The organism is Chitinophaga barathri (assembly GCF_003807585.1).
GTDB classification, from domain to species: domain Bacteria; phylum Bacteroidota; class Bacteroidia; order Chitinophagales; family Chitinophagaceae; genus Chitinophaga; species Chitinophaga barathri.
On the sequence record NZ_RMBX01000001.1, the window covers coordinates 346,028 to 461,370 of the forward strand.

Annotated in this window: 77 protein-coding genes (1 of these 77 cut by a window edge); 31 read left to right on the plus strand and 46 right to left on the minus strand. The window is 47.1% G+C overall.

The genetic code is table 11. The features are described from left to right. On the plus strand, positions 1-2,058 hold the 3' portion of the coding sequence (locus EG028_RS01245; RefSeq protein ID WP_206614329.1) for a hypothetical protein. The gene continues 768 nt to the left of window position 1, outside the view; 2,058 of the gene's 2,826 nt are visible here — the last part of the coding sequence; its start codon lies off the left edge, out of view; the stop codon is at positions 2,056-2,058. Positions 2,059-2,067: 9 nt separating this feature from the next. Then, the gene (locus EG028_RS01250) at positions 2,068-4,341 is read left to right on the plus strand and encodes an FAD-dependent oxidoreductase (protein ID WP_241559035.1); all 2,274 of its coding nucleotides are present in this window, start codon (positions 2,068-2,070) and stop codon (positions 4,339-4,341) included. Between the two features lie 216 nt (positions 4,342-4,557). Here EG028_RS01250 and EG028_RS01255 read toward each other — a convergent pair whose 3' ends face one another. The 6 genes from EG028_RS01255 to EG028_RS01280 form a co-directional block, all read right to left on the minus strand. Further along, on the minus strand, positions 4,558-5,517 hold the full coding sequence (locus EG028_RS01255; RefSeq protein WP_120514224.1) for a BT_3987 domain-containing protein: 960 nt from the start codon (positions 5,515-5,517) through the stop codon (positions 4,558-4,560). A 30-nt stretch (positions 5,518-5,547) separates the two neighbouring features. Then, entirely contained in the window at positions 5,548-7,326 is a 1,779-nt protein-coding gene (locus tag EG028_RS01260; protein ID WP_162946186.1) for a RagB/SusD family nutrient uptake outer membrane protein, read from the minus strand. Positions 7,327-7,337: 11 nt separating this feature from the next. Continuing rightward, positions 7,338-10,640 carry a TonB-dependent receptor gene (locus EG028_RS01265; protein ID WP_162946187.1) on the minus strand — a complete coding sequence of 1,101 codons (3,303 nt, stop codon included), beginning with the start codon at positions 10,638-10,640 and terminating at the stop codon, positions 7,338-7,340. 119 nt (positions 10,641-10,759) lie between these two features. Then, positions 10,760-11,875: a FecR family protein gene (locus EG028_RS01270; protein ID WP_120514227.1), complete on the minus strand. Its 1,116-nt coding sequence runs from the start codon at positions 11,873-11,875 to the stop codon at positions 10,760-10,762. A gap of 68 nt (positions 11,876-11,943) precedes the next feature. Beyond that, on the minus strand, positions 11,944-12,504 hold the full coding sequence (locus EG028_RS01275) for an RNA polymerase sigma-70 factor (RefSeq protein ID WP_120514228.1): 561 nt from the start codon (positions 12,502-12,504) through the stop codon (positions 11,944-11,946). A 162-nt stretch (positions 12,505-12,666) separates the two neighbouring features. Further along, positions 12,667-13,539, minus strand: coding sequence for an SDR family oxidoreductase (locus EG028_RS01280; RefSeq protein ID WP_206614330.1), 873 nt, complete (start codon positions 13,537-13,539; stop codon positions 12,667-12,669). A 264-nt stretch (positions 13,540-13,803) separates the two neighbouring features. Between EG028_RS01280 and EG028_RS01285 the strand changes: the two genes are divergently transcribed. The 9 genes from EG028_RS01285 (at position 13,804) to EG028_RS01320 (ending at position 22,618) form a co-directional block, all read left to right on the plus strand. After that, entirely contained in the window at positions 13,804-14,169 is a 366-nt protein-coding gene (locus EG028_RS01285) for a DUF2200 domain-containing protein (RefSeq protein ID WP_120514229.1), read from the plus strand. A 1,054-nt stretch (positions 14,170-15,223) separates the two neighbouring features. Continuing rightward, on the plus strand, positions 15,224-16,036 hold the full coding sequence (locus tag EG028_RS01290) for a DNA cytosine methyltransferase (protein WP_206614331.1): 813 nt from the start codon (positions 15,224-15,226) through the stop codon (positions 16,034-16,036). A gap of 98 nt (positions 16,037-16,134) precedes the next feature. After that, positions 16,135-16,758, plus strand: a complete 624-nt coding sequence (locus tag EG028_RS01295) for a hypothetical protein (protein WP_120514232.1) — start codon at positions 16,135-16,137, stop codon at positions 16,756-16,758. A 201-nt stretch (positions 16,759-16,959) separates the two neighbouring features. Continuing rightward, entirely contained in the window at positions 16,960-17,130 is a 171-nt protein-coding gene (locus EG028_RS27600) for a hypothetical protein (RefSeq protein WP_162946188.1), read from the plus strand. A 37-nt stretch (positions 17,131-17,167) separates the two neighbouring features. Continuing rightward, positions 17,168-18,166 carry a hypothetical protein gene (locus EG028_RS01300; RefSeq protein WP_120514233.1) on the plus strand — a complete coding sequence of 333 codons (999 nt, stop codon included), beginning with the start codon at positions 17,168-17,170 and terminating at the stop codon, positions 18,164-18,166. Between the two features lie 239 nt (positions 18,167-18,405). Next, complete coding sequence (locus EG028_RS01305) at positions 18,406-18,801, plus strand: plasmid mobilization protein (RefSeq protein WP_162946189.1); 396 nt, start codon at positions 18,406-18,408, stop codon at positions 18,799-18,801. Further along, entirely contained in the window at positions 18,786-19,910 is a 1,125-nt protein-coding gene (locus EG028_RS01310; protein ID WP_120514235.1) for a relaxase/mobilization nuclease domain-containing protein, read from the plus strand. Before EG028_RS01305 ends, EG028_RS01310 begins: the two co-directional genes overlap by 16 nt. 150 nt (positions 19,911-20,060) lie before the next feature. Beyond that, entirely contained in the window at positions 20,061-22,046 is a 1,986-nt protein-coding gene (gene mobC, locus EG028_RS01315; protein ID WP_120514236.1) for a conjugal transfer protein MobC, read from the plus strand. 26 nt (positions 22,047-22,072) lie between these two features. Then, positions 22,073-22,618 (plus strand): hypothetical protein, encoded by a 546-nt coding sequence (locus EG028_RS01320; protein WP_120514237.1) that lies wholly within the window; start codon positions 22,073-22,075, stop codon positions 22,616-22,618. Positions 22,619-22,998: 380 nt separating this feature from the next. Here EG028_RS01320 and EG028_RS01330 read toward each other — a convergent pair whose 3' ends face one another. After that, positions 22,999-23,340 carry a hypothetical protein gene (locus EG028_RS01330; RefSeq protein ID WP_120514238.1) on the minus strand — a complete coding sequence of 114 codons (342 nt, stop codon included), beginning with the start codon at positions 23,338-23,340 and terminating at the stop codon, positions 22,999-23,001. Positions 23,341-23,711: 371 nt separating this feature from the next. Between EG028_RS01330 and EG028_RS01335 the strand changes: the two genes are divergently transcribed. The 4 genes from EG028_RS01335 to EG028_RS01350 are packed head-to-tail and all read left to right on the plus strand — an operon-like array spanning position 23,712 to position 25,530. Next, positions 23,712-24,407, plus strand: coding sequence for a response regulator transcription factor (locus tag EG028_RS01335; RefSeq protein WP_120514239.1), 696 nt, complete (start codon positions 23,712-23,714; stop codon positions 24,405-24,407). A gap of 5 nt (positions 24,408-24,412) precedes the next feature. Next, positions 24,413-24,631, plus strand: coding sequence for a hypothetical protein (locus tag EG028_RS01340; protein ID WP_120514240.1), 219 nt, complete (start codon positions 24,413-24,415; stop codon positions 24,629-24,631). Between the two features lie 7 nt (positions 24,632-24,638). Further along, positions 24,639-25,091, plus strand: coding sequence for an MbcA/ParS/Xre antitoxin family protein (locus tag EG028_RS01345; protein ID WP_120514241.1), 453 nt, complete (start codon positions 24,639-24,641; stop codon positions 25,089-25,091). Positions 25,092-25,101: 10 nt separating this feature from the next. Beyond that, positions 25,102-25,530: an RES domain-containing protein gene (locus EG028_RS01350; RefSeq protein WP_120514242.1), complete on the plus strand. Its 429-nt coding sequence runs from the start codon at positions 25,102-25,104 to the stop codon at positions 25,528-25,530. A 127-nt stretch (positions 25,531-25,657) separates the two neighbouring features. On the opposite strand, the gene EG028_RS01355 is transcribed toward EG028_RS01350, so the two are convergent. The 8 genes from EG028_RS01355 to EG028_RS01390 all read right to left on the minus strand — a co-directional run bounded on the left by EG028_RS01355 (position 25,658) and on the right by EG028_RS01390 (position 35,966). Further along, positions 25,658-26,449, minus strand: coding sequence for a tryptophan-rich sensory protein (locus EG028_RS01355; protein WP_120514243.1), 792 nt, complete (start codon positions 26,447-26,449; stop codon positions 25,658-25,660). A gap of 5 nt (positions 26,450-26,454) precedes the next feature. Beyond that, positions 26,455-27,162 carry a lycopene cyclase domain-containing protein gene (locus EG028_RS01360; protein WP_120514244.1) on the minus strand — a complete coding sequence of 236 codons (708 nt, stop codon included), beginning with the start codon at positions 27,160-27,162 and terminating at the stop codon, positions 26,455-26,457. Further along, positions 27,162-27,620, minus strand: a complete 459-nt coding sequence (locus tag EG028_RS01365) for a sterol desaturase family protein (RefSeq protein WP_120514605.1) — start codon at positions 27,618-27,620, stop codon at positions 27,162-27,164. Before EG028_RS01365 ends, EG028_RS01360 begins: the two co-directional genes overlap by 1 nt. Positions 27,621-27,666: 46 nt before the next feature. Next, positions 27,667-28,506, minus strand: a complete 840-nt coding sequence (locus EG028_RS01370; protein ID WP_120514606.1) for a phytoene/squalene synthase family protein — start codon at positions 28,504-28,506, stop codon at positions 27,667-27,669. 154 nt (positions 28,507-28,660) lie between these two features. After that, complete coding sequence (locus EG028_RS01375) at positions 28,661-29,605, minus strand: fasciclin domain-containing protein (RefSeq protein WP_120514245.1); 945 nt, start codon at positions 29,603-29,605, stop codon at positions 28,661-28,663. 16 nt (positions 29,606-29,621) lie between these two features. Continuing rightward, entirely contained in the window at positions 29,622-31,124 is a 1,503-nt protein-coding gene (locus EG028_RS01380; RefSeq protein ID WP_120514246.1) for a phytoene desaturase family protein, read from the minus strand. Further along, positions 31,121-31,786 (minus strand): MarR family winged helix-turn-helix transcriptional regulator, encoded by a 666-nt coding sequence (locus EG028_RS01385; protein ID WP_120514247.1) that lies wholly within the window; start codon positions 31,784-31,786, stop codon positions 31,121-31,123. Before EG028_RS01385 ends, EG028_RS01380 begins: the two co-directional genes overlap by 4 nt. A gap of 124 nt (positions 31,787-31,910) precedes the next feature. Further along, the gene (locus tag EG028_RS01390) at positions 31,911-35,966 is read right to left on the minus strand and encodes a hybrid sensor histidine kinase/response regulator transcription factor (protein ID WP_162946190.1); all 4,056 of its coding nucleotides are present in this window, start codon (positions 35,964-35,966) and stop codon (positions 31,911-31,913) included. Between the two features lie 325 nt (positions 35,967-36,291). Here EG028_RS01390 and EG028_RS01395 point away from each other — a divergent pair, with 325 nt between their 5' ends. The 4 genes from EG028_RS01395 to EG028_RS01410 all read left to right on the plus strand — a co-directional run bounded on the left by EG028_RS01395 (position 36,292) and on the right by EG028_RS01410 (position 44,408). Further along, a complete protein-coding gene (locus EG028_RS01395; protein WP_120514249.1) occupies positions 36,292-39,432 on the plus strand; it encodes a SusC/RagA family TonB-linked outer membrane protein in 3,141 nt (1,046 codons plus the stop codon). Positions 39,433-39,443: 11 nt separating this feature from the next. Further along, a complete protein-coding gene (locus tag EG028_RS01400) occupies positions 39,444-41,123 on the plus strand; it encodes a RagB/SusD family nutrient uptake outer membrane protein (protein WP_120514250.1) in 1,680 nt (559 codons plus the stop codon). Between the two features lie 38 nt (positions 41,124-41,161). Beyond that, positions 41,162-42,709: a glycoside hydrolase family 76 protein gene (locus EG028_RS01405; protein WP_120514251.1), complete on the plus strand. Its 1,548-nt coding sequence runs from the start codon at positions 41,162-41,164 to the stop codon at positions 42,707-42,709. Between the two features lie 148 nt (positions 42,710-42,857). After that, entirely contained in the window at positions 42,858-44,408 is a 1,551-nt protein-coding gene (locus EG028_RS01410) for a family 43 glycosylhydrolase (protein ID WP_120514252.1), read from the plus strand. 353 nt (positions 44,409-44,761) lie between these two features. On the opposite strand, the gene EG028_RS01415 is transcribed toward EG028_RS01410, so the two are convergent. Continuing rightward, positions 44,762-45,397: a helix-turn-helix transcriptional regulator gene (locus EG028_RS01415; protein ID WP_120514253.1), complete on the minus strand. Its 636-nt coding sequence runs from the start codon at positions 45,395-45,397 to the stop codon at positions 44,762-44,764. Positions 45,398-45,535: 138 nt separating this feature from the next. On the opposite strand from EG028_RS01415, the gene EG028_RS01420 reads away from it, so the two are divergent. From EG028_RS01420 to EG028_RS01430, 3 genes are read left to right on the plus strand one after another with little or no spacing between them, the layout of a single operon-like run. Continuing rightward, complete coding sequence (locus tag EG028_RS01420) at positions 45,536-46,684, plus strand: efflux RND transporter periplasmic adaptor subunit (protein WP_120514254.1); 1,149 nt, start codon at positions 45,536-45,538, stop codon at positions 46,682-46,684. A gap of 2 nt (positions 46,685-46,686) precedes the next feature. Beyond that, complete coding sequence (locus EG028_RS01425; RefSeq protein ID WP_120514607.1) at positions 46,687-49,839, plus strand: efflux RND transporter permease subunit; 3,153 nt, start codon at positions 46,687-46,689, stop codon at positions 49,837-49,839. 19 nt (positions 49,840-49,858) lie between these two features. After that, on the plus strand, positions 49,859-51,244 hold the full coding sequence (locus tag EG028_RS01430; protein WP_120514255.1) for a TolC family protein: 1,386 nt from the start codon (positions 49,859-49,861) through the stop codon (positions 51,242-51,244). Positions 51,245-51,441: 197 nt separating this feature from the next. Here the strand turns inward: EG028_RS01430 and EG028_RS01435 are convergent, their stop codons facing one another. The 6 genes from EG028_RS01435 to EG028_RS01460 form a co-directional block, all read right to left on the minus strand. Then, entirely contained in the window at positions 51,442-53,610 is a 2,169-nt protein-coding gene (locus tag EG028_RS01435; RefSeq protein WP_162946191.1) for an alpha-galactosidase, read from the minus strand. 130 nt (positions 53,611-53,740) lie between these two features. After that, positions 53,741-54,769, minus strand: a complete 1,029-nt coding sequence (locus EG028_RS01440; protein WP_123864499.1) for a right-handed parallel beta-helix repeat-containing protein — start codon at positions 54,767-54,769, stop codon at positions 53,741-53,743. Positions 54,770-54,782: 13 nt separating this feature from the next. Further along, entirely contained in the window at positions 54,783-56,936 is a 2,154-nt protein-coding gene (locus tag EG028_RS01445) for a glycoside hydrolase family 2 protein (protein ID WP_206614332.1), read from the minus strand. A 111-nt stretch (positions 56,937-57,047) separates the two neighbouring features. Then, positions 57,048-58,517 carry a glycoside hydrolase family 30 protein gene (locus EG028_RS01450; protein ID WP_120514258.1) on the minus strand — a complete coding sequence of 490 codons (1,470 nt, stop codon included), beginning with the start codon at positions 58,515-58,517 and terminating at the stop codon, positions 57,048-57,050. 49 nt (positions 58,518-58,566) lie between these two features. After that, positions 58,567-60,045 (minus strand): RagB/SusD family nutrient uptake outer membrane protein, encoded by a 1,479-nt coding sequence (locus EG028_RS01455; protein WP_120514259.1) that lies wholly within the window; start codon positions 60,043-60,045, stop codon positions 58,567-58,569. A 25-nt stretch (positions 60,046-60,070) separates the two neighbouring features. Next, positions 60,071-63,142, minus strand: coding sequence for a SusC/RagA family TonB-linked outer membrane protein (locus EG028_RS01460; RefSeq protein ID WP_120514260.1), 3,072 nt, complete (start codon positions 63,140-63,142; stop codon positions 60,071-60,073). 175 nt (positions 63,143-63,317) lie between these two features. Between EG028_RS01460 and EG028_RS01465 the strand changes: the two genes are divergently transcribed. Genes EG028_RS01465 through EG028_RS01490 form a run of 6 tightly spaced genes read left to right on the plus strand, consistent with a single transcriptional unit; the run spans position 63,318 to position 69,421 of the window. After that, the gene (locus EG028_RS01465) at positions 63,318-64,319 is read left to right on the plus strand and encodes a GntR family transcriptional regulator (protein ID WP_120514261.1); all 1,002 of its coding nucleotides are present in this window, start codon (positions 63,318-63,320) and stop codon (positions 64,317-64,319) included. A 14-nt stretch (positions 64,320-64,333) separates the two neighbouring features. Continuing rightward, positions 64,334-64,879, plus strand: a complete 546-nt coding sequence (locus tag EG028_RS01470) for a glucose-6-phosphate isomerase family protein (protein WP_120514262.1) — start codon at positions 64,334-64,336, stop codon at positions 64,877-64,879. A 15-nt stretch (positions 64,880-64,894) separates the two neighbouring features. Beyond that, positions 64,895-65,839, plus strand: a complete 945-nt coding sequence (locus EG028_RS01475; protein WP_120514263.1) for an ROK family protein — start codon at positions 64,895-64,897, stop codon at positions 65,837-65,839. A 3-nt stretch (positions 65,840-65,842) separates the two neighbouring features. Further along, complete coding sequence (locus tag EG028_RS01480) at positions 65,843-67,612, plus strand: class I mannose-6-phosphate isomerase (RefSeq protein ID WP_120514264.1); 1,770 nt, start codon at positions 65,843-65,845, stop codon at positions 67,610-67,612. 12 nt (positions 67,613-67,624) lie between these two features. Beyond that, positions 67,625-68,011, plus strand: coding sequence for a phosphomannose isomerase type II C-terminal cupin domain (locus EG028_RS01485; protein WP_120514265.1), 387 nt, complete (start codon positions 67,625-67,627; stop codon positions 68,009-68,011). 27 nt (positions 68,012-68,038) lie between these two features. Then, the gene (locus EG028_RS01490; RefSeq protein ID WP_120514266.1) at positions 68,039-69,421 is read left to right on the plus strand and encodes a sugar porter family MFS transporter; all 1,383 of its coding nucleotides are present in this window, start codon (positions 68,039-68,041) and stop codon (positions 69,419-69,421) included. Positions 69,422-69,470: 49 nt separating this feature from the next. On the opposite strand, the gene EG028_RS01495 is transcribed toward EG028_RS01490, so the two are convergent. From EG028_RS01495 to EG028_RS01550, 12 genes are all read right to left on the minus strand, one after another. Further along, positions 69,471-72,338 carry a hypothetical protein gene (locus EG028_RS01495; RefSeq protein ID WP_120514267.1) on the minus strand — a complete coding sequence of 956 codons (2,868 nt, stop codon included), beginning with the start codon at positions 72,336-72,338 and terminating at the stop codon, positions 69,471-69,473. A 31-nt stretch (positions 72,339-72,369) separates the two neighbouring features. Further along, entirely contained in the window at positions 72,370-74,208 is a 1,839-nt protein-coding gene (locus EG028_RS01500; RefSeq protein WP_120514268.1) for a glycoside hydrolase family 88/105 protein, read from the minus strand. Positions 74,209-74,235: 27 nt separating this feature from the next. Continuing rightward, positions 74,236-76,584, minus strand: coding sequence for a polysaccharide lyase 8 family protein (locus tag EG028_RS01505; protein ID WP_120514269.1), 2,349 nt, complete (start codon positions 76,582-76,584; stop codon positions 74,236-74,238). 29 nt (positions 76,585-76,613) lie between these two features. Continuing rightward, entirely contained in the window at positions 76,614-77,450 is an 837-nt protein-coding gene (locus tag EG028_RS01510; protein WP_120514270.1) for a phytanoyl-CoA dioxygenase family protein, read from the minus strand. 26 nt (positions 77,451-77,476) lie between these two features. Then, positions 77,477-78,295 (minus strand): sugar phosphate isomerase/epimerase family protein, encoded by an 819-nt coding sequence (locus tag EG028_RS01515; RefSeq protein WP_120514271.1) that lies wholly within the window; start codon positions 78,293-78,295, stop codon positions 77,477-77,479. Between the two features lie 10 nt (positions 78,296-78,305). After that, positions 78,306-80,582 carry an FAD-dependent oxidoreductase gene (locus EG028_RS01520; RefSeq protein WP_120514272.1) on the minus strand — a complete coding sequence of 759 codons (2,277 nt, stop codon included), beginning with the start codon at positions 80,580-80,582 and terminating at the stop codon, positions 78,306-78,308. A gap of 71 nt (positions 80,583-80,653) precedes the next feature. After that, on the minus strand, positions 80,654-81,919 hold the full coding sequence (locus EG028_RS01525; RefSeq protein WP_120514273.1) for an alpha-L-rhamnosidase-related protein: 1,266 nt from the start codon (positions 81,917-81,919) through the stop codon (positions 80,654-80,656). 3 nt (positions 81,920-81,922) lie between these two features. Continuing rightward, the gene (locus EG028_RS01530) at positions 81,923-83,392 is read right to left on the minus strand and encodes a family 78 glycoside hydrolase catalytic domain (RefSeq protein WP_120514274.1); all 1,470 of its coding nucleotides are present in this window, start codon (positions 83,390-83,392) and stop codon (positions 81,923-81,925) included. A 3-nt stretch (positions 83,393-83,395) separates the two neighbouring features. Beyond that, entirely contained in the window at positions 83,396-85,108 is a 1,713-nt protein-coding gene (locus EG028_RS01535) for a sodium:solute symporter family protein (protein WP_120514275.1), read from the minus strand. After that, positions 85,105-86,040, minus strand: coding sequence for a glycoside hydrolase family protein (locus tag EG028_RS01540; protein WP_206614333.1), 936 nt, complete (start codon positions 86,038-86,040; stop codon positions 85,105-85,107). The genes EG028_RS01535 and EG028_RS01540 overlap by 4 nt, the downstream gene beginning before the upstream one ends. A 131-nt stretch (positions 86,041-86,171) precedes the next feature. Then, positions 86,172-87,407 carry a YncE family protein gene (locus tag EG028_RS01545; RefSeq protein WP_120514276.1) on the minus strand — a complete coding sequence of 412 codons (1,236 nt, stop codon included), beginning with the start codon at positions 87,405-87,407 and terminating at the stop codon, positions 86,172-86,174. 26 nt (positions 87,408-87,433) lie between these two features. Next, a complete protein-coding gene (locus tag EG028_RS01550) occupies positions 87,434-90,262 on the minus strand; it encodes a hypothetical protein (protein WP_120514277.1) in 2,829 nt (942 codons plus the stop codon). A 189-nt stretch (positions 90,263-90,451) separates the two neighbouring features. Here EG028_RS01550 and EG028_RS01555 point away from each other — a divergent pair, with 189 nt between their 5' ends. Beyond that, positions 90,452-91,465 carry a LacI family DNA-binding transcriptional regulator gene (locus EG028_RS01555; RefSeq protein WP_120514278.1) on the plus strand — a complete coding sequence of 338 codons (1,014 nt, stop codon included), beginning with the start codon at positions 90,452-90,454 and terminating at the stop codon, positions 91,463-91,465. 84 nt (positions 91,466-91,549) lie between these two features. Here the strand turns inward: EG028_RS01555 and EG028_RS01560 are convergent, their stop codons facing one another. The 12 genes from EG028_RS01560 to EG028_RS01615 form a co-directional block, all read right to left on the minus strand. Then, positions 91,550-93,805 (minus strand): alginate lyase family protein, encoded by a 2,256-nt coding sequence (locus tag EG028_RS01560; protein ID WP_120514279.1) that lies wholly within the window; start codon positions 93,803-93,805, stop codon positions 91,550-91,552. A 48-nt stretch (positions 93,806-93,853) separates the two neighbouring features. Beyond that, positions 93,854-95,965, minus strand: coding sequence for an FAD-dependent oxidoreductase (locus tag EG028_RS01565; RefSeq protein ID WP_120514280.1), 2,112 nt, complete (start codon positions 95,963-95,965; stop codon positions 93,854-93,856). Further along, entirely contained in the window at positions 95,962-97,104 is a 1,143-nt protein-coding gene (locus tag EG028_RS01570) for a hypothetical protein (RefSeq protein ID WP_123864500.1), read from the minus strand. Before EG028_RS01570 ends, EG028_RS01565 begins: the two co-directional genes overlap by 4 nt. Positions 97,105-97,294: 190 nt before the next feature. Further along, complete coding sequence (locus EG028_RS01575) at positions 97,295-98,827, minus strand: hypothetical protein (protein WP_120514282.1); 1,533 nt, start codon at positions 98,825-98,827, stop codon at positions 97,295-97,297. Positions 98,828-98,971: 144 nt separating this feature from the next. Next, positions 98,972-100,654 carry a RagB/SusD family nutrient uptake outer membrane protein gene (locus EG028_RS01580; protein ID WP_120514283.1) on the minus strand — a complete coding sequence of 561 codons (1,683 nt, stop codon included), beginning with the start codon at positions 100,652-100,654 and terminating at the stop codon, positions 98,972-98,974. A gap of 41 nt (positions 100,655-100,695) precedes the next feature. After that, positions 100,696-103,716 (minus strand): SusC/RagA family TonB-linked outer membrane protein, encoded by a 3,021-nt coding sequence (locus EG028_RS01585; RefSeq protein WP_120514284.1) that lies wholly within the window; start codon positions 103,714-103,716, stop codon positions 100,696-100,698. A 42-nt stretch (positions 103,717-103,758) separates the two neighbouring features. Next, on the minus strand, positions 103,759-105,468 hold the full coding sequence (locus tag EG028_RS01590) for a RagB/SusD family nutrient uptake outer membrane protein (protein WP_120514610.1): 1,710 nt from the start codon (positions 105,466-105,468) through the stop codon (positions 103,759-103,761). A 10-nt stretch (positions 105,469-105,478) separates the two neighbouring features. Then, positions 105,479-108,640, minus strand: a complete 3,162-nt coding sequence (locus EG028_RS01595; RefSeq protein ID WP_120514285.1) for a SusC/RagA family TonB-linked outer membrane protein — start codon at positions 108,638-108,640, stop codon at positions 105,479-105,481. Between the two features lie 376 nt (positions 108,641-109,016). Further along, positions 109,017-109,424, minus strand: a complete 408-nt coding sequence (locus EG028_RS01600; protein WP_162946193.1) for a response regulator — start codon at positions 109,422-109,424, stop codon at positions 109,017-109,019. Between the two features lie 255 nt (positions 109,425-109,679). Then, positions 109,680-110,147: a hypothetical protein gene (locus tag EG028_RS01605; protein ID WP_120514287.1), complete on the minus strand. Its 468-nt coding sequence runs from the start codon at positions 110,145-110,147 to the stop codon at positions 109,680-109,682. Between the two features lie 14 nt (positions 110,148-110,161). After that, the gene (locus EG028_RS01610; RefSeq protein ID WP_120514288.1) at positions 110,162-110,839 is read right to left on the minus strand and encodes a cupin domain-containing protein; all 678 of its coding nucleotides are present in this window, start codon (positions 110,837-110,839) and stop codon (positions 110,162-110,164) included. Between the two features lie 14 nt (positions 110,840-110,853). Then, positions 110,854-112,875, minus strand: a complete 2,022-nt coding sequence (locus tag EG028_RS01615; RefSeq protein WP_120514289.1) for a tetratricopeptide repeat protein — start codon at positions 112,873-112,875, stop codon at positions 110,854-110,856. Between the two features lie 257 nt (positions 112,876-113,132). On the opposite strand from EG028_RS01615, the gene EG028_RS01620 reads away from it, so the two are divergent. Together EG028_RS01620 and EG028_RS01625 are read left to right on the plus strand one after the other, a co-directional pair. Then, positions 113,133-114,416, plus strand: coding sequence for an OmpA family protein (locus tag EG028_RS01620; protein ID WP_120514290.1), 1,284 nt, complete (start codon positions 113,133-113,135; stop codon positions 114,414-114,416). A gap of 69 nt (positions 114,417-114,485) precedes the next feature. After that, positions 114,486-115,310, plus strand: a complete 825-nt coding sequence (locus EG028_RS01625; RefSeq protein WP_123864501.1) for a hypothetical protein — start codon at positions 114,486-114,488, stop codon at positions 115,308-115,310. Positions 115,311-115,343 lie beyond the last annotated feature (33 nt).

The window sequence follows — 115,343 nt, forward strand, 5'->3', positions numbered from 1 at the left end:
AACGAACACAGGCAGCTGCAACCACAACTTTACGCGCCCATTCCGGGCGGCTACGGCTCGCTGATGAAAAGCGGGGACACCTTCTCTTTTTCCATGCAGCTGGTGACAGCACCCTCCGACATTACTCATACCTATCAGGCAATAGCAGAACACATATTCGGTTTCCGCGATTACCGGCATAACGATATCGCATCGCTCAACACAGTGCTGGACAATATGACCGCCTATGCCATGACACATTATGCCTGGTTTATAGACAGCCTGAAAGGTTTTGCCTATTCCACAGATGTACCGGGCGCGGTCAAAAATGTATCCAGCCTCAATCCGCTGGAGCTGGCGCTTGTGCGGGACGATGCGGAGATGTTCGAGAAACGCGCCTATCCGCTGATGGAATATATGCTGTCCAGGGAAAAATTCCTTTTCAGCCTGGATAGCCTTCAGAAGATACAAAACCCTTCCCGCAGGCTCAACGGCCCGGTAGCACCGCTTTCCGAGCTGGGCGCGCTGTATGCCGTATTCGGAAAAGAAAACCCTTTTTACCTGGCCCTGATGAAACAGGAATATAATGCGGGCCGCGTGCGCAACCTGGACGTTAAAGAACACGGCGGCAGCTGGACCAATGCCATGCGCCTCTACAAAGCCACCGGCGACAAACAGTACCTGGACGCGGCTATCCATAAAGCGGAACAGTACCTGCAGCAAAGGGTACGCCAGCCGCAAACAGATTTCTCCGATCCTTTTTCCGGCGGGTTCTTTTTCTGGCCCGCGTTTACAGACCGCTGGATCGATCTTTCCGAACTATACGAGCTCACCGGCGATACCGCTTACCTCCATGCCGCGGTGCAGGGCGCGAGGAACTATACCATGTTCACCTGGATGAGCCCCGCCGTTCCTGACAGCATGGTTACCGTAAATCAGGGCGGTAAAGCGCCCATGTACTGGTACCTGCGTTCGAAAGGCCATGCACAGATGTATTATCCCGAAGAGAAAGCGCCTGCCTGGCGTCTTTCTGAAACCGGCCTTACTCCTGAATCGTCCGGCACAGCCACCGGCCACCGTGCCATCTTTATGGCGAATTATGCCCCCTGGATGCTGCGCATCGGTTATTATGCGAAAGACACATTCCTGATCAATGTTGCGAAAGCAGCCGTAATAGGCCGGTACAGGAGTTTCCCCGGCTATCATATCAACACGGAAAGAACCACCGCATATGAAAAAGAAGATTTCCCATTACATGAACATAAGGCGCAAAGCGTAAATTCTTTCCACTACAATCATATCCTGCCGATGGCCAGCATGCTCATCGATTACCTGGTGACGGACGTATTCGTGCGCAGTAAAGGCAAGGTCAATTTTCCCGCGGAGTTTATGGAAGGGTATGCTTACCTGCAAAATAAAATGTACGGCAGTCACGCAGGCAGCTTTTACACGGAAAAGGATGTGCAGTTATGGATGCCTTCGCGCCTGCTGCGGAGCGAAAATGTAGAACTGAATTATATCGCGGCGCGGAAAGGGAACCGTTTATTCCTCGCTTTTACCAATCAAAGCCCGCAGCCCGTTACCAGCAAAATAACCATCAATCCTTCCCTGGTAAAACTTTCCGCCAAAAGCCAACTCCGCTCCCTTACAGGCAATGAGGCCGGCAGCCTGCGGGACAGTTCCTTTACCATTACCGTTCCCGCCAATGGCATAGCGGCCATAGCGATAGAAGAAGCTGTGCCTTCCGTTCAGTTCCAGCAGAAGATCCTGTCCGCCACAGGAGACAGCGGGAAAGATTTCGCGGAGATAAAAACCGGTAACGCCAGGGCCCTGCTTTTCAGGCTGGGCACATATGGCAGGAGGCTGTTCATTTACCTGGAAGACGACGATAACAAATGGCGGCGCATACGCCTGCATTATACAGATGCGGCGGGAAATGTGCGCCAGCTGGAAGATAACACCTATCCTTTTGAGCTGACCGTGCCGCTGGAAAAGGTGTATGCCGTACAATGCTGGCTGACGCTTGAGAAAAAGGATGGCAGCACAGTAGAAAGTGAAAAAATAACCTTAGGCAAATAAAAAAGCTGAATGATGATTAAGTCAGAACCCACCGGGGCAAGGACATTCCCGGAGAAAAACATTGTTGTTGACCTCGTGATCACCGGAGGCGGCCTCTCTGGTGTATGCGCCGCCATTACCGCAGCCCGCCAGGGCCTGAAAGTGGTATTGGTACAGGACAGGCCGGTGCTTGGCGGAAATGCCAGCAGCGAAGTGAGGCTCTGGATACTCGGGGCCACTTCACATATGGGGAACAACAACCGCTGGGCCCGCGAAGGAGGCCTGGTAGATGAGATACTGGTGGAAAACACCTACCGCAACCCGGAAGGCAACGGCGTGATCTTTGACATGATCCTGCTCGACAAAGTATCACAGGAGCCCAATATCACGCTCCTGCTGAATACCGCGGTATACGAGGCGGATATGCAGGATGCGTCGATTATACGTTCGCTAAAGGCCTATTGCAGCCAGAATCAGATGGAGTATGTATTAAAGGCTCCCTTGTTCATCGACGCATCGGGAGACGGTGTGGTCGGGTTCCTTTCCGGCGCGGCCTTCAGGATGGGCGCAGAAAAAAAGGAAGAGTTCGGCGAACTGTTCGCGCCGTCCGAAGAATACGGGGAACTCCTGGGGCATAGCCTTTACTTTTACAGTAAAGACACCGGCCGCCCTGTAAAATTCATCCCGCCCGCATTTGCACTGGACGATATTCAAAAAGTACCCCGGTTCAGCAGCTTCAACGCCAAGGAATACGGCTGTAAACTATGGTGGATAGAATACGGCGGCCGGCTGGACACCGTGCATGATACAGAGACCATTAAATGGGAATTATGGAAAGTGGTATACGGCGTTTGGGACTATATCAAAAACTCCGGCAAATTCCCCGAAGCAGAAACCCTAACACTGGAATGGGTAGGCATGATACCGGGCAAACGGGAAAGCAGAAGGTTTGAGGGAGACTACATCATGCGCCAGCAGGACATTGTAGAGCAGCGTTGCTTTGAAGATGCCGTGGCGTTTGGCGGATGGTCCATTGACCTGCACCCGGCGGACGGGGTATTCAGCGAAAAACCCGGATGCAATCAATGGCACAGCAAAGGCATTTACCAGATACCTTACCGCAGCCTGTATAGCCGCAACATCAGCAACCTGTTCCTTGGCGGAAGGACCATCAGCGTATCTCACGTGGCATATGGCTCTACCCGTGTAATGGCCACTTCGGCGCACGTAACACAGGCTGCCGCTATGGCCGCGGTACTCTGTAAAGAAAAAGGGCTCCTCCCCGCCGCCATGGGCGCGCATGTGCACGAACTTCAGCAACGCCTGCTGCGTACGGGGCAATATATTCCGGGGCTGAAATTTGTTTCACCACAGGATCATGCGGCCACCGCGAGGATCTCCGCCACCAGCGAACTGGTACTAAAAGAATTCCCGGGAGAGCCACTGCATAAGCCGCTGGAGGTTTCAGCGGCGCAGATGGTCCCTTTGCAGAAAGGGAAAGTTCCCTCGTTTATATTTCATGCTGAGGCCAGCACCACCACTACGCTTGAAGCGGAGCTTCGCGTCAGCAGCAGGAATGGCAACCATACGCCGGACGAAACGGTGGCCCGCCAAAGTGTCGTCATTCATCCCGGCCGTAATTGCATGAAACTGGACTTTGATGCGGAAATGAAAGACAGCAGCTACGCCTTCATTATCTTCCACAAAAATCCGGAAGTAAAACTGCATTACACAGGCAAACGGGTAACCGGTATACTGTCTGTTTTTAATACGGTAAACAAAGCAGTGTCCAACTACGGCAAACAAACCCCACCGGAAGACATAGGTATGGATGCCTTTGAGTTCTGGTGCCCGCAGCGCCGTCCGGAGGGGCATAATCTTGATTTTAAAACACCGGGAGGCCTGGATGTATTCAGGGCTGAAAATATCCGCAACGGTATTGAAAGGCCCACTACCCAACCGAACGCCTGGGTGGCGGACTGGCAGGATGCACACCCGGTCATTACGCTGGAATGGGATGAACCTAAAGAGATCACCAGCATAGAACTGTTCTTTGATACCGATTACGACCACCCGATGGAGTCCGTGCTGATGTCCCACCCGGAAACGGCCATGCCCTTTTGCGTGCGTGAATACAGGATAAAAGATGATAAAGGCAATGTGCTGGCGGAGAAAAAAGACAATTACCAATCCCTGAATAATATACAATTACTGGCCCCCGTAAAAACCAAAAAACTGGTGATCGAAGTGGAGCATCCCTCTAAAGATATACCTGCGGCGATTTGCGCGGTAAGGTGTATTTAGTAAAAATCCTGCGCAGATCATAAAGGCCGCTCAGATTGAGCGGCCTTTCTTTATGTAAAGTGATGATAAATTCTCCTATAGCCAGGATGAACGATACGTATAGGATACGTATAGGAGAGGTATAGGAGAGCACCAAGAGAGAACTGGTAAAATAGTACCATATTTGATTCAGAGTAGCCGGATATCATGGCTTTCCGTTTATTTCTGGTATTAATATTAAAAAGCATATAACTCCGCCAAATGTGAATATGACGCGCTGAAGCTCGCGGTGATGGTTACTTTGATGTAACGCGCCTGTTTGAAGCCCGCCAGGAAAAGCCTTTGTTTGTCCTGTGTGTTCTGCAGCTCAAGATTGCCTGCTGCTTCCCAGGTCACATTATCTGTGCTCACTTCCACGCTTACGTTACTGGGCTTCCCGCTGCCGCTGCCCTGCCGTGCAATGAAGCTAAGACCATGCACTTCTTTTTGTTCGCCCATATCGTAGGTGATAAAATGGGGCGCTGCGGCGGAAGTGCCCTGCCACTGCGAATGCCAGAAAGTTCCGGCGTCTCCGTCCAGCGTAAATACCGCACGCCCGTTGTTGGGCCCTTCTCCATTTGCTTCCTCGGATGAAAAGCCGGCTATCGTCCACAATGCCCTGTCGTAGTCGGGGTAGTTTGCCAGGTCCGGTTGTGCTTTGATGATGAAAAAAGTCGTGCGCAAAGTTTCATTGACGGTGATGGAAGATTGTTCTATCGCCAGCGGCAGGATGAAGTTTTTTAAAGCGGGCATGGCATTGGCGCCTTTCGTGCGGATGTTGATACTGAGTGGGCTGGTGCTCAACTGTCCTTTGGAGATGATGCCTTCCATGCTGCTGAGTGTATAACTATCCGAGGGGAGTATTTCATAACTGGTGCTGTTCGCGTTGTTAAAACTGTCTATCAGCGCGGCATTTACCTTAAAACGGATATTGATATCCGATTCCGGGTAGTCCTGCCCGCCGTAACAGGCACCGTAGGTGATATGCTGCAAAGTGTCCGCGACGCTAAGCGTTTTACGCACGGGATTGTTCACCGCCAGCGGCATATACACTTTGATGTACTGGTCCAGCGGCTGATCGGGCAGATCGTATTCGTCTTTACAGCTATACAGGCAGGCCGCGGTACAAAGCAGCAGGATTATATTTTTTATATACATTGTCAGGTTACTTAAAGTGAAACAAATAGTTTACCATCCGGGGTTTTGCACCAGCATCCTGCCCCTGTCCATTTCATACTGGCTGATGGGGAACCAGTAATTGGCGGGCCTGAAAAGGTGAGAGCCGGCCACTACCCTCGCATAAAAATCGTTGCCGTCTTTATTCACGTTCATGCCGTGCACATCGCCCATTACCTGTGGCGCTATTTTCCAACGCCTGATATCGAACCAGCGGTGGCTTTCAAAAGCAAGTTCCACGCGGCGTTCCTGGCGTATCCTGTTTCGCATGGCGGCGCCGGGCGCTGGTACCGGGAGAGGATTTTCCCCTTCTCCGTATTGCGGGATGCCGGCTCTTTTGCGTACCAGGTTCAGGTATTTTGCGATGTCCGCATTCCCCGGCTCATATTCGTTCAGCGCTTCGGCGTAGTTCAGATAGATTTCGGCGAGGCGGAAGAGTGCCAGCGGACGGTTCTGCCGCTGACCGTTGCCCCCGGAACCGATATTGGTCTGTGAGCCCAGGTTTTTGCGCACGAGATAACCCGTTTTGGAATAATCGGTGGGATGGCCGTTTTTTCCGTTTGGCCCGGACAAATAAAAAGTAATAGCCGCGGAGGCCTGCATGCTGCCGCCCTGGAAAATCGCGTTGTTGTAAGTGATGTTAGTATAAAAACGCGGCTCACGGTTCATGTACATATTGTAAATGGATTGCCCCAGTGTGTCTTTAAACCCTGTTTCCCGGTAATTCGGGGATTCCTGTATGGTCAGGCCGTCTTTCATAAAATAAGCGTCCACCTGCTCCTGCGTGGCGGCAATGCCGTTCCAGCCGCCGGCCCTGCGGGGCATACAATGCACATCCCATCCTGCCAGGTCGTTACTTTTCCGCACGAATATCTGTTCGTTGTTCCAGGGCTGGAAAAAGATGCCCTGCAAAGATTTTACCGGATCGCCGGAAGGGTCCTGGTAAAGATTGTAAATACCGAGGTCTATCACCGCTTTGGCGGCATCGGCCGCTTTTTTCCATTTCTCCGCGTCTTTCGTCTGCGAGATCATCTGCCTGCCTTTATCCGTAAACCCGGCCATATCCGTATTGCCATTATAAAGATCGCTGGCGGCATAGAGCAGCAGCCTGGATTTTACGGCAAGCGCCATGCCTTTGGTAGCGCGGCCGTATTCGGCATCGCTCACCTGGTTGTTATTCATGGGGCGGAGCGGCAATACGCCAGCTGCCTGGTCCAGCTCGGCCACCACGTAACTCACACATTCGTCAAACGGGCTGCGGGGTATCTGCATATCCGCGGCGGTGGCATCGGCGGCAAGCTCTTTGTCGCCTACCAGCACTACCGGGCCGTATTGCTGCATCAGCAGGAAATAATAATACGCTCTCAGGAAACGGGCTTCAGCTTTATACTGATCGATCAGCTCCTGTCCGTTCAGCGCCAGTATTTCTTTATTGCCGTCTATATGGTTGATGAAATAAGTGGCGGAGCGGATGCCGGCATACAGGTTGCCCCAGGTGTCGAACAATACATTGCCCGCGCTCATATTGCCCATATTCAGCGCATAGACCGAATATTTGGACCAGGTGATATCCACTTCGTCGCTGTTGCCCAGCCAGGGAAAACCTTCCCACTGCCTGGAAATATCCGGCACATAACTGTACACATTGGCGAGATATTGCTGCGAGGAAGCCTTTTTCTGGAATACCTCTTCGATGGTGATACGGTCATCAGGCACCTGGTCCAGGTAATCTTTACAACCGCTTACAAACACGGCGCCCGTTATGATGGAGAGTAGGATAAATGATTTCATAAATTCCTTTTTTACTTGAATGTGCATTTGATACCGATGTTGAATGTTTTGGTAAGCGGATACTGGGCGCCGCGGCCGTCTCCCAGCTCCACGTCCCACATGGTGAATTCGCTCACCGTCATCAGGTTGTAGCCGATAAAGTAAATGTTGAGATTAGCCATACCGGCGTATTTCAGCCATTCATCGGTAAAATTGTAGCCCAGCTGAATGGTTTGCAGGCGGAGAAACGCGCCGTTTTTGGTCCACCAGGAGCTGTTTGCATAGTTCATGTTATCGTTGCCATAAGTAAGTCTTGGATACAGCGGGCGTTTGTCCGGGTTATCTGGCGTCCAGCGGTCCGTGATCTGTTTCATCAGGTTGCCGCGCTCTCCGCCCTGGCTGAAGGGTTGCAGGCCATCGCCGTTCAGCTGTATGTCCACGTTGCTGATGCCTTTGAACCAGCCGGCCAGCGACCATCCCTTGTAAGTGATGGTGGGCCCGAATCCGTACACGATCTCGGGTATGCTGCCATAGCCAATGGGGCCCTGGTCGTAGGTGTCTATTTTACCATCGCCGTTCAGGTCTTTGAAGCGGATATCGCCCGGGTGATTGGCGCCCGTCTGGTATGCGCTGTTGGCCACTTCTTCTTCGCTTTCAAAAAGGCCCAGCGCGGTGTACCCGAAACGTTTCCCGAGCTTCTGCCCGATGCGCTGCTGCCAGGGATACGGCCAGGGCGCGTTCGCATCGTTGATGATCATCGCCCTGTTCCAGGTGAAGTTTCCACGGAAGCCAATAAAGAGGTCACGGGTAATGCTTTTATTGATCTCCAGCGTGGCGTCTACTCCCCTGTTGTGTATCTCTCCGAGGTTCGCCCAGGGCAATGTCCTCACGCCCGCATAGTTCGGCACATCGCCGCGCTGGCGGAAGATGCCGGTACGGTTTTCGTAGAACACGTCCGCGGTGAGCGAGATTTGATTTTTCCAGAATTTTGTTTCAATGCCAAGGTTGGACTTCTTCGCTTTTTCCCATGTCACGTTCACGGCATAATCGCCGATATCCAACCCGTTGATGTCATTGTTCACCCCGTTCTGCCCGTAAGAATAATTGCCGTTGCCGCCACCTACGGTGGAGATGTAGGCAAACCTGCGGCCGCCGATATTACTATTGCCCACATGGCCGTATGAGAAACGCACCTTCATGAACTGGATGACGTTTTTGACCGGCTCAAAGAATTTTTCTTCAGATGTTACCCAGCCCAGCCCGTATGACGGGAAAAAGCCAAAACGTTTGCTCTCCGCGAATGTTTCAGAACCATTAAAACCGAAGTTCACTTCCGCGAGGTATTTGTTATCGAATGCGTAGGTGGCCCTGCCAGCCAGCCCCATGTAACGATAAGGGATGGAAGCGATAAAATCCCCGGCAAAGGCGTCCTGCCTGTCGGACTGGTTGTACAGCACCATGCCCGTTACGCCGTGCCTGCCGAAAGTATTATTGTAGTTGATGGCCGCTTCGGAGTAAAACTGGCGGCTGCCGCCGTTGCTCCGCTCATAACCCAGATAGCTGGTGCCGATGGAAGTTCTTTCCAGCAACAGGTTCCCGTCCGCATCGCGCCCCGAGGCGAGATAACCGTCTACTGATTTGGTACGCCGGATGTCGTGCTCGTTATAATTATCGAAGGAGAACATGGCCGTAGCGGAAAGCCCTTTCAGCCAGAAGTCAAGTTCCTGCGTCACACGGATATTACTCCAAAGCTGGCTTTTGAACTCGCTTACATACCCGCTTTGCGTCAACAGGTTGTAGGGGTTGGACACGTCGCCGGTGCGGATCTGTGAGTTAAAACCGTTGGAATATTTCACCGGGATGAGTATCGGCGGCAATACGTAAGCGGAAGACCAGATGGTGCTGGCTGAATTGCCGGGATAATTGGCGTTGCTGATCCAGCCGGATGCGCCGAAGTCCACCCTGGTGGTTTTGGTGATATCGAGGTTGAGGTTTGAGGTAAAGTTGTAGCGGGAAAACTTGATGGCGGAATTATAGTTCGCCAGCTCATCCGTTTTATACATTCCCTCTTCGTCGTAATAACCCACGGAAAGGTAATACCGGGCCTTTTCCGAGCCGCCGCTTGCATTCACCCTAGCACGGCGGTTCTTGCCGTTTTGATTGAAGAGGGTGCCAAACCAGTCCACATTAGGATACAGGTCCGGATCATTGCCGCCCTGGGTGAGTTTGATGCGCTCATCAGAATATTTGGGAACCGTTTCTTTGGGGTTGCTGTTGAAGTACGCTTCATTCGCCATCTGCATATAGGTGACGCCATCGGCAAACTGCGGAACGCGGGTGAACTGGGTGATGCCCTGGTCATACTGCGCATTGATCAGCACTTTACCGGTTCTGCCTGTTTTGGTCTGGATGAGGATCACGCCGTTTGCGCCGCGTACACCATATACCGCCGTGGCGGAAGCGTCTTTGAGGATGCTGAAGCTGGCAATATCTTCGGGGTCCACATTGGAAAAACTCCTTTCAATACCATCCACCAGCACGAGGGGCGAACTGTTCGTAAAGGTGGAAATACCGCGAATGTAAATGTCAGCATTGTCATAACCCGGCTCGCCGCTCCGCTGTACACCGATGACGCCCGCCACATGTCCGGCGATCACGTTCGTGAGGTTCGCCACCGGCTGTTTGAGGTCTTCCGCCCTGATACTGCTTTGCGCGCCAATGGTGGTGATCTTTTTCTGCTGACCATATCCCACCACCACCACGTCCGTGAGATCCGTGGATTTGTCCTGCAAAATGACATTGATCATGTTCCTTTTAGCTACCGGTACTTCCTGCACGGTAAATCCCATAAAACTGAAGATCAGCGTGCCGGTATCGGAGGGAATGCGCAGCTGGTAAGTACCGTCTCCCTGTGTAGCTGCACCGGTGGAAGTACCTTTCAGCTGCACGCTCACACCGGGTAGCTCCTGCCCCCTTGAGTCCGTCACTTTACCGCGCACAACAAACTCCCGGGCCTGTGGAGGCAACGCCAGCGTCTTTACCACCACTGTGTTTTCGAAGAGCTCATAGGTCAAAGGCTGTTTATCAAAACATTTGTCCAGCACAACTTTCAGCGGCTGGTCTACTACAGATACTGTTACTCTCCGGGCATTGCCCAGCATTTTCGCGTCGTACACAAATTCGAAATTGTACTGTTCATGCAGTTTCCTGAATACTTCATCCAGCGAAGCATTCGAGACATTGAGGGTAACGCCCTGTGAATAAGCGCCGGCGCTCACCTGGAGGAGCGTTACGGACAGGGCCAGTACCAGCTTTAGCCTGAGAAGGCATCTCATAAATGTGGAACTTTTACTCATTTGGTTGACTGGTTAAATTGTAGTTTGTGGAATAGCAATGCCACCAGGAACAATTCGTTGTTCTCAGCATATAACGCGGATTGCTGTTTGTATGAAATTTATTGCTGTGCTACCGTTATCTTTCTTCCTTCTATCTTAAAGTGTATAGATCCTGTCAGTTCCAATGCTTTCAGTACCGAGGCGATATCTTTCCGTTGAGAGATCACCGCTCCGAATTTTTTATTGGCCACGCCCGGGGTCAATACGATGTCTACGTCGTACCATCTTTCAATCGCGCGCATTATGACCGCCATATCTTCATCGTTAAATACAAAAAATCCGTTTTTCCAGGCCATCACATCCGCGGCATTCACCTGCTTTACCCTGAAGCCCGCCTGCCTGCCATTAAACAACCCCTGCTGGCCCGGTTTTAAAACCACTTCACCGCTTTCCGCATATAACCTTACACCGCCCTGCACGAGGGTGGATTTGATCTCCGGCTCATCTGGATAGGCCATGATATTGAACTTTGTGCCCAATACCTGTACTTCCATCTGCCCGGTTTTTACTTTAAAAGGACGGGACGGCTGCGCGGCTATTTCAAAATAGGCTTCACCGCTCAGTTCCACTACCCTTTCGCCGCCGGTGAAGCTGGTGGGGAATCGCAGGCTGGATGAGGCATTGAGCCATACCTGCGAGCCGTCTGGCAGGGTGACGCGGTATTTTTCGCCCCTGGGCATTCTCAGTGTATTGTAAGCCAGGTCACTGTCTTTCCCCTCCGATACAGATTCGTAGGATAGCTGGTTGTCTTTGTGTTTGGTGATCTTCGCGCCGGATTGTGTGGCAAGTTCTCCTTCCGCGGCTTCGCCCAGGGTGATGGTGGTACCGTCCGCGAGTGTCAGTACGGCTTTGTCGGTTACAGGGACTGCTGATGGGGATTTGTCCGCCATAAGCTGGCCAGAGGGCTGCATATAAAGATAGATTCCGCCGGATATCAGCAGTAATAATACCGCTGCCGCGGCGGCGATACGATAACGTAGCCTGCGTACCGGCTTGTGGCCGATCTGGGCATTAATACGCTGCAGCATTTCCGCCCTCACCGTTTCAAAATCCGGTACGGGCTCGCCGGTGCGCTGAAAGGAGTTGCACCATGCGTTGTACACCCCGAGCTCTTCGTCGGTGGCGGTACCATTTTCTACGCGTTCTATTAATGCCAGCAGTGTTTGTTCGTTCACAGAAATAACGTGGGTTTAGTATATAGGGACATGAAAATAGCCTGCCCCCCAAAGCGGCAGGAAATATTTTAGAGGAAAGTGGACCAGAACTGCATTTTCCCCAGGGCTATCCTGAGTTTCCGGAGTACGATGGTCATCTGGTTTTCAACGGTTTTTTCGCTGATGCCCATCTTTTGGGCGATTTCCCGGTTGGAGAGGTATTCGTTCCGACTGAGGTGAAAGATCTGTGCGGAACGGGGAGGCAACGTGGAAAGGAAGTGATCAATTACCTGCCGGAGCTCTTTTACTTCAAGGCTGGTGTCCGTCAGTTCGAGGCTCAGATCGCCGCGGTGGGAAAGTATCTCCGCGCGGCGGCGGCTGCTCTGGATATAGCGGGTAAGCCGGTATTTTACGGCGGTTCTCAGGTAAGGGCCAGGATCGGCCACCTGCACGGTTTCCCGGTTGGCCCAAAACCACACGAACACCTCCTGGATGGCATCCATGCATTCAGCTTCGTCCTTTAAGATGTGATAAGCAAACCGGTAAATACTTTCCGCGTGGCGGTGGTACATCTGCTCAAAGGCAGCCCTGTCCCCCTGTTGGATAAGGCGTACCAGATCATGATCAGAATATTCACTGTACTTGTACAACGGGAGGAGTTTGACAACGAATATAAAAAAATCTTTGTTATCAAGTACTTATTACCCATTATCAGGATTTCCGGGCCGGGGCGGTTACTTTCCCGGCAAAAAAAGAGGACCAGCTTCCTGAGCTGGCCCTCCTGTCAATTGTTTTTCATCTTTACCTTTCTGTTATGCCCAGGCTCCGGCCTCCACGGCTTTTTTCACGTATGCCGAGAAGGAAGTGGCTTTTCTCCCCAGCGCTTCTTCCACCCCGTTATGAATGCTTTGGTTTCTTCCGTCCAATACTTCGGTGAACAGGTAAGTGATGAGCCAGATGATATCCGGGGGCAGCTGATATTCCGCCAGCGCCGCGGCATAGTCCTCCATGCTTACCTGTTCGAATTCAATGGGCCTGCCGGTCGCTTTCGCGATCTCCGCGATGGCTTCCCTGAAGGTGAGCATCACGGGGCCGGTCACTTCGTAGATCTTCCCGTTATGCCCTTCTTCGGTCAATGCGGCGGTAACTACGTCTGCGATGTCATCGATGTCTATAAAAGGTTCTTTTACATCACCCACGGGCAAAGCAACATGGCCGGCCATTATTGGATCGTAAAAACTGCCTTCGCTGAAATTCTGGCAAAACCAGCTGGCGCGTACGACGGTCCAGTCCAGGCCGGAACCGATCACGATCTGCTCACATTCCTGCGCTTCCGCTTCGCCCCTGCCGGAGAGGAGTACGAGTTTTTTCACGCCTGCTTTCACCGCAACTTCCGTCAGTTTTTTGATGGCATCGGTGGCGCCCGGCACGGCAACGTCCGGCTGATAAGTAATATACACGGCATTCATGCCTTTCAGCGCGGGCGTCCAGGTGTTGGCATCATGCCAGTCGAATGCGGGGCTGGAAGAACGGGAACCGATCGTTACGGGCCATCCGAGGTCGGTTAACCGGGTTACAACACGGCGGCCGGTTTTGCCATTGCCGCCAATTACGAAAATAGGTTCTCTGGTAGTGTTCATTGTTTTGTTTTTTGCCGCGGTGGCGGTGGTGATTATTGTTTCCATGTGATGTATCGTTTTGATAAGTCAAAATTACCATGGCCGTCACAGGGAAAATTGAACAAAACCGACAAGTTTTGGATTTCGGGGTAGAAAACCGGTCACCGCGCCCTACATTTGCCATTATAGCGGTATCTATGGAGGACTTCAGGTCTTCTTAATGCTGCCGGGGTAACCGGCTCCGGGAATAAAGATTCACAACGCCCCGGACCAGGTTCTTTTCTGGTTTTCCGGCCGTAACTTTGGAACGTTAACGTTAAAACACGAGGTATGAAAACATCCAACAATCAAAACCACCGGATCGCAAAATTAATCTTCGGCTCGGTCTATCCGATGTATGTCGAAAAGGTGGAGAAAAAGGGCAGAACAAAAGAAGAGTTACATCAGGTCATAAGGTGGTTAACAGGGTATGACGACAAAAAGCTTCAGGAACTGATAAAAGAAAAAGTGACTTTTGAAACATTTTTCCAACATGCTTCACTAAACCCCAACGCGCATCTTATTACAGGAGTCATCTGCGGGTACCGGGTGGAAGAAATCGAGGAGCCACTGACGCAGCAGGCAAGATATCTGGATAAGCTGGTGGATGAGTTGGCAAAGGGCCGGAAGATGGAGAAGATTTTGCGGGGCAGCTAGCTGCAGGTGAAAATAAAATTGATGGAACGCATGTAACAAAAAAGCCTCCTGGTTTCTCAGGTGACCTTTTAAGCTTGTTGTAACGACTAGATTCGAACTAGCGACCCCTTGCACCCCATGCAAGCAGGCACGGACTTAAAGTAGTTTAAAGTAATATAAATGATTATTGAATTTCAAATAGTTACAAAACTATTCAGCAACTCACCTTTGTCACTTTTAACTGCCTTTCTCCACCTTTGGAGGGTACTGAGAGGGTACCGAAATATTGACATTCCCCTTGTTTAAGAAACTTTATCAAGCGCATTTCCGAACTCCTTTTCGTCTCACCAAAGAGAAGGAAGGAATCGATTAGCATCCAGAAAGATATTTTTTTACCGTATTCGGGCAAAGATATACAAGAAGAATGTATTTACAAAGGCTAAAAAGGGCATAAAACTGCTGAATCCACTAATACTCGCATATTCGCCCAATCCAAAATAGTCAAAATAGATTGTTGTGGAGTAGAGACGGGAAAAATATTCAGCCGTTTTTCCTTAAAAAAGGTTCCACCTGATGCATTTTAGATACTCCCTGAGTTTGTTTATGGTTTACCTTTTTTGAACGGGTCATTTCATAGTGGATACACCCGATGATGATCATAATGCCAATGATAAGCAAAACAATTCCGACTATCATGGCTATTCCCTCTAACAAGCGCGTAACTAACGAACCGCTATAAGTTCGGAAATGCTGTAGTCCACCTACTCCTCTCCTATAGAACCGGCGCCTTTTCACCGTATAGATCAGTACACCACCAATAATAAAAAGTATTACTCCGGCCAGGGTTACAATAAATACCTGCATAGAATTTCAGTGTTGGTTAAACAAATTATGGTCAGTCCGGCGCCTGAGAAGCAATATATAATTCCCTGTAAGGGCATACTGAAGATACGACTCTTCCCGAAAACGGGCAAGGTAACTGGTAAATAAAAATCTATTACCCTAATACTCAAGATACAAATTTGCATTGCCAGGATATCCAATTTTGACCTCGAGTCAAAGGAGGGACAAAAAGATGAGGGAAAAAGCATTGCGCCATGGCAGCTTATTCAGCGGTATCGGCGGATTTGATCTTGCCGCTCATTGGATGGGCTGGCAAAACATGTTCCACTGTGAAATAAACGAGTTCTGCAACAATGTGCTCCAGCATTATTGGCCCCAATCAGTCTCCATTAAAAATATTATAGGCTATGACTGGAAAAAATGGAAAAAAAAGATCGACGTCCTCTCCGGAGGATTCCCCTGTCAGCCCTTCAGCCTCGCCGGAAAACGGCTTGGGAAAAATGATGAACGCCACCTGTGGCCTGCAATGCTTGAGGCAATTCGGGCAATTAGACCGCGCTGGGTCGTGGCAGAAAATGTTCGCGGCCTTGTTAGTTGGTCAGAAGGGCTGGTCTTCGAAGAGGTGCAAGCTGACCTGGAAGCTGAAGGTTACCAGGTCCTTGCGTCCGTACTTCCTGCTGCTGGCGTCGGCGCACCGCATCGCAGAGAACGGGTCTTCCTTGTTGCCTACTCCGGTGACCAAAGCTGGAAGCCGACTCCTGAACAAAGAAGGGAAGAATGTCGCCGGGAATGGGAAAAGATATGGGGTCGGCCTCCTGCAACTGCTCCGGTCAGGAATGCTGCCTACACCAACAGCCAGCAGCGACCCGAAGGGAGGTATAAACCGCAAGGATCCGCGGCGGCAGAACAGCACCCTGGTGCATTGCATGCATGGCCACCTCGGGACGCCTGGAAAGACTTCCCAACTCAATCCCCGCTTTGTTGCAGCTATGATGAGCTTTCCGGACGACTGGACGGAATTGCCTTTTCTCGCTGGCGCAACTAAAGCCTGAAGGCCTATGGTAATGCTGTAGTTCCTGAGCTGATTTATCGCCTTTTCAGGTGCATCCAACAATTCACAGACTTACTCAAAAGAAAGGCGTTATGAAAATAGAACTTAAAAGCATCCATCATAGTGAGACGCTGAGCGAGGAAACCAACGCCTTCACGGCAAAGGTTTATATCGATGGGAAATTCGCTGCCTATGCACGAAATGACGGGCGCGGCGAAGAAACCAATATCCAGCCTAAAGATCACATGGACTGGGATCTGATCAAACAAGCCGAACAATACTGTAAAACGCTACCTCCGGGTACTTATGAATTTGGCGGTGAACAGCACGCTTACAGCATGACCTTGGAATCTGTTGTTGACGATCTGCTGGAGCAGCATCTCAGTAAAAAGCATCAGCAAAAATTTGACAGGAAACTTGCCAAAGCTATGGAAAGCGGGATTGTATTCGGTACACTGGAGGCAAATAGCCTTTCTGTCATTGGGTTTAAGATGCCTATCGCTACCCTACTCACTTACCCGCATGGTTCAGATACCATTAAACAGGCCATTGAACGCAATATTACCGGGCAGTTCAAGGAAGGCGAAAAAATACTCAATACGAATATTCCCGAGAAGATCCTGCGCGAAGCCGGCCTTATGGAGAACCAGTACACGCACCTCAAGGCACCGGTTCTCCGGCAGGCAAAAGAAAGAGGAAGAAAAAGGAAGCTCTGAAGCGAGGATGAACAATACAATAGAGGATGAACAATACAATACTTGTCAATGAATATTGAGCTTAAAAACATCAACCACAGCCCAAAGACTGTAGAAGCTTTCATCGCTCATCTCTATATTAACGGTGAAAAGGCCGGCCTGGTCTGGAACAGAGGAAGAGGGCTCCCAACTGCTTATCATCACTTGGGTAAGCTGTGAAGAATGCTTATCGCCGCTGCGGAGCTGGAGCACAAACTGAAGCAGCCGGAAAAATCCGTAGCTGCATGGCAAGTCCCCCAACCGCTGGCGCCTTTACTGGATGAGGTGGTACGGGATACAGCATCCGGGAAAAAAATATCTCATGCAATCACCATCCAGATCAAAACAGCATAACAGGAAAAAAGGAAAACGCCTTTAAAAAAGCAACGGTATGAAAAAGAAAGAATGGAACTATACCCTTCACATCATCTTTGACGGTAAATCATCCGAGCCGAACGGCATACGGATGTATTTCGATGATCTGCGGTGTGCATTTAATACATTGTTTGAACAGAATCACGATCAGTTTATTCCGCAAGACGAATATTTACCGCCGGTTGATGGCAAAGGGAGGGAAGCATATATTATGTCCCGGGATGGAGAAAAAGAACTGGTTGTTAGGGCAAGGCTGCACAGCATGATTAAGGACGACAGCTTACCGTCTACTCCTGCCATTTATTATCATTTTCCCAAAGGACCTGCTGCCTTTCAGAAGCAGGTTAGGGTCAAACTGAATCAATTCAGAGATTATAATCCGGCTCTGCCCTTTTTCCCGGTTCATTACCTGGTCAACGAAAATGGAATCAGGAAAAAGGAAAGCCTGGCCTTCCGGTTCCTGAAGAAACAGGCGAAAATAGAATCGCAGAACTTACTCTCCGTACTTGTCACAAATAAACACTTCGGGAACAGTTTCACCGGAAACAGGAAGGTTTCTGAGCTGGAATACCAGGAACAATTCTATTACAAGGATATCCAGGAGGCAATGAAGCACATTTTGAGCCTGGATATGAACCGGCTGAACGAATATGTTGCCTGGGAAAACAATCTGTCGGGCTTCTACAACAATGTAAGCTTGTTGCAGGAAGAATACCGCATTGGAGAACTGTTTTCGATAACCAATGTCAATAGCGGTAAGCCCGGTATATTTTATACCAATCGGGCTTCCCGACATTATGAGGCGATTAATACCGCGTTGAGTGTACTGCCGAAAAGCAAAGATTTCTCGTCAACATTTCAGGTCGGTGCATACAATGATCTATTTACGAACGCCAGACCCCTTAAAGAACTGGAGCAGACCATCTACCTCCAAAAGGCAGTACCAGAGCGCATTCAGCCAAGGAAATCAAATGCAGTACCGGTAAAACAGAAAGGGCGTTCCCCGCGAATGTGACTACCGGTAATATCAATAATGCGTGCCAATAGTATTAAAAAAATGACCGGCAAAAATAGAGGCCCGGGTATCTGAGGCAGCATGGCTCAAAACTGAACAGGACGGAAAACCCGTTTCCCCGGTTTTCGGCAAGATGTAGGAATGTTGACACATTCCCATCTTGCCCTGCCCACATGGACAGAGGGAAAGCCCTCCGGAGTCGGGCTTTCTGTTATCACACAAGACAAAAACCGTTGTATATGTGCGCGAGAAATGAGGAGAAGCTGACCCATAAAGTGTTTGCGCGGGTCAGCAAAACGAAATACGACGAGCTGCAGCAAATATTGCTGCAGTCACGCTGCCGGACCCTGGGAGAACTGATCCGGGACATCCTTACCGATAAAAAAATCGTAACCGTTACCCACGATGCCTCGCTGGATAAGGTGATGACAGAGCTTTCGGGAATCCGCAGTCAGCTTCAGGCTATCGGCAGAAATATCAACCAGGTCACCCGCCGACTCCACCAGGAAAGACTACCGGCAGCGCAGCGTGAATTGTTGCTGAGCCTGGCGGAACTCCAGCAACAAACAGAACAGAGCGTCTCCGGCCTATTTACTGCCGTAGCCAAACTCTCTGAAAGATGGTTGCCCGAGTAGTTTGCGGCAAGAGCATCCGGGGTGTGCTCAATTACAACGAGAATAAGGTCCGCAGCGTTGAGGCACAGCTGCTGATGGCCGCAGGCTTCCCCCGTGATGCCACCGAGCTCTCTTTTAACAGTAAGCTGGCCAGGTTTGACATGCTGATCCGGCTTAATGCCGGCGTTAAAACAAATACCCTACACATCACGCTGAACTTTTCCCGCAAGGAAACCCTGGATAATGAGCTGCTGTGTTCCATTGCAGCCGACTATATGGAGCGCATCGGTTTTGGCGGCCAGCCTTACCTTGTGTACCGGCATTATGATGCGGCACACCCCCATGTTCATATTGCCACCGTAAATGTTGACGCCGCTGGCAACCGTATCGAAACCCATAATATCGGCCGCAATCAATCGGAGGTGGCTCGCAAAGCCATAGAAGAAGATTACGGGTTGATAAAGGCGGAGGATCAGAAAAATGAAACGGCATATCACCTGCCGCCGGCCCGGCTTGACCGTGCCGCGGTTGGGAAACGCGCTACGAAATCAGAGCTGTCCCGCATTATCCTGGAGGTCACCGGTAGTTATCGCTTTACATCACTGCCCGAGCTCAATGCCGTACTCGGACAGTTCTGTGTATGGGCCAACCCCGGGCAGGAAGGAAGCCGACTGCGCGAAAAAAACGGGCTCCTGTATCAGTTACTGGACAGCCGCGGCGATCCCTCGGGTACACCGATAAAGGCCAGTGCTTTTTACAACACTCCCACGCTGAAAAACCTGCAAAAGCGATACACTCAGAATGAAACCGAGCGAAAGCCCTATGGCCAGCGTTTGAAACATTTGCTGGATAGGGCGATGAGCAAGGCAGCAGACGGCCCCGCATTTACCGCTGCGCTCCGTTCCCAGGGCATTCGTATCCTGCTCCGGGAAAACATCCAGGGTCAGGTCTACGGGGTCACCTTTATTGACAACGCTACGCGCTCTGTATTCAATGGTTCCGATCTGGGAAAACAGTATGGGGCCAAGGCTTTGATGGAGCGGCTGCTGGCGAAAGGCCTATGGCCATTACAGGAAGAGATCACTACCGGCAAACGGGCCAGACCTCCAGACCTTATATCCCGCATCTGAGCGGCCGGTAATCGAAGCCCGCGTGGATACCCGTCTGGTACAAGAGGAAAGAAATGTATATGGAGGTGCGGACAGGCAGCTCAGGAAGAAAAGAGGTTTGCAGGCGGAGTAGCCCGTAAAACCTTGAGGTGAGGTTGAAAATCGTGAAGTATGAATACGGGGGAGAATGCGGAAGCATTACGGAAGATTATAGATCTGATCCGTCAGGGAAGCATCTTTTTACTGGGCCTGCATTGTTATGTTTTTTGTTACCAGGCCTTTGAGCTTTGGGGGCTCACCCATAGCCTGGTCCGGCAGTTGCTGACTAACTTGGGCAATACCGGGCTGTTCCAGGAGTTTCATATCTCCAAAGCCATTGCCCTCGGCCTGCTGCTGGTATCGCTCATTGGCGCCAAGGGCAAAAAGAACGAGAAGCTGCGGCCGGGGACGGCCATCAGCCACCTGGTCTTTGGCCTGATCTTATACTGGGGTAGCAGCTGGCTGCTGGGGCTGGAGGCTTCGGCCCCCGTGCTCGCAGGGTTGTACATTACCGTCACCTCGTTAGGATTCCTGCTGACCCTCTTCGGTGGAACGCTGCTGACCCGCCTGCTGAAAAACCGGCTGGACCAGGACATCTTCAATCAACTGCAGGAAACTTTTCCGCAGGAGGAGCGACTGCTGGAGAACGAATACTCCGTTAACCTGCCGGCGCACTATAACCTGAAAGGGAAGATCCGCCGCTCCTGGATCAATATCATCAACCCCTTCCGGGCCCTGCTGGTTGCAGGCACACCCGGCGCCGGCAAGAGTTACTTCGTCATACGCCATGTGATCACCCAGCACATCCGCAAAGGGTTCACGATGTTCGTATACGATTTTAAGTTCGACGATCTCTCCATCATCGCCTACAATACTTTTCTAAAGTACCGTAAGCGTTATCCGGTTGAGCCGAAGTTCTACGTGATCAACTTCGACGACCTTTCCCTGAGCCATCGCTGCAACCCACTCTACCCGGACAGCATGACAGATATCACGGATGCGACGGAGAGCAGCAGGACCATCATGCTGGGGCTCAACCGCGAGTGGATACGTAAAACCGGGGATTTCTTCGTGGAGTCACCAATAAATTTTGTCACCGGTGTGATCTGGTATCTGCGCCGGTATAAGAATGGAAAATACTGTACGCTGCCGCATGTGATTGAGCTGATGCAGACTCATTACGATCAGCTTTTCCCCGTGTTGCGCACAGAGCCCGAGATAGAAGTCCTCATCAACCCCTTCGTTACCGCCTATGTGAATGGCGCCATGGAGCAGTTGGAGGGCCAGATCGCCAGTGCGAAGATCACGATGGCGCGCCTGGCATCCCCGCAGCTATATTACGTGTTTTCAGGTAATGATTTTACGCTCGATATCAACAACCCGCAGGAACCAAAAATCGTCTGCATGGGCAACAACCCGCAGAAGCTGCAGGTATACGGTGCCGTGCTTTCCTTGTATATCTCCAGGATGATCAAGCTGGTGAACCGGAAAAAACAGCAGAAGAGCAGCCTGGTTTTCGATGAGTTCCCTACCATATACTTTAATGCCATCGATAGCCTCATCGCTACGGCGCGCAGCAATAAGGTCGCCACCTGCCTGGGCGTACAGGATTTTTCGCAGTTGAAAAAAGATTACGGGCGTGAGCAGGCCGATGTGATCGCCAACATTGTTGGAAATATCATTTCCGGGCAGGTGGTGGGCGATACGGCAAAGACGCTTTCCGAACGCTTCGGCAAGATCATGCAGCAGCGGGAAAGCCTTTCCATCAACGCAAACGACACCTCTATCAGCCGCTCGACCCAGCTGGAAACCGCTATTCCGCCTTCCAGGATATCGTCGCTTTCTTCCGGTGAGTTTGTCGGCGCTGTAGCGGATGATCCCACCAACAAGTTCGAGCTGAAAACATTTCATTGCGAAATACTCAACGATCATGATGCCCTTAAAGCGGAGGAAGCCGCTTATCTACCTATTCCAAAGATCCGGGACATCACCCCGGCTGAGATAGAAACCAATTACCTGCGCATTAAAGACGAGGTTGCCTCCATAGTGGAAACCGAAATGGAGCGGATATATGATACGCCGGAGCTGGCGCATCTGCTCGTTGTCAGGGATGAATAATATATAAAAATAAAAAACAAAAAAAAATGGGAAGAGAAGTCAGAAAAGTAGCGAAGGGCTGGGAACATCCCAGGGACGAACGCGGAAGATATCACCCCATGTTCGCAGAGCCTTACATTGACGTGCTGCAAGAGTGGCAGCAAAATAACGCACTTTGGGAAAAAGGCATCCATCCTGATCAGCAACAATACCGCGGTGCCGCCGCCTGTAAAACCTATGCGGACTGGAACGGCCCAGCTCCGGATCCTTCCTATTATAACCAGCATAAATGGACGGAGAAGGAGGCCTGCTGTTTTCAGTATTACGAAACAGTAACGGAAGGAACCCCCTTGAGTCCTGTGTTTGATTCTCTAGCGGACCTAAGCGACTGGCTGATAAAAAATGAAGGATATACCAGGGCATACGCTGAGGAGTTCTGCCGGACCGGCTGGGCGCCAACCTTTATTGGCCAGGTTAGTGTAGACACGGAGAGCATTTTGAAAAAAGAAGAACAAATGCCACGAACCGTCCGACCGCCAAAGAAACGGAAAGGGAAAAAGCCGGGAATGCGAGCTTTTCCAGAACTGCAATAACTGCACCCAGATATACAATAGAAAAAATGAATATCTTTAGGCAATATTCTTCTACATGACAAATATTGAAAATGCTATCAGGGAACTGGAAGCCGAGAACCAACTCCACGCAGCGTTTTCAAGAACAGGGATTTGTCCCCCGCAAAGCGCGAACATATTAGCTATAGGTTACATTCCCGTAGGAGGAACGCCTGCTGGAAAACGAGTACTCCGTCAACCTGCCGGTAAGCTATAATCTAAAAGGCAAGTTCCCGCGCTCCTGGATAAATGTTATCAAACCCTTCCGCGCCTTGCTGGTTGCCGGCATGCCAGTCGCCGGTAAGAGCTACTTCGTGATCCACCACATGATCACACGAAACAAGAAGTTGCAGCCTATGATTTTAGCTTCCTTTTTTTGCAACGGGTAATTTTTCCTTGCCCCTCAGTTTCTTTTGTTTTTCAAGATCACTCAGAAACATCTGTATGTCATCCTCAGTTACTTTATCGTAATACGCTGAAAACTCGGTGTAAGATATTCCTAGGCCCCGGGATAAAGCTACATTTATCGAAAGGGTAACATCAAGCTTACCTGTGGAAATCTTTTGTATATGACCCGGCTCCAGCCCGGATTCTTTTGCAAGCTTGCGGAAACTTTTGAAGGGGCTATCTTTTAAGGCTTTATATAATCCGGCGGCATACCGGAGCTTGATAGCCGATTTTTCTTCTTTTTCGAGCGGTTTCATAATTACTGGAAAAATGACGGAAAAATTGCAGTATTTTGACGTATTTAATTACGTCAAAACGAAATATTCCCGTATTTTCGCGATGTCATCTGGTTTTTAGGCAAACCGGGGAACTTTATTAACTATTTTTGAGATTCTTCAAAAAGGATTTGAAGGATTTCGCTATAAGTCTCGTCAGAAATACCGCGAATTTTTCTAAAGGTCGAGATGGTAGTGAAAGCCTGCTCTATATTTCAAATATAGGGTGGGCCTCTATCAGCTTACTGACCTCGGGTTCTTCGCGGTTCCTCTGACGGTAAGACGAGGCTCGCCCTATATTTTTTTGCCAGCCTCCCTTACAGACTTCCATTATTTCACTAAAACGGAATACAATGGAATCCTTAAAAGTAATTATCGTTCGGGACAACAAAGGGAACCCGCTTCTGGCAAAAAAGTTTTCCGTAGAAGAATTCATAAAAGGCTGCGTTTTTCAATATGAAAACTGGAAAATTTCCAGGCCGCAAGCCCTCAAGGCCCATCTAATAATCATCTGCCCCGAACTTGAGCTGTATCAAGCCAAACATGCGGTAAAAAAAATCCGTGAGAGAAGTGATGTTATCCCCATCATAGCCATCCGCCTGGAAAACTCAATTGTATATAAAGCGCCCCTTTTCGATGCCGGGCTCGACGATTATTTATGCATGCCTTTTGATGGTAGAGAACTGACGTATCGGGTGGATGCGCTTATCCGGCGCACCATACCATTGAATTCCGACATGCCGGAAACATTTCAAATAGCTGACTCCTTACTTGACTATAGTAGGTTGACGATAAGATTCAATGCTGACAAGGCATTCAGGCTAACTCAAAGGCAAGCAGACCTCCTCTGCTTTTTCTGTAAACATCCTGATGTTTTACTTAAACGCGGTGAAATTCTTACTCATGTATGGGGAAAGGACGACTATTTCCTGGGCAGAAGCATGGATGTAATCATTACCGGCATCCGAAAAATCCTTTCCGCCAGCCCGGTGATCAGGCTGGAAACCATCCATGGGAAAGGCTTCATCTTTCATACAAATAAAAAATAAACATTATGAATAACACAACCAACCGCCTGGAATCTATTTCCGTGGCCTTCAGACAACTGGACAACCAGTTTCGTAAAAAAGTATGCAAGGAATGTGCCTGGAGCGAGGCCACCTATTACCGCAAACGGAAATTAGCCGGGCGTTTGTCGCCCGCTGAAATCACCACCATGCTGAATATCACACAGCAATTAATCAGCCATCTTAATAAAACCATCTCTAAATAATACACTTATGAAGAGGAAAAACACCACTGAAAAGCAAGTCTTGTTGCAGGAATTCCTTTTTTCGCCGAAAGCATTAGCCGGACTGCAACATTTACCGCTTCAAAAACGCATACAGTTCGTTCAGGCGGGCATTTCCAAGGTCCACTTGACCGAAATAAAGCAAATGCTGCATTTTGACTATGATTTATTGAGCCGCTTGTTATTGATCACGAACCGCTCAATGCATTTGAAAAAAGAGAATGATCTGTTCAGTACCAGTGTCAGCGACCGGATCATGGCGATCCTTGAACTCTACAGTTTCGGTTATGAAGTCATGGGAGGGCATGCGGACTTTCATGAATGGATGCGGCAACCCAATGAAAGGATATTGAAAAATACGCCGCTTCAGATGATTGGCACTCACCCCGGGCTGCTGGCGGTGAGGGAAGTATTAACCAACATCCGTTTTGGTCAACTTTAAAAAACTATCTATGAAACTGTTCCGGCTCGTTCACGAGAATGTCACGCCATTACTAGAAAAAAATCCTGTTTATGGTTGTTCCTTACATACAGGAAGGCCGTTCTTTTATGGATTTGAGGGTATTGCAGGGGCAATTCTTGAAAGTTCCATTTACTTTTCATTGTATGAAGTGCCTCCTACAATCGTCTCAGTAGAATATGATCTTCCGGATGAAAGCCTGCATACTATCAAGGATAATTCTCCCGACCTTTATGGAAACTATGCCCGCGGGAATGATAGGTTGGGTGCCTGGGTTGCTGACTTTCTTCATAACAATGTTGCATTGGTGGCAGCATTCCCCTCGAAACATTGGGCACGGCAGCGCAATTATATTATCAATCCGAAGCATGATCTTTTCCAGCAGGTAAAGATATCCGATATCAGGAGTGTATATTATTAATACAGCCTTACTGCGCCGACCGGCTGCGTAGATCCTTTGCTCCCGCCTCTTTTTGGCGGGCTTTTTCCAGCAGGTTACGGCGGCGTTCGTGGGCGGCTTAAAAGAAGTTCCACTTTAGTTTGCCTGTTCAAAATACTTTCTCTTTATAAATGAACTGATTTCTCTTCCTGTTTTGATACCCATGAATGACGATGTTGATAAAAACAACGATAGTAGCAACAATCGCTACCCAAAAGATAAGCTCATTCCCGTTTTTATTGGCAACAGAAATCGCGATTAAAGCCCATACGCAGACCAAGGCGAATTCCCGCATATTTCGGTTCCAAATTATAAAGATGTTTATTAGTGCGGCTATGATTAACATGATAATCGTCCAAGTTGTTTCAGAAATGCCGAATCCGTCCCATCGTATCTTTGTGAGATAAGCGGCGATGTTTGCTATTAAAGCGACGGATACCCAACCGGAGTATATACAAAATGGCCACCATTGAAAAACAAACTTTTTCAATGGGGCATTATGCAATTCCATGTTTGTATTCACAACCACTTTAAGAAGTGAGATCAGTAATACGATTATTAAACCCACAGACAACAGGATATTATGATAGAGCCAGGCAATTACCCAAAGACTATTAGCGACGCAGGAGACAACAAACCACCAACCGATCTTCATGATGGTGTGTTCTTTTTCTTCGGTTTGCTTAAATAACGGCCCATAATAAAAGACAAATCCTAACATGCCTAAATAGATAAGTCCCCAAATGGAAAATGCATATCCGGCAGGGGTAAAAAGATTTTGATACTCCGCAGATACCGAGGCCATGGTATTCCCATTGAATACTCCTGTGTTGGACACATAATTCATCACAATGGTTATAACAAGAGCAAAACCGTTCAGAATTTGAAGTGTTTTTTTCATATATACTAAATTTGGAGATGACTATTGTTTACTTCTTCTCCCTTAAACAGCTTAAACAAATAAATTACCAGCAAAAACTGTACATATCCATAAGCAGCGTCTTCTATAGGAATTGTCAACATCCGGATACCTAAAAACTTTTCAGGATTGTAATTGACAATGGGGGATTCCAAACCCGTGCCGGTGAGAACGCCATTTACAGGAAAAAACCCAAGCATGAGGACTAAGAAAGTAAAGGAAGCTCTGCCTATCCATTCTGCGCGTGCAATAAAATGAAGATAAATGAAAGTAACAATGACTGCTACTGCTGTAACAAGCGTGTAGGTCTTTTCGTGGTGCAATAATGCTACTACAGAACAGATGATAACACTCACAAAAACAATGATGTTGTTAAAACCATCCGCCCAGTCCAACCTGAAAAACATATCCAGGCAATAAAAAGTGAATACGCAGGCGAAGGGAATGCAAATAAAAAATAACCATTCTTCTAATGGTATCCCGCCTATGATGACGCCAATTGTATATTTTGTGTCAAACCACCATACTCCATGAGCAGTAAACCAGATATCCCAGGCGATAAATGGAATAGCCACAATGATTGCGGCTTTTAGAAAAGGGATGAAAAATCTATTGAACCGGATCCTTCTGTCAAAAGATGCAATAAAACAGATAATGACTGTCAGGAAAATAATTAGAAAGTAAGTGTATGACATTACCCCTGTTTAGCCTTAAAAAATATTTGGAAATATTTCCATGGCACATATAGAAACCCGAAACACTCTCCATCCGCTTTACCCAGATGTTTGTGATGCTGTTTATGTGCTCTCCGCAAGGCAAGAAAATATGGGTTTTTGCTTTGTGAAAGAAACTTTACTCGCTGATGAATAAATAAGTCATGTACCAAAAAATAAGCCATCCCATATAACATAATGCCCAGGCCGATAAAAAAAAGGTAATTAAAGTTCCGTAAAGAACCAAAGTACATTAGTGCAATCGTTGGCAGGGCAAAAATCACAAAAAAGTAGTCGTTCTTTTCCAACAGCCCCTCATTGCTATGGTCATGATGATCTTTATGAAGCACCCATAAAAATCCATGCATAATGTATTTATGAATGAACCATGTGGCTCCTTCCATGGCGACAAAAACAAACAATGCAATTAAAGCATTCATAATTTCTACCGTTTTTTTGAACAAGTCTTCTAATATAAGGAAATGATCATCGTAAGCAAGCTGTTTTATATCTTACATAACTTTTAAGCGCCACAATCGCTTTTTCAGGATTGGGAACCCGAATCCTGTTATTCAATATCTCTTTGGAAGATTTCTTTTTTATCTTTTTAAACAGCGATAAATAATATCTGTAAGCCAGATAAACTCCAAACATTGAAGAATTAGGTAAGCGCTTTATGCCTATTAAAGCCTCTTTGAATTCCGTTTCAATTTCTTCCTCTATCTTGCATTTTACGCAATTATCAAACACGCCTATATTGATATTCGGGAAATAAGTGCGCCCTAATATTTGATAATCGTCTTTCAGGTCCCGCAGAAAGTTAATTTTTTGAAATGCAGAGCCGAGTTTCATCGCATAAGGCTTTAGTTCTTCATATTGAGCTTTGTTATTCTCAGTAAATACCTGCAGACACATAAGACCCACTACTTCGGCAGATCCGAATATGTACTCTTTATACAACGCATCATTGTAATCTACCTGACCTAAATCCAACTGCATACTATGCAAAAACTGGTCAATTAATGTTCTTTCAATCTGGTACCGGCACACCGTTTCCTGAAACGATTGCAGTATAGGATTTAATGAAATCCCTTCATCTATAGAATTTCCCGTTTCTATTTTAAGCCTGTTTAATAATTTTTCTTTATCGTATCCCTGGAAGCTATCAACGATTTCATCAGCCAGCCGGACATAACCGTATATGGCATAGATCGCTGGCCTGATAGATGCTTTTAACGCCAGAATGCCCAATGAGAAACTGGTGCTGTACTTTTCTGTAGTACGCTTACTTACTTCATAAGAAAGTTCATCAAATAGTTTCTTCATAGCCCAACGTTTAGAATAGTGACATGCTTCATCATTAAATATTATTACCATATTTATTTAAGGGGCAGGGCCATTTCCTGAGCAATAAATTTTATTTTAAACGGCCCTGCCTTTTTTCACTCACGGTTTTTCATAGAATTCATTAACTGAATAATTATGGAAGAAGGACTTTATCTATAACGTGAACTACACCATTCGTAGCCATAATGTTAACAGCGGTAATGTTGCTGGGGCTTGTGTTGCTATTTCCCTTTACGGTGGCATTGCTACCAAGGCCAACAATAATACTGCCCCCATTTGCGGTTGTCAAACTTTGTCCATTGGAAAGATCGGATGAAAACGTTCTTGCGGCTACTACGTGATAGGTGAGTATCGAAGCCAAAGTGTTTGGATTCGCCGCCTGAATAGAAGCTACGGTAGGAAAACCCGCATCAATGAAAGCCTGGTTTGTTGGCGCAAATACTGTCAGAGGGCCGGCAGATGTAAGAACCGCCGCAACATTCGCACTTCCTTGGCTTGCCCGTATTACAGCAGCTACCAGGTAAGTTAAATTACTATTGGCTTGTGCTACTTCAACTAAATTTCCGGCAGGTGGCATAAGCAGATGTTCAATGGAATGGATCACTCCATTGCTTGCCCCTATGTCTGCGGCTGTTACTTTCCAGCCATTCACAAAAACCCCTTTGGCATTTTTGGTTACATACACCGTTCCACCCCCGGCCGTCGTTACCGCAGCATTAGGGCCTGCTGGCACATTTGCGGCCATAACTTTTGAACCAAGTGTGTGATACAACAAAATAGCCTTAAGCTGGTCAGCGGAAAGGCCGGCAATGACGCTGCTGGTAATACCCGATGAAGCAAAGGCATCATCATCCGGCGCAAACACCGTAAATGGGCCTGTACCACTAAGCGTAGTTGCCAGATCTGCTTTAACGACAGCACTTTTTAAAAGTGAGAAATTGGGATTGGAGGAAACGACGTCCGTAATCGTTTTTGGCGAATCATTGTCCTTATCTTTTTCACAGGAAGTAAAAGACAGTAACATTGACAAGATAGAAAAGGTTCCAATACCAGCTTTTGACACGAATCGACTTTTCATATTTTTAGTTTTTATTTTAATGATTGTCTATAACGTGCTTTTGTGTTTTTTGAAGAAGACGGATCACTTCATCCGCGGCAATTTTCCCCGAAATTATGGACGGCGGAACACCAGGGCCCGGCACGGTTAATTGGCCGGTATAAAACAGGTTACTCACTTTTTTATTCCTGATTTTAGGCTTTAATATGGCTGTTTGACTTAAGGTGTTCGCAAGCCCGTATGCATTGCCGCCATAGGCATTGTAATCCGAAACAAAGTCACTTGCACAATAACTTTTTTTAAATTCTATTTTTGACTTTAGGTTACTAATCCCTGTTTGTTTTTCTATTCTCGACAGCATCTCATTTAAATACTTCTCCCTGATCTGCTCATTATCCGCTATTCCAATTGCCAAAGGCATTAAAAGAAAAAGGTTCTCACAATTTTCCGGGGCAACGCCTGCATCGGTTTTAGATGGGCAGCAGCAATAAAAAAGTGGTTTTTCCGGCCATTTTTTATCGCGATAAATACTATCGATATGTTCATCGAGATCATATTCAAAAAAAAGTGTATGATGTTTAAGGTTAGGTATCTTTTCTTTGATCCCTAGAAAATAAATCAGGCAGGAAGGAGCAAAAGTTTTCTGAAGCCAGTAATTTTCAGAATAGTTTCTGTATTCCTGATCAAGAAGTGTTTCTGTATGATGGTAATCTGAGGAAGCAACCACCGTATCAAACTTATAACATTTGCTATTGATGATTAGTGAACTTACTCTTCCATTCTCAACGTTTATTCTTTCTACGGTGTGATTGAAGTGGAAAGTGGCTCCTTCCCTGCTGGCTAACTTGTGCATAGCAAGAATCAATTGATGGAATCCGCCCATAGGATAATGTGTCCCCAGGGCATAACCACCATAATTCATCAGACTATAAAGTGCTGGTATATTTTTAGGTGAAGCGCCAAGAAATATAACCGGAAATTCCATCATCGTTTTCAATTTAGGATTGGAAAAATATCTCGCTACATAAGTCCTAAAATTGGTTAATAAATCAAGGCTTAAAGCACTTTTCGCAATTTTAGGTGATAAAAACTCTACCCAGGAATTGCAAGGTTTGTTCACATACTCCCTCATACCAACTTCATACTTGAATTTCGCCGACTTCATAAATTTTTCTAATTGTCCTCCTGCGCCTTTCTCAATTTCTTCAAACAAGATTTTCATATCATCAAGTTTCTCCGGAACAGAAATTTTTCCATCGGCAAAAATCATTTCAAACTGTGGATTTAGGGACACCAGTTCAAAAAAATCAGAAGTCCGATAGCCAAAATCAGAAAAGAAACTTTCAATAATATCCGGCATCCAATACCAGCTTGGCCCCATATCAAAAACGTAGCCTTCTTTCGTGCAAAATTGTCTTGCCCTTCCACCAGGGTGGTGATGTTTTTCGAAAACATGCACTTCATACCCTTTACGTGCAAGATACCCTGCAGACGATAGCCCCGAAAACCCGGCGCCTATGATGGCAACATTTTTCTTCATTTTTGCATACTATTTAAAACTTCACCTAGCAGGTTTTCAGTATCGATATTTTTATCATAAATTGGCTGGTGAAAATCATTCAGTTTATTTAGTAATCTTATGAGTTCCAATTTTTCACCAGCCGTTAAATCACCACAAACAATATTAGTTGCCTGGCGCACTTTTATTAATAATCTATCTAACACTCCCAGGCCGAGAGGAGTAATGTTGATCACTTTACTCCTTTTATCAATTTCCGAAGTTGTCTGCTTTACCCAACCCTTGGCAATTAAACGGTTAATAATTTGCATTCCGGCCGGTTTCTCATGAACATTCTTTTTTATCAAATCTATTTTCGTCATGTTCTTACTGAACTTCAAAACAATTAAATAGATCACGTCGTCTTGGCTGGAAAATTCTGAGCCGTGCATTGCTGATTTAAAATAATTTTTGCCGAAACGATTCATATGGACAATGTGACTGGCTATAACGCTTTCAGGACTCCTTCCTGTCATTTTGCCTTCCCAGTCAGGCTGAAATGATTGTATATGCTCTTCTTTATAGGAATCAACAATCCATTTTTTAAAATCTTCCACGTCATTTTTATGTAAACTCCTATTAAGATTTGCGTGATCGTATTGATTAATTAAATCGAGGATATCCTTAATAAAGTTATAGTCCATAAATAACAATTAGAATACTAATATACTAAAATATTGCAATTTCCGTCATAATTTTCATAATTGGACAATATATAGTACAATTATATACTTTTATGAAGGTCAACCCACTGAATTTCATGATTTTCTACTTTGAAGCATTGCGCAGCCTTCTTACAAATTCCGATGGAGAACTCCCATATTCTTTCTTAAACATCCTGGAAAAATAAGAACTGCTCTGTAGCCCGATCCTGTCGGCAACTTCCCCAAGTGTTACATCCTCATGTGTCATAATGTAAATGGCCCGCTTTAAACGGATGGTTTTGACAAACTCTCCAACGGACTGACCTGAAATTCCTTTAATCTTTTGATAAAGTTTTGTGCGGCTGATGTTCATGCGTACGCACAGAAAATCTACCTCCAGGTCGGGATTCTGGATATTGTCTTCTATGATTTGCAGTAATGTGTTCATGAAGTCTTTATCCTTCTGTGAGTGTACCAGTTCTGTAGCTTCTATGAGATGATCTTTGGTATATCGCCGCTTCAGTTTGCCGGTTCGGTCAAAAATGTTATTGATGGTTAGCAGCAGCAAAGACGTGCTCAGTGGTTTGGCGAAGTAGTAGTCTGCACCAGACTCCAGGCCTTCTAGCTTAGTGTCCAAACCGTCCTTGGCAGAAAGGATTACGAAGGGGATATGACTGGTTTCAAAAGTTTGCTTGATGTATTTACATAATTCGATACCATTCACGCCAGGCATCATTACATCGCTTACGATCAGGTCAGGATTAAGTTCTGCTGCTATTATGATTGCACTGCTGCCGTCGCCGGCCTCATGTACGTGATAATAGGGTTCCAGCGATTCACGCAGGAAGGTGCGCAGCTCCAGGTTGTCTTCCACCAGTAAAATGTGCTTGGATTTCCTGATGGTTACATTGGGCATCGGCGTTAAATTAAGAGGTGCAGCTATCTCATTGTCCAATTGCTCCAGCTGCGAACCTTTTTGAATACCAGGCACAATGATCTCACCGGCGCTGTAGTTTTCTTTTCCCCAGGGAAGCGCTACCAGGAACTCTGTGCCTTTATTGCGCTCACTGAATACTGCGATCTCACCTTTGTGCAAATGCGTCAGGCTCTTTACCAGCGCAAGCCCTACTCCTGATCCCAGGTGATGATTGCTCACGCGGAAGTAGCGGTCAAAGATGTCAGGGAGGGAAGCTTCCGTAATGCCAATACCGGTATCCGTTACCAAAAAATAAATATATTGGCTGGCCTTTAGTTCATGCGGCAGTTGCAGACCTGCATTAAATGATGGTTTGAACAGCTCTTTTTCCAGGAAGTACTGAAGGGTTACCTGTCCGCCATTGTCGGTATATTTGAAAGCGTTGTTTAATAGATTCAGGAGGATCTTTTCCAGCACCTGTGCATCAAAATAATTCACTGATGTACCGCTGCCTGTTTTATCAATGACATCAAAGCGAATATTTTTTCCTTCTGCCAGCGCCGCGAATTCTTCATATAAGCTCTGGCAAAATTCACTTACCGACATTGGCTGCACCTGGAGGCGAATGGCCCCATCAGCCACTTTTTTGAAATTCATCAGCTCACTTACCAGGCTGATGAGTCGCTTTACATTACGCAGCATCAGCTGATAGGCATGGGCACGCGTTGGTTGTTCATCTTCGGAAACGAGGCGTTCCAGTGGTCCGCGGATCAGGGTTAGCGGGGTACGGAAGTCATGGGATATATTTGTGAATAGCTGCAATTGCTGCTGGTACAGTTGTTCACGCTGCTGATGTATGGCTTCGCGCTGGCGTTCGGCTGCGGCGCGCAGGGCTAGTTCATTTTTCAACCGGTACCAGCGGGCCTGGTAAACATAAATGCCCAGCAAAGCGCCAATGAAGAATAAGATATAAAAGAGCTTCGCCGCCGTGGATTTCCACCAGGGGGGAATCACGGTTATCATTATACTCGCCTGCCGCCCGCTCCAAACGCCATCATTATTAGATGCCTCTACCAGAAAAGTGTAGTCCTTAAATTCCAGATTGCTGTAGGCGGCGCCTGCACTTTTGCCATCCGTGTATTGCCAGGTGTCATCATGGCCTTTCAGCATATACCGAAACCGGCATTTCAGTGGATTGGCGTAATGCATGGCGCTAAAGGAGATCACGAAATTATTCTGCAAGTGGTTGAGACGCACGGCTGCATCAGCGGTGATATAACGGGTAGAGTCTTCAGGTTCGTTATTTACGGAAAGCCGCGTGATCTGCGGAGCGGCGACGACAGGGTTGGAGGTGATATCTGCGGGCCGGAAATAGCTCAAACCATTAATCCCCCCAAAAAACAATACCCCTTCTGCACCGCGGCAGGAGGAGTTCACTTTAAAACTGTTGCCCTGCAGCCCGTCATTTTTATCATACCGAACTACTGCGCCGGTGCGGGGATCAAAGCGCTGCAGACCGTTACCCGCCAGCCATATATACCCCTGATCATCTATTTCCAATCCCTCTACATCTTTAAAGATGCCTTCGGTGAAAGCGGTGATCGTGAAAGAATCGTCCGGGCGCAGGATCATGCGGTTCAGCCCCCCGCCAATGGTACCTATCCAGTAAGTACTATCGTTCTGCTTCGCAATCGGATAAATGTAGTTAGAGCTCAGGGAGTTAGGTTTACCGGTAGCCTGATAGCTCAGGCTTTTCAGGATATTACCTTCCTTATCCACGATCAGCCTTTTGAGACCGTGGGTACTGGCGGCCATCAGCTGAGGATTCACGGAATCCGCGTGTATAAAATAGCTTTCCCCATACCGTTTAACCTGGTATGTTCCAGCAGCGTCCTTATAGATTACACCAAAATTATGCGTGTGGTCACCAAACCAAATGTTACCAAAGCAGTCTTTTACCAGGACATCTACCACATGATTGGGAAAATTTTCCGATCCCGGCGGGCGCCAAAGCTGCTGCCGATCAGGACGCATGACCACAATGCCCTGAATGCCACCTATCCACAGGTTACGTTCATTGTCTGTAGCCAGCGCGGTGATGGTATTACCCGGAAGGCGTACAGCGCTGTTGTAGTTATTATATACCTGTACCACCTGTTGCTTTTCAAGGTCATAATGATTAAGGCCATTATCGTTCGTCCCTACCCAAAGATCTCTTCCATTTTCATCCAGGATGGCCCGCACATAACTGCCGGAAAGAGAATGCGGTTCTTGCGGAAGATGTTGCAGGGTATAAAACTTCTTTTCATAAAGGTCTGCATAGTGTACTCCATTGCCAAAACTACCCGTCCAAAGGCACTGCGACCGGTCAATGAAAAGCGTCCGCAGCCCGCTTAGGTTAATATATTTAACCGGACTCCCGTTATTGATCTCCTGGATGAAATCCAGGTCTTTGCTTAGTTTTACAAGGCGCTGGTTTGCATTTACCCAGTAATCGCCATCCGTTTCCTGGACCACGGCGGTTACCTCTGCACTGAGGATCATGGTTTTGGCAACGGCCCAATGTTCATTCAGGGGCAGGGTCAGGTAAAGATTTTTTGCTGAACCCAGCAGCACGTGCTCCGATTGATCTACAAACACCCTGTTAAATTGCTTTTCGGGGCAGCCGTCCACATTTACCCGCACCACCGTGCCGTTCGCTTGCAACACCCAAAGACCTTCCGTAGTAGCCATGAATAGCCGGCCGTCCTGGCTCATGTCAATATCATTGATACTTATGCCGGGAGGCAGTGGCAGTTTTTTTTCTGCCAATCTTCTTCCTTTCGCCACATAACATCGCAGACGGCCGCTTCCTGCCAGGGCATAAAACACCTCCGGAGAGTGAACCACCAGCTTTACGGGGTCCAACATTTGCGACGCCCGTTCCAGGGTATAATCTATATACCCTTCCGTATGGGTATCAAAACGCTGGAAACCGGCTTCTGTACCCAACCATAAAAAACCGGTACTGTCCACCCCCATGCAGAGTACCCGGTTGCGGTAGGCATTTCCCAGGGGCATGTTACCATTATAATACCGCCGGATGTGGTACCCGTCGAACCGGTTGATGCCAAACAGGGTAGACACCCAGATATATCCCTGTTTATCCTGCACAATATCCGTTGCATCGGTGTGGGAAAGCCCCTCGTCTACGGTCAGTGCATTAAAATGATAAGGGTAAGATTGCGCCAGCATCCGGCCCCCGGCTACCAACAGCAGCAACATTATCAGCAGGCCTGCTTTGAATGAAAGTGTTTGCAGAAGTAAAAACAGTTTATAAAAAGGAATAATCAACTTCTTTACGAATCTACGGATTAAACCCGTCCTCCACAAGCCTGTAGCCGCCAGCATGGCTCCGGCTGTACGATAGTGGCAAAAAAATGTATGATACGGCATGCCATATCACCCGCAACCGGCAAAAAACAGGTACATAGGGGCTGATTAAATGCATGTAAGGACAAACCTCACGGCACAGCTTTTCCCAACTTTGTAAAAGAAGAACACCACGATATCCCTTCAGTTCTAATCGCTACGTAAAAAACATCCACGCATGAAACGAACATTTACGGGTCGCAACGCCTTTATCCAACGGTGGCTTTCCGCCATCGGCTTTCTCCTTATTTTCCTAATACCGTTACAGTTGCTTGCCGCCGACCATACCATCACCGGCCAGGTGACCGACGCCGACAACGGGCAGCCGGTGCCCAATGTGTCCATTTTGATTAAGGGCACCCAAAAGGGCACCCAAACAGACCAAACCGGCCACTTCTCCCTCTCAGTGCCGGATACTGCCACGCTGGTTGTTTCTTTCATAGGGTATGAACGCCAGGAAATACCCATAGCGGGCAAAGCTGTCCTTAATATACAATTGCGGGTAGATGCCAGGGTGCTGAGCGATGTGGTGGTAATGGGTTATGGTACGCAAAAGCGCACCTCGCTGACAGCCGCGGTGGCCACGCTGAACACGGCGGATGTTGCCAATAAGCCAGTGGTAAACCTAACCAATGGCGTGGTGGGCCGCGTGTCCGGCCTTATCGCTACCCAGGGTTCCGGCGAGCCGGGCTTCGACGGGTCTAACATACAGATTCGCGGTGTGGGTTCCATCGGCAGCACCGCCCCCTTGCTTATTGTTGATGGGGTACCGCGCGATTTCAGCCGGTTAGACCCCAACTCTATAGCAACGTTTACCGTCCTGAAGGATGCCGCCGCCGTAGCGCCCTACGGGGTAGCAGGAGCCAATGGTGTAATTGTTGTTACTACCAAAGCCGGTAAGGCCGGCAAGCCAACCCTGACCTATAATGGTTATTACGGCTTTCAAAACCCTACGCGGGTGCCACAGTTCGTTAACTCATACCAATATGCCCTGCTGCGTAATGAGGCCAATGCCAACGACGGCCAGCCCGCTGCGTACAGCGAGGAATCCATTCTGAAATTCAGGGATCATTCCGATCCGGATGGCCACCCTAACGGCCATCCGCTCAATGATATCATTAAACCAAACCGCCCCATCACTTACCACAGCCTATCGATGAGCGGCGGTAACAACGACTACCAATACTTTGCATCGGTCGGCTATCAACGCCAGGAAGGAATGTGGGGCACTACCTATCTGAATAAATATATGGCTAACCTAAGCATTACCGCGAACGTGACCAAGTCCACGAAAGTAAGCGTGTCCGCCAACGGCTATGTTGAAGACCAGCATTTCCCGGCCATCGGAGCAGGCAGTATCCTGGACCAGGCCATGCGCCAGGCTCCCACCACACCTGTTTATTATAGCAACGGCCTGTGGTCGGGCTATATCGGGCAATCGCTCATCGGCGAGATTTACCACAGCGGTTATCATCTCAACGAAAACAGCGCCCTTATGACCCAGCTGGCCATTGAACAGCAGTTGCCCGTAAAAGGGTTGAGCATAAAAGGAGTGGTGAGCTATGACAATGGCCCCGATCCGATCTTCGGTAACAGGACCTCCTTTCAGCGCGAGTACCGCACTCCCATCCCGTTCTGGAATGTAGACACCACCAAACGTCCATATGAATATGTAAAAGGAATACAGGGCAATTCAAAAGCCCAATTCTACGAAGACTTTTCAATGAACAAGGCACTCACCTATCAGGGGATGCTGAATTATAGTGGTCAATTTGGTAAAAGTAACGTGACCGGACTGGCGGTTGTTGAAAACCGTGTGGTCAAATACCAGACATTCCGTGCCCAGCGTATCAATTACAATCTGAACATCGACGAGCTCAACTTCGGCGGTCCGGCAGCTTCCGATGCCACCAACTCCGGCCTGTCCAGCGGTCAGCGCCAGCTGGGTTACGTTTACCGGATAGGCTACAGTTATGATAATAAATACCTCTTTGAGGCAGCCGGCCGTTATGATGGCAGCTACCTATTTGCACCGGGAAACCGTTTTGGTTTCTTCCCTGCCTTCTCAGCAGGCTGGCGCCTTTCCGAAGAGGCCTTCATGAAAGATCTCACCTGGATCGACAACCTGAAGATCCGTGGTTCCTGGGGCCAGTCCGGCGCTTATCCCAGCTCAGGCGGCAGCATTCAGACTTACCAATACCTAAGCCCTTACAATGTAACAGGCAACTCTGCGGTTATTGGCGGCAGCGCTACCCAGGGCATCAACGAAGCCCTGCAGGGCAATCCCGATATTACCTGGGAGCGGGCAAAGAAAACCAATGTTGGTTTTGAAGCAACGTTTTGGAGAGGGCTGCTGGGTATCGAAGCAGATTATTTCAGCGAAAAAAGATCCAATATGCTCGTGAGCATCGGTAACGCCCTGCCTGCAGAGTATGGCATCGGCACGGGCCTGATCAATGCGGGGGTTATGCAGAACAGAGGAGTGGATTTTACGGTAAGCAGCAGCAAAACTTTCTCCAATGGCCTGCGACTTGATGTAAAGGGTACTTTCACCTTTGCACGCAACAAGCTGCTGACTGTTTACGAAAACGATGCTACTTATAAAAATCCGAACCGCCGGCAAACCGGCCGCCCCAACGGTACCCAATTTGGGTTGCGGGCTATTGGCTACTTTCAGCAGGGCGATTTTGATGCGGACGGCAGCCTGAAAGACGGCATACCCGTACCCACTTTCGGAACCGTCAAACCAGGCGATATCCGTTACGAAGATCTACTCGGCCCCGAGGGGAAGCCAGATGGCAGGATCGACGCCAATGACATTGCCCGTATTGGATATTCCAACACGCCTGAAATCATTTATGGCCTGGAACCCCACCTGTCTTACATGGGATTTGACCTGGACCTTTTATTCCAGGGTTCAGGCAACAGTTCCCTGTATGTGAGCCAGTACTTTGTATGGCCTTTCCAGTCATCCGGTTCCGCTACCGTACTTGCATACGAAGACCATTGGACGCCCACCAACACCGATGCATTGTATCCGAGGATCACCGGGGCGCCTACCGCCAACAATACCCAGCAATCTTCCTGGTGGATGCGCAACACTTCCTACCTGCGCCTCCGCAGCGCGGAGCTGGGATACAGCTTCTCCTCCCGTACACTGAGGAATAGCATCCGCGGGCTACGCGTGTATGTATCAGGTCAGAACCTTTTTACCTGGACGCCGCGGATCAGGGAAATACTGGACCCGGAGAATAACAGCAGCAATATGAGCTACTTCCAGCAGCGGATCATCACCTTTGGTATTAATGCCACCTTCTAAAGCAATGCAAGATGAAAACAAAATACAGAACATACGCACATAATCTCATACTGGCAGTACTCCTGGTGAGCGCAGGCGCTTGTAAAAGAGACGGCTTCCTGAACGTAGACCCAAAGGGATCGCTCACCGATGAAAGCACTTTTGCCAGTGAAACGAATGCCGACCTTTTTATAAATGACGTTTACAACCAGATGCCGGATATGAATAATGAATCCCAGATACTGGACCAATGGACAGATAACAGCTGCGTGGGCGCCACCTGGATGACAGGCCAATCGCTTATACGTTCCAATGCTTTGAATCCTTCCAATGCTCCGAATGGCCCGGGTGGTATGTTCAGTTGGTCCGACAATTACAGCCGAATCCGCAAGTGCAATGTATTCCTGCAGCAAGCGGCAAAGTACCAGTCCAACTTCTCAGACGAATGGTATAAGCAACGCGTTGCAGAGGTGAAATTCCTTCGTGCGCTGTTCTATTCCTTCCTCTATCAGAATTACGGGGGCGTGCCGTTGATCTCCGTGCCATTGAACAACCAGGCTATGGGCGACAGCATTTTCATAAGCCGTTCCAGCCTCGATCAAACCCTGGCTTTCATAGAAGCAGATTGTGATGCCGCCGCAGCCGACCTGCCCACCATAGCTACTGCCAGCGGCCGTGCGACCAAAGGCGCTGCCCTTACGCTGAAAGCCGCGGTGCAGTTATTTGCTGCCAGTCCGCTGGTGAATACAACCAACGATGCCGCCAAGTGGGCCAAGGCGGCCGCTTCAAGCGAAGCAGTAATGGATCTGGATGTATACGATCTGTTCTCTGATTACAATGGGCAATTCCTCGCAGTTAATAACTGGAACGTGGAAACCATTTTCGCCAAAGGATATGCTGCGCCCAGCAAAGGTCATCGCAGGGAAGGCATGCAGGGACCTGTAATTGTCAGAGGCGTGCAACAAGCCTGGGGAAATTTTCAACCTACACAGAACCTGGTAGACGATTACCTGATGAATAATGGCAAACACATCACGGACCCTGCTTCCGGCTATGACCCACAGCACCCTTATGTAAACCGGGAGCCGCGCTTCTATGCCTCCATTGTTTATGACGGATCTACCTGGCAGGGCGATATATTCCAGTCACGCACAGGTGGCAATAACCAGATAGACCTGGGTTCTTCCAGCGACATCAGCAACACCGGCTATAACGGCAGGAAAACACTGGATGAATCTATCCTTGGCCAGACCAGCCTCGGTATTAACCCGGGAACATCCAATTATATTTTCTACCGCTATGCGGAAGTGTTGCTCAATTACGCCGAAGCGCAAAACGAAGCCGTGGGACCGGATGCGGGTGTGTACGCTGCCGTCAATAAGGTGCGCGACCGTGCAGGTATTCCCGGCCTGCCGGCCGGGTTGGGCCAAACTGAAATGCGCGTGATCATCCGCCGCGAGCGCAGAATAGAGTTGGCCTTTGAAGACAAGCGCTGGTACGATATCCGCCGCTGGGACATTACTACAAAAGGCGAAGCAGTGCTTACCCAGCCGCAATATGGGATGAGGATAACGCCCGGAGCTGGGGGAAACCTTTCCTACACAAAAGTGCCGGTTTTCAATAGCACGTTTTCCCACCACATGAACTGGCTACCCATTCCTCAGAGCGCCATCGAACAGAACAAACGGCTAACACCTAATCCAGGATATTAAAAACCCTTATAGAATAATTTAAACCCAAATTCCATACTATGAGCACATTAAACAAAAAAACAACAACCTGGATCCTCGGATTTGTTGGAATTTTTATTATGCTATCCGCATGTAAAAAGCCCGCTGAATTATACAAAGCCGAGCTTCTGGCCGGGAATATGGCCCCGATGGCCGTAAATCCAATAAACCCCGTGGCAAACGCGGACGCTGCCTACGAAGGTTTTCTGCAGGCATTCCTGGTTAGATCTGGCGGCCAGACCTACCTTGTAGACGGGATCAACAAGCGGGACAAAGCCTATTTCTGGGGTCAGGCATTTATGATCACCGGGCTGATCGACGCCTACGAGCGAAACCCGACAAATGCCCGCAGGCAATTGATCACAGATCTGATAACCTCCTTCCTGACTCAGGAAACACAGGACTGGTCCTGGAACTCCTGGACCGATGATATTGCATGGGCCTGCATTGCGATGATCCGCGCCTATAATGTGACCGGGAATGCAACCTACCGAACCGTTGCGGCCAACAACTGGAATTTCGCATTTAACCGGGGCTGGGACAATGTGGTAGGTGGAGGGCTCTGGGAAAATATGGACAAGCATACCAAAGCTTCGCTTGCCAATAATCCCATGATCATTAGTGGTATTTTTCTCTATGAAACGACGGGGGACGTCAACTATCTCAATAAGTGCAAACAAATTTATGCCTGGTTTAGAAGCAGCGGTATTTACAATACCAGCACAGGTGTCGTAAATGAAGCCATCGTAAATGATGGATCGATACAATATTCCGACAACTCTTACAATGCGGGTTCTTTTATCAACGCAGCTGCGTCATTATTTAAGCACACACAGGATGCACAATATCTAAACGACGCGATCCGCACAGCAGACCACGTTGTGGAAAAATGGGGCATAATGAACCAGGAAGCCGATGCTTGTGTACGCGGCATTGCCAAACTTGCCAGGGAAAACAATCTGGGGAGCCGATATAATCCATGGCTTGTTCGCCAATGTATCGCTGCCTGGAACAACAGGCGTACAGATTACAATATCTCGAACAACGACTGGCGTAATCCGACCCCAGCCGGCGAACAATTTGGCATGAACTGTATCAGCATGGTAACGGTTCTGAATGTTACCCCGGAACAGGAGATAGTTTCGGTCCCCACAGGAACCTACCGGCTGAACGCGCGTCACAATGGGTTAAGCCTGGATGCCGTCGCAGGCGGCACGGCTAACAACACCGCGCTGAACGCGTGGGGATATAACGGCGGCAGCAACCAGCGCTGGACGCTTGTGAGCCTCGGCGGTGGTTTCTACAGGTTACAGGGTGTAGGCAGCGGCCGGTCAATTAACGTTGCTGGAAATAGCGGTGATAACAATGCTGCCGTTATCCTGTGGGACTACAACGGTGGAGGCAATTCCAAATTTTACTTTTCTTCGCCCTCCCCCGGTTATTACAGCATGATATTCGTAAATTCCGGGAAAGCAGTAGATGTTGCTGGTACAGGCCAGGGGGCGGGTATCCTGCAATGGAAACCAACAGGCGACACTAATCAGCAGTGGCAGTTCGTCGCTCCGTGAAATCGGTCCAGTTCAACCGATAAGATGTTTGGGCACCCGCCACAGTAGATGCTATCTGAATGGCGGGAGAAAATTCTCCCGCTATTTTTTATATATTCCTGAGATAATGATACCGGCGTTGAAACGCAATTACAACAAATAAAGCAAAATGAATTTTAAAGGCTCTTTTTTTTCCTGCATTTTCTTTTCGATTTCTTTTACCTGTTATGGCCAGAATACCGCAAAGCACAAAAGTTCAGTTGACAACCAATATTGCGCTGACCTGCAAAACGGATACTTTTTAAATCCCATACTCAAAGGCAACTATGCCGATCCGTCAGTTGTCCGGGACGGCGATGACTACTACATGACCCATTCGTCTTTTGATAACGTTCCCGGTTTATTGATATGGCATTCGAAGGACCTGGTGAATTGGCAGCCGATCGCCAACGCGCTGACAGAACATGTAGGCGGCGTCTGGGCTCCGGACATTATCAAGCATAAAGGGCTGTTCTATATTTATTTTCCTGCAAACGGTACCAACTGGGTGGTAACGGCCAGTAATCCTGCCGGCCCGTGGAGCAAGCCAAAAGATATCAAGATCGGCGGTATAGATCCGGGCCATGTGGTTGCCCAGGATGGCAAGCGATATCTTAATATAGCCGGTGGGAATATAGTGCCACTGACTGATGACGGTCTCAGCGCAAACGGCCCGATGAAAAAGATCTATGAGGGATGGACATATCCGAAGGATTGGCACGTGGAATGTTTCTGCCTGGAATCTCCAAAGCTTACTTATTTTAATAATTATTACTACATGACGGTAGCCGAAGGCGGCACTGCCGGCCCGCCGACAAGTCACATGGTAGTATCCGCACGCTCTAAAACCCCATTCGGCCCATGGGAAAACAGCCCCTTCAACCCTATAGTACAGAGTTCAGGCCGGAGCAGCAAATGGGCGTCTACAGGTCACGGAACGCTGGTGGATGCTCCGGACGGCAGCTGGTGGATCATTTTCCATGGTTTTGAAAGGGAAAATAGGACCCTCGGTCGGCAGACGCTATTGCTGCCCATTACCTGGACAAAGGACGGTTGGTTCAAAGTGCCTGGCAATGCCGACCCAGCAGCGCCATTAAAAAAGCCGGCCGGCAAGGCGGTGTTACATGGAATTAAACTCTCCGACGATTTTTCCGGCAATAATCTTGGCCCTCAATGGAATATCATTAACAATGCAAACAAGGAAAATTTCATTGTTGGCGATGGTGCGCTAACCATAAAAGGAATCGGAAATTCGATAAAAAATACCCAGCCGCTGACCCTTATGCCCTCGAATAATTCCTACGAGCTTACCGTGAATGTAAGTTCCGGTACGAATGATGCAAAAGGTGGCCTGATACTCTACTACAACTCCCAGTATTACGCGGGATTGGAATTTGCCAATAATCGCATCTACCGTTTGCATAACAATGGCGAACGTAATGAAGTAGCAAACGCAATCAACCAGGATCATGTCTACTTACGGCTCAAAAATGACCACAATGATCTGCTCTATTACTATAGCCTGGATGGCGAGTCATGGAAAAGGATTGACTTTGTAGCTGAAATATCGGGTTATCACCACAATGTTTTATCCGGATGGGGATATCTTAAGCCGGCTATTTTCGCTACAGGCAATGGTGAGGTGAAGTTTAGGCGCTTCAAATACACTGGGCTCAATTAATCAATATCAGTTACTTATTCAAAATAAAGCAAGGCTGTGCCTGCAAAAGTACATTTTTTTCAGGCCGCTGGTGCACTCACCAGGTGCAAATATCGGGAAGGGTACAAAAGCCTGCTCATCGTTTTGCCCACTACCGGACAACTATGCTTTAATTTGGAAGCAGCGTACCCGGGCCATGCCAGTTGAAATCCACATTCTTCACCCCCGATAGAATATACAGCATGCAGTAATAGGTGAATCAGTCTTGACGTTGATAGAAGATAGTAGGCAAAAGAATGAAGGACGGTCAAAAAGGAAAAAGTATTTGGACACTTCCTAAAAATGATCCGATTCAACCTGCATTTCCCGACTCGTCAAAACGGCTTTTCCGAGATACGGTAAGCACATCTTCTGGCGCCGTAAACGATGTGGTCGAGCCTTTGAATATAAACCCCCTGGCCAAGAACGGTTTGAAAAGTGAGCAGTTCGGATCTGCAAAAATTCTGGCAGGCTGTGGCCGCGGCACATATAGGACAATGGTTCTCGATAAGCAGGAAACCGTCTCCTTCCTTTTCATATTCAGCCATATATCCTTCGTTATCTCTTATCCTGGCCAAACAGGCAACCTTACTTTCAAGATCAGTAGCACCTTCCATTTCTTTCGAATATTTTTCAATACCTTCCTTGGTATTGGCTTCGATCACTGCATCCAGGGCCTGCTCACCTAGTGTCTCTCGTATCTTTTCTATTATTTTTAAGGTCAGATCTGCGTGCTTGTCTGAAAATCGTGCATGGCCTGCGCTGGTAAGTGACCATATCTGCTGTGGTCTACCCCTGCCTTTGGATTCTGTAATGGCATTCACAAGTCCTTCATTAGACAGCTTTAACAGCTGAAAACGCGCTCCTTCCGTGGTTATTTTCAACGCTTCTGCTATTAAGGCAAGCGGTTGCGGCCCCTTTGTTTTTAAAAACCACACCGTTTTATCCGTCTCAGCAATGTTATTTTTCATAATAAACAAAGTGTTTATTTGGTTTAATAGTTAAAGTTATTATTTTTGTACTGAAATTCAAAATACAGATAATACTTCTTATACAACTCCTCTCCGGTCTTGCTGCCCGTTCAATAACCTGACTTTAAATTTTGATATATGCTTTTACTTATTTCGCGATTTCAAACATTGATTATTACTACGGCAACCTTGCTGACAATATTTTCCTGCGGTAACGGGAATGAACAGGACCAGAATAGTGCGGAACAACCACAGGACTACCCGGTAATGACCTTAAAATCGCAAACCGCAAATGTACATTCCGACTATCCGGCTTCCTTGCAGGGAGTTAAGAATATAGAGATAAGGCCGAAAGTGGAAGGATTTATAGAACAAATTTTTATCGATGAAGGTGCTGCCGTAAAAAAAGGGCAATTGTTATTTAAAATACATGCGCCACAATATGAGCAGGAAATGCGAACAGCGGGCGCATCTATAAAAAGCGCCGAAGCTGAAGTAGGTTCCGCAAAAATGCAGGTGCGCAAAGTAGCGCCCCTCGTTGAAGAGGAAATAATAAGTGAATACGAACTTGAGGCCGCAAATTTCTCTTTGCAAAATAAGGAAGCCATGCTGGCCCAGGCAAAAGCAAGTCTTGCCAACGCTCGTTCAAACCTTGGGTACACGACCATCCGCAGCCCAGTGGACGGTGTTGCCGGCGGCATCCCTTTTAAAACCGGGAGCCTAGTTAGTAGCGCTTCTTTAGAACCGCTGACAACTATCTCCGAGATCAGCGAAATATATGCATATTTTTCATTTAATGAAAAGCAGTTTCTTGATTTTTCCACATCATTTACTGGAAAAAATATCGCCGAAAAATTAAAACATTTACCGCCTGTTTCGCTTATTCTGTCCAACAGTACGGAATACGAAGAGAAAGGACGGATTACGACGGTCAACGGGCTGATTAACCCGGAAACGGGATCTGTCAATTTCAGGGCAACTTTTCCAAATTCATCCGGGCTCATAAGAAGCGGCGGCAGCGCAATAGTGCGCATACACCGGCAACTGCCGGATGCGATACAGGTTCCGCAAAAAGCCACATATGAAATGCAGGGAAAAAGGTTCGTGTATGTAGTAGACGCTTCCGGCACCGCAAAAAGCACGAAAATATCCATCCTGGATATTCCTTCCGGGGATTCTTTTATAGTGCTCGACGGTGTTAAAGCCGGTGATATCATTATTTCGGAAGGGGTTGGGAGTTTGAAAGACGGAATGAAAATAAAATCGCCCACCTTATCAAATAAATAATGATGTTAAAAAAATTCATAGAAAACCCTGTATTATCTACAGTTATATCGGTTATCATAGTAATACTGGGCTTGTTGGGCTTATTCTCTCTTCCCATTACCCAATATCCTGACATTGCCCCGCCTACCGTGGAAGTAACGGCTTCTTACCAGGGGGCGAATGCCGATGCGGTGATGAAGAGCGTGATCATACCGCTCGAAGAACAGATCAATGGCGTGCAGCATATGACCTATATGACCTCGAAGGCGAGCAATGACGGAACGGCAGTCATCACCATTATTTTCAAACAGGATGCCGACCCGGACATGGCCGCGGTGAATGTACAGAACAGGGTCAACAAGGCGATCAGCCTGTTGCCTGCGGAAGTAGTGAAGGCTGGCATCACTACAACGAAAAGATTAAGCAGCGAAATATTCAGTTTTCTTTTATTCAGCGAAGGCGGAAAGTTTGATCAGAAATTCCTGGAGAATTATTTAAGGATAAATGTAGTGCCGCAGCTAAAGCGCATCAACGGCGTAGGGGACGCACTTTTATACAGCGGACAGGAATACAGCATGCGCATCTGGCTGAAACCTGATGCGATGGCAGCTTACAAATTAATACCCGGAGATATTATCGAGGCTTTAGCAGAACAGAATATTGAGGCCGCTCCGGGTAAAATAGGCGAAAACAGCCGGCAGTCCTTCCAGTATACCTTAAAGTATACCGGACGTTTGGAAAATGCCGGACAGTTTGCTGATATTATCCTCCGCTCAGCCGGAAATGGCCAGGTATTACGCCTGAAAGACGTTGCCGATGTGGAACTCGGCGCATTTTCCTACACCAGTACCACTACGGCGCAGGGCTGGCCCGCTCCTTATGTTTCCATTAATCAGTCTGCCGGATCAAACGCTCACGAGATCATTAATCAATGTGAAAAAATATTGGACGATGCCTCTAAAAGTTTACCGGAAGGAGTGAAATTCACTGTTTACACCAATGCAAATGATTTTTTGAATGCTTCTCTCGACAAACTGATGCACACCATTATCGAAGCCTTTGTACTGGTATTTATCGTGGTATTTATTTTCCTGCAGGATTTCAGATCTACGTTGATACCCGCCATTGCTGTTCCCGTGTCGCTTATCGGCACATTTTTCTTTCTTAAACTTTTTGGGTTCACCATCAATCTGCTCACCCTGTTTGCCCTTGTGTTGTCGATAGGCATCGTGGTAGATGATGCCATTGTGGTGGTGGAAGCCGTGCATGCCAAAATAGACCAGGGTTCACGCTCCGCTAAAAAGGCTACGATTGACGCTATGCGCGAGATCAGTACGGCCATCATATCCATTACTTTAGTGATGGCGGCTGTATTTGTGCCGGTAACATTTATTACAGGCTCGGTGGGCGCTTTTTATAAACAGTTCGGCCTTACGCTGGCCGTGGCTATTTTTATTTCAGCCATCAATGCTTTAACGCTCAGCCCTGCCTTATGCGCCATTTTTTTAAAGCCGCACGATAATTTAAATACCGGCGGCAAAGGATGGTTAAAGCGCTTTCACCGCGGGTTCAATACGGCTTTTACCGCGTTAACAGATCGATACGCCGGTGCCGTTAAGTTCTTAATAAGCAAGAAATGGATAGCGCTGGCAGGAATGGTTGTTTTTGGCCTTCTGTTCTGGATAATGGCAACCACCACGCAAACAGGCTTTGTGCCAAACGAAGACAGCGGTTCCATTTATGGAAATATTATCCTTCCCCCTGCAGCATCCCTGGAGCGCACTGAATTGATCGGGCGAAAGGTAGACAGTATCGCAAGGGCAATGCCCGAAGTGGAACTTTCATCCGTCGTTTCAGGCATGGACCTGATCAGTGGAACTGGCGGATCATATGGCGCAGTGTTCATAAAACTCAAACACTGGCGCGAGCGTACCCAAAAGGGCCAGGATGTCAACAGCGTGGTAGAACGACTATTTGAACAAACTGCGAGCATCAAAGAGGCCAATATTATATTTTTTGCCGCCCCCACCCTTCAAGGTTTCGGGAATAACAACGGTTTTGAATTTCAGCTTCAGGACAAGACGGGTGGCGATTACGGATCATTCGAAGCAGTTATCGTAAAGTTCATGGAAACACTGCAAAAAAGACCCGAGATCATGTATGCCACCACGCCCTATAATACCAATTTTCCAAGATACGAAGTAAGTATAAACATTGCCAAGGCGAAAGAAGCCGGCGTTCCGGTGAATACCATACTGCAAACATTGCAGGGGTATTTTGGAGGAATTTACGCCTCCGATTTTAACCAATTTGGCAAACAGTATAAAGTGATGATACAGGCGGATGCCATATACAGAAGCACTACAGCAGATATTGACAAGATATTCGTACGAAATAACAATGGCGCGATGGCGCCCATATCCGGGTTCATCGCTCTGAAAAAAACATATGGACCCGAATTCATCAACCGGTTCAACCTATATAATTCCGCATTCGTGAACGGCGCTCCGAATAGTGGTTACAGTTCAGGCGATGCGATAAAGGCAATACAGGAAGTGGCAGAAAAAACATTACCTAAAGGTTACGGGTACGAATTTTCGGGTTTAACCCGCGAAGAGATACTGAGTGGCGGGCAAACGGCGCTTATTTTCATTTTATCTATCGTGTTCATTTATTTTTTACTGAGTGCGCAATATAAAAGCTATATCGTACCTTTTTCCGTACTGCTTTCTCTTCCTGTAGGATTGGCAGGCGCATTCATTTTCGCAAGGATATTCGGCATAGACAATAATATCTTCCTGCAGATCAGTCTTATCATGCTTATCGGCCTGCTAGCAAAAAATGCCATCCTTATCGTCGAATTTGCATTGATGCACCGCAGGAACGGCGAAGACCTCGTGCGCGCTGCCATCAACGGCGCAACTGCAAGGTTAAGACCGATCCTGATGACCTCCTTTGCTTTTATATTCGGATTACTGCCGCTCATGCTCTCTAGCGGCGCAGGTGCTTTAAGCAATCGTTCCATAGGAACGGCGGCCGTGGGAGGAATGCTTATAGGAACCGTGTTCGGCATATTGATCATACCTGTATTATTTATTGTATTCCAGTCACTGCAGGAAAGGATTTCAGGCACTCCGGCCCAAATACGCGCTGCTTTCGAAGAGCCCGGCGTGTAATCACTTTTAAAAGAACATCATGAAAAAAATATATCAATGGGCGGCTTTTCTGGCAATGATCTTAACGGTTTCCTGCCAGGTAGCCAAAACGTACCAACGGCCCATTACGGATACAAATGAATTATACCGCGATAGCGTGCCGGAAGACAGTATAAGCATTGCCGGTATACCGTGGCATTCTTTTTTCGCAGATACCTTGCTTCAGAAATTAATAACAAAAGGACTGGTACGGAACCTGGATATGAAAATAGCCGTTACCAGAATCGATGCTGCGAGAGCAACTTTTGAACAGAGCAGGTCGGCTTTTTTGCCAGGTATCAATTTAAATGCAGGCATAACCCAGTCGAAGCTGTCCTTCCCGCAGGGCTTCGGCATCATTTCATCGTCCACTCAATACGACCTGGGGATCAGTGCGGGTTGGGAAGCCGATATATGGGGCAAACTAAAGAGCTCAAAACGTGCCGCGTTTGCCACACTATTAAAAAATGACGCAGCTGCAAGGGCTGTAAAGACCCGTCTTGTCGCAGATATTGCAGCAAACTATTACAGGCTCCTTGCCCTTGACGCGCAATTGATAATTCTGGAAAGAACAGTTTCGAACAGAAAGGAGGATGTGGAAACCGTTAAAATATTAAAAAATTCCAATGTAGTGAACGGGGCTGCCGTTGTGCAAAGCGAGGCTGGTGTATATGAAGCTGAAATTGTCATCCCGGGAATTAAAAAATTGATTCGGGAAACGGAGAACGTATTAAATGTTTTGCTGGCCAATCATCCCGGAGAAATTAAAAGAAGTACCATTGCTTCCAGGCAAACCGATGTCGATATGAAAACGGGCATTCCGTTACAACTTCTCCAAAACAGGCCAGACGTCATGGAAGCGGAGTACGCTTTTCGGGAATTCTTCGAAAATACCAATATTGCACGTGCTTACTTTTACCCGTCACTTACTATTACTGCCGCGGGAGGTTTTTCCAGTTTTAAACCCAGCGATTGGTTCACACCCGCAGGATTGTTCGCAAACATAGCGGGCGGACTTGTACAGCCCGTTTTTAATAAAGGCATCAATAAATCCAGGCTGGCAGTTGCTCATGCAAACCAGCAGGAAGCGTTGCTTGGTTTTCAAAAAATATTGTTCGTTGCCGGGCAAGAAGTTTCCGATGCTTTATATTCTTATCAAACCGCAGTTGAGCAGCAGGTAATCCGCACCAAACAAATAACTTCCCTGGAAAAATCAGTCGATTTTACTGAAAAATTGCTACGGTACAGTTCCGCTACCAATTATACGGACGTGCTTACATCGGAACAAAATTTGCTGACCGCGCAGATCCAGGGAGTCAATGACATGCTGCTGCAATGGCAGTCCGTCATCAGCCTTTACCGCGCTTTGGGAGGAGGTTGGAAGTAGTCAATACAAATATCATGCATGCGTTTTCAGACCTTGCACAAACCTGCTCAAGCCTGCGGACAATAGGATTATCATCATCATAAGTCCGGAAAGCCAGCAAAAGAATTCCGCTTATTGAAAAAGTCCCGGTAAAAACCGGGACTTTATACACACAGGAATATAAACTGGCAGTTGCCAGTGATTTTAGGCGATGACCGTTACAGCACTTTTTCGATCGCCAATACCTTTGCTGTATAGACCGTAGGGATGAATATTTTAATTCCTTCGTCCATCAACCTTGCTCCGCTATAGATCCCTGTTACTTTACCTTCTTCATGTGAATAAATTCTATATTTCGCGTTCCTTTCCACACACGGCACTTTAAACGTTCGCGTTTGATCCGCGGAATTGTTCCTGTAAAAGAACAGGATGCCCCCGCCTTTTTTTGTATTGATGCGATAACAACCGTCCCAGTTGCTGTCCGTAGGCCGGTCGAAAATATCGTAGAGCTGCCTGTATTGCGAGAATTGGTATTTCCTTTCCATTTCCCTGAACCAGCTATTCCACTTTCCGTAAAATGCTTTTGCTTCTTTGGTCAGCTTCCTCGGATCCCCCACCATCAAAGCAGATGCGGAAGCCATGGAAAAATATACATACCGGTAGTTGGGGAAATCCATAAACTGGTTGCCGATCAGCAGCGTATTGGCAGGTACTACTCTGGACCTGTCGTAGTTCATCTGCCGGATAGAAATGGGCCCTGCGGGCGGCGGAAAATCGAAATTGGTAAGCCAGTCATAATCTGCATGCTGCACCAGCGCATAATCTATCGAATTATACCTCCCCCATACTTCAAAAGTGCAATCCAGCAGAAGATCGGGAAATTCAGCATGCAGCTCATCCATCAGTTGCAAATCCCGTTCGTAGAGCACCCACAACGAGCTTTCCCTGTCCTTATACAGTTTCGAAGGATTCGATTCATAGTCGCCCCACCTGTCGAGATCATGTACATAGGCTGAGTGCGCCACGGAAAGATCAAGCTTAATATAGGAAACGCCCCACTCGTTTACATATTTCCTGATCGTTTCCTTCATATGGTCATAATATGGTGAGCCTAGCGACATGGTGCGCATGCCGCTGTTCCAGTTATCGCCATCTTCTTCATAATTATCGTCGTGAAGGTTGGCGGGCCGTCCATGCTTATCCTTGATCAGCCATTGGGGATGTTGTTGGGCCACTTCACTTTTGGCGTGTACGCCTGAAATTGTAAACCAGACCCCTACCCGCATGTTTTTTTGACGGATGTAGTCACAAACCGGTTTCATCCCCTGCGGGAATTTGGAGGAATCCGCATTAAAGTCACCACTTCTCTTGTACCAGCCGGCATCGATAATAAACAGGTCTGTTTCCGTACCTGCAAGACTATCCACGCATTCTTTCAGCAATTTCTCATTGATGTTGGCAAAAAAGGGCTGCCAGGTATTGTACATGAAAAAAGGCGCTTTTTTTTGCTGAAAAAGTTTAACTCCCAGTTTTTCCCGTATGAAATCCTGGTAGGATTCTTCAAAAAAATCCTGCCATTTAGGCGTTTGCAGGGTATACATAAAAGTTTGCGGACTGGCGAAAGTGTCTGCCGGCGCCAACCATTTTTTAAAGGGATAAGGGTCCGTTATGAGCGATAAACCCAAAGAAACAGTACCAGGCGCCGAATAAATCTCGGTCCTTTTCAGCACGCTGGGGCTTTCGTTCCCTAACAGTACGCCCTGCCTGACATTGGGGTTATACAACAATACAGCGGCATCGTTGTAATCGCCTTTGTATGGCACCCGTGTGAGATTGGTGCCAAAATTCGCATATACCTCGTTCATGTAAGTGTTCGCCACTTCCAGCTGGAGCCGTTCGATGTCCAGGTTTGTCAGCGGTATTTCCCGGGATGAAGTATTGACGAGTTTTATCCGTTTCCTGACAAGGGGGATATGATCGTAAATGATGTAAGTGAGGATAACGTCCAGTTTCGCACCCGGGCAATACAGCTGCACGGTCAACGTTTGCTCGTCATTACTGCGAATGCTTGAATGTCTTTTGTAGATGCAATCCTTGCCGGTTATGCGCTGATCACCTGCCATGCATAAAAATTCCTCAGTGTCCTTTTTCACATAGTTCTCACCACTGCTTTTATTGACAAAAGCAATCGTGCAAAATCCCTCCTTCGCCGGGTTGAACCGGAAGGTCCTGCGCACGAGCCCGTTTTCGATAGAAAACGTATCAGCGGTAGCGACCGCTTCTTCTTTTTGCGTGATAAAAACGGATGGGGTAACACTTTTCCTTTTAGGAACGGTGTCGGTTTTCCACGGAAAAGAAGCGGTAGGAAGCTCATGCGGTTCTGGCATGGAATCACCTGCATAAAGCACCTGATGGAATATCGTATATGCTAAAAAAAAAAAAAAGTGCCTGAAGAATCGTAACATAATTTGACTTTAACTGCCTGTTAACTGATCTTTATTCGCCTTCCTTAGCTTTTTAATCCGCGTTAAACTCAAAGGCACCGATATCCGGTTTCCGTGAGGGTTTGAACGCAACACCGCAGTAATCGGAACGAACGACATCACTTTTGAAAAGCCGCCTTATATCGAGACCTGCGTCGATCAACGGTGAGCCTTTCTTTATAAGGTACCCGCTTATACATAATGATTCACGGGTATACCCTGTTGATGGGAAGCCACCGTTGCCTGTCAGCTGCGGGTCTGCGAACATGCCGGTCTCCCTGCCTTTCAACATTTCATGCCCGCTGTTTTTCCGCCACTGATCAAAACTAAGACAGCCGCCCGCACGAAAGTTGCCAGCGGGTGACCAGTAAGCATTGTTGATAAAACGTATATGCCTCGAAGGATCGTCTTGCCAGTAACCGCTTATCAGTATACCGTAAAACTCGTTTTCAAAGGTTTCGCAATTTTCGATCAGAACGTCGTTGAAACCGCTTTTGCTTTTATCTACAGCCGTCCCTCCTACGAAAATGCCCTGCCCGGAAGGGTTCTGCATTCCAACAATTTCACCTTTCAGTTTTTTGATATCCCTTCCAAAACCGCTCGCCGAAATATTTTTTATCCTTACATAGCTCAACCGGCGGTCGCCCGGCAGTGAATTGACGACGGCAATGCCGCTGCCATCGTTGGTATCGCTACCATCTCCCTTCACCACCAGGTTTTCCACCGATATGCCTTCTGTGTTCATCGCCAGCAAAGCCGTTCCCAATCCGGCATATATAGTGGCCCTGCCTTCTCCATAGGAAGCTATTCTTACAGGATTAGCCCCTGTTCCCGCATCAGTTTCATCCAGCAATATGTTGCCATCGAATATTTCTCCCCCTTTGAAAAGAAGCTGATCACCTGGCTTAAGCATAAGCTGGTTGGTCCTTCCGATGGTCCTGAATGGCTGTTGAATTGTCCCGGGGTTTTCATCATGACCATTTTTCGAGACATGATAAATGCGCTGCGCGGGGAGCTCCAACGCAATATGGACGAAGATGATCAAGCATACTGCTAGCCGCATACATAAAGTTTAATTACAATTTATCATCCGTAACCTTCGGGGTATAGTAATTGTATTGTTTCATATCTCCCACCCTGATGTAGCGCCTGCTGCTTTTCTTTTCCTTCGCTCCTTCTTCCGCAAAAAAAGTTTGAAGCAGGTATCCATCGGCGGCATCGGGCAATTTCAGAGAATAAGCCATCCCGATCCTGTCGGATGCCGGAAGCTCGATGGCGCGTTCCTCCTTCAATACGTGCTCCCCTTTTGAATTTATCAGCACTATTTCAAGTGTTCCCCTTGCACTTTTATTATCATCATTCACGCCTGTCAATGTCAGGTTCAACTGGCTTCCTGGCTTGTGGGCCGGCATTTCGGATACATACCGTTCATCGGTAAGGTTGATGAATACATTTTTTACGGTGAACGCGTCTTTGAAGGCAAATAATGCGGGAGCGGGCCGCAGGTCTTTTATATCTCCCACGAACCAATCTCCCGTGTACCCAAAATTGTTAGTCAGGTGACAAAATGCAAGCACGCCGGCAACACTCCTGTTGCTGCGCAGCCATTCCGTTTCCAGCTGCAGCCAGTACGCCTGTAAAAACCATCGTTCCGCCGCGGTAGCATTTTTACCAAGATATTTATCATACACCTCCACAGTCAGCTTGCTGGGCGTTCCGTCGCGCCATAGCCATATCCAGCCATATTCATTGACGAGCTGCGCCGCTGAAGACCCTTCCATATCCTTCACGATCCCTGGCTTGTAATCCAGGTCGCCCAGCGGATAAAACAACCTCCCCGGCTCTTTAAAATCACTAACGCCCTGGTACGGATGAGGTTCATCCATATCATCGTTGTGCATCGACGTTGCGGTCATAAAACCGGCATCCCAGATGCGTGTGGGATCCAGCTTTTTTAATTCGGGAATTAGCACATTGCCGATAAAATCATCCCAGTTTTCATTGATGCCGTCCCAGATGGCGATACTGGGATGCGAGCCGTCTGACCATACCCAGTCCGTGTATTCTTTTCTTATCTGTTCATTCCAGCCGTGGTTCTGCCAGTAAAACCATTCGTTCTGGAACAGCAGGCCATATTCGTCAGCCAGGTCGTACCAGAAATCAGGCACAATGCCTACGCAGATGCGCATCGCGTTCCAATCCAGCTTCTTGGGTATGTCGATCAGCATTTTCTTTACCCATTCCCGGTCCCATGCCAGATTACGGCAATCCGGATCTTCAAAGAACCTTTGCAAGGTAATATTGGAGCCGCGCAGGTAATATTTATCTCCGTTGAGATAGAAGAATTTCCCTTTCCTTTCAAAATCCCGCATCCCAAAATTCTTCTGAAGGACATCGGAAGTCTTTCCTTTATAATCCACAGAAATTTCGGCCGTGTACAGAAAAGGGTCTTCTGGCGACCATGCATGGACGTCGTTCATCGGAATGACAGCATCCAGTTCATTTTGGCGGTCCCTGACGGATATATGCGGTTGACTAAATTCAGCTACCAGCCTATTCGATTTTTTTTCACGAATCTTTATATTCAGTAAAAGGGAATCCCTGGTGCTTTCTCCGAAATAAATCTGGGCAGGGTTTAGGTTCCACAATTTGACTTTTACATGCGCCTTTTTTTGATCAAGATCGGGCAAAACAAGCACCCTGTTCACACGGAGCTTGTTGGTGAAGGTCAGCGATACATCATCCCAGATGCCGGGAAGGTAGTGTTCCTTTTCTTTGTCCGTACTGCCCGCCGCGGCACTGGGCAACCAATAGCGGTCACCTGTTTTGATGATGATTTCGTTTTCCTGGCCGAATTTCAGGGCTCGTGACACTGCCACTTCCACAGGCGTATAACATTCCATGAATGACCCGAGATCTATGCCATTCACGAACACCTGTGTGACGTACTGGCTTTTTTTGATGCTCAGCACACCTTCCATTGACGCTAAATCCTTTGAAACAAATACCTTTTTCCTGTACCAGCTGTACCGTGGCGTATAGTCGATGTTGTAAACGCCATGCTGTTTTTTGGCGTCTACTTTTTGCAGTCTCTTAAAAAACTTGTCGTATTCCTCGATCCGGGGCGTCGCAAGATGTACAAGGCCGGGGACAGGTATTTTCCGGCTAAAGACAGCGGGCGCCCATGCAGTTACAGTCTGTTCGAAATCCCATGTGCCGTTAAGATTCATTATCACGCGCGGAGGAGCCGCCTGGGCGGTGTGTGTTGTAAAAAAAAGGCACAACGCAAAGCATAGTCTTTTCAATCGCATATGTAGGTTTACTTTTTTTTTAATTCTGCATTAGTTCCACGTCAATGTTGCCACATCTCCCTGTCTCAGCTTATATACCACATTCCCGCCATTCCAGGCTATCCTGAATGTCGCGTCGGTTTTGCCGTTGTTGATAACCAATATTACCTTGGATCCGTCAGGGTTGATAAATGCCACATTTTCGATGGAATCATGCCGTGAACTGGAAGCGATCCTTTTGGCCCCGGAAGCGACAAATTTGCTGGCATGCGCCAGCGCATAATATTCGGGCATCCGGGTAATATTCCCGGAAGGATCTATCATCATCAGTCCATAACATGCTGCACAGTTCTGATCTTCCGGTCTTTTAGATTTTTGCAGCATATTTCCTTTATCCAATACAAGGTTCCAGAGGCATACCCCTTTTGACCAGTTGCGGACGCTGCCGATGATCACACGGGAAACGAATTCTTTCATCGATTCTCTAAAACCGCCGATCCATTCGCCGCCCGAGCCTTCGGTAAACCAGATGTCCATGCCGGGGTATTTGTCGTGCACGAAAGACTGAAGCTCGGGGGAGCCGCCATAGTTATGAAAACCGGTACCATCGATATATTTCCGTGCGATCGAATCTTCCAGCAGCTCGAGCGGGTATTTAAACCCCTTGTCGCCAGCAGAATATAGTCCCCAGTTATGATCGAAAATAATAAGTTTGGTGCTGATACCCGCATCCGCGAATGCAGGCCCGATGTTATTTTTTATAAAATCCGCCTGTTCCCTTGCAGTCATGATCATCCCGGGATACGTTTCAGGCCCGAATTCCGGTTCGTTCTGAATGGTGACCGCGTACAGCGGAATCCCTTCCTTTTCATATGCCTGCACATATTTTACAAAATACCTGGCATAGGTATCATAATAACGGGGAAGCAGGAAAGAACCGCCTGTTCCTCGCATGGAGCCGGTATTCTTCATCCATCCGGGCGCGCTGCAGGGTGAACCGAATATCTTTAGCTCACTGTTCTTCAACCTCGCCGTCTTTAGCATCGGGATCACGTCCGCCTGGTCTTTCCGGATCGAAAAATGAACCAGGCCGGTATCTGTTTTCCCCGTGGGCAGATCGTCATAACTGTAGTCACCACCGATCTCGTATCCCGATGCGCCGATCATTTGCCGGACAAAACTCAAACGCATGCCTTCGCTGCCAAAGAGTTCCGTCATCACTGAATCGCGCCTGGCAGGATTTAGGTAACGGTTCAGCACATAAGCCGCTGTACCTGTCATTGCCGCGCCGAAACCATCCATTTCCTGGTAAGTGATCCGCTCATCGACATATACGATCTCGTGCGTTTTCATGTCGCCGGAATCTTTTTCGAAAAACAAATCGGGTTGCTTTGCCAATAGTTTACCGCCATCAGCCGTTGTTAACCATACATCCAATTTTGTTTTGTCTTTTTCCTCCTGTGCATGTGCCATCATCGTCGCCAGCAAATGTGGCAAAAGAAGCCAAAATAATTTCTTCATAAAATCAATTCCGTGGTGTGTGCCTTATATGATCAAAATGATTTGCTGCTTAATAACCGGTGTTCTGAGACAAGTTCTTATCCAGGTCCCTCTCGGCCTGTGGTACAGGAAATAATAAATCACTGGCTACTGCGCCATAATTCAGATTATTCCCTGAAGGACCCTTTAAACTATTCATAACGCTGAGCGTGTAAGGCACGCCGGCCCGAAGCAGGTCCATCCACCGCTGTCCTTCAAACGCAAGCTCCAACCTTCTTTCCAATAAAATTGCTTCGGCCATTGCAGCCTGACCTGAAGCCGAAGTCGGCAGCAGGTTCACACGCCCCCTGATGGCGTTGACCAATGGAGCCGCATCAGCCGGTCGCCCCAGTTTGTTCAGCGCTTCCGCTTTCAGCAAAATGATATCTGCCAGACGGATCAGGATCGTATTGTAATCGCCATTCCATCCACCGCCGCCTGTCATGCGCCATTTATACGAAAACGGTACTGGTTGCGTCGCGGCTGTATAAGGGGGAGGGGTGGTATTGGTCGTCTGCGTATTTTCAAAAAATACGGAGGAATGCAGGCGAACGCTATCTCCTGAACTGCGGAACAGGTTTACCAGGTCGTTTGACGGACTGCAGAACTTGGCCCAGGTATCTCCCGTGAGAGAGTAAGGCAGGTAAAGATTGATGGTCCACATACCAAAACCGGTAGAAGTACTGCTATGCTGCACTTCAAAAATGGATTCGATACTGTTCTTGTGTTTGTTGTCCCAAAGGAATTCGAAATCGCTGAGCAGGTCATAACCGCCAGTCCCGGAGCCACCGAATTTAGGCGGTAAAATGCTATTGCAAGCCGCAAGGCAGGCATCATACTTTCCTTGCTGGGCATAGGCTTTCGCCAGTAAAGCCTGCGCTGCTCCTTTGGTCACCCTGCCGGCCGCTGCCGCTCTAACGGGCAACACGGCTCCCGCTTCCTGCAGGTCCTTTTCCACCTGCCCGTACACTTCCGCAACAGGATCGCGGGAAGGGTACAGCTCAGCGTTTTCAGCCGTAAGCACCAAAGGAACTTCGCCATATAGTATTACCAGGTTAAAATAATGAAGCGCGCGTAAGAATTTTGCCTCACCCAGTATTTGTTCCTTCCTTTCGGAAGACAATGCCGGGTCATTTATGCGTGGAACATTATCCAGCACAGAATTCGCGCTGGCGACGCAACGGTACAGGTACGACCAGTCGCGCGAAATGTTCCCGTTCGTAGGAGCCAGGTTCAGGTTGTCCACGGCCTGAACGTCACCGCTGTTCCCGCCTGCATAACAGTTGTCCGACCGCACGTCGCCATTGATCTCAAAATCCCACAGGTAGTACTCGCTGTTTCCGAAGGAATAGGCGCCGGCCAAACCTGCTTCCGCATCAGATGCGGTTTTATAGAAGGTGTCGGTTGTTAAAGCCGACACAGGTGTTTTTTCCAGGAAGTCCTTTCCGCAAGAGATAAGGAAAGCTGTCAATGCAGCAAAAAAGACCGAAGGAATATATTTGTTTTTCATTGTTTGCTATTTTATTCAGTAAATGCTAGAGCTGGATGTTGATGCCAAACGTGTAGGATTTAGATTGCGGATAAGTTCCATAATCGATCCCAACGGCCTGTGAACTGGTACCGAAAGCATTTATTTCGGGATAATAACCGGAATAGTTCGTGATGGTCAGAAGATTGGTCGCGGTTACATACAGCCGCACGTTTTCAAAACCAATGTTTTGCAAACTCTTCAGTTTAAGGGAATAGCTTAGCGTAGCGCTTCGTATCCTCGCAAAAGAACCGTCTTCGATAAACCTTGAAGAGATCAAGGTGTTCCCATTGGGATCGCCATATGCGGCCATCGGGATATCAGTTACATCTCCCGGCTTCTTCCATCTTCTCAAAGCGTCCGCCGTTGCGTTCCCTACGGTACTCATGCCCTCAGTCTCTATTCTCGTGGCATTGAATATCTTGTTGCCGGTAACGCCGTCTACCAGGATGTTCAGCGAAAAATTTTTGTATGAAAAGTCATTTGAAAAACCGATGGTAAAAGTAGGCAGCCCAGTTCCAAGAGAAGTACGATCGGTATCGGAACTAACATGACGACCATCAGCATAACCACCTTTGCCCAGCCTGCGGTAATTGATGTTGCCGGTTTGCGGGTTTACGCCTTCGGCTACGTAGCCCCAGAAAGTTCCCAGCGGCAGACCGTTTTTTATGATCGCCGGGTAGAATGGATTACCGTTGCCGCCGAAAGCGATTCCGCCTGTATAATAAACGGTTCCCGAATCGAGGCCACTGATCCTGTTTTTATTATATGAGACGTTCAGCGTGCTGTTCCAGTTGAAATCCTTCCCGTTGGCCACAGCTCCGTTAATGGACAGGTCAACTCCTGAGTTCAACACAACGCCCGGCAGGTTCACGAATGTAAAAGGAGTGCCCGTTGCGGAAGGCGTTGTGGAAGGGAGGTTTTTCTGAAAGATCAGATTGGTCGTTTGTTTACGATAGTAATCCGCAGAAATCGTCAGCCTGCTGTTCAATATGCTGACGTCAAGCCCCGCATTGATACCTTTCCCAGATTCCCATTTCAGATCAGGATTGCCAATAGGGTTTGTTGGAACATAACCCGATACGACCCGGCCTCCCAGGAGCGCCGACCCGGGAGCGAGCGTATTTACTGAAGGATAATTCACCGGCGGCAAATTGCCGGTAGCCCCATATCCCGCCCTGATCTTCAGATCCTGGATGAAGGTAAGCGATTGAAAGAACGGTTCGTTTGAAACGCGCCAGCCGACGGACACCGCGGGAAAATAGCCGTACATGTTGTTGGAACCGAACCTGGAAGCACCGTCCCTGCGAAGCGATGCTGTAAGCAGGTATTTATCATCATAAGTGTAAGCGACCCTCGCAAAATAAGAAGCAGTGGCGTACTCCGCTTTGTTGCCGTTTAGCAGGTAGTTGCTGGAAGCTGCGTTCAGTGTGGGAATATATCCCGTAGCAAACCCTTTGCCCTCGGCATAATTATACCTGTATTTCTCGCTGAGAGCCGTGGTGCCGATCACTGCATTGATGGTTTGCTTATTGAATGACTTCGTGTAAGTCAAAGTATTTTCCCAGGTATACCGGAAAACTTCCTGCGCGGTATTGCTGCCAAAACCGCCATTGCTCATATCTCCCACTGTAGCGGTCGGACTGACGAAATAATCATTGGTCGAGTTTTCAAGCGATGCGCCGAACTGCGTGCGGAAAGTAAGATCAAATGGCAGCTTGATCTCTGCATGCAAATCACCCAGCAAATTATTAAAAACGGTTTTGTTGGAAGCCGCGTAAATATCTTTCACTGCTGTGAAGGACCCATCAAGGCCTGTTCCATAAAAGGTCGTTCCGGGCGTATAGATCGGGATAAACGGATTGATGTTCAGCGCCGCCATCACTGCCCCGCCATGCTGCTGGGAATTATTCAACCCCGCGATGATGTTGCCGTTGGACCGGTTATACGATAAATGCGTGCCTACTTCCAGCCATTTGTTCATCGTTTGTTTGAGATTGAGCTTGGCAAAGTAACGTTTCCGGTCAGAGTTGCGGATGATCCCTTGCTGGTCCACATACCCTACTCCCAGGTAATATTGGCTCTTTTCCGATCCCCCGGAAAAGCCCGCGCTTAAACCGGTTTGCAAAGCATCCCGGTAAATAAGGTCTTGCCAGTTGTTATTTACACTGTTCACGGCCGAGTCCGAGATATTAAAGCTGCTGCCAACATTCGCATATGCTTCTTTTAGCATTTGTGCTGACTGTGGCCCGTCAAGCACAGGAATCTTCTTAGTGATCTGCTGGACGCCAGTATAAAAATTAAGCTCCGTCCTGGGTTTGCCAACAGCTCCTTTTTTTGTAGTAATCAGCACCACACCATTGATAGCGCCCGCGGCACCATAAATGCCCGCGGCAGACGCATCTTTCAGGACACTGATCGACTCAATTGAATTAGGATCAATGCTTTTGGTGTTCGGTGCAATAACACCATCTATGACATATAACGGTTCGCTGCCATTCGGTGACGATATCCCTCTGACACGGACGGAGAAATCTCCACCGGGTTCCCCCGATGGTTGAGTCACCTGTACGCCGGCTGCTTTGCCCTGCAGTATTTCAGCCGTATTGGTGATGGGGCGCGAAGAAACGTCCTTGACGCTTACGGTCGAGATGGCGGAAGTGATGTCTTTTTTCCGCAGCGAACCATACCCGATCACTACAACATTTTCGAGACTGGCCACTTTCGGATGCAGTACCACTACCAAATAATCATCGTTGCGGACTATCTGGCTGAAAGGTTCCATCCCTACATAAGTAAAGTTCAGCGTACCTCCCCTGGGAACGTTTATCGAAAAAGTTCCCGAAACATCCGTAACAGCCGATGCGGAATTGTCTTTAACACTGATGGAAACACCCGGCAACGTGTCTCCTGAGCTGCTCCTTACAATACCTTTTACTTTTATGGCCTGACCTTGCGCAGACGCTCCGCAAAGGCTTGCAATAATCATAAAAAAGAGGAGCGCAATGTTTGTCCGGAAGACTAAAATCTTCCTGAAACATAACCTGAACCGGGATTTGAACGGTAAATTCTTGATCATAACGTGATAGATAATGGTGGATAAACGTGGTTAAATGTAAATGGATTCTCACTTCACAATACTAAAGTAAAAAATCTTTTTCAATACTGGTATATACTGGTACATTTTTTTTATTTTTGTCTTGCGGAAGGGTGCTTTAAATCTTTTTTTACCTTGCACCAAATGAATTAACTGTATGGAACTGATCACAATAGATAATACGGTAGCGTTACCGATTTACAAGCAAATCATAAAGTCTGTTCATGAGGGCATCCAGAACGGCTCATTAAAACATGGCGACCTTCTTCCGTCGGTAAACCAGATAGCGGCGAAATTCTCTCTGGCGAGAGGCTCGGTGTTTACAGCATACAATGAACTGCGGGCTTCGGGCATCATTGATTCGATTCCGGGGAAAGGCTACTTCGTGGCCAGCACGCAGGTGAAACAGGTACAAAACATTTTTCTGCTGTTCAGCACGTTTACGCCATATAAAGAAGTACTGTACAATGCATTTTTAAATAAGTTGGATGGAACCTGCAATGTGGACATCTATTTCCATCACCACAATATTAAAATATTTGATACAATCATACGGGAACAGGCATCCTATTACAATACATTCGTCGTTATGCCTGAAGTGCATGAAAAAACTGCTGAGATACTTTCGCAGCTGGATCCTAAACGGACTTACCTGCTGGATGTTGGGCTAAAAGAATATGGAAAACAATTTCCCGGTATATGCCAGAATTTTGAAAAAGATATCTTTAGTATCTGCACGGAAAACATCGAACTGCTTAAAAAATACAAGCGCCTCGTCCTCGTATTTCCTCCAGGTACCAAATCAAATGGCATAGTTACAGGGTTTAAGAAATTTACCCGCAAAAACGATATAGACGCCGCTGTAGTTGACTCCGTAAAACAATGCGAAGCAAAAAAAGGTGATTGTTATGTCGTGATCGACGATAACGACCTGGTGCATATCATCAAAAAAAGCAACAGCAACAAATTAAAACTGGGTCAGGACATCGGCGTTATCTCCTACAACGAAACTGAGCTGAAAAGTATCATCGCCGAGGGCATTACTACGATCACAACGGATTTCGAGCATATGGGGAGTCGTATGGCAGAAATGATCCTGAACAATGAAACCGTTATGGAGGAGAACCCGTTCCTGATCATAAAACGAAAATCCGTTTAAAAGCAAATATTAAAATGATACATCAACCACCTGTACACTTCCTGGGAAAAACGCTGACAGGCCAGCCTGTTCAAAAACAGGTAAGAAAGCTGAAAGACCTGGATAATATATTTCTGGATCAGGCCGCATTCTCAGCGGCGGACATGAACAGAGTCGTCTACGAGGTGTTTTCATATCTTCCTGTTGATGAAGGCACTGAAGGGGGACTATTCTTCGGCATGACCCACCTGTATCCTGGCACTGTCGGACAGGAATTTTATATGACAAAAGGACATTTTCATACGATCGAAAACCGCGCGGAGTATTACTGGTGCGTAGAAGGCGAAGGCATGCTGCTGATGATGGACAAGCACCGCAATACCTGGGCTGAACAAATGCAGCCCGGCAGCCTGCACTATATCGACGGCTATACCGCGCATCGCGTTGCCAATACAGGTGGAGGTATTCTATCCTTTGGCGCCTGCTGGCCTTCGGATGCCGGTCATGACTATGCAACTATCGTTAAAAACGGTTTTTCCAGAAGACTGCTTTCCGTTGAGGGAAAGCCCGCGCTCGTTTAATTCCCACGCTACGTTATGAAAAAAAATATAATCGGCATCGACCTTGGCGGTACTATGGTAAAAATAGGCCTGGTACGCAACAGGGAAATAATCGGTGAAAAAAAAATCGAAGCGCGGTCAGAAAATGGCCTTGCGCCCCTCCTACCCGCCCTGGAAGAGCAGATCAACGATCTGATGCTAGAAAACGGGGTGAACAGTGCTGACCTTACCGGAATCGGCCTTGCATTTCCTGGCCTCGTCAACTGCCATTCCCAAAAAGTCCTTTCCACCAATAAAAAATATGATGATGCCTGCGGAATAGACCTGAATGAATGGGTACGTCAAAAATGGAAAACCTCATTCTTTCTCGACAACGACGCCAGGATGGCTGCCGTTGGTGAATGGAAATCCGGCATCGGTCAGGGAACAGACAACCTCGTGGCGATCACGCTGGGAACCGGCATTGGAGCCGCAGCTATTATGGAAGGCAGGCTGCTCCGTGGAAAACATTACCAGGCGGGTGTTTTAGGCGGCCATATTTCTCTTAACTATAAAGGCCAAACATGCACCTGCGGCAACACCGGGTGTGCCGAAGCGGAGATCTCCAGCTGGAATATCGGCGACAAAATCACCGGCGATCAGCGATTTTCAGAAAGTCTGCTTGCCGGCGCAGGGCGGCTTGATTTCGAAACATTATTCGGAGCAGCCCTGCATAACGACGGACTGGCGATCGCGATAAGAGAAGAATGCCTCCAGATATGGTCAGTCGCAATCATCAACCTGATACATGCGTACGATCCGGATATGGTCGTAATGAGCGGCGGCATCATGAACAGCAAGGCCATCATTATTCCCGCCATCCAAAAAATCGTCGACGCCCGTGCATGGTGCCCATGGGGGAAAGTTTCAGTGAAAGCATCAACGCTTATTGACAAAGCGGCGATCCTGGGAGTAACTTATTGTCTCGAACATCAACTATAAATAATGAATAAATATTTACTGGAAACGCCGAACTACGAAAAAAGTCCGGTGATAGAAACAGGCTCTAAAGGCGTGTCTTTCCGCGGCTGGAAGGCTATCGGGGAAAAACTTATCAACAGTTTGACAGGCCTACAAAAAGAACGGCTGGTTATTGCCGTGGAGTGTTATCACGGTGTTTTGGATAAGGAAGTATTGCCTGCTCTTCAGGAAATTCTTCCCGGCCAATATTTTCTCACTTCGAATTATTTAAAGACCGAACAGGAAATCGATGAAATAGTATACCCGGATGTAACGGACGATGAAGTATTCGGGTTTGTTTCAAGGCTTACCATTGATGATTTTTTTGATGCGGCAAAAGTAACCGGGACAAAAAATGAAATAAGCGGCACGACCGGAATATCTATAGTGTACGGATGCGGAGCTTCTTTGATAGCGGAGCAACCGGACATGATCATCTACATCGATATGGCGCGATGGGAGATCCAGCAGCGCCTGCGAGGCGGAAAGGTGAACAATATCGGGTCTTCCAAATCAGGGATGAAAGCATCCTTGCAGTACAAAAGGGCCTTTTATGTGGATTGGCGGGTATGTGACGCGGTTAAGAAAAAAATAATGCCCAGAGCAGATTTTATACTCGACACACACCAGGTGGAATTACCCAAAATGGTGACCGGAGATGCCTTCCGCAAAGCACTTGCACTGGCGGCCCAACAGCCTTTCCGGGTAGTGCCTTTTTTTGACCCGGGTGTCTGGGGCGGACAATGGATGAAGGAATATTGCGACCTTGATCGCAGCGCTGTTAATTATGCATGGTGTTTTGATTGTGTACCTGAAGAAAACAGTCTTCTCTTTCGCTTCGATGACATCGTATTTGAAACACCAGCTATCAACGTGGTATACTTCCAGCCGCGCCTCCTCCTCGGACCCGTGGTGCAGGCGCGGTTTGGCGATGAATTCCCCATCCGGTTCGACTTTCTCGACACCATGGATGGTGGAAACCTCAGCCTCCAGGTCCATCCAACCACCGACTATGCCAGGGAAAATTTCGGTATCTGTTACACCCAGGATGAAAGTTATTACCTGCTTGATGCGGGCGAAGATGCCTGCGTATACCTTGGGCTGAAGGAAGATGCCAATGTGGATGAAATGTTCCGGGAACTGGAAACCGCGCAAAGCGATGGCAGCACCTTTGACGCAGAGAACTACGTGGAGAAATGGAAAGCAAAAAAACACGACCATGTGCTGATACCGGCCGGCACGATCCATTGCTCAGGTAAAAACAGCATGGTGCTTGAGATCAGCGCAACACCGTTCAATTTTACTTTCAAACTATGGGACTGGGGCCGCCTCGGACTTGATGGAAAACCACGCCCTATCAACATCAGGCACGGTAAAGAGGTGATAGACAGAAGCCGCACCACAAACAACGTAAAAACCGAATTAATCAATTCTATCAGCATTGTAGCTGAAGGGGAAGGCTGGAAAGAAGAAAAGACTGGTCTTCATGAATGCGAGTTCATTGAGTCCAGGCGCCACTGGTTCACTAAAAAAGTACAGCATTCCACCAACGGCGGCGTACAGGTGCTGAACCTGGTGGAAGGACGGGAAGCGATCGTGGAAAGCCCGGAAAATGCCTTTGCTCCCTTTGTGGTCCACTACGCGGAAACATTCATCATCCCCGCGTCGGTAAAAGATTATACCATACGGCCTCATGGGGAAAGTGAAGGCAAACTTTGCGCAACCATCAAAGCGTTCGTACGCACGAATCCATAAAAAACTCTGAACATGAGCAATAACTATGTAACTAAACCCATACCTGAAAACAAACCGGCGGTACAAGTTGTCCACCGCCCATGGGGTTCTTTTAAACAGTTTGCCAATAACGAAGATTGCACAGTAAGCCTGATGACGGTCCTTCCCGGCCAGCGGTTAAGCCTCCAGTCCCATACAGGCAGGGCGGAGCTATGGATCGTGATCGATGACGGCGCCAGGGTGCAGGTGGGCGATCAGATCAGCGATCACCACGCAGGAGATGAGATATGGATCAGGGCAAATGAACGACACCGTTTAAGCTGTACAGGTAATGCCCCTGTACGGGTGCTTGAAGTTGCATTCGGGAACTGGCAACAGGAGGATATTTCACGCTTCAGCGATGATTACAAGCGGGGCTGAGCCAGACTTTTATTCTAAATTCCACACATGACAAAGGCAACAGTAACATCAAACACAACGGGTATTTCCCTTATTGCCGCTATCGGCGGATTGCTTTTCGGTTTTGATACCGCAGTTATTTCCGGTGCATTAGGCCTGGTCAAGCTACAATTCCCACTTACCGTCGCTATGGAAGGATGGCTGGTCAGCAGCGGCTTACTCGGCTGCATCATGGGTGTTTTCCTCACGGGATCAGTCAGCGACCGCATCGGGCGCAAAAAAGTATTGATACTGTCAGGATGGACGTTCCTACTATCAGCTTTAGGATGTGCTTTCGCTTCCTCCTTGTCGATCTTCATTTTGGCAAGATTTATTGGTGGGGTAGGTGTAGGAATGGCCTCTGTCATCTCTCCCATGTACATTGCCGAGTTTGCGCCAGCATCGAAAAGAGGACAGATGATCGCATATTACCAGCTTGCCATCACGCTGGGCATCCTGCTGGCCTACTTTTCAAATGCGCTGCTACTGAAGCTAACCCAGGCAACCTTTGACGCTCCCACCCTTCAGTGGTTTTTTCAGGCAGAGGCATGGCGGCCCATGTTTCTCGTTATGGCCATTCCTTCCATCCTGTACATACAGTACCTGGCAGGCATTCCTGAAAGTCCACGGTGGCTGATATCCTTGGGTAAAACGGCAGAAGCAGCAACTATTCTTCACCGCATCAGGGAGCCACAGTCAGCAGAAAAAGAGCTGCAGGGAATAACATCTGCTGCTTCCGCCAAACCAGGTCAACGCCTGACACTCAAAAGCAAAACAATCAGGTTGCCATTACTAATAGGCATCCTGCTGGCGGTTTTTCAGCAATTCAGCGGGATTAATGCCATTATCTATTATGGGCCCAGTATTTTCGAAGCGGCCGGCATGGGAAAGGGTGATGCATTGATATTTCAGACGATCATCGGTGCCATCAATGTCATCTTCACCTTTGTAGCAATCAAAAAAGCAGATAAGCTGGGCCGCAAGTTCCTTCTGGTGGCGGGCCTTACGGGAATGATCGTATCTCTGGTGTGTTGTGGCCTGCTGTTTTATTCAGGGAACACCGGCAATGCCCTTCTGCTGCTGGCCATCATTTTGTTTATCGCCTGTTTTGCCATGTCCGTTGGCCCTATCACATGGATCCTGATCAATGAGATTTTTCCTACTGAAGTAAGGGTTAAAGCAGTCGCTGTTTGCACATTTGCGCTATGGGCAGCAGTTTGGATGGTAGGGCAATTCTTTCCATGGCTACTACAAAATACAGGCCCAGCCAATACTTTCTGGCTTTTCGCCTTTTTCTGCCTGCTAAACCTGATTTTTTGCTACCGGGCCGTACGTGAAACAAAGAATAAAACACTGGAAGAAGTAGAACAAATTTTTATATCTGCACATTGACATCCGGTTAGTGGCAGTACCGGCAGTTGCCAGGTGACGACAGCTGTTGTCACCTGGTTAGTCTTACGGTTTCTGATTTCACTTTTAAGCCAGTGTGGGTTACTCCCTCGATCCTGAATTCAAAATAGGGATCTGCCGGTGATACCGGAATTGTAAATTCATAGGGGTAATCACGGTCGTCTACCGTTTCCCAGTTATTTCCTTGCTTATAGTACAAACTTGCTTCTTTCAGCATTTTTTTGTCAGCCTGAAGCCAAATGTAGGCGCTGTTAAAGCTTTTACCCCAACTAAACAGCATTCCCGTTACTTCTCCAAAAGCTGATTTTGTAATTTTGAAGCTCTGATCAGATAACGGCTTGTTCCGGCCATCATTAATTTTATCCTGAAACTGCGGAATTACTTTTAACCCCTCTATGGATATTGCTGTAATACCCCCGCCACTGATATCCAGCTCCAGGCTCCCGCCTTTTAAAGCAATAGCTTTGTCCGGCCGGTTATCTTTCCAGACATTGACTTTGTAGTCGACATGACAGTTATAAGACACCACCCCTGGGTTCAGCGCTATTTTCGTTCTGGATGCGCGGTTTGACTGATTGAGAAAAGCAATGTAAAGATTATTGTTACCGTAGCCAGAAACATAATTTATCTGGGGATCAGCAATGTCAATCATTTTTTGAGGCATCCAAAGCTTTACATTTTCGTCGCCATAAAACTTTCCGGGGCGGTCTCCGTAGACCTTGCTTTGTAGGTAAGCGTATCCTTGCGCATTTTGAGACGGAAAATCAATCTTACCGGCAGATTTATAGATAGCATCCGTGACCAGGTAATCCATCAAAAGGGCTATATGCGGCCATACATGGTTGTAAAAAACATCTGTATAGGTAATTTCCTGGAAACCCCTGAGCGGAAAATCCGGGCGGGAATATATACTTACGTATTCAGTATTCATCGTATATCCGGGGTAGTTTGCATACCTGCCTACAACAGCGGATCGGGCAATATTCTTAAAAAAGGCATCCCCGGTGTAATGTGCAAGTCTTAGCATATACGCCGCATAGTGCGTGAGGAATACCGCCGGGTTAACATGAAAAGTATTGGTTGCTTCCGGCGTAAGCCCGATCTGCGACACCTGCCAGGCAGGAATAGCTTGTTCGGCAGCGATCATAGGCACTCTGGATATTTTATTCCTTTGATTCCCGCCAATGGTTGCCGTATCTCCCTTGTGAACTATAATATTTCCTACAGGTATTGCTGGTTGCAGCCAAACGTACTCTGAATAGGTTTTAGCGCCCTCTACTGCGGCATTTAAATACTTCAAATCCCTCGTTTCCTCGTAGATCTCCAGCAAATCCATCCATTTTGGGGCAAAATCTGTCCAGAACTGCCCTCCACCGCCGCCAGCAATACGGGCATCTTTAAAATTATTCTGCGTGCTCAATACTCTTTGATCAATGTATTCATTTGCCCCGCCGACCGCTTTGTCAAAATATTTTTTCTCTGACGTCATCCGGTACAAAGCCAGTGAGCTTTGCCAGCTGGCACTGTCACTCGCCATTCTGAGGTTAAGCGCTCTTCTTTTGCCAAACAAGGTCTCAGCATAATATTTAAACACCGTATTCCTGTTTCCTGAAAGGCTGTATAAGGTTGCCAACTCCGAGACCTCGGCAGTCGGGCCTTTCAAACTATGAGAAGCATGCTGGCCTTTTGCATCCGGATCAAAGCCAAATAAGTACTTCTCCCTGGACATCAGGTACTCAATCATAGGCAACGTACGCCTTGTGAAAATGTCCTGGTTATCAGTTATGAGGGCAATAGAGAAAGGATGAAGAGAGGAAACCAGTTTTACAGCACCTTTCACGTCATTGATATAGTTGAAGGCCTTATATTCAGGCATCCAGCCGCTGTAATAATCATTGAGCGCAAAATCAATAAAGTTTTCAATGGTTTTGTTTAAGGAAAGAGCCACATTTTCCCTGTAATCCTTGAATTTATATATATTCTCCGCAATGTAGCGGTAAGATGCATGGCAATCTCCTTTGAGCGTCAATAACCTGAAACTGAAAGAGAAAGCGGTATTCTTTTCCAGGTTTGAAGCCGGAAGGCCCAAAACCGGCGCAAATATCATCGGTTGAGCGTTCCCTTTGTCATTTCTTAAAAGTACACCAAACCTGGAATTTTTAAATGTTGGCAACCGGAAAGGCACTTCAGATGGATCGGCCACCAGGCTCGTGGTAACGCCGGCTGCTTTAACGGTTACCGCCGGCAACGGACATGCGTATTCCATGGATAAAAACGACCTGGAGGGAAAGCGTCTTTCCTGCCATATAAGTGGCTGCCATAGCTCTTCCACACCCGCCTGCTGAACCTCCGGAACACCGGTATAACCTACAGAATAGGAGGCTGCTATTTTAGGAATAAATGTAAAGGTAACAAGCGGCTCACCATTTTGCTCCAGTGTGATTTCCGCAGATAAGGTAAAACGATCATTTTCCGGGAAAATCCATCCTATTTTTCGGTTTGAAAAGTTAACCTCCGAGGCAAAAATTGCCATCTTTTCCCCTGCGCTGAAAAAATCGTAGCTACTCTGGGAATCGCTGTCCGAAGTCTTCCAGGAAGGCAAAACATAGTTAAGTTCCTTATAGTTACCCTGAGAAATCTTTATTGGAGAATCACTATATATTACTGTAAAATGGGGATTAAACAACTGTTTTACCCGGTGCTTTTTTGAAAAAATTTCTAATGTACCGTTATTATAAACCTTTAACTGGTAGAGGTTATTTTCTAAAGTTCCCTTTAGCTTATTGTCGACGACCTGCCGGGCGGTAGCGGGAGCAACTGAATCTGCAAGCCTACGCTCATTTGCTGTGATGGAGTTTAAAACAGAAAATGCTGCCAGGATTAGAACAATATATTTCACGTTTTTTGTTTGATTAAAAATGAATTTTATTCTATTTTTTAAGCATTCTTTCCATTTCGATCCCTGCAAAGATCAGCGGAAATAATCCATGGGTATCATTATCCATCACCGGCCGGTTGTAATAAAATTTCAAATCCATACTCACATTGGTTCCCACAACGGTACCATGCACTGTCCCGTCTTTCTCAATGGCAGTTTGTAAAGCCTTCCATCCCTTCATGGCGCTGGTTTTGTATTTAGCCCCTTTAAGCCATTTGTTGTTCACCCCTCTTGCCAGGGCCATGGTAAAGATGGCAGTTCCGGAGGTTTCATCCTTCGATTCAGTTTTATCGAGAACATTCCGCCAAAAGCCGGTTTCAGGATTCTGAAGCTTCACCAATGCATCAATATGTGATCTATAAATAAGCATTATCTTCTGATACAGCGGGTGATGCTTTGGCAGGCGCAGCAGCACCTCCGCTGCAGCCCATAAGCCCCATCCGTTAGCCCGGGACCAGTGTGGATAACGGTTCTCCGGCCTGGTACTGCTATAGGTGTGACGGTATAAATTAATTCCCGTATCAAAAAGATGTTTATTGAATGAAATAACCTGACTGGCAGCATCGTTGTAGAGCCTTTCCCTCTCGCTTTTATCCGAGGAAAGTTCAGCAGAAAAAAGCAAGAACGGAATGCCCATAAACATATCATCCACCCAAACAGAAAGTTCCACGGGCTCCTTACGGGCAAAAGTTCCATCCTGAAGCCTTACCTGCCCTTTTTTTGCATAGGCTATTATCGGGCTGACAAATGAAGTATATTCCTCCCGCTCATCAAACTTTCCTTCGCGCACCAACCGCGAGATAAAAGGAAGTGCCGGCGCTGTGGTATAATCCAGCATTGGACGGTCTATCATCGTATTAAATGCAGACTTCACACCATGCAGTTTTTTTACCTGGTGTTCTATCAAGGGCCTGTTATCTATCATAAAATTCATCCATTGCCTGGAGAAGCGAGCATATTTCAGTTGTTTGGTCTCATCTGAAAGTGCCTGCATCGCCCACATAAAACCCCCAACATGATAATTCCAGTTATAAAATTCACCATTATTTATTACGTCAGCGAAGATCTCCATTTTCGGAACGGTCCAGGTGAGAATTTCATCAGCACTTTTATAAAATTCACCGGGTTTAAATTGTGTTTCTATTTCCTGTACTATTGCGGGAAATCTGCCAAGGATCAGCCAGTTGCTGCCTTTTATATCCGGGGCTAATTTTTCCAGGGAGAAATAGATATTTTTCGCTGATGCCGATGGCTCTTTCATACCGGCAGATTGCAGGTAAAATACCCAGTCTCCTTTTCCTTTCGTTTCAGCCTGGATAAAAATCTCATTTGTTCCTTTTTGCAGCCGCGAATTGAATTTATTTTTTAGCGTATACGTTTTTTCATTGTAAACGACTTCGACTGTACCATCAGCTGCCTGGTCATAAGCCACTTCCCCATTTATCCATATCTTAACATGGTCATTATGACTGATCTCAAAAGTAACCTCCTGGGTATCACCACTTATTATTGAGCTCGCTGCATAGGCAACCCCAGGTGCATTTTTCCCAAAATTGTTGCTAAAATCAACGATCTCGGTTTCTTTATATTTGGCAGGCATGGTATACCTGAACTCAAAGCGGGTTTCTTTGATCGCCTTCTCTGCGATAGTCCTGACAACCTCAATAGGACTGGAATTATTTGACTGATCTATCTGCCCATACGCCCTGACATTCCAGGAAAAAATACCAAGTATTACGAAAAAGCCAAGTACCAGGTTGAAATACAGCGGTCTACGGCAACTCGCCAGCTTATTGCTGGAGGTGCTGAGGTTTATACTAAAAATTTGCATAGGTTATCTTTGAGAATATTTTTAATCTTAATTTTCAATTGAAAAAACCGCACCAATTGATGCACCGGCAGCGTCTTTAACATCCACAGCAATCTTCAGCGTTGGGCTCAGTTGTTGTACCCTGACCCTGGAATCCGCGGTGAGTATATTTTTTGCCGCCACATCAAACTCCAGCAATATTACATCCCTGTTGGAATGGGTGGGATCACAGACCGATATCTCAAGTTGTCCCGGAAGTCTTTTCAACATAAGTGCGGCTTTATGGTGACTGGTGACGATGCCTACTTTTTGGGCCGCATCTGCCCAAAAGTTTATCCCGGTAAGCCCTGTCTTTTTCTCTCTTACAGCCTGGGCAAATTTTGAATTTTCAATAATTTCTATATCCGGATTCTTCGCATAGCGGCCCAGCTGCGCGGTGCTTTTTCCTGGCAACAGGACATAAGAATAACTATGATCTCCAGGTTCCGGATCATGACTGAACCAGAGTGTGAGGTATTCGCGCTTAACGGAATCCGGTCTTCCCGGTTTCAAATCGTTCCAGGAACCTGACCTCGACTCCCTTTTCGCATGTACGTTCTGCCGCTCCGGGAAAAAATATCCAATATCGGAATTCGGAACCGGCCCCTTCAGGTGCATCCATCCCGGATTTTTGAATATCTGTTTCCAATCCCCCGAATTAGATATCGAACGCCCATCAACATATAATGGTTGAATGCCTGATTTGGTTAATTTCCTGTTTTCTACAATTGTTTCTAAAGAATCACTTCCAGGGCCGCTGATGTCCGTGCCCAGCGCCACGATCTCGTCATCAAACATGAACCAGGATTTTTTAGCCCTGAGCATTAACGTGGTATCATCAATCTGCATACCTGTGACTCCGTATAACCCGGACAACTTCGCTCCCCCAACCCAGTTTGCTCCAAGGGTATAGGAGCCTTCCCCCGGCTGCTTAAGTTTCCTGACTACCGTAATTCCCGGAAGCCGGTATGCATCCACAGTAGGCCAAAAGTCTTCGCTGTACTGGGACAGGTCATTATTATACAGGTAAGTCATTCCATAGCCGGTATACCAGGCCTTCAGATTTTCCTTGCTTTTTTTATGCAGTTCGTAGTTCCAGATGCGGTCAGAATACATGCTGATGCCCAAGGCATACCCCGGCCTGCGGTGCACTACCCTGTCCATATTCGCAAATTGCCAGTTCCCCAAAAGTTCGGGCTTTTCTTTGATCTGGTCATTCTCCATTAAATCCTTTGTGAGTTTTAATGAATACAGCGAAAGCCCATCATAAAAATTATGGTAAAAGTCACTTTTAATCCATTGCCTGATCATCCGCTTATAATTCAGGGCATCCGCCGGTGGAGCAAACTGAGCCGCAAACAACAAACTTTCTATGGCTTCCGCCCCGGCAGCGTGGTCCTGCAATTGCTCGCGGGCAATTTCCCTTGCCCTGACCATATCCATCATAGCACCTTTGTAAATTACAGGCTCAAAAGAATAATATATCCAACGGTAAAAATTGGCCTGCCTGGGGTCTTTCACGTCCCAGGTGGAACCTTTTACCAGGTATAAATAATAGCTGATGTTCTTCAGCAGGGACTTCCCATAACCGCCGGTATAAGCAAAACGGCCATGCTGCACAAAAGAGCCGTCGGTGTAAAAACCGTCATTAGTCTTTACATACTCAAACACCGGGCTAAGCTGGTCCCGGGCATGAACCATCTCTGCGGTATCTTTGGCAATTACGCCGCGTAAGCCAATTACCTGGCAACGCCAAACCCGGTTAGCTCCCACATACTTATAGGCTTCAAAATACTGAACACCTTTGCCGTCAACATTGGGCGAATACCATCTGCTGGCTCGTATAAAATTATTAACCTGCTCCTTTGTAAGATGATCATACAATAAAACCAGGATATCGTTTATTATCAGGGGTGAACCAATTTCAAAATGCCACCAGTTAAAAAAAGGATAAATACGCTCGTTGTACCGGTTTTCATACATCCAGTTAAAAGCGCTGATGGCATCCTTTAACATAGCCTTGTTGCCATAAAACGCAGAACCCTGAACGGAATAGGCCAGCGCCATATTCTTTATTTTCAAAAACTGGCGATCCAGGTTGGAACTTCTAAAAGGATCCGCATTTTCCTTCCATAAAAAACAGCGATCCCCTGATTTATCCAACGCTGCCCAGTCGGCTTTGGCCTGAGCTGCAATTTTATCTATTAACGATTTCGCAACCGGATCTTTCAGGTCTACCTGCGTTCCGCCGATTAAATAGTTACACCATTTTAACCGTAAATCATCAAATTCATCAGCTTTTGCCGTACTAAAACAAAGGCAGATCATCAAAGAGGCCGCAAGGACTATTTTTCCCATACATAATTATATTGATGGCAACCTGAAAGTTATTTGGCGTACTTTTTATTTTGTTCGATACTGATATCTGTTTCTTTAGTAAGAAAATCACCTTCACCAAGCCCTTTTTTCCCAACTTTCAGGATCATGTCATCTTCTACAAGGTCAATAGGAGTAATACATGAAATAGTTTTTTCCAAAAAAGGTTTATTGGTCAGTAAGTTGTATGCGGATATAATGGACCACCGGGGATGATCGGATAAATTTGCGGCAGAGGAATGCAGCAGGTTACAATGAAAAAACAAGGCGTCTCCTGCTTCAAGCTCACAATGTATCAATTCATGTCGCTCCATGGCAAGTTCTACCCTTTTAAGATCAGCACCCACCTGCTCCCCGGACGTTCCATGTTCAATACGATCCATTTTGTGACTGCCTTTGAGCACCTGGAGGCAACCGTTTTCCGCGTTGGCTTTCGTCAATGCGATCATAACACTTATCAGTTGCGGGTACAAAAAACCATTGCGGTACCAATAACCGTAATCCTGATGCCAGTCCCAGGCCCCGCCTACTTTTGGCTCCTTTTGCATAACCTTCGAATGGAAGTGACCTACTTCACCACCCAGCAGTTGTCCGGCCGACTGGGCCATTCTTTTACTTCTGGACAGCATGCCAAAGCTATCGTCGCCCGGCGTGAACCACAAGGCCAGTTTGGATTTCATGCCATTTCCATCTACCATATCGTAAGAATTTTCCTTCAGTGACTTGTCTTCAATGGCAGTTTCATACAATATCACCGCCTCATCCTCAGACAGGAATTTTTTTACAATAAGGTATCCGTCTGCGTGGTATTGTTCCACCTGCTCCTTTGTTAAATGATACTTTTCCATAGTAGTATTTTATTTATTAATAATATTTATCTATATCTCTCCTTTAGCAAATTCATCATGAATACGTTGATATCCCATTGATTTACCAGTGGTTGCCTGCTGAATGGCAATAAGGTCAGATAAGGGGGAGCGCCAAATTCCGGTGTAATAGTAAACTGCGCTCTTCCATTTTTACGGTGCTTTTCGATTACCCTGTCCCACCATTTAAGATGAATATCTACCTCCTTTCTCCATTCGGGGGCGCGGGGATCGGTGATCTGCGGCCCCTGCGTGAACCCGATCCTGGCATGCAGGTGTTCCGTATTTTGTATTGCCAGATCAATGGCTTCCTGCTGATCCTGCAGAAAACTTTCCGCTACAGCACACCAATGAGAAATATCCAGGGTAAGTTTTATGTGTGGATATTTCTTCAGGTACTTCTTTGTGATGTGCGCAGCAAAACTCCATTTGCCGCGATGCGTTTCGTGAAATATCGCTATACCCGCTTCTTTACTTACCTGTTCAGCTATATTAATCAGCTGTATATTCTCTGATTCAGTGAAAAAATCCTTGCCCGTCTGCGTATTGATAAATAATGGATTGAACCCGGCCAGGTGACGTAAATGTTTTTTAAACAGTCCCTGATGCAGATCGAAATTGCTTTCCGTGGTCTGCCAATGCTGGGCAATAAAAAAAAGTTCATGTTTGTTCAATAAGCGCGATACTTCTTCTTTTTCAGCGTTAGACATGTCCGGCTCCAAACTCATTTCGACCCCATGATAACCAGCGGCCTTTACCTGGCTGAAAAAGGTATCATAGGAAAGGTGTTCAGACCCCCATCGCGGGCAAAAAAACTTTAAAACCATAATCCAATAATTAACTGATGACAACTTCAAAAATACTGGCCTGTACATTTTCAGAAGGGTGATATGCCCTGATGACCAGTTTAGCTGTAGACAATGGGGTTTTGAAGCTGATTTTATTGATCGTCTGATGATTATCCTTCACTTCATGTACTACCCTCCCCTGATCATCACAAATGTTGTAATGATTGACACAATAGGGCATTACCGCTTCCGGATGACCCATTAAGGAAGATTCCATCGGATGGTCGTAGTCGGTGTCAAATGCGATAATGATCTCGCTGATTGTTTGGATGGAACTCCATTCTATCGTTAATTTCGGATGTTGATCATGTTTTGCCGCTACCCAGGCATTCGGGCTTATAGTGGGCCTGAATATGCCATTGTTGACATTGTTCGCTGAAAACAATTCCAGGGCACGCTCCATTGTAAGACCAAAATTCTGTCCCTGTGGCCTTCTGTTTGGGCACCAAAACTCAAACTCCTCCACGCCTATATCTTCCGGCGGTGACTGTTTCCCGTAATTTGACACAGCCCTGTTGACTTTGTTAAAAACAGTCAGTATGCCCGGTACAAGCTGGCTACTGCTTTTTACGGATACATTTGCGTTCTTCATCAGGCAAAGGAAAACACACCGGTGCTGATCCACCTCGTAACTAAAATCAAGCAACAGCGGCTGCTCGCCCTCCAGGAGGTTGATGGTCCGCTTTTCAATGAGGGTGTCTGGCGTGTGGTTACCGGGATTGCTGCTCACCCTCAATTCAACGTCCAGCGTGGTGGCTTCTTTCGCATTCACCATGAATGTTACCGACGGAAGTTTGCCCGGAGCGGCCGGTAACATCTGACCGGAAGAGAATACCAGGTCAATCCATGGCCCATCAAAAGGTAACTCCCGAAGGATCAATTCACTCGACGCGGAAATTTTCGCATGATTCACCAGGTTATCACTATCGGAAAACCTGAGGCCCGGGATATGATGACCTGTTTTTAACAGCGTTTGCTGCAACAAACGGATGTTCTGCGTGCTGGTCAGATCGGACTGCGACCAGTTATGTTTGACAGCCAGTGCCGCAGCCATCCCCACGGCCTGACCACCATGTGCGCCGGTGCCCATTACCCTGGTTGAGCCGAAGGCCACATGTGACGCACTAATGATTCTGCCGGCAAAGAATAGATTTGGTATATTTTTACTATAATAACATCTGAAGGGTATCTGGTATATGCCTTTAGAATGCCACTGGTTACATCCCGGTTTCTCACTGAATATGCCGTCCGCAGGATGCAGGTCAATTGACCAGCCCCCAAAGGCAACAGCATCGTCAAACGTACGCTGTTCTATGATATCCTGCTGCCGGAGGATATATTCTCCTTCGAACCTGCGGCTTTCACGTTTACCAGGGATATTCCCGACCCATTCCAGGGTAAGGTTTCCGGCTTCAGGGAAACTGCCTGAGTTCTTAATGTAGTTCCACACACCATATACGACCTTCCATAGCTCCCATTTGATGACTTCCGTTTGGTGAACGGTATCCAAACGGCCACCATACTCGATCCACCAAAGTTTGCAGCCGGAGTCGTCGGCTTTAAAAGATTTATACCGGGGAATTTCTGTGATGTCGCTCAGGGCATAAGAGGGCGGAACAAACTTAACAGGGCGGCCCGTATCCTTGCTGTAAAAATAAATAGTATGACCCAGCAGCTCGCCGTAATCCTTTGTGGGAGCGAATTTCTCGCCGAATTCAGCTTCTGCTTCCGCGCCCATCCTGAATGCAGCGCCGGACAGGAAAGCCAGGATACCGTCTCCCGAGGCATCGCAAAACCAGGATGAGCGGACGATGTATGTGGTAGAGTTCTGGCTGCAGAAACCTTTTACCTCCCGTATCCTGTCACCATCGTGCTTGGACACTTCATATACGGAGGTATTCAAAAGCAGCCTGATATTCGGCTCACTGACCACTTTTTCCAGGATAATAGTGTCAAGCAATACGGTGTTGCCTTCGGGGTTCCGGAAAGTGTTTTCCACCAGTATTTCATCAATGACTCCTCCTTCCCGCGCCCAGCGATTGTTATTTCCCATGTGCGAAGTTGCCCCTAACACCCAAAGCCTTACCTCGCTGGATGCGTTTCCGCCTAAAACCGGCCGGTCCTGTATCAGTATTACGCTTATGCCGGCTCTTGCCGCCGTAATCGCGGCACATGTTCCGGATAATCCGCCGCCGACTATGACAAAATCAGCACTGAGTACTTCTTCTTTTGTGTGGCGTTCCTTAATAAAAGTTTCCTTTATCATATTAGTTGTTCTTCAGTATAATCTGTTTCAGAACTATGTTTATTTTTATTGTATGTTCAATTGAGTCCGTATTATATTCCCGAAATCACAAAATCATATTTTCCTGATCCAATGTCCCATACGGTGTGTCTTTCACGGGTTTCTACAAGCCGGATTATTTCTTTTCCTTTAGTAGCTTTACCACTCGACCAGATAGCAGCAACTCCTTCACTTATGGAAGACGCTTTAGAGGAAGGAATATAAATCCGGGCGGTTGTATTGGAGGGAATAGTTACCTCAATGGTCAGTCTGTTTCCGGAAATCCTGGTCCAGGTACACATTACCGGTCCACTCATCGTTTCTATTGAGCAGGACGCATAATTCAGGCCCTCTATTATGCCCGGCATGATCTTTATTTTCCGGTATCCCGGTTCCAATGCAGAAATTCCTCCCAACGCCTTTATCATCCATACACCCAGGTATGAGCCTAGCCAACCGTGATTCCTGGATGTATTCCTAATATTCCACTGCTCCCAACTGGTGCTGGCCCCGTTTTCCACCCAAAATCCCCAGCTCGGAAACGTTTTCCGGGAAGCGATTTTGTAAGCAAGTTCAGTTTTATCAAACATCCACAAAACATTCATCAGATTATACGTGGTTGCTCCTCCGGTAGTGACATGGAAGTCCCTGTCAATGATGCTTTTTTCCAGTGCATTTAATACCACGGAACGCTTTTCACCAGGCACCAGACCGAAATGAAGCGCCACCGCATTTGCTCCTTGCGAGTTATTGTCATAAGTATCATCATGGAAAAAATTAGCATTAATTCCACCTTTGATCTTTGCTGATAACGACAAATACATTTTTCTTTCCTGCTCTCTATCAAGTACCCCAGTGATCTTTTCCATCACCTTCACCATCTGATAAAAATAGGCCGTACTTAAAAACGCAGGATCAGGTTTATCCAAACCAATGTGATCGCCCCATTTATTGCTTCTAATGATGTATTCAGCATCTGCTAAGGATTTGTAATAGCCAATCAGCCGTTCCAAAGTGGGATAAATCTCCTCCAGCGCCTGTTTGTCCCCGTAGGCCAGGTAAATGTCATAGGCACCTAAAATCACTTCCGATACCCAAACCGGATCGGTACCATTCCAGCCATAATGAATTTTCCCAGGGACTTTATCTGCAATACGGCCGTTTGAATCTTGCGCCGCCATCATGTCATCTTTCCATTTCAGGAAAAACTTCCCCATATCGAAACTCTGACTTAACGGTTCCTGGCTCCATTGGCCCAGCCACGGTACTTTTTCGCGGCTTGGGCAATCAGTATAGACACTATGTGTATTAGTTCTCAAACTTCAGATGTTATTGTTATATAACCGGTTCAGCAACGAATCAGAACAGCTAAAGCTTCCAGTCTTTCGCAAGTCCGTATGCACGACGCAACCTTTAATTGTACTTATATCCGGAACACCGGGATAACCGATCAGTGTTACCCACTGAAATCCATGATAGGTAAAACGCGGCTGAAACGTTTCCATTCCTTCGCCTTTCAGCATATAGGTGTCTTCCTGATTAAAATCCATTAACCGGTCCTTACTGTCAGAATATTGAACTTTGATTATTTTCCCCCTGGGGCCTTTTACCTTAATACTTGCCCAGCCCGAAAAATTCTGGCCCATATTGTACCGGTAGATGCTGTCAGATATTTTAATCAGCTGAACAGGTTCAATTGTCTCCACAATTCGTATGGGCTCAAGTTGCGCATTGATATTAAGGTCCAGCTGCTTTACCTTCACACCGTTCCAATTCCGTTCATTGAATCCCGGTTTATCCCATCCGGGTAGTTCTTTAGTGGCATCATATAACTCTTTGGAAATACCCCAGTTGATGACCGATTTAAATGGTGCATCAAGTGTTCCTTTCCAGCTTTCATTACTTAAAAGCAGGTATTTTTCCCCATCCGTATATTCAACTTCCAACTCCAACCTGAAGCCATCTTTGCAGTTCATTAACCGCCCGTTGGAAAGCATGACGCCAATAGCATTCGAGCCCTCACGAAGCAGGCCCTTAACATCGTATGTTACAGACAGCACCCGTTGGCTGCAATCCGTAAAACCCGGGTCAAGCACATGATCTCCAACCTTTCTTCCATTTATCCGCAATTCGTAATAACCCAGGTTCGCAACAAATACTCGCGCTCTTTTTATTTCCTTGTCGGCGACCTGGAATTCCTTTCGCAATAATTTACCTTCCACTAAATTCAGCCAGGTATTTCCACTCCAGTTCTTTTTATCATACAACGGATGTACAGATGAATCCTTGTAATTAACAGTGGCGGGGTCAAAAAACGGCCTAATTAAGTGATCTTCGATGTAAATCCATTTTGCTTTCCAATCCTTTGCTGTCAGCAATCCGGTTTCAAAAGTCGCCATGCTGCTATAAGGACTCACATTCCCATCTTTATCTTTTAAGCGGACTTTCCAATAATAAGTGCTTTTACCTTCTATTGGCTTACCCTTATATTGCACTCCAAATGACTGGCCGGAAGGCACCCAGCCCGTACTCCATATATCTCCGCGGTCACTGTTTAATTTTTCTATACTCGATGAAACCAGTATTTCATAAGCAGTCTGTCTTTCAGCCCTATCATCGTCACGCATCAGCCAACTAAAGACTGGATTTTGATTCGTGATCCCCAAGGGTTCTTCAGCATAGTCTGTTCGCAAAAAATAAGGTGCTGCGGGGCCCGCCGCCAAAAGCGACAGACCCGTACACAGTAGCTGTACCAGCAGAAAAATCTTTAAAACAACAGGATTAAAAGACATAAATTATCGTAGTTCTGGTTTTGGCGCAGCCAATTGCGGTTTAATTTTTCTTGAAGCATAAAAAGGAATAATAGCAAGCAACAAAACTCCACCTGCAATGCAGATCACCATGATAGTCCCTGAACTTGTAAATACGCTTAGTATAAATAACAAAAGTGCCGTAAACGCCAGTGCAAATGCGATCACCTGCAATCCAAACTTATTTTGTTTCTGAATTTCAAATGCTTCTTCGACATTTGCCTCAACAAAGTCCCTTCTGCGATTGGCTTTTATCGTTTCATAATCCAGGTATCGCTGGCTAACTATATCTCTGCTATAGGCCCATAATTCATATATCAAAAGCATTGCAAAGGGAAGACCTACGCCTAGCGCCATTTCTTCTCCACGGGTAAGTTTCAGGATATCCAGGAGCGGCAGGATGATCTTAAATACCAGGTTCACACACAAACTGATACCCGCTATATATAAGGTAGCTGTTCCGCTAAGTCTTTTGGAAAACAATGCCCAGATCGGTGGAGCCAACAATGGCCCGCCAGTTATGGCTCCCACGCTAAGCACCACTTCAACCATACCGCCGATAAATGGTACCAGCAATGCAATAATGATCATACCCAGGCCAAATAACCAGGAGGAATTACGGGCAACCGTCATTAGTTTACGGTCAGTGGCAAGGGGATTGATTCTTCCCTTATAAATATCGTTGGTGAAAATGGCGGAGACCACATTAAGCGTGGTGTTGGCGGAAGCAGAGGTTGAAAAATACATGCCCGTCAACATCAGCCCCATTAAGCCAGGAGGCAATACCAGCTTACACATCTGGAGATAAGCGCTTTCCGTTTCCAGGCCCGTAAGCCCGGGATTGATGGTCTTGTAGATCATCGGCGGGAGCATCCAAAGCACGGGGCTGATAAGATACAGCCCTGCAAACAGGAAGGCCACCTTACTGGCGGACTTCTGACTGTCCACACTGGTGTACCGCTGCACAAATGTCCAGTTGCCGCCGATGTAGAAGATGTGATACACCGCAAACGCCAAAATGAAGCCAAGGGTATATTCCCCATTGAGGATATCAAAGAAACCATCAGGAGCCTTTGCCTGAAAATTTGCCATTCCACCGGCTGCGTCAAACGCAAGCGGAACAATGATCAACACAGCGGCGGAAAGAATAACAAACTGCAAAATATCTGTGACCATTACCGCCCAAAGCCCTCCTACCGCTGTATACGCGATCATGAACACACCCAGCACGATCGTACAGGGTACCAATGGATAACCAAGTGAAGAACTCACCAGCACTGCGACCGGGTAAAGTACCGAACCCTTAATGAATAAGGAAACCAGCATGAAAACATATATGAAGCTCTTCTGCACATTTTCACCTAAACGTTCTTTGATAAACTCGGCCGCGGTAAGCGCACCGGTAGCCCGCCATTTAGGCGCCAGGTAAAAACCGGTGACCAGGCCCCCAATACACATGGTCCACTGGATAGTAACCGCCACCCAGCCATATTTATAAGCAATCGATCCCCAGGCCACGAATGTACCGGCAGAAAAGAAACTCATAAACAGTGACAGCCCGCCAATAAACCATGGAACAGCCTCACCGCCTGCAAAAAAAGATTTCATATTCCGCCCAGTACGCGCGAATAGCAACCCGATGCACATCACAAAGGCGGAAAAAACAAAAATCACTGTAGTATCGATGGTTGAATTCATTTGTTCTGATTAACATTTTTTAGTGGAATCGCCACGTTGCAGGTAACACTATCACTCCTTTTTATGGCCACAAACAGTACCGCGGGCCGCCCTTTATCCAACCAAAGTTGCGGGCGTTCCAGCCGCCGGACCTTTTCCCTGGCTCCGCCCTCCCATTCCAGGGTCAATCCGGATACCAGCGGGTGGGAAGTGAGGCGCCAACTGAAACCATCTTCCGATGTAAAAAGCGCAAGGGAGGTTCCGGCTTTGGTAAAATCCCCTTTCATGTCTTTTACGATGGCAAAGTAGCGCCCGTCCTGCCTCCATATAAACGGATCTTCAGCGGCGAACCGGGATCCCGGATAGTCAAATATTGTCCCGGGGCGTTTCAAAAAAGGGCCTGTTGGAGAATCGGAAATCGCTGCTCCATGGCTCACCTTTCCGCCACGAGGCATTTCCCCCGCCGAAACGCCTTTATAAACGATCAGATATTTCCCATCGGCCCTTTGGGTTACTGAAGGATTACTGGTCATCAGGTGATCCCAGGAATCCGCCGTGGTATCAACAACAGGTTTGTCAAATCTTTTCCAGGGACCATCCAGGCTTTTCGCAACCGCAACACCAATGCGCTGGTGGTTCCGGTGGTCCCAGAAGGTACCATCTCCATAGTTCCCCATGTAATAGAGATAATATTTATTCCCAAATTTTAAAACCGTCGGGTTGTGGGTTACATCGGCATCCCAGTATTTTTTATGCCTTTTTGCCAGCACTACATTTTTAAATGTATACGGACCCAGCGGCTGTTCTGCCGTCGCATGAGCGATTTCGCTATCGGTAGCCCAGCCGTTGAACCCTTTGGATTTCGGCCACCTGCTGTAGAAAAGGTGGCAAACCCCATCCGCGGTCCTGATCATACTGCCGCACCATACATAATAACCGTTTTCCTGGAACATAGATTTTTGCTGAACAGGGAGCAGTAATGTTGAAAAATCCGGTTCCCGGACCGCCTGGCTCTGAGCGGTTGAATACGTTGCCAGTAGAAAAAGACATACCGGCAGGCACCAACCTGGAAAAAAGGACCGCCTCACCTGCTTAACCCTCCTACAACAAACTGGTCGCCACATGAAACAACCTGTCCGTCCTTAAAATCGACTTCGACCGCAAACCGGCTGTGAGTGTACTTTCCATTAGCACCCTTCAGATATCCGGTGATCTTTTTTTCCATTACATCGATGATTTCTCCCGTTTCTATATACAGGTATCTGCCATCAAGGCTTCCCATGATCCATCCGGGCTGCCCGTAGATTGCCTTAGGGCCATATAAAAAATTACCCTGCTTATCTTTTTCATTTCCCTGGTTCGTTTTTATAAACTGCTTCCAGGCAGGTGCCTTTAATGGCAGCCCGCTAACATCAAATACGTGTAAACCATAACTCTTCTGATCGACTACCCAAACTTCCTTCTCCTGGTTAGCCATGGCAATTCCGTGGCAAAATGTTGCATTCCTGACATCCGCCGGCAAGGCGTACGGCTCGGGCACATTCGCCGTAAACAATATTTTACCAGTGGCGACGTCTCCCACATTAAACCCTATTAATTTATTGACATTGATGAATGCCAAAGTGGCTTTCCCGTTAATGGTAAAAGGCCTTACCGTACCAAAACACGGCCCGATCCTGCGGATGGTCTTCGCCGTTCTGGCATCCACTACATGAAGCCAGTTGTGATCCATTTTGGTTCCAAAAGCTGACATGAAAACTTTTGTATTGTCGGGGCTGCAGATGGTATTGTGCGTCCGGGGTGCAACATGAACACGCGAGTCGACTTTTTCCTGGCCGGTTTTGGCGTCAATTACGTAAAAGTAGTCGGTGGGCGTATCTTCTCCCGAGGGCATAAAAATCGTAGCCCCGTCGGGAGTGATCGTGCCGCGGTCCACGGCGGACGCATATTTTTTATGCCAAAGTACCTTATTGCTCAAAAGATCCATGCAAAGTATGTACCCGGTTTCACCACCTTTCATTGTACCATAATGGGAAATGTACAGTCTATGTGTTTTTGCGTTGGCGAATATTCCCCGGATGTTCATTACAGACGCAGGAAGCGGGATAACCTTAACTAATTTGTGGTTATTATTAATGTCATGAACTTCCAGGGAAGGTTTAAGCTCCCGGAAACCATCCCTGTCTTTAGGAGAACGGCCAACGTACAAATATTTTTGCATGTCCTCTTTTTGCGCAAGAGCTTCGTTCACCGGTATAAAAAACGCCAACGCTACGACAAACTTTTTCAGGACATTTGAGCAATCGTGCAGATAATTCATTATTGCTTAATATTTTTTATTTACTACTATTTCAAAATCGTTCTTTTCGCTTTCATCACCTCTCCCTTAGAATTGGCCGCTTCCACCCAGAATTCCAATTCCCGTTCATTTTGATGCAGCGGAATGGTGAATTCAAAGGGATAGCTGCTGTCTACCGCCTTCAACCATTTTTCAGAACCAGCTACGCGATAATGCATTGTTGCGCTGCTTACCTGCTCACCGGATGCATTCAGCCAGGTATGTGCGGTATTGATTGTACCGAGTGAGTAAATAGCGGCGCTTATCATTCCAAATGGTGACTCCGTTTTGTTATAACTCAATTCTGATAATTCCTGAACCGTTTTGCTGTAAGCCTTTTGCTGAAACTGCGTGGCAACGTGAATGTCATCTATCGCGAAGGCTGTTATTCCTTTCGCCGCAACACTGAACCTTAACGTGCCGTCATGTACTTTCACAGTAGGTGAGGCGGCATTTTCTTCCCAAACGCGGGCATTATTCTCATGCTTAAACGGGATCAGGTCCGGGTTTAAATGAACTTTGGCACTTACTGCCTGGTCGCTCTGGTTGAGGAATGCAACGTAGAATTTTCCATTACCATAACCGGTCACATAATTCAACTGTTCGTTATCAATTGTTAAAACCTGTTTGGGCATCCATAAATAAACCTTCTGATCGCCATAAAAGCTCCCGGGCTTGTCTCCATATACCTTGCTCTTCAAATAAGCATAGCCAGGAGAAAACTGTCCGGGAAAACTAACGTTCCCTTTTGACAGTACAAATGCATCAGAAACCAGGTAGTCGAAAAGCAGTGCAATTTGCGGCCATACATGGTTGTAGTATACCTGGTTATAGGAGATCTGGTTATATGCACGCAGGGGATAATCGGCGCGGGCGTACACTGTGTTAAAAATTCCGTCGATGTCATACCCGGGATAATTGGAATACCTGCCTACCACGGCGGAACGGCCAACTGAACGAAAAAATTCATCTTTGGAATAATAGGCCAGCCTTAATAAATGTGCGGCATAATGTGTCAGGAAAATAGCAGGATTGGATCCGTACGTATTGCTCGCCTCCGGGGTAAGCCCTATTTGCGATACACGCCAGGCCGGCACCAATTGTTCCGGCGCCGCCATTTTCGCCATTCCGTCACGCTCGGCTTCGTGGCTCAGGTTTTCAACGATCCCACCTTTATTGATTGTAATGTCCTTGTTAGGAATTAAAGGATAGAACCAGATATACTGCATATAAAGTTTAGCTCCTTTAATAGACGCTTCCAGGTATTTTGGTTCTTTAGTTTCTTCATACAGATCCAGCAGTTCTATCCACCAGGGAGCAAAATCTGTCCAGAACTGTGCAGCCTGTTCCACCCCGCTGAAATCCTCGGCTTTTTTATCGACCCTGGTCTTTATATATTCATCGGCTCTTTTTTTTGCTTTTTCCAGTACAGCTTTATCGCCGTTCATGCGATACAATGCCAGTAAGTTTGGCCAGGTGTCTCCCCTGCTGGTAGTATTCAGGTTCAGGCTGCGGCTCACCCGGCTCAGGCTGTCCGCATAGTACCTGAACACCGGGCTTCCCTGCTGGTAGAATGACTGCAGCGCAGCAAGTTCTGCGACTTCCATGGAAGGACCGGCCATTTTGCTGGAAGCGTTCTGCCTGGTGACGTCTTTGTTCAGCGCAAAAAGGTACTTTTCCCGTGACATTAAAAACTCAATAATGGGAAGGCCCCTGTTCCGATAAATGCTTTCATTGTCAGTAATAAGAGCCACCGAAAGAGGATGAAGTCCTGAAACGACTTTCACCGTCTGCGCCACGTCGGTAGAATAATCGAACCCCCGGAGATCTGCATTCCAGCCACTGTAAACATCATTCATCGCAAAATCGATCGTATTTTCGATGGTTTGATTAAGGTTGTTGTACACGTTTTCCCGGTAATCCTTAAAGCCAAACATCTTTTGCGCAACATAACGGAAAGAATTCGGCTGGTTTCCTTTAAACATTAATACTCTGAACTTAAATGAAAACGGCTTGCCTCCTTCCAGTTTCGAAGCTTTTGTTCCAAACAGTGGCGCAAAGATCATGGGCTGAGCTTTACCTGACTGGTTCCGTACGAGCACGCCAAATTTGAGATTGCCCTGTCCGGCTGAAGGAAGTTCGTAAGGAATATCACCAGGTTCTGCCACAACACCAACGGTTAAACCATCTTTTTCAACCATGGTGGCGGGCAGGCTGCACATATTTTCAGGAGAAAGAAAAGACAGCTGAGGAAAGCGCTTTTCCTGCCAGACGTGAGGTTGCCAGATGGCATCGGCATCTTTTGCAGCCGTTTCGGGCATCCCGGCATAACCAATGGTATACCAGGCAGATTCAGCAGGGGTAAATGTATATTCAATTGCCGGCTCATTCGTCCCTTCCTTAAAAGACATGGATGCCTCGAGTTTATACTCAGGGTTGTACGGGAAAGTCCATTTTACCCGGTCTGCTTCAATTTCCGCAGCAACTGCTTTCACTATTACCGGTTTGGCTGCTTTAAAAAAATCAGCTGTTCTTTCCTCGCTTCCCGGCAGCTGCCAGGTCGGAATAGTTACGACGCCTCTAAATCCTTTCACGATCCTGTGGGCGTTCACTGTACCTGATTTCGGATTCTCGCTTCGCTTCATCACAATAAACCGGGGGTAAAAATGTTGCTTTTTATGGCTGTTGTCTTTCCAGCTTATAATAACAGCAGCGCTTTTACCTATTTCAACGCGGTAAGGCGTAATATCCAGTCGGTTTGAAGGGCGTTCCTGGGCTTTTGTCCAAAGCGTTGAAAAGACCAGGTTGATTAAAAACAGGCACTTTAATTTTTTCATTAACGGAATTGTTTTCTATAGGTGGAATTATTTTGTATGCCTAAGATAGATGGCCACCCCATAAAAATGGAAGAAAACACCTTTTTTTTTGAGTGGGAACGGGCCTATTTTGTGGGACGGCTCCCACATTGTGAAAATTCCAAGGGAATTGGTTAGATTTAGATTCCACAACCTAACCAAATCTACAACATGAAGCAGCATCAGATCACCATCAACGATATTGCGAGAGAGTTAAACATCTCAAAGTCTACCGTTTCCAGGGCTTTAACAGGGCACCCTAAAGTCAGTCCGGCGAAGAGAACAGCGATCTTAGAACTCGCAGAGAAACTTGATTACCAGCGTAATATGCTGGCGATAAGCCTGTGTAACAACAGGACAAATACCATAGGCGTGATAGTTCCCGAATTCCGGACCTCATTTTTTCCAAAGATTCTCGTAGCTATACAGGAGACTGCCGCGCAAAGCGGGTACAATGTGATCGTATGCCAATCCGGTGAATCTTATGAAACAGAGGTGAAGAACACGAAAGTGATGTTAACAAATCATGTGGATGGGCTGATTATTTCCATCACCAAGGAGACAAAAAATTATGAGCATCTGAAAATATTTCAAAGGAAAGGGATCCCCCTGGTCTTTATCAACAGAATAGTTAATGAAATGGCTGTTCCGAAGGTTGTGGTGGATGACTATGAAGGCGCCTTTCGTGCTGTGGAACATCTGATACAAACCGGCAAGAAGAGAATTGCGCACCTCGCTGGACCAGAAAACCTGCTCATCAGCAGGAACAGGCTCAACGGGTACCTTGATGCTCTAAGAAAATATAATCTGCCCATCATCCAGGAACTTATCATTCCCTATGATTTCAACCTGGAAAAGGTGAAAATCTACACAAAGCATCTCCTGGAGCTGAAAGAACGGCCTGATGCGCTATTTGCAATAAATGACCCGACAGCTGTTGAAGCTATACAGGTCATTAAAGCAAAAAAACTTAAGATCCCGAAGGATATTGCCGTGGTGGGCTTCAGCAATGAATACTCCTCCGCTTATATAGACCCTAGTCTCACCACGGTCGCCCAGCCCCTGGAAGAAATGGGTATCCGCGCTACACAGGCGCTGATAGAACAACTTAATAAAGATATTTCCGAATGGAAGGCTGTAACCCAGGTGTTAAAACCAGAATTGATCATTAGAAAATCCAGTTAACAGACTGGAAAGCCTTCAGCTAAGCAGTTAGTTTAAGGTGCATCAGGCAAACCTGCCATTCCACGATATTGACGATTCACATTACTATTTAGTTTTGATACCGGTAAAAGATTCAGCGACTGTTTTCCCGGTTGGGTCTTTGATCCGGCCTTCCGCCACCCATGGGGCCTTCCCCGCAGATAAGACCGCACAGGCGCCTTCCAAAATCAGGCCGTTTGACAATTTTACCGCCTCTTCCCCATCCGTGCGAACTGCGATCTCCACCGCTGACTGACCGGGAATAAATATTTTCATCCTCATGGTGCCTTCCGGTGATGGTAGTACTTCTGTTTTTATGGAAGGTATTTTACCAACCCCCGGCAGCATTACCCAGGCAAAAGTGGATGACTGCTTTATGTTGGCATCATATTGCGCACAATAGTTCGGCTCCACCTTATTATAACTCTCGCTGTACCAGCCCTGTATCTCGGGTTTTTCCCGGCCTTTTATTAAGTTAACGTCCCACTTTATAGCCGATACAGGCGTAATGCGTAGGTTCCCCCTGCCAGCGTTGGTCGTAACAATGGAATTACCCTCCATCTTTACTTCGCAGGTGGGATTAAAATGCCAAAGCGGTGAGATTTTTCGTTGTTGATCAACTTTCATCCTGTCAACCACTACCCAAAATTTGTTTTTGATATAAATTACTGCCCGGGTATGCTCCACCGGGATATTATCCGTAGTAGTATGGTACTGCCAACTGCCGCCAGCAAAATCCCATTTGTCGCCAAAGCCGCCCTTAAATGTGGCCATGCAAAAATCAAATCCAGGTTGTATGCTTTGTACTACCGGAAGCGGAGCGTTTACCGTTCCCGGGGGCTCCTGGTTTTGCCCCATCCCGTCTACCAGGATCGTATTATGGCTTCTGGCTAAATTAAAATATGTCCGCCATTCGTCTCTTTTATAATACATGCGCCCGGCATCCACCAAAAGATCCTGTCCGTTGGCAAAAAGGGAAAAATGCAGTTTATCATTGTGCTGATGAGAAAGCCCCCAGGGGCCTGCATCAAAAAACGACCAATGGGCGTTGTTTGTCCAACCATTGCGCATTACCATGTGCCCGGCGTAGGGATAAAATACCGAAGCAGGTCTTTTAGGCATCTTCCCTTGCCTGCCGTTGGTCGCTACATATTTCCAATCCTCCCGTTCCATCCTATTCGCTGCCCGGATCAAAAAAGGCCGGTCGTCGTTCAGATCCGAGTCGTTGTTCAGCAATGCAAAACCATCAGGCCTTAATACACCGGCATCATAATCATACATACTTTCAATGGTTTTTATAAAAGCATCGGGAAGTTTTTTGCCTGCTTTCTCACTATTGGTCATAAATCCTTCGAAATTTACTAAGGCAACATTGTGGTAGTGATTGGTAAGCTCTTTCTGTGTGCCGTCCGGATATACTTCCAGGGTAAGTTCTTCCACCATTTTCTGCACTGCGTGATCGTACCACCCGGGGGCATCTTTAAATTCGGGCCAGGCTAAAGCGACCATACACAGGCCATTCAGTTCCATCGCAACATGATTATGCTGTTTACCATGCTGGCTTTTGATATAATTGGCATGGTCTGTAAGACTGGAAAGCATTAAGATCCGGGTTGCATCTGAAAATTTATCGCAGAGCTGCAGGTTGTAGAATGCAAACGGCCAAACTTCACCCATGCGCAGGCCAGCCTCCAGGAGCCTCCAGGGAGGCGTATTGTTCTTTTTCAAATTAGCCGGAATAGGATTACTGATCACCCAATCCGCAACCAAACTTGAAAACTTCGCCACATAATCTTCATTCCCCGTGGCTTTATAGGCCTTTAACAGCGGCGCATAAAAAAAATGCCGGTTTATAAAAAATGCCCATTCCTGATCATTCGTAGGCCCCAGGTGATACCAGTCCAGGTAATTATTTGGCAGCCTGGCTTGCTTGCCTGATACAGATTGAAAAGTAAAAATATCGGCGAGAATGGAATCTCCCTGCGGCGAGCGGGCTGCTGAAGCAGGTACATTCTTCATTCTTAACCAGGACCCGGATTTGGCTGCCCTGTAATATTTAACCAGTTCCCTGCAGGCACCTGCCATGTCATTTTTTTTAACCGCTGCTTTTACCTGGCTCAATCCCGCATAATCTAAGTTCAGCGAAGAAAAAAGGCGTTGTATGCGCTCGGGATATTTCGCGCAAATTTCCTCGATAGAGATGGCTGGAATTTCACCATGGTGTTGTTTAACCCCAAAAGAAAAGTGCGACAATAAGATGAATGACAGGAATAAAGTTGTTTCTTTTATTCGAGAAAATTTCATGTTGATAATTCTAAGCATAAAAGTGGATGATATGGGTAAAAGATTATTACGTTTTATTTTCTTTTTTTACAAAGAAATGAATTCAGGATTCAAATAGCCCAAAGCAGCAGCCCGCGTGATGGTCCGGGGCATGACGGGTAACTTTTCAGTTGTCGGATTTGACTGGTTTTGATTAGTGAGGACACCTTCGTTTTTAAGAACGGCAATCATTTCCAACAATTCTTCTCCGGATATAGTTCCATCCGGGTTAAAATTCCAAAAACCATAATCCTGCTTAAACCCGGAATGTTTTTTTGCATCATAACCATTTTGTTCCTTCCATTTTGGTTTAATACCCAGCGCCGAAAGCGCTCCATGATCAAAAAGCGTCTCAATTTCCCGAAACGCCGGGTGGGTATAGGGAACGTCCTTGAAATGAGCATTGCTGACACTTGGGCTAAGTCCGAACACCCTGGCCAGCAACACCGCAGCGTCCGCCCTGGTAAACAGAGAATCAGGATGAAAATCACGGTTAGCATCGCCTGTCAGCTTTTGTGCAATACTCATTTTTTGAATAATTTCAAACTGCGGGTGATCCAACGGTACGTCCCAATAAAATACCAGTTTGCATTTTTGTTTAATGAGTTCGGCCTGTATTTTCCGCACCTCGACGTTTCTGACATCAACACCTTCCCGGATGCTCAACACAGCCGCAATGCCCGCTGTCTGGCCGGTGGCTGTCCACGTGGGGTCCATCCTGACGGCAGAGAAAGCAACATGTGTGGCCGAAAGTGCTACCGGCACCAAAAGGCCGTCAACATTTTTAGGTACAATTGCACCGTAAGGTACCTGGAACGCGGTAGCGGCATTTTTTAAGAAAAAATCGCCTTCTCCTTTATCCGGCGTTGAGAAATCCGTTTTTTTGCGTACCAGTTTAGCATCAATCGGATAATGGCCAATGGCGATGCTGCTGGTTTGAAAGGGCGGTGCCAAAGAATTGCCCGACACAAAAGGATTGATGTCAGCTTCCGTCATGGTTGCTTCTCCTTCGATCCTGCGCGCTTCACGGACAAATACCCTGTAGGGAACATTTCCATTATCCCGAAACTCATCATTTGCCAGGCCCAGATGTTTCTTCCCGTTAACATGCTGCACGTAATATAAAAACCCCAGGGCCTGGTTCTTATATATTTCATAGAGCTTTTTCCGCTCCTTGTAATTTGCCTCAGGCCAGCTCCAGTTTATTTCCTGCAATTCATTGCCATTGGGATTGATGTTCATTTCTACCTTCCCGTTCGCAATTTTAGGACTGCCGCCAAAACTCGATGCAGTATATTTTAAGGGGTCATAGCCTGGGGGAGGATTTTTGAGTATATGTGCATTCCCATCATCCGATTTGTAATTCTTAACGATCAGGCGCAATCCATAGGAAACAATGGCCGCATCCTGCCGGCCGGTTGACCCCGGCAAGATCTCACCGGTATCATTAAAATAAAAAATGCTGCCGGCATGAGGTTCCAACGCTGATCTGGGCTCCCTGCCTACCCGGTAGGGAACACCCCCCCAGGCAGCGATGTCCGCTTCGTGGGTAGCATCTATGACAACTTTGCCCAAAAAGGTTCTTTCATCGCCATCGTCCGTAGTGGTAATCACGCCACAAATACGGTCAAGATCTTTTATGATACCTGTAGCATACCTTTTATAGAATATTTTTAACCTGGGATATTTTGCTGCCATCTTTTTGAAGATCATATCTGCTACTTTTGGCTCCCAGGTTCCGCCCTGGTTAGCCTGGTTAACCTGGAAGGAGCGTTTATCTATATGGTTGGCTTCAAATTTCCGGTCTTTCAGTTTATCCGGCATTTTTTTCAGGTAAACCGGGTCAGTATCCATCAAAGGCGCATAATGCCTTTTAACCTCCTGCCGGAATTCCTCGAAAACACCGCTCAATGATTCATATGAGAATGCATCTATGTTTGAAATTCCGTTGCTTAGCATCCCTCCGAGAACCGGGGTATCCTCAATCAGGGCCACTGAAGCGCCAAGACGAGCCGCCCCGATTGCAGCACCGATCCCCCCTGAACTTCCGCTGACGATCACCACATCGAATGATTCAGTTGCCTGTGCCTGGGAAACGGAGGGATTCAAAAAATGAATACAGGCAAAAATTGCGGCCAGTTTTGCAGGTTTTATTTTCATACTTCAACATTACTGGTCATATGCAGCTGTAGGTCGCTGAAAATATCCGTCCACTGCACATCATCATAAAATATCTCAGGATTAAGCCGTTGCAATAAGCCAAACGTACCCACTCCGGCAAGAACAAAATGCGGATGAAGTTTAAAATAGTCTTCCTTGTTGTTTTTGTAATAATTCAATACCACCTTGCTGTATCTATCTATGGAATCCTGAATGTCCTTCCTGCGGTAATCCGGGCTCATCTTTTTCATGAAGTAATAGGCATACAGTGCATCCAATTCCAGGTAGTGCATAACATTGATGTTCTCAGTTCTGAACCAGCGGCCATTTTCCAGCTGCAAGGCAAGCACACTGTCAATAACCTTTTCAGGGTAAGGAAACTTCCGCTTGTGATGCTCATAAAGCGGCAGAATATGTACACTGCCTCCCAGCGGCTGATGGCGGTCAGAATGCGCTACGCCTCTTTTCCACCAGCCCGTAGCAGGGTCCAGGTTACTATCCAGCCATTTAAATACTGCGTCCAGCCAACCCGGGGGACAACTCTTGCTTAAGCTAAAACAAACCATTCCACCCCAAAACAGGTGCGAGGCCTGCCATTGCCGACTCCAATTAAGCGATTCCAGCCAGGGCACTACTTTTTCGACAGTATTGAACGCATCATACAACTTGACGTGAAATTTCTGTTTTCCTCCCAGAACGCCCAAAGCGCCTACAACCATACCATTGGCATGAAAGGTAGAATGACCGTAGGTATCAAAGTATGTCCCATCTGTAGCAGTACCGAAATTATTGTTGGAAAATGTATTGATGTGATCGATCCATTCCCTGCGTTGTGTTTCGCTCAGCTTTTTTTTCAGGTTAATTCCCATGATCTGATACATCAGCGCTACATCCAGGCTGGAATAGAGATCCGGACGGGCACCCGGCGCGGAACGATAGCTGCCGTACAGCCCATCCTTGTCCTGTAAACTGTTGCAATACGCTATCACCTCCTTTTTTACTGTAGCAAGCGAAAGTTTGTCCGGAAAAGGCAACGCCTCATGAAAGTTATGGCTTTCCGTCTGACCCATTAACGGTTTGGCCGCCATGGCAGCTATTGTACCACTTACTAAACTTATAAAATGTCTTCTGGTATTCATGTTAAACGGCTTCTTTCTACTATTTAAATTATTAACAACACTGACATTCTATTGTAAACCCTACTGATCAGGACTACGTACATGTCATATTGAATTACTAACAAAGTACCGGCCATCCAAAAGACGACCGGTACTCAATCACATATAAAAGGCTATACCTTTGTTTCCTGAAACCGCCTTTTCAGGAAGGTCAATTAATTACCATTAACACTGCCTGCGCCGCACGAATGGTAAAGGTGGAAACGTTTCCTGATCCATTTGCGGTAACTGTTGAAGTTGAAGAAGAGGCCCAGTTTCCATTGGCATCCACCTTACTTCCGGCCAGCATAACTTTTCCAGTCAATGCGGCGGCGTAATTTGACGTCACAGTGGCATCGGTTGTTAATTTATGCAGGGTCAATACAGCGTTTGCCGGTAGTCCGGATATGGACAACCCCGCATTTTCTGTTTCTTCTTTGTTGATAAACAGGATTGCCCTTTTGCCGTCCGTTCTCTGAAAATAATAGGATGTAACGTTCAGTCCGTTAGCAGTGAGCGCTGCTTTCCTGAATTGGTTGATCGCGCTGATTTTCCACATCAGCATAGCGTAGTATATGGGAGTTGCCGTATACGTTCCGCTGTTGTTTTTGATCGGCGTATAATATGGCGCATTTATCGCGGGATTTAATCCCCCGTGGAAGTTAACACCATCCACTCCTTTTGACGCGCAGTAGAACATGTAATCTATACCCCACAATGCTGATGCAAATGCGTTGCTGACGCCATTAACACCGCCGTTCGAAATAGAATTACATTCGCTAAACCTGAATGGCTTGTTGCCTTTCGCCGCATAGGATATAAATGTTGGCAGGTTGGTAATTAACCCGTTATCCGGTTCAAGCATACCGGCTATGGTGGCACTACCTGTAGAAGGATTACTTTGACTTACGTTATAATAATGATGATTCACTATGGCTACATCGTTAATATAACTCGTTGTAAAATCGTCCAGCCAGGGAATATTCCCGGCAAACGTCGGTCCGGCATAAGGTGGGAGCGGTTCCCCGGCACTGGTAAAGCCACCATTTATTGTGCTGCGGAAGTTAGTCCAGTCGCTGAAGAAATTTATGCGGCTGTACCCCGGCGGCTTAAGGTAACCACCCCAGAGGTCGGCTTCGTTACCTAATTCAAAAGCCAGCAAACGGCTGCCGAATACATCGCTGGCATACAAAGCTTCCTGCCTGGCAATGGTCGCATTTGTATTGCTATTACCCATGTTCAGGCCAAACATGATCTTCCAGTCAGGAAGTTCATTTTCCACGAACGAATTAAAACGGGTAATATCATCCTGATAAATAACAGTATCACGGGTGTCGGAACCCCGTGTGGTGTTATGCCAGAAAGTTTTATCCGCAGCGTTGCCGCCTATACGAATAACACCTTTACCCAGCCCATTGATCAGGTTTATGAAAGTTGTATTACCTGAATTAAAGTAGTCATCCGTACATACAGTACTCGTTTCATAACTCAACCCGGTAAAATCAGAGGGAATAACGGAGCCTGCATATCCTCCGGGATCATTTATGGCCAGGCTGACCGCTGTGGTTGAAAGAGGCGTAAATACGCCTTTTTTTGAAGACGCTGCGTCCGCGTTGCTGCCATCATCGGGTAACTTACTCTTGCTGCATGAATACAGGCAAGCACCCCCGATTAACAGGCAGGATAATAGTTTGATCAGTTTCATAACGGATGAATGTGGTTTAAATAGTGATAATAAATAAAGCTATTTGATCATTGGCCTTTCTTTATACGCTATAGTTCATCTGTCGTTCTTCTCCAGGCATATGTTGCTAAACAAGCTTTGTTGATCCCGGGATCCCCGGCATACTTAATAACCTGCATTCTGCACCAGGTTATCCGTTTTATTCAATTCACCCTGTGGAAACGGGTAATAATAATTTTTAACGGTAAAAATCCTTGATTCAACCTGGAACCTGTTATAAGTGTAGCTAAACGCAGGAGCAATACCAGACCGCGTAATCTGTATTCCCGTCACAGGCTTATTAAAAAACAGCTCTCCTTCTTTCCACCTCCTGACATCAAAAAACCGGTGCCCTTCAAAGCAAAGCTCCACCCGCCTTTCATTGTGAATCTTTTCGCGCATTTGCTCCTTAGAAAGTCCCGCGGGCAAAGCAGGCATGCCAGCCCTGCTCCTTATCGCGTTTACAGCGGTATAAACTTCTGCATCGGGAACCGGAAGTGTTTCATTCAGTGCTTCTGCGTAGTTCAACAACACTTCTGCATACCGAAATAGTACCCAGGGCCTTCTTTGGTTGGAAGCGGTTTTTCCTGATTCCCACGCGGCACTTTCAGATAAAAATTTACGCAGGTAATACCCCGTCTTCGTCGAATTTTGATTTTGAGGGTTATTGTCTTTGCCACCAGTAAAGATGTCAACATCTAAAGTTTTAAATTTTGCCTTGTTAAAAATAATAAACATCGCGAGGCGGGGATCCCTGTTAATATAGGGGTTGGTGTCCAGGTAACCGCTACCCGGATCATTAATCGGAGCACTGCTTAAAATGGGGCCTGAGGTAGCATTGCCTGCTCTCTTCACCGCTTCGAAAGCATCCACCATTTCCTGTGTGGGATTGGTACGGGCTTTACCTTCAAAACTTATGGGTGCATTATCTTTTTCTATCTGGTTCACATTATCCGCACTGGTGGCAAATATCACTTCTTTATTATATACGGTAGCGCTGACCGAAAAATTCCAAAGGTTTGGCAGCTGAGCCACCGTAATCAATGAGTGTTTGTTCAGATCCATCACAGCTTTGGCAGCCATGACGGCATCTCTCCATTTATTGACGTCGTTTTCAGGATTGTGCAAGGGACTGGCGGCATACAGTAACGTGCGGGCCTTAAGTGCCAGCGCAGCGGCTTTTGTGGCCCGGCCCTTGTCTCCAGCCCCCCAGTCGGTTACCGCGGCAGCGACGATATTGCTGGCCGCTGAATCACAATCCGACGTGATTTGCGCTACTACCTCCTGAAATGAATTTTTAGGAACATCCAGGTTGTCTGTTGCCGCAAAGGAACGGTTGGCTATGATAATGGCGCCATACCTTTTCATTAATTCAAAATGATACATCGCCCTTAAAAAAAATGCTTCCCCCCTCAACCTGGGTATGTCTGTTGCCGGAGATATTGCACTGGTCGGGCTTTTCTCCAAAAAAAGATTGGTCCTGCGGATGTAGTTATACATGTTTCCATACTGATCATCAATTGTTCTTAAGGCACCCCATGTTCCATTATTGATAATATTTATCGCAGAACTCGGGTTGGAGTTTACCGCCTCGTCACTGGCTGCGGCGAGCAGGGCTCCATCTCCGTCTACGCTATAGGATCTGATCAAACCAGCATAACTTGCATTCAAAAACCCCCTGGTGTACAGATCTGACTCCCACACATCATTGTCCCTGATTGCACCATCCGTATAGTCAAAACTGAGATAATCTTTCTTGCAGGAAGACAACAGGACGGCAATAATAATTAACCACCTTAAACTATTCATGTTAATAATTTTAATATTGTTTTATCCGGGTATTTCTACAATTAAAATTTGGCGTTTAGCCCCACGGTCCATGTTTTAAGATAAGGATAGGCTTCGCCACGGCCTGAACCTGGTATTTCGGGGTCAACATTTACATCCAGGCTGTTTGAAGTAAAGAGATTGTAACCACCCACGAAAATCCTAAGCCCATTCATCCGGAGCGGCCCTGCTTTGGTTACAGGGAGATTTATCCCTGCCTCCACGGATTTCAGGCGTAAAAAATCACCTGAACGCAGCCAGAAGTCAGAATCCGCGGTGTTGTTACCGCGGTCTTCCAGGCCCAACCGGGGATATTTTGCCGTTGCAGCCGTTGCCGGTGTCCAGCGGTAAAAGCTTTCCTGGTTTAAATCGAAAGGCCCGCTATTGACATAACTCTCCACATCGATCGTACGCCCTTCAACGCCCTGGAACTGAACTGAGAAGTCCACCATACCGTATCTCAGATTGGCTCCGAATCCATAATAGGTATGGGGATTACTTGCCTTATTGATCCGTACCCGGTCGTCATTGTTAATGATCCCGTCAGGCTTCCCACCAGGCCCGCCAATATCACGGTACCTGATATCTCCCGGAACAATTTTACCCGCAAGGGTAGATTTCGCGGGACTGTTATCGATTTCAGCCTGGTCCTGGTAAAATCCGTCTGATAAAAACACCAGGTAGGCGCCCGGGAACCTACCCAAAGTCTGCTGATACTCAGGCAGGCCGTTCTGTCCGTTTTCAGCGATCACTTTACTGTCGGACAACAGGAGATTACCGTTGAGCGTTATGCTCAGTTTCCCGAAAGTTCTAGTGTAGAAGACGGAAGCATCAATGCCCTTGCTTTCCACAATACCGGCATTTACCATCCCGATATTTTGCCCTAAAATGCCTGGAATTACGTTTGCGGTCAATATATCCTCACGCCTGGTGTGATAGAAATCAGCAGTAATACTTAAAGCATTATTTAAAAACCTGGCGTCAAAGCCGGCATTTGCCATTTTTACTGTTTCCCAGGTAAGATCAGGGTTACCCAGGTTGCTTTCGGTGGTAGAATTGGTGGCTGCAAAAGAATTACCAAAAGGATATCCGCCACCGGTGGCATTCCGGTTGTAAAAACTTTCGAATGCAAACCTGGATCCGCCAATCTCATCGTTACCTACGGTACCGTAGGAAGCACGAACCTTAAAATAATTAAGAACACTGTTATTCTTCAAAAACGGTTCTTCGGACACCACCCAGCCAGCCGCTACAGCAGGGAAAAATCCATACCGCTTCTCGGGAGAAATATTTTCGGAACCCGAATACCCGCCAACAAGGCTTAAAAAATAACGTTGCTTAAATCCATACTCAACCCGCGCAGAGATCCCCTGGTTCCTGGAATCCAGCCTTTCAGGCTGTTTTTCCGCAAATCGCTGGCCCCTGACCGAAGCATTAATAGTATGGGCTCCAAAAATGCGGTCATAATCAAGTCCTATCCATAACTCATTCTGGAGATTATTGGCACTGTATCCTGCTGCCCTGTAGGTAGTAGGCGTTGAGGTCAGGTATGACTTTCCAAGTTGTGCATCATATACAGTATACTGCTGGGTTATACCTGAAGTATAGGTTCCTGAGCCATCGTATGAAAACAATACGTTTGCGGACAAGCCCGGAACCCAGAAATCCAGCTTTTGTTTTACATTCAGGGTAGCCAGCAGTACCCGTTGAAGATTGCTGATGTAGCCCCTTTGCTGTAAAAGCCCCCTTGGGTTGGAGGTATAATCAGCGGTACCGCCTAAAGAACCATCTTCATTTAAGATCGGGAAAGCATTTGGCGGTGTTTCATAAATGGCGCCCAATACATCGGAAAGACCACTGCCGGGAGACAGGCGGTTTTCCGTCCGCATGCCTGCGTTAAGCGCTATTGTCAAATATTTATTTACATCAAAATCCACATTGCCACGGAAATTGAATTTCTTATAACCAGCGTTTGAATTGAAACTTGGTGCTTTGGTCTGGTCGAGCAACCCGCCCTGGTTAAAGTAACTTAAGAGCGCGAAGTAACGGATAGAATTACTGCCGCCCCCTGCGGACAGCACATACCGCTGGACAATGGAGGATTTTTTAAGGTAGTCCCGTGAATAATTATTGTTTGGGTAACGAAAAGGATCCGCCCCGCTTTTATAGGCTTCCAGGTCTGCCGCGGAAAAGGGCGCAACGGCCGCACCGTCGTTCAGGGCTGCTTCATTATATAGCTGCGCATAATCGTAAGAATTAAGCGGGGTTTGTAAATTTGATGATGTTTGAACACCTATTTGCGTATCAAAATTGATATAGGACTTGGAAGCATTTCCTTTTTTAGTATTGATCAGCACAATGCCATTACCTCCCCTGAGACCATACCAGGCCAAAGAAGCAGCATCTTTTAATACAGTGATGCTCTCAATTTCCGCGATATCCATATCTCCGAATTCCCGCTGAACGCCATCTACGTAACCTTTAGCACTTTTATCGCCAAAGGAGTTCCTGCTGCGGATAAACATGCCTGTCCCATCGTCGCCGGGAGCTGTATTTGATTGTGGCAGGTAAAGCCCTGAAACACGCCCGGAAAAAAGATTCTTCACGTCACCAAGGGGTGCCTGCGGAACAGCGTCAGATTTAACCGTTGTAATGGCGGCAGACACCTGCCTTTTTTTACGGATGCCAAATGGGATATAAACATCATCATCGTCCCCGGCATCGATGCCCGCTTCCAGCAACGTCATCCGGATTACGTCAGTATTGCTTATCGTCAGCTGGCCTGACAGAAATCCGGGCATTTTAAAGATCAGAACGTCTCTCAGCCCCGCATTAATGCTGAATTCGCCCCTGGCGTTTGTGGTCGCAACAGCATTTCCCTCCTGCACCGAAACAGTTGCTCCTTGCAGGGGAACCTTCTTTTCATCCAGGACGATCCCCGTGAATGCGTGATCCTGCTTAACGCCAGACTGGGCATATGCCTCCTGAAAAAACAGGATACACAATAGCGGAAAAAACAACTTATATATGTTGGAATAATTCATATACGTGGATTAAATAATTAAAATGTGTGCGGAAAAATCAGGCTAGTTCCAGCCGGCATTTTGCTTTAAAATATTATTCGATTTATTGATCTCGCTCCTGGGAATCGGATAATAATACATGAAGTCCTCGAACGGCGCGCGCTGAAATGCCGCATCAACCGGAACGACGTTATAATTAAAGCCTGTAGGCGTTTTTTCCACATCCATGGCGGTCAGTGTCCGGGAAACCAGCTCTGGTCCTTTTTTCCATCTCAATATGTCCCACCATCTCAGTTCTTCGAACGCCAGTTCCACCCCTCTTTCATTGTGAATACGTTCCCGCATCTGATCCTTCGTTAACCCGGCAGGCAGGCCCGGCATCCCCACACGGGCCCTGATCTCATTTACATACTTATAAACATCACTTACCGGCCCCGCTGCTTCATTTAAAGCCTCGGCATAATTCAGTAAAACTTCCCCATAACGGAACATGATGTAATTGACCAGTGCGGTTGAAGTGCTTCCTTGTTTATACACCTCGGGCCACAATTTTTTGCAGTAGTAGCGGGTTTTGGTATAGATCGCCGTAGTTCCGTAATCCGGCACCTGACCAGCAGGTGGCGTCTCATTGATATACATCACTATTTTCCGGCCCTGCCAGTCCATATCGTTGTAAACGATATTTGAATAAAAACGCGGATCCCTGTTGTTATAAGGTTTTTGCGGATCATATCCTGATCCTGTTTCCCCGATGGGTGAACTGCTGATGATTGGATCAGTGGCTTCATTTCCGGCCCTTATTACCGCCTCGTAGAGGTCTACATGATTTTGTGTGGGATTAAGATTTCCCTGGGCACCACCCGATCCTTTGGACATGATAAAATCATTCATCATTCCTGCCAATGCCCGCGGCGGCCTTACCTTTATCATGATATATTCGGGCGAGGTATTCACATTTAACAGCGTGCTATAATCTGCATGTAACGCATATTTATTCATGTCGATAATATCCTTTGCCGCTGCGGCCGCTATATTCCATTTAGCTGCGTCTCCCCCCGGGTTGTGAAGCGGACTGGCGTCCAGCAGGAGTAAACGGGCTTTCAGGGCTTTCACTGCGCCAACTGTTACCCGGCCATAATTGCCGGCATCCCATTCATCAGCAGGAGAATAATTCGGAGAGCTTTCGGCAGCTAAAAGTGTTTCTGATTCCTGCAGATCACCCAGGATATAGGAAACCACCTCAGCATACGGGCTACGCGGAAGATCAGTATTATCCAGCGGGCCAAGGGCGGAAGGCACGATAACCGCATCTCCGAAACGCTTTACCAGCTCGAAGTAAAACATCCCTCTTAAAAACAGCATTTGCGCGCGGATCAATCCCGGGTTGTAGTCACTGGTCCAGGGAACTATGTCTAGTTTGGACAAGGTAGTATTGATGATCCTGATACCCTGGTACATCCTGGGATAAATAGTAGTTACATCGCTGCACGCCTGGAAATTGCCCGATCCCATTGCCAGTACCGAAGACACCGATCCGGTGGCCTCATCGCTGAACATACCGGTCGTGCCCTTGTAGGTGTCATTGAGCCTGCCATATTCATCGATCATAAAGTTATAGGCATTGTCCGCATATCTTGAAGCCAGCAAAGGATCAGCAAATACCTTTTCTTCAGGTAAAGCAGTGCCGAGGTCAAACTGCAAAAAATCTTTTTTGCAGGACGTTGAACATGCCACAATCAGCAGGGCGTATATTTTTATAAAATTTGCTTTCATTTTCTTTAGATTAGAATTGAACATTCATCCCAAACTGGTACACCCTGGAAAGGGGATAAATATTTGAGGAACCAAAATTTCCGGCTGCCGCCCTTTTGTTGGCATTCTCCGGATCCAGGCCTTTAAATTTTGTCCAGGTGTACAAATTCTGGCCGGTTAAAGAAAGTCTTATACTTTGCACCCTGAGCTTCCTGCTCAGAGGAGCAGGAACCTGGTAGGCAACTTCCATGTTTCTGAGCTTCACATAACTTGCATCATTCATCAGAAATGAGTTGAACTGGTAGCTTGAGTTACCGCCGCCGAGATCAGTTGGCTTTATCACCGGCCATGTTGCGGTATTATTGTCTGCGGGGGAACGCCATCTGCCCTGCATATATTCAAAATACTGCGGGCGCCCGGTTTCCAATGCGATCAGATTGGAGCTTACCTTAAAAGAACCCTGGAAAAGTGCAGAAATGGATAACCCCTTGTAGCTGATGTTTGGCTGAAAACCAACCACATCCTGGGGAATATCGGTATCGCCAATCGGCACCCTGTCCTGCCCGTCTATGTTTCCGTTCCCATCGGTATCCTGGTATTTTAAATCACCCGGTATCAGTTTGGTATTCAGCCTGTTGGTGGGGCTGGCATCAATATCTGCCTGGTCCTGGTAAAAACCAATAACCTTATATCCCCGGTACTGGCCCAGCCTTTCCCCGATTAAATTTTGCCATTCGGGTATGTTAACAGGCTGGTCAAGAATTACATATTCATTGTCCGTGTGTGTAAATTGCAGGTTAAATCCGTAATTGAATCCTTCATTTAAACTATTATAGCCGATCTCCAATTCAAATCCGCTTTTATAATTCTCTCCATAATTTACATTTGGAAGCGTTTGCCCGTAAATTGCCAGCGTAGAATTATTTCTTTGTGCGAGGATATCTGTTCTCTGCTCATCGTAAACGTCAAAAACCACTTTTAACCTGCTCTTAAATAAATTGGATTCAAAACCTATGTTCCGCTGAAGCGCATTTTCCCAGGTTACGTCAGGATTGCCAAACAGGCTTTGATACACTACCGGGTTAATCGTCGCACCGGTTCCATTGCCAAAATTCACCCTGGCATTCGGACTGGATAATCCTCCACGGGTATCATAACCACCTCCCCCGTTGGTGAAATCGCTCAGGTATAAAAACCGCGCGCCACCCGCAGATGGATTGGAATAGCCGGTTTTCCCATAGGAGCCCCTGATCTTTAAGAAATCAATCCATTTGATATTTTTCATAAAGGATTCTTGCGACAGGTTATAACCCGCGGAAATTGCCGGGAAAAAGCCATACCGTTTCCCCTGAGCAAAATTCTCGGAACCATTATAAGCTCCGTTAAACTCAACAAAATACCGGTTGTTAAAATTATATGTGGCGCGAAGTACGATCCCCTGGTAGCCAAAAGGCGCCTCAGCCAGGCCATTGTTAACCCCTTGCAGCTCCCTTTGTGCCAGCGTAACCGCAGATATATTGTGCTTTTTAAATGAGCGGTTGTAGTTGAACCCAAGCTGGATATTGGATTTGTTATACCCGGACCTATAAGTGGTCACTCCGGCCAATGGGTCATTGTATCTGCCTTTTACCAGGTCAACTTCCCTGTTATCCCGGTTGATCTCATACCTGGCGAAAGAATTGACACCCTGCCCTCTTACCCCTGTAATAAAAGCATCCAGGCCCAATGTGGCTTTAAACGTTAAGCCTTCCGTCACAAAGTCCAATTTCTGATCCAGCGTAAAAACGCTTTCGATGGCGTTATTTATCCGGTCAAAATAGCCATTCCTGGTAAGAAGCGCGTAGGGATTAAAGGTATTCACCCCTGTAAGATCCTGGTTGTCGATCATATTGTATATGTCATCCAGGCGGCGTTCTTCCTCATTTCCCCGCCTGGCGTATTCAGGGAAGAACGGGATAGCGTAGGATGGAAGCGCCAGTATCCTGCTGATCAGGCTGGTTGCTCCGTCTGTAGCGCTGCCGGAACTATTGCCACGGGGGCCGTACATGTCTTCCAGGCGGCCTCCGAGCTTAAGGCTTAGTACGGTCGTTTTGCTGATATTGAAATCCAGATTGGAACGGAAGTTATAACGGGTAAAAGAATTGGTGGTACGGTACCCGTTGATGCGCTGGAAATCTTTGTACATCCCGTCTTCGAACATATAACCAAATGAAACAAAATACCTGGCAACTTTTGTTCCGCCGCTGAAATTTAGGTTATGCTGCGTTCTCATCCAGTTTTTCCTGGTCAGCGTTTCGTACCAATTTACGTCCGGGTACAAAAGCGGGTCAGAACGATCTTTGAATTTCAGCAATTCTTCATCTGAAAATCTTCTGACTGCGCCAACGTTATCCTGTGCTTCAGAAAAAAGTGACGCAGCATCGTAGGCATTCAACGCGCGGGGTATACCTGTAAAACTAAGCAGGCCAGCACTTCCCGAATAGGATACCCGGGTCTTGCCTGGTTTCCCTGTTTTTGTGGTCACCACGATAACCCCGTTACCAGCTTTTATTCCATACAATGCCGTAGCTGAGGCGTCTTTCAATACGCTGATGGATTCAATCTCGTTGGGATCGATATCCCCGAATTCCTGGCGTTCTACGCCGTCAACGACAATTAAAGCGGCGGAGTTAAATGAAGAGCGCCCCCTGATAAAAATATCTGCCGGATCATCACCTGGCACGCCGCTGGGTTGACGTGTGATCACCCCGGCTACTTTCCCTATGAGTGAGTTCGTAAGGTTAGACACCGGGGATTTGAGAATTTCAGTACCGCTAATGGTGCCAACAGCCCCGGTTTGCTCCGTTCGTTTAGCTTTAATTCCAAAGCCAAGTACAACTACTGCATTGAGACTATTATTTACAGGCTCCAGTTTTACCAGCAACGGCTCAGTACCTGAAATAGTCACTTCTTTTGGTGAATACCCAATAAAGGTAAAAATAAAGGTAGCCCCGGATGTTGCCGGGAGAGAAAAAGATCCTGTGTTACTGGTAATGGTGCCCTGAGATGTACCTTTTATTTTTACGGTGACACCTGGAATTGGGAGTTGATCGTCCGCACCAACCACTTTCCCATTAATATTTCTTGTTTGTGCTATTGCCAGTGGAGGTAGCAGGCACACAGCAAAAGAAAAGAACAGTAATATTCTTATCATTTTTAGCTAGTTTTTTGGTTGATTAGGTATGAATTGTATCAGTATAGAATTGTATCAGAAAAACCATAAAATGGTTCAGCCAATGTAATACACTTACTAAAAATCCCTTAATAAAATCACGGTTAATTTTTGTGGGAGCCGTCCCATAATGGGGGACCGCTCCCACTTTGCAATAAGGAATAACATAAATTCCGAGAAATTTTCTTTCAGAAGATCGCCGGGAAAAGAATTTCTATCGTACACCGATGAGGAGGGATTTTATCGCCATTCGGGAAGACAACTGGAAGGTCAGTTTTATAGAGTTGTATCATGCAGGGAAAGTGGCTGGAGCTATGATTTAGAACCTCTACCCGCAATATTCAATGATGAATTCCGATTATTTCGAATTAGCTATTTCCACAAAATGGTTGATCAGGGATATAAGTTTTGATATTTCGTTTGGCTTTGTTATAAAACTATGAGCGCCTAACTGCATGCACCGCTGTTCTTCAGCCAGATCATACGATGTAGTATATACGATAACTGGAATTCCCTGAAAACGTTTATCACATTTCAACGTGGTTAAAACTTCGAAGCCACTCATCAGCGGCATGTTTAGATCCAGAATAATGAGGTCTGGCAAACAACCACCATTCTCAAAATCTTTTTTGAGTTTTGTTAACGCGTCGACCACATCACTTTCACAAGAAACGGCAATTTCGCTCGAGTGGCCACTTATTGCCATCTGAAATATTTCGTGCTCCTCCGGATCATCATCAATATATAAAAAGTGGCAGCGTGACATTATGAGATTTTTTAATATCAATGTCTTATACAGCACAAAAATAATATATTTCTCCCGATTGCATTGTGATGAGTAGTGAAATTGACCCATTGCTTGCCCGTGAAAAACCAGAGAATAAAGAAAAGGAGGTGGATACAGAAAGTACAAGTTGCTATTCCACAGTCACTTTCTTCAAAAAAGGTCCAAATAGTGACGAACCTGTCCTAAAACTACGAAGCCTGCCTCATGAAAGCCGGCCTCGTAAGGAATACCCATCTAATCCTGCCGCCTGGTTAAACCCAGGAACAATATTATTGATAAAACAACAAGAAATGATAATCTTACCAGGCTTAATGTTTCCCATAACCCAGCTCTTTTCGTTAGCGAAATATCCGCATTTTCCGACATTGCACTGCCTGTGATAGCAACCAATTCAGGCACAAAGAATGCAAATGTGACCGCCAATATCAACAAATAACCAATGGATGTGATCAGCAGGTGTGACCGGCTGCCGGTTTTCCAAAAAAGAATAATGGAAACAGCCAGCAATGCCAAAGTTACCGGATGGATAGCTATCCAGAATGGAGTTGGATTTAATCCGTATTCCCCCTGGAACATGCTGAGGGAAAGAGGCGGAGCCGCACTCCACCTGGGCACCACGGCAATATGTTCATAAATGGCGGCGCCGATAACAACTGAAAAAGAAAGACAGGTAAATGCGTATACAATACTCTTGATGTTCATGGTAAAAAGTGTTTCTATTTTTGATTATAAAATGGATCGAATTCCCGATAGTAGCTGCTATATCCCAAAAGTCTTGACATTGGGACAACGACCCAGCCCATTGTTTTCTGCATAAAAACCGGCGGGCCATCCGCCAGGTAAGAATCGAAGCCGTTAGTTTGGAATAAAGGCATTTGCAGTATGGCTTGGGAAGACCGTTCAAATCCGGGCTGCCTGTCCATTGCCCCATACACCTGGACAAGGCAGAATGCAAATTTTTCCGGGAATGCGATCGGGCCTTTTGTTCGAATGGTATCGGCAGTTTCATTGTATGGTTTATGAGGTGTGCCCCTGGGGATACGCAGCACCTCCCCGGCATGGAGTTTTTTTATTTCACCGTTAACCCATACCGTCAATTCCCCGCTTTCAATCTCAAACACTTCGTCGAAACCCATATGGATATGACTGGGAGGCCCGGCGGCAAATGGTTCTATTTCCAAAGTGCAGTGGACATACCCACTTTCCTGTTTTAATACGGTTTGACGGAAGCCTTCCGTTTTACTATACAATTCTTGTCCCGGTTTAAACCAGGTGGACACTGCCGGCTTTTTTTCGGGGAAAACAACCCTGTGAAGCAAATTGCCTATCACCAGGTAAGAAGTAATAAAAATGAGCGCCAGCATTACTATCCTTTTAAAAATTATTGATCTCATAAATTGTTTATTTATTACCGGGCTAATGCGCCCTTTTCTTCTATGCTTTCCTTATAACCGCCGTGAAGGCTCATGGTATTGCTTACTTCAATACCGGCCAGATTGCCACCGATCTTTATATTAGGGCCAAAGGGAATAGGCGTACCGGTAATGCCTAGCTCAGCGGTGTTCTTCACACCAAAGTCAGCAAACTGCTTTTTACCGTCGAAGGTGATGTACAGCTGGCTTTTAAATTCTGCCTTTAATCCCAAAAATTCAGCCTTCGCCGCCGGCCCAAATAGTATGGTAGAATTCCCGGTTTTGAATTCATGTTCAAAACCGCCCATAACCGAGCCGCCTACCTCGATCACATATTTGTTACAATCAGCTTTTACTACCAGGCCATTAAATTTAACTTCCGCATTCAGCCAGGGCGGGCAGCTCAACTGCCAGTGCTGGTCACTCTCAATCAGGCTGTCCAGCTCCGCCGTGTTGTAGGGCTCAAAGCATTTTGGAAGCAAGGTGTGCACCTCCCAAACCGGGAATGAAACAAAGGCCACCGATAAAAAATTGAAGTACCCCGTAACGGCATGATAAACCAAGGCTTTATTAGCGGGGCTGGGGTCCAATTGTACAATCTCCACCAACTGGTTGATATAGGCCTTCCATCTTCCCTCGCCCTTGCGAATAATTGGCTGCACATAAGAGGCAATTTCATACACCATTTTGTCGGCCACGGGCTCCATTAATTCCCGGCAGCATTTTATAGCATAGGCTTCCTGGGCATCTATCCCTTTGCTGGCGGCCTCCTCCGGGCACTTCAGCTTAATGAGCATATCGGATCCCTGGCTAAGGATCTCCAGAATATGATCACGATCGCTTTGGCTGAAGGCGGACAAATATTCGGGCGTGAACTCTTCCTGCAATTCCTCCAGCATGGCCGTTACCAGTTCGCTGTACAACCCCGGGTGCCGGTTACCTGCCTCCGCCGTGTGGACAACAGAGATCCGGACAGCATGATCCCTCCAGGCCATTTCTTCCGCCTGTATGCTGGCCCCATATGTATTATAAAACTGCCGGTCAGCCATAATCTGCCTGGCCGAATTTGGCAGTGGGGGAAAGGAAAACTTCCCCATCGTGATCTCTTCAAAATGATCTTTCTGCGGCTGCCCGTTGCGGCGCTGTTTTCGTTGCATTATAGCGCGCAGGTTAAATTTTTTTCCCATCCGGTAGGCCATGGCCAATGTGTTGCTGCGAACGGCCACGCTCATCTCGCGTTCAAAACAGGTCATGGCCGCATCGTATTCTTTTTTGAAATAATGCAGCATGCCCATGCTGTGATTGGCCTCGATGTTTAAAGAATCCACCGAAAGACATTGATTGAAATATGCCGCTGCTTTCAACGCATCACCCAGTCTCATAAAACTTTGCCCTATATTATTAAGCACAGTACTGCTTGCAGGCAATTTTTGCAGGCAGTACTGCAGGACCGGGATAGCCGTTTCCGGCGCGCCCTGCAGATTCAGCATAGCGCCCAGGTTGTTCAGCAGCAATAACGATTCAGGCGAACGGGCCGTCGCTTCCATCATCATCAATACAGCACCTTTGGGATCGGCAGTATAAAATTCCATGATAGCATTATCGTTGATGGTTTCCACCGGCAACGTGGCTGCAACCCGTTTAATTTCGTCCACCCGCGGGGCAGGGATCTCTTTTTGTATTTGCTGCGCCGATTTTTGCAATAAACTTACCAGCCCGGCCCGGTCAGGCGGTTGCGAAGGAAGCAATTGCAGCCGCCTAAAATCTTTAACAGGCGGCTGAAGCTCAACGCCTGGCAGCCCGGCCTGGTTGATAGAAATACTATTTTTCGCGGCAACATTCAACGCTTTTGCACCGGCCTCCTTTATCACTTTTTGCTTATATGCTTCCAACTCGGCCGGGGTCAAATTCTGGAGTTGCCCGTATCCGGGCATATTGACACCTGTAGCATTTTGTTGCGCAGCAACTGCAATTGTCATGGAAAAACTGAATAACAGGAATAAACTTCGCTTTAGCATAATGAAAAGGGGTTTAATGAATCCGGGTGCAAGTTAGGCTGTCACCTGCCTGCGGTCAATTACGCGTGCGATGAAACGTAGTAATTTGCGTACGAAACTGAAATGTGGCAAGCCGTGTCCGTAATCATAGTTCCCTTCTGGCCTTACCGGCTATAATACCAGGCCGCCGCTTCATTCATGATTACCTCCGTTTGATAACAACTACGCTTTCCTTTGTTTTCCCGCGCCCTCATCTTTGCATCAGAAAACAAATCGATATGAACAAAAAATTCTTCATGTTATTGCTGGCCGTTTGCCCGGTAATGGCTCAGGCACAGGGAAATGCCTGGCTGAATAAAATAAACAATAAGATCAAAACAAAGGCAACCGCCCGCGCCGACAAAAAAATCGACCATGCCATCGACAAGGGCCTGGATATAGCGGAAGGAAAAAACCTGCCGGAAGGAAAAACTGAGGCTGTGCAAAAAAAGCGGCAAGACACGGATGTTTTCGGCGCCAAAAAGTATGTAAAATATGACTTTGTTCCAGGCGAGCAGGTGGTCTATAGCAACGATTTTGCCGTCGACAATATGGGCGAACTGCCCACCGGCTGGAACAGTAACGGCACCGGCGCCGTAGTCGCCCTGGAAGCGCCGGGTGGCAACTGGGCGCAATTATACCAAAACACTGCCTACCTTACAGACAATAAAGTACCATTCACTGAGAACTTCACCGTTGAATTTGACCTCATCCTGCGCCGTACCAATCCTAACGCGGCTTTTCCGGAATTCGTCTGGGGAATATTATCCTCGGGAAATTTAGAAACAACCGACAATGAACTGCTGAAAAATTATGCGGCTACTTTTGCCACGGAAATGCATGTTCAGCCTTCCGGTAACAATCAATCACAGATCAATCTGCAAACGTTCCACAATGGCAAAAACTATTTTAGAACGGACATTTCCAGGCCAGGAGCCCTGCTGCAGCAGTATAACAAAGTGATACATATAGCCATGCAGGTGCAGAAGGAAAGGCTGCGCATCTGGTTCGATGAAGAAAAATTATATGACCTGCCCAAAGCCGTAACACCCGGTGCGAACATCAACCAGCTCTATTTCATCGTGAAAAGATATGGCGGCCCCGATCAGGAAGTGGGTTATGCCATTAGTCGCATAAAAATCGCAAAGGGTTTGCCGGACACCAGGCATAAGCTGATCGACGAAGGTAAATTTTCCACTACCGGGATATTGTTCGAGGTGAACTCATATGTTATACTGCCCGAAAGCATTGGTGTACTAAACGAGATCGCAGGGGTGCTTACAAAGCACCCTGAATTAAAAATAAGTATCATCGGTCATACCGATAGCGATGGCAATGACCTGGCCAACCTGGAACTGTCAAAGAAAAGGGCAGCTGAAGTAAAACAAGCCCTGGTAAATCATTTCAATATCGACGCTGTAAGGATCGGGAGCGACGGGGCCGGAGAATCGCAACCTACCAGCGACAACAATACCAAAGAGGGCAAAGCCAATAACCGGCGTGTTGAATTTATAAAACGCTGATGGCGCCAGCCCTGATAAATTCCTAACCTACGTACACTTTAAACCTAAAAATTCTAAAATATATCGATCATGAAACGACTTTCTAAAATCCTCATCGCTATCCTGACAGGAGGCACATTATCACTCTTTTTGGTTTCTTTCACCATTCACCAAAAAATATCCGATGATTTCCTGAAGCAGTTAGGGATCAGCAGGACCGATGCCAACAGTAAGATCACCGGCAGTCTGCTGGCGGGGAGCCTGGATAGTGAAGAACTAAAAAACATCAAAAACATTGCCTTGGGGAATAGGACTGCTATTGCAAAAGATCTGTTGGTATATACGAAGCAGCACCTGGGCAGCGCTGCCTTTATCAAAGAATATAATGCCCTACGGGAGAGAAAAAAACCCGTAAAGTCCCCGGTACAAACACCTGAAGAAATGCAGCAGGCTATTATCGGCAATGCAAAAAAGAGCATCGCCGACCTGGAAGACAAACTGAAACAGGCAGATGCGTCCACCAAACCCATGTACGAGAAAATAGTGGCAACGGTCCGCCAGCAGCTGCAGCAGGCCGAAGACCCCAATAACAAATCGGTGGCCGGTTACAGGAAAGGTTATCCGGGTATGGTAAAGGACAACGATCTTCGCCATCAGCAGAGAATTACCGAATGGGAAACGAAATATCCCGCCAATCATCAGCTTTTCGTAAAGCAGCGCCTGTTGCAGTTCCTGGATGAAACAAAGGATATTGATTTCAGTGCCGCACTTTTTGAAAAAAACGGTATAAAATACTTCACCAACCCCGACTATGAACGAAAAAGCTACCGCTGGAAGATGGCTTTCCGCGCCGGCGCCGCGGTGACGGGTACGGCAAGGGACTTTGTACAGGAGTGGATACAATCGCTGCCATAAGTACAAAAGGACATTTCATGCTGACATTTCTCC

Excerpts from the sequence above, each read along its gene's own strand:
- EG028_RS01600 (WP_162946193.1), bottom strand. The coding sequence starts at position 109,424 with ATGTCACGCTGCCACTTTTTATATATTGATGATGATCCGGAGGAGCAC.
- EG028_RS01485 (WP_120514265.1), top strand. The coding sequence starts at position 67,625 with ATGAGCAATAACTATGTAACTAAACCCATACCTGAAAACAAACCGGCG.
- EG028_RS01560 (WP_120514279.1), bottom strand. The coding sequence starts at position 93,805 with ATGCTTAGAATTATCAACATGAAATTTTCTCGAATAAAAGAAACAACT.
- EG028_RS01380 (WP_120514246.1), bottom strand. The coding sequence starts at position 31,124 with ATGAAGAAAAATGTTGCCATCATAGGCGCCGGGTTTTCGGGGCTATCG.
- EG028_RS01550 (WP_120514277.1), bottom strand. The coding sequence starts at position 90,262 with ATGAAAAAATTAAAGTGCCTGTTTTTAATCAACCTGGTCTTTTCAACG.
- EG028_RS01280 (WP_206614330.1), bottom strand. The coding sequence starts at position 13,539 with ATGGAAACAATAATCACCACCGCCACCGCGGCAAAAAACAAAACAATG.
- EG028_RS01445 (WP_206614332.1), bottom strand. The coding sequence starts at position 56,936 with ATGAATCTTAACGGCACATGGGATTTCGAACAGACTGTAACTGCATGG.
- EG028_RS01360 (WP_120514244.1), bottom strand. The coding sequence starts at position 27,162 with ATGTCATACACTTACTTTCTAATTATTTTCCTGACAGTCATTATCTGT.
- EG028_RS01515 (WP_120514271.1), bottom strand. The coding sequence starts at position 78,295 with ATGGTTTTAAAGTTTTTTTGCCCGCGATGGGGGTCTGAACACCTTTCC.
- EG028_RS01400 (WP_120514250.1), top strand. The coding sequence starts at position 39,444 with ATGAAAACAAAATACAGAACATACGCACATAATCTCATACTGGCAGTA.
- EG028_RS01375 (WP_120514245.1), bottom strand. The coding sequence starts at position 29,605 with ATGAAAAGTCGATTCGTGTCAAAAGCTGGTATTGGAACCTTTTCTATC.
- EG028_RS01555 (WP_120514278.1), top strand. The coding sequence starts at position 90,452 with ATGAAGCAGCATCAGATCACCATCAACGATATTGCGAGAGAGTTAAAC.
- EG028_RS01575 (WP_120514282.1), bottom strand. The coding sequence starts at position 98,827 with ATGAAACTGATCAAACTATTATCCTGCCTGTTAATCGGGGGTGCTTGC.
- EG028_RS01590 (WP_120514610.1), bottom strand. The coding sequence starts at position 105,468 with ATGAAAGCAAATTTTATAAAAATATACGCCCTGCTGATTGTGGCATGT.
- EG028_RS01505 (WP_120514269.1), bottom strand. The coding sequence starts at position 76,584 with ATGGGAAAAATAGTCCTTGCGGCCTCTTTGATGATCTGCCTTTGTTTT.
- EG028_RS01470 (WP_120514262.1), top strand. The coding sequence starts at position 64,334 with ATGATACATCAACCACCTGTACACTTCCTGGGAAAAACGCTGACAGGC.
- EG028_RS01305 (WP_162946189.1), top strand. The coding sequence starts at position 18,406 with ATGTGCGCGAGAAATGAGGAGAAGCTGACCCATAAAGTGTTTGCGCGG.
- EG028_RS01415 (WP_120514253.1), bottom strand. The coding sequence starts at position 45,397 with ATGAAAAATAACATTGCTGAGACGGATAAAACGGTGTGGTTTTTAAAA.
- EG028_RS01625 (WP_123864501.1), top strand. The coding sequence starts at position 114,486 with ATGAAACGACTTTCTAAAATCCTCATCGCTATCCTGACAGGAGGCACA.
- EG028_RS01355 (WP_120514243.1), bottom strand. The coding sequence starts at position 26,449 with ATGAAAAAAACACTTCAAATTCTGAACGGTTTTGCTCTTGTTATAACC.
- EG028_RS01430 (WP_120514255.1), top strand. The coding sequence starts at position 49,859 with ATGAAAAAAATATATCAATGGGCGGCTTTTCTGGCAATGATCTTAACG.
- EG028_RS01330 (WP_120514238.1), bottom strand. The coding sequence starts at position 23,340 with ATGAAACCGCTCGAAAAAGAAGAAAAATCGGCTATCAAGCTCCGGTAT.
- EG028_RS01255 (WP_120514224.1), bottom strand. The coding sequence starts at position 5,517 with ATGTATATAAAAAATATAATCCTGCTGCTTTGTACCGCGGCCTGCCTG.
- EG028_RS01310 (WP_120514235.1), top strand. The coding sequence starts at position 18,786 with ATGGTTGCCCGAGTAGTTTGCGGCAAGAGCATCCGGGGTGTGCTCAAT.
- EG028_RS01405 (WP_120514251.1), top strand. The coding sequence starts at position 41,162 with ATGAGCACATTAAACAAAAAAACAACAACCTGGATCCTCGGATTTGTT.
- EG028_RS01585 (WP_120514284.1), bottom strand. The coding sequence starts at position 103,716 with ATGAATTATTCCAACATATATAAGTTGTTTTTTCCGCTATTGTGTATC.
- EG028_RS01300 (WP_120514233.1), top strand. The coding sequence starts at position 17,168 with ATGAAAAAGAAAGAATGGAACTATACCCTTCACATCATCTTTGACGGT.
- EG028_RS01605 (WP_120514287.1), bottom strand. The coding sequence starts at position 110,147 with ATGAACATCAAGAGTATTGTATACGCATTTACCTGTCTTTCTTTTTCA.
- EG028_RS01370 (WP_120514606.1), bottom strand. The coding sequence starts at position 28,506 with ATGAAGAAACTATTTGATGAACTTTCTTATGAAGTAAGTAAGCGTACT.
- EG028_RS01365 (WP_120514605.1), bottom strand. The coding sequence starts at position 27,620 with ATGAATGCTTTAATTGCATTGTTTGTTTTTGTCGCCATGGAAGGAGCC.
- EG028_RS01615 (WP_120514289.1), bottom strand. The coding sequence starts at position 112,875 with ATGCTAAAGCGAAGTTTATTCCTGTTATTCAGTTTTTCCATGACAATT.
- EG028_RS01390 (WP_162946190.1), bottom strand. The coding sequence starts at position 35,966 with ATGTTGCTGCTGTTGGTAGCCGGGGGCCGGATGCTGGCGCAATCTTAC.
- EG028_RS01520 (WP_120514272.1), bottom strand. The coding sequence starts at position 80,582 with ATGATAAAGGAAACTTTTATTAAGGAACGCCACACAAAAGAAGAAGTA.
- EG028_RS01385 (WP_120514247.1), bottom strand. The coding sequence starts at position 31,786 with ATGGACTATAACTTTATTAAGGATATCCTCGATTTAATTAATCAATAC.
- EG028_RS01340 (WP_120514240.1), top strand. The coding sequence starts at position 24,413 with ATGAATAACACAACCAACCGCCTGGAATCTATTTCCGTGGCCTTCAGA.
- EG028_RS01265 (WP_162946187.1), bottom strand. The coding sequence starts at position 10,640 with ATGAGATGCCTTCTCAGGCTAAAGCTGGTACTGGCCCTGTCCGTAACG.
- EG028_RS01610 (WP_120514288.1), bottom strand. The coding sequence starts at position 110,839 with ATGAGATCAATAATTTTTAAAAGGATAGTAATGCTGGCGCTCATTTTT.
- EG028_RS01450 (WP_120514258.1), bottom strand. The coding sequence starts at position 58,517 with ATGAAGAAATTATTTTGGCTTCTTTTGCCACATTTGCTGGCGACGATG.
- EG028_RS01465 (WP_120514261.1), top strand. The coding sequence starts at position 63,318 with ATGGAACTGATCACAATAGATAATACGGTAGCGTTACCGATTTACAAG.
- EG028_RS01535 (WP_120514275.1), bottom strand. The coding sequence starts at position 85,108 with ATGAATTCAACCATCGATACTACAGTGATTTTTGTTTTTTCCGCCTTT.
- EG028_RS01295 (WP_120514232.1), top strand. The coding sequence starts at position 16,135 with ATGAAAATAGAACTTAAAAGCATCCATCATAGTGAGACGCTGAGCGAG.
- EG028_RS01320 (WP_120514237.1), top strand. The coding sequence starts at position 22,073 with ATGGGAAGAGAAGTCAGAAAAGTAGCGAAGGGCTGGGAACATCCCAGG.
- EG028_RS01570 (WP_123864500.1), bottom strand. The coding sequence starts at position 97,104 with ATGAATACCAGAAGACATTTTATAAGTTTAGTAAGTGGTACAATAGCT.
- EG028_RS01620 (WP_120514290.1), top strand. The coding sequence starts at position 113,133 with ATGAACAAAAAATTCTTCATGTTATTGCTGGCCGTTTGCCCGGTAATG.
- EG028_RS01410 (WP_120514252.1), top strand. The coding sequence starts at position 42,858 with ATGAATTTTAAAGGCTCTTTTTTTTCCTGCATTTTCTTTTCGATTTCT.
- EG028_RS01565 (WP_120514280.1), bottom strand. The coding sequence starts at position 95,965 with ATGAAAATAAAACCTGCAAAACTGGCCGCAATTTTTGCCTGTATTCAT.
- EG028_RS01480 (WP_120514264.1), top strand. The coding sequence starts at position 65,843 with ATGAATAAATATTTACTGGAAACGCCGAACTACGAAAAAAGTCCGGTG.
- EG028_RS27600 (WP_162946188.1), top strand. The coding sequence starts at position 16,960 with ATGCTTATCGCCGCTGCGGAGCTGGAGCACAAACTGAAGCAGCCGGAA.
- EG028_RS01510 (WP_120514270.1), bottom strand. The coding sequence starts at position 77,450 with ATGGAAAAGTATCATTTAACAAAGGAGCAGGTGGAACAATACCACGCA.
- EG028_RS01250 (WP_241559035.1), top strand. The coding sequence starts at position 2,068 with ATGATGATTAAGTCAGAACCCACCGGGGCAAGGACATTCCCGGAGAAA.
- EG028_RS01395 (WP_120514249.1), top strand. The coding sequence starts at position 36,292 with ATGAAACGAACATTTACGGGTCGCAACGCCTTTATCCAACGGTGGCTT.
- EG028_RS01545 (WP_120514276.1), bottom strand. The coding sequence starts at position 87,407 with ATGAATTATCTGCACGATTGCTCAAATGTCCTGAAAAAGTTTGTCGTA.
- EG028_RS01440 (WP_123864499.1), bottom strand. The coding sequence starts at position 54,769 with ATGCGGCTAGCAGTATGCTTGATCATCTTCGTCCATATTGCGTTGGAG.
- EG028_RS01350 (WP_120514242.1), top strand. The coding sequence starts at position 25,102 with ATGAAACTGTTCCGGCTCGTTCACGAGAATGTCACGCCATTACTAGAA.
- EG028_RS01530 (WP_120514274.1), bottom strand. The coding sequence starts at position 83,392 with ATGTCTTTTAATCCTGTTGTTTTAAAGATTTTTCTGCTGGTACAGCTA.
- EG028_RS01345 (WP_120514241.1), top strand. The coding sequence starts at position 24,639 with ATGAAGAGGAAAAACACCACTGAAAAGCAAGTCTTGTTGCAGGAATTC.
- EG028_RS01285 (WP_120514229.1), top strand. The coding sequence starts at position 13,804 with ATGAAAACATCCAACAATCAAAACCACCGGATCGCAAAATTAATCTTC.
- EG028_RS01475 (WP_120514263.1), top strand. The coding sequence starts at position 64,895 with ATGAAAAAAAATATAATCGGCATCGACCTTGGCGGTACTATGGTAAAA.
- EG028_RS01460 (WP_120514260.1), bottom strand. The coding sequence starts at position 63,142 with ATGATCAAGAATTTACCGTTCAAATCCCGGTTCAGGTTATGTTTCAGG.
- EG028_RS01490 (WP_120514266.1), top strand. The coding sequence starts at position 68,039 with ATGACAAAGGCAACAGTAACATCAAACACAACGGGTATTTCCCTTATT.
- EG028_RS01335 (WP_120514239.1), top strand. The coding sequence starts at position 23,712 with ATGGAATCCTTAAAAGTAATTATCGTTCGGGACAACAAAGGGAACCCG.
- EG028_RS01435 (WP_162946191.1), bottom strand. The coding sequence starts at position 53,610 with ATGCCAGAACCGCATGAGCTTCCTACCGCTTCTTTTCCGTGGAAAACC.
- EG028_RS01580 (WP_120514283.1), bottom strand. The coding sequence starts at position 100,654 with ATGAATAGTTTAAGGTGGTTAATTATTATTGCCGTCCTGTTGTCTTCC.
- EG028_RS01425 (WP_120514607.1), top strand. The coding sequence starts at position 46,687 with ATGTTAAAAAAATTCATAGAAAACCCTGTATTATCTACAGTTATATCG.
- EG028_RS01500 (WP_120514268.1), bottom strand. The coding sequence starts at position 74,208 with ATGCAAATTTTTAGTATAAACCTCAGCACCTCCAGCAATAAGCTGGCG.
- EG028_RS01260 (WP_162946186.1), bottom strand. The coding sequence starts at position 7,326 with ATGAAATCATTTATCCTACTCTCCATCATAACGGGCGCCGTGTTTGTA.
- EG028_RS01455 (WP_120514259.1), bottom strand. The coding sequence starts at position 60,045 with ATGAAAAACAAATATATTCCTTCGGTCTTTTTTGCTGCATTGACAGCT.
- EG028_RS01420 (WP_120514254.1), top strand. The coding sequence starts at position 45,536 with ATGCTTTTACTTATTTCGCGATTTCAAACATTGATTATTACTACGGCA.
- mobC (WP_120514236.1), top strand. The coding sequence starts at position 20,061 with ATGAATACGGGGGAGAATGCGGAAGCATTACGGAAGATTATAGATCTG.
- EG028_RS01595 (WP_120514285.1), bottom strand. The coding sequence starts at position 108,640 with ATGATAAGAATATTACTGTTCTTTTCTTTTGCTGTGTGCCTGCTACCT.
- EG028_RS01290 (WP_206614331.1), top strand. The coding sequence starts at position 15,224 with ATGAGGGAAAAAGCATTGCGCCATGGCAGCTTATTCAGCGGTATCGGC.
- EG028_RS01540 (WP_206614333.1), bottom strand. The coding sequence starts at position 86,040 with ATGTTCCAGGAAAACGGTTATTATGTATGGTGCGGCAGTATGATCAGG.